Raw genomic sequence first — 112,314 nt, 5'->3', positions numbered from 1 at the left:
GCTTTGGCAAAGGTCGAAAAATTGAGATTGGATGCCAATTGTTCCGCTGCAGAAGCCATGCAAATCTCCGCATTACCAATTCCGGCATAATCGGCCGGGTCCGGAATCAGTCTTTAATTGTTCAAAAGCCGGGCTTTGGACGGATTGCACTGCAATCGGATGCCTCACCCTTGGTTCCCGTTATTTCCTGAAAAGACACTGCTGCATCGTCCAGGTTCGTGAGGCTCACATATGGGAGCAAAATCGCCCGGTGTGAAGCACCCCGGGCGATTTATTGATAAGATTATTCTGCGACAGAAGCGAGCAGCTTGACGGAACCGCCAGCCTTTTCGATCTTTTCGACCGCCGACTTGGAGGCACCAGCAACTTCCAGCGAAAGCTTCGCCTTCAGTTCGCCGTCCGAGAGAACGCGAACGCCGTCCTTGACGCGGCGAATCACGCCTGCAGCCTTCAGAGCTGCAGCATCGACGGTTGCCTTGGCATCGAGCTTGCCGGCATCGACGGCAGCCTGGATGCGAGCGAGCGACACGACAACATAATCGGCAGCGAAGATGTTGGTGAAGCCGCGCTTCGGCAGACGACGGTAGATGGGCATCTGACCGCCTTCGAAGCCGTTGATGGCAACGCCCGAACGGGACTTCTGACCCTTCACACCACGGCCGCCGGTCTTGCCGGAGCCGGAGCCGATGCCGCGGCCGAGGCGCTTGCGGCTATGGGTCGAGCCTTCGTTATCCTTGATCTCATTCAGTTTCATAGCGAATACCTCCGGCTCACTTCTCGTCGACAACGCGAACGAGATGCTGGACAGCACGGATCATGCCACGAACGGCCGGAGTATCTTCCAGCGTGCGGCGACGGTGCATCTTGTTCAGTCCGAGACCGATCAGCGTCTTCTGCTGAACATCCGGACGGCGGATCGGGCTGCCAATCTGCTCGACCGTAACGGTCGCCTTGGCTTCAGCCTTCTTGGTCGTCTTGGCCATAGGTCAAACTCCCTTATTCTTCGGAGGCGTTGCCCGAGGAGGTACGGCGAGCCTGCAGGGTGGCATACTTGATGCCGCGCTGAGCTGCGATGTCCTTCGGGTGAACCTGGTGCTTCAGGGCGTCGAACGTGGCGCGAACCATGTTGTACGGGTTCGACGAACCGGTCGACTTGGCAACGACGTCATGAACGCCGAGCGTTTCGAAAACGGCGCGCATCGGGCCGCCGGCGATGATACCGGTACCGACCTTGGCCGAGCGCAGCAGAACCTTACCGGCGCCATGGCGGCCATGGACGTCGTGATGCAGGGTACGGCCGTCACGCAGCGGTACGAAGATCATGTCGCGCTTGGCGCTTTCAGTGGCCTTACGGATCGCTTCCGGCACTTCGCGTGCCTTGCCGTGACCGAAGCCTACGCGGCCCTTCTGGTCACCGACGACGACGAGAGCGGCGAAACCGAAACGGCGGCCACCCTTAACAACCTTGGCGACGCGATTGATCGCGACCAGCTTGTCGACGAATTCGCTATCGCGCTCTTCACGGCTCTGGCGGTCTTCCCGCGGAGCCCTCTTTTCCTGTGCCATTGTCCTCTTCCTTTTTCTTTTCCGGGTGCAATCGGCAAACAAAACGAAGACCGCATCGACCTCCCAAAGGAGATCAGCGGTCCGGTGATATCCGGCCGGCGCTCTAAAGCCACCGGCCGGAAACTTGATCAGAAGGTCAGGCCGCCTTCGCGGGCTGCATCGGCCAGAGCCTTGATGCGGCCGTGGTAGATGAAGGCGCCGCGGTCGAACACGACTTCCTTGACGCCGGCCTTGGAGGCGCGCTCAGCAACGAGCTTGCCAACGAGGGCAGCGGCTGCGGTGTCGGCACCGGTCTTCAGAGAACCGCGCAGATCCTTGTCGAGGGTGGAGGCAGACGCGAGCGTCTTGCCGGCCACATCATCGATGACCTGGGCGTAGATGTTCTTCGACGAGCGATGAACCGACAGGCGCGGACGGCCATTGGCCACCGACTTGAGTTGACGACGCACGCGGTTGGCACGACGTGCAAGTGCTTCTTTCCTGCTAGCCATTTCGCGTGATCCTTACTTCTTCTTGCCTTCTTTGCGGACGATCCGCTCGCCGGCATACTTAACGCCCTTGCCCTTGTAGGGCTCAGGACCGCGGTATTCGCGGATTTCAGCGGCAACCTGGCCGACCTGCTGCTTGTTGATGCCGGTGACGACGATTTCCGTCGGCTTCGGCACAGCGATCGTGATGCCCTGCGGCGGCTCATAGATCACGTCGTGGCTGAAGCCGAGCGCGAGCTGCAGGTTCTTGCCCTGCATGGCGGCACGGTAGCCGACGCCGTTGATTTCGAGCTTGCGCTCGTAGCCGTCCTTGACACCCTTCAGGATGTTCTCGATCATCGTGCGGGACATGCCCCACTTTGCACGAGCGTCCTTGGAGTCGCTGAGCGGCGTTACGACGATTGCATTATCTTCCAGCTTGAGACCGATTTCGTCGTTAGCGACGAAAACCAGCTCGCCCTTGGGGCCCTTAGCAGTCACCTTCTGGCCATCAATCGAGGCCGTGATTCCTGCAGGCACCTGAACGGGCTTTTTACCGATACGAGACATTTTTCAAACCTGTCTGTTTCGAAGGAGATCTCTGTTCGATCTTAGAAGACCGAGCAGAGAACCTCGCCACCAACATTCTGTTCACGAGCCTGGTGATCGGCCATCACACCCTTCGGAGTCGAAAGGATGATGATGCCGAGACCGTTCGCGACCTGCGGAATGGACTTGACCGAGACATAAACTCGGCGGCCCGGCTTGGACACACGGCCGATCTCACGGATCACCGATGCGCCTTCGTAGTACTTGAGTTCGATGTTGATCTCAGACTTGCCGTTGCCGAAATCGACGACGGAGTAGCCACGGATGTAGCCTTCAGCCTGCAGAACATCGAGAACACGCGCACGGAGCTTGGACGAAGGCGTCGAAACCGACGACTTGCGGCGCGAAGCACCGTTGCGGATACGGGTGAGCATATCGCCCAAAGGATCAGTCATAGTCATCTAATCTGCTCCTTACCAGCTCGACTTGACGATGCCCGGCACCTTGCCGAGATTGCCGAGTTCACGCAGCGCGATACGCGACATGCGCAGTTTGCGGTAATAGGCACGCGGGCGGCCCGACACTTCGCAACGGTTGCGAATACGGGTCTTCGATCCATCGCGTGGGAGCGATGCCAGCTTCAGAGTGGCCTTGAACCGGTCTTCGATCGGAAGAGACTGGTTCATGATGATTGCCTTCAGGGCAGCCCGCTTCGCGGACTGGTTGGCAACCGTATTGCGGCGGCGCTTGTTCTTTTCGACTGCGCTTGTCTTCGCCATATCAGGGTTCCTTTTCTACGCTCGTCGTTACGGTTATTGACGGAACGGGAAGTTGAACTCTTTCAGAAGAGCCCGAGCTTCGTCGTCGGTCGTCGCCGTCGTGCAAACGATGATGTCCATGCCCCACATCTGATCAACCTTGTCGTAGTTGATCTCAGGGAACACAATGTGCTCCTTGATGCCCATGGCGAAGTTGCCACGACCGTCAAAGCTTTTCGGGTTCAGGCCGCGGAAGTCGCGAACGCGCGGGAGCGCGATGTTGACCAGACGATCCAGGAACTCATACATGCGGGCGCCGCGCAGCGTCACTTTGGCGCCGATCGGCATGTTTTCGCGGACCTTGAAGCCAGCGATGGAGTTGCGTGCACGGGTGATGACCGGCTTTTGGCCAGCGATGGCCGCCAGGTCGGCAGCAGCAACGGTCGGCTTCTTCGAATCAGCCGTCGCTTCGCCAACGCCCATGTTGATCACGATCTTGTCCAGCTTCGGGATCTGCATCTCGTTAGCGTAGGAGAACTTCTCCTGCATGGCTGCACGGATGCGAGCAACGTATTCCTTCTTGAGCCGCGGCTCGTACTTTGCCTCAGCCATCGATCACTTCTCCCGAGGTCTTGGCCACACGGACCTTCTTGCCGTCTACAACCTTGAAACCGACGCGGGTCGGCTTGCCGTCCTTGTCGACGATCGCAATGTTGGACAGGTGAAGCGGGGCTTCCTTGCTGATGATGCCGGCTTCCTGGGTCTGCGTCTGGCGCTGATGGCGCTTGACGACGTTGACGCCACGGACGACCGCGCGGTCTTCCTTCGGCAGCACTTGAATAACTTCGCCGGTACGGCCCTTGTCCTTGCCGGTCAATACGACGACCTTGTCGCCTTTACGGATCTTTTGCATCGCTCCGCTCCTTACAGTACTTCTGGAGCCAGCGAGATGATCTTCATGTGGTTCTTGGCGCGAAGTTCGCGCGGAACCGGTCCGAAGATACGGGTGCCGATCGGCTCTTTCTTGTTGTCGATGAGGACTGCTGCGTTGGTATCGAAGCGGATGACGCTGCCATCCGGACGACGGATGTCCTTGGCGGTACGAACAACAACCGCCTTCATCACGTCACCCTTCTTCACACGGCCGCGCGGAATGGCTTCCTTGATCGAAACGACGATAACGTCGCCGATCGAGGCATACTTGCGCTTCGAGCCGCCCAGCACCTTGATGCACATGACACGACGTGCGCCGGAATTATCCGCCACGTCGAGGTTTGTTTGCATCTGAATCATGTCAGGTCGCCTTCTTGTTGTTACCGGAATGGTTGGGCCAAACGGCCCCCTACCCCGGCTTATGGACTAGTGTCTTGTCTGATTTCTCCGGCATTCGGGACCACCTGGGTCACCTTCACCGGTCATCAATAAAGCAAAAGAACGCCCGTTCTCGAGCGTCCTGCTTCCAAGCTCGTGCTTCATACAGATATTTCGCCCAAGCGCAAGGGCCTGAGCGAAATTCTATTACTTGGCCTGGGCGGAAACGACCGTCCAGGTCTTGTCCTTGGAGATCGGCGCGCATTCCTCGATGGAAACGACGTCGCCGACCTTGTACTGATTGTTTTCGTCGTGAGCCTTGTACTTCTTGGAACGACGAACGGTCTTCTGGAGCAGCGGGTGAGCGAAACGACGCTCAACGCGGACAACTACCGTCTTCTCGTTCTTGTCGCTGACCACGACGCCCTGCAGAATGCGCTTCGGCATGTTATTCTTCCTTTAGGCCTTTGCTTCTGCCGCCTTCTGGCGGGCAATGGTTTTCACGCGAGCGATGTCCTTGCGAACTTCGTTGATGCGCGAGGACTTTTCAAGCTGGCCGGTCGCCTTCTGAAAGCGCAGATTGAACTGCTCCTTCTTCAGCTTGGCAAGCTCATCCTTGAGTTGGTCGGCGCTCAGGGCGCGAACATCTGCGGCTTTCATGAGCTTCTTCCTTACTCTGCAATGCGCTGCACGAAGCGCGTCTTGACCGAGAGCTTGGCGGCGCCGAGGCGCAGAGCCTCACGAGCGATTTCTTCGCTCACACCATCGATCTCGAACATCATACGGCCGGGCTTGACCTTGCATGCCCAGTATTCGACAGAGCCTTTACCTTTACCCATACGGACTTCGGTTGGCTTTGCGGTTACCGGAACATCCGGGAACACGCGGATCCATACACGGCCGGCGCGCTTCATGTAGCGCGTGATCGCGCGGCGAGCCGCTTCGATCTCACGAGCGTTGACGCGGTTAGGCTCCTGCGACTTCAGACCGAATTCGCCGAATGCGAGGTCAGAACCACCCTTGGCAACGCCCTTGATGCGGCCCTTAAATTGCTTGCGGTACTTAGTACGCTTTGGCTGCAACATTTTCTTATTCTCCGAACTTATCTGCCACGAACGCTATCAAGCGTTTTCGCGGCGGCGGTCTCTATCGCGATCGCGGCTAGCCGGACCCTGGGCGTCGCCCTCGAGCGCGCGGCGTTCGGAGGCCATCGGATCGTGCTCAAGGATTTCGCCCTTGAAGATCCAGACCTTGATGCCGCAGATGCCGAAAGCGGTTTCTGCTTCAGCCGTACCGTAGTCGATGTCGGCGCGCAGCGTATGCAGCGGCACGCGACCTTCACGGTACCATTCCGTACGAGCGATTTCCGCACCGCCGAGACGGCCGGCGCAGGTGATCTTGATGCCTTCAGCGCCAAGACGCATCGCGGACTGAACGGCGCGCTTCATGGCGCGACGGAAAGCAACACGACGCTCGAGCTGCTGAGCGATCGACTGGGCAACCAGCGTCGCGTCGATTTCCGGCTTGCGAACTTCAACGATGTTGAGGTGCGTTTCGGAATTCGTCATGTCCGACAGCTTCTTGCGGAGCTTGTCGATGTCAGCGCCTTTCTTGCCGATGATCAGGCCCGGACGAGCCGAGTGGATCGTGACGCGGCACTTCTTGTGCGGACGCTCGATGACCACCTTGGAGATACCGGCCTGCTTCAGTTCGTTCATGACGAACTTACGCATCTTCAGGTCTTCGTGAAGAAGCTGACCATACTCGGCATTGTCCGCAAACCAGCGGCTATCCCAGGTACGGTTGATGCCAAGACGAAAACCGATCGGATTGATTTTCTGACCCATTATGCGGCCTCCCCTTGAGCTTCCACTTCACGAACGACGATCGTCAGGTGCGCGAACGGACGCTCGATGCGAGACGCACGGCCACGGCCACGAGCGTGGAAACGCTTCATGACGATCGACTTGCCGACGTAAGCTTCGGCGACGACCAGCGAGTCAACGTCGAGATCGTGGTTGTTTTCTGCGTTGGCGATCGCGGATTCGAGCGTCTTCTTCACGGCACCAGCGATGCGCTTGCGCGAGAATTCCAGCTCTGCGAGCGCGCGATCAACCTTCTTGCCGCGGATCGAAGCCGCGACCAGGTTGAGCTTCTGCGGGCTGACGCGGAGCGTGCGCGCAACTGCCTGCGCTTCATTGTCCTTCAGCCGGCGTTCGGTTTTTGCCTTGCCCATTGTTACTTCCTCTTCGCCTTCTTGTCCGCACCGTGACCATAATAGGTACGGGTCGGGGCGAACTCGCCGAACTTGTGTCCGACCATGTCTTCATTGACGCTGACCGGAATGTGCTTGCTGCCGTTGTAGACACCAAAGGTGAGACCAACGAACTGCGGCATGATGGTGGAGCGACGGCTCCACATCTTGATTACTTCGCTACGTCCGCCTTCGCGCACCTTCTCAGCCTTCTTGAGAAGATAGCCGTCAACAAACGGACCTTTCCATACTGAACGAGCCACTTGAGACTTCCTCTCTTACTTCTTGCGCTGATGGCGCGAGCGCATGATCATCTTGTCGGTCGACTTGTTCGACCGCGTACGCTTGCCCTTGGTCGGCTTGCCCCATGGGGTCACCGGATGGCGACCACCAGAGGTACGGCCTTCACCACCGCCGTGCGGATGGTCAACCGGGTTCATGACAACGCCGCGGTTATGCGGCTTCTTGCCACGCCAACGCGAACGACCGGCCTTACCGTCGTTGATGTTGGCATGATCCGGATTCGAAACCGCACCGATCGTTGCAAGGCAATTGCCATGCACGAGGCGCTGTTCGCCGGAGTTCAGGCGAAGGATCGCCATGCCCTGGTCACGACCAACGAGCTGAGCGTAGGAGCCAGCCGAACGAGCGATCTGACCGCCCTTGCCCGGCTTCATCTCCACGTTGTGGATGATGGAGCCGACCGGGATGAACTGAAGCGGCATGGTGTTGCCCGGCTTCACGTCCACTGCCTTTTCCGAAGCGACGACCTTGTCGCCGGCAGCAAGACGCTGCGGAGCGAGGATGTAGGCCAGTTCGCCGTCCGTGTACTTCACCAGAGCGATGTAAGCGGTACGGTTCGGGTCGTATTCGATGCGCTCGACCGATGCCTCAACGTCGAACTTGCGACGCTTGAAGTCGACCAGACGATAGCTGCGCTTGTGACCGCCACCCTGGAAACGCACGGTGATGCGGCCGGTGTTGTTGCGGCCACCCTTGGAGGTCAGGCCTTCCGTCAGCGTCTTGACCGGCTTGCCCTTGTAGAGCGAGGAGCGGTCGACAATGACGAGCTGTCGCTGGCTCGGGGTCGTCGGATTGAATGTTTTCAATGCCATTTTCTTATTCCTCAGAGACCGGTGGAGACGTCGATCGACTGGCCTTCGGCGAGCGTCACAACAGCCTTCTTCACGTCCTTCTGCTTGCCGACGAGACCTTTAAATCGCTTGGTCTTGCCCTTGCGGAGCAGAGTGTTGACGGCCGTAACCTTGACGCCGAACAGCGCTTCGACGGCAGCCTTGATTTCAGGCTTCGTCGCGGTCTTGGCAACGTTGAAAACAACCTGGTTGTTATCCGAAACCAGCGTGGACTTTTCGGTGATCGCAGGAGAAACGATCACATCGTAATGGCGAAGATCCGTCACTTGAATCGCTCCTCTAGAGCTTCAACTGCAGCCTTGGACAGCACAAGCTTGCCGCGGCGCAGGATGTCATAAACGTTGATGCCCTGGATCGGCAGAACATCGATGTTCGGGATGTTCTGAGCCGCGAGCTTGAAGTTGCTATCGAGCTCAGCTCCACCGATGAAGAGCGCATTGGTCAGGCCGAGCGTCTCGAAAGTGCTGGCCAGAGCCTTGGTCTTGGCATCGGCTGCAACCAGGCTGTCGATGACGATGACGTCTTCGGACTTCAGCTTGGCCGACAGAGCGTGACGCAGGCCGAGGGCGCGAACCTTCTTCGGCAGATCGTGCTCGTGGCTGCGAGCGACCGGGCCGTGAGCCTTACCACCGCCGCGGAACTGCGGAGCGCGAGCCGAATGGTGACGAGCGCGGCCCGTACCCTTCTGCTTGTACATCTTGGCACCGGTGCGCGCTACATCTGCGCGGCCCTTTGCCTGATGCGTGCCCTGCTGCTTCTTTGCAAGCTGCCAGCGGACGACGCGAGCGAGGATGTCCTCACGCGGCTCGAGGCCGAAAATCGCATCAGAAAGGGAAACCTTCCCAGCGTCTTTTCCCTCGAGGGTCTTGACGTTCAATTCCATTGGTTTGGCTCCCTTACTTCGCGGCCGACTTGACGGCGTCGCGCACGATGATCCAGGCACCCTTGGAGCCGGGAACTGCACCCTTGACGAGGATCAGACCGCGATCTTCATCGGTCGATACCACTTCGAGGTTCTGCGTCGTGACGCGAGTCTGGCCCATGTGACCAGCCATCTTCTTGTTCTTGAACACCTTGCCCGGATCCTGGCGCGAGCCGGTCGAACCGTGCGAGCGGTGCGAAACCGACACACCGTGCGTGGCGCGCAGACCGCCGAAGCCGTGACGCTTGATAGCGCCTGCAAAGCCCTTACCGATCGTCGTGCCGGTCACGTCGACGAGCTGGCCCGCCGTGAAGTGAGCGGCCTTGAGCTCGGTGCCGACTTCGAGCAGGTTTTCATCCGTAACACGAAATTCAACGAGCTTGGCCTTCGGCTCAACGCTGGCAACGGCGAAATGACCGCGCAGGGCCTTCGTCGTGTTCTTAACTTTTGCCTGGCCGGCACCGAGCTGAACTGCGGTGTAGCCATTCTTTTCTACTGTGCGCTGGGCCACGACCTGGCAGCCATCCAAACGCAATACGGTTACCGGGACGTGCTCGCCGGCGTCGTTATAGACGCGGGTCATTCCCACCTTCTGTGCAATCACACCTGAACGCATCGGTTCAATCCTTCTCACTCAGCTCGAGGACCAGAGGTCTCAGAGCTTGATCTCAACATCGACACCGGCGGCGAGATCGAGCTTCATCAGCGCGTCTACCGTCTGCGGGGTCGGGTCAACGATGTCGAGAAGGCGCTTATGCGTGCGCATCTCGAACTGCTCGCGGCTCTTCTTGTCGATGTGCGGGGACCGGTTTACCGTGAACTTCTCGATACGAGTCGGAAGCGGAACGGGGCCCCGGACGCTAGCACCGGTGCGCTTCGCCGTCGACACGATCTCGCGCGTGGAAGCATCGAGAATTCGGTGATCGAACGCCTTCAGGCGAATGCGGATATTTTGGCCGTTCATTCGACGTTATCCTTGTGTTTTGTTATCTCGCGTGCCGCTAAAAAAGGGCACGGATTGTTCTTTTTCCTAAGGCGGACCACCGGTTTCAAAGATCGAGGGGGACGCCGGCTGCGGCATCCCCATCCACTTCTTCAGACCTTTCGGCCCACCTTATTGTTAATCTCATTGGCTGCTTCGTTATCCGAAGCAGCGCGCAAATCGCGCTCGCGCGCCATTTGCAACATTTCGATGTCATAAGCAAGCGGCTACTGCCGCTTGCATCATATTATTGTCATCGAATCGGCCACTCGGATGGAGTGGCCGGCTTCGAATTACTCGACGATGCTAGCGACGATGCCGGCGCCGACGGTACGGCCGCCTTCGCGGATCGCGAAGCGCAGCTTTTCTTCCATCGCGATCGGAACGATCAGCTCGACGTCAACCGTGATGTTGTCGCCAGGCATAACCATTTCCGTGCCTTCCGGAAGCGTCACGATACCCGTCACGTCCGTCGTGCGGAAGTAGAACTGCGGACGGTAGTTCGTGAAGAACGGCGTATGACGGCCGCCTTCTTCCTTCGTCAGGATGTAGGCTTCGGCCTTGAACTTCTTGTGCGGCTTTACAGTGCCCGGCTTGCAAAGGATCTGGCCACGCTCGACGCCGTCACGGTTCACACCGCGGATCAGCGCGCCGATGTTGTCGCCAGCCTGGCCCTGATCGAGCAGCTTACGGAACATTTCAACGCCGGTAACCGTCGTCTTCGACGTCGGACGAATGCCGACGATTTCGACTTCTTCACCAACCTTGACAATGCCACGCTCGACGCGGCCCGTCACAACCGTACCACGGCCGGAGATCGAGAACACGTCTTCGATCGGCATCAGGAACGGCTGGTCGATCGGACGCTCAGGCGTCGGGATGTAGGCGTCAACCGCTGCCATCAGCTCGCGGATCGCGTCTTCGCCGATCTTCTTGTCGCTGTCTTCCAGAGCAGCAAGGGCCGAACCCTTGACAACCGGAATGTCGTCGCCCGGGAAGTCGTAGGATGACAGAAGTTCGCGAACTTCAAGCTCGACGAGCTCCAGAAGCTCGGCGTCGTCAACCTGGTCGACCTTGTTCAGGAACACAACGATCGCCGGAACGCCAACCTGGCGGGCGAGCAGGATGTGTTCGCGCGTCTGCGGCATCGGGCCGTCAGCAGCCGAGCAAACCAGGATCGCGCCGTCCATCTGCGCAGCACCCGTGATCATGTTCTTCACATAGTCAGCGTGGCCGGGGCAGTCGACGTGCGCGTAGTGACGAGCAGGCGTCTCATATTCAACGTGCGCCGTCGAAATCGTGATGCCGCGTGCCTTTTCTTCCGGTGCCGCGTCGATCTGGTCATACGCCTTGAACTCACCGAAGAACTTCGTGATCGCTGCCGTCAGAGACGTCTTGCCGTGGTCAACGTGGCCGATCGTGCCGATGTTAACGTGCGGCTTATTGCGCTCAAACTTACTCTTTGCCATTTTCGGCTCTCCGTTTTTCTTGTCCCCGAAGGGATCAATTCTTGTTATCGGTCAATTGGTATTCCGGTCACTTCTGACCGGAATACTTTGCCTGGATTTCCTGTGCGACGTTCGACGGGACCGGCGAATAATGATCGAAGGTCATCGTGTACTGCGCGCGGCCCTGAGACATGGAGCGCAGGTTGTCGACGTACTTAAACATGTTTGCCAGCGGGACGTTCGCGTTGATGACAACAGCGATACCGCGGCTTTCCTGGCCCTGGATCTGGCCACGACGCGAGTTCAGGTCGCCGATGACGTCGCCGACGTAATCTTCCGGCGTCACGACTTCGACCTTCATCATCGGCTCGAGGAGCTGGGCACCAGCTTCACGGGCTGCTTCACGGAAGCAAGCGCGCGAAGCGATTTCGAAGGCCAGAACCGACGAGTCGACGTCGTGGAAGGCACCGTCGATCAGTGTCGCCTTGACGCCGAGCATCGGGAAGCCAGCCAGTGGGCCCGAAGACAGAACGCTTTCGATGCCCTTCTGAACGCCCGGAACGTATTCCTTCGGAACAGCACCGCCGACGATCTTGGACTCGAACTTGAAATCGTCGCCTTCCGGGTTCGGTTCGAACACGATCTTGACGCGAGCGAACTGACCGGTACCACCCGACTGCTTCTTGTGGGTGTAGTCCTTCTCGGTCTGACGCGTGATGGTTTCGCGGTAAGCAACCTGCGGCGCGCCGACGGTTGCTTCGACCTTGAATTCACGACGCATGCGGTCGACGATGATGTCGAGGTGAAGTTCACCCATGCCGGCAATGATCGTCTGACCCGATTCCTGGTCCGTCTTGACGCGGAAGGACGGATCTTCGGCAGCCAGGCGGTTGAGCGCGAGGCCCATCTTTTCCTGGTCGCCCTTGGTCTTGGGCTCGATCGCGATCTGGATGACCGGCTCGGGGAATTCCATGCGCTCGAGGATAACCGGCTTCAGTGGATCGCAGAGCGTATCGCCAGTGGTGGTTTCCTTGAGACCGGCCAGAGCAACGATGTCGCCAGCGAAGGCTTCTTCGATGTCTTCACGCGAGTTGGAGTGCATCTGCAGCATGCGGCCGACGCGCTCGCGCTTGTCCTTGACCGTGTTCATGACCGACGCGCCCTTTTCGAGCTTGCCGGAGTAGATACGGGCGAAGGTCAGCGAACCGACGAAGGGGTCGTTCATGATCTTGAACGCCAGCATGGAGAGCGGCTCAGCATCGTCAGCGTGACGGTGGATTTCAGCTTCCGTCTTGACGTCAATGCCCTTGATCGCCGGGATGTCGATCGGAGACGGCAGGTAATCGACAACAGCGTCGAGCAGCGGCTGAACGCCCTTGTTCTTGAAAGCGGTGCCGCAGAACATCGGGTGAAACTTGACGTCGATCGTGCCGCGACGGACGAGCGCACGGATCTGATCGTTGTCCGGCAGGTTGCCTTCCAGATAGGCTTCGGTCGCAGCTTCGTCGATCTCGACAACCGTCTCGATCAGCTTTTCGCGATATTCTTCAGCCTTGGCCTTCATGTCTTCCGGGATTTCGACGACGTCCCACTGGGCGCCGAGCGACTCGTCGCGCCAGATGAGAGCGTTCATCTCGATCAGGTCGATAACGCCCTTGAAATCGCTTTCAGCGCCGATCGGGAGCTGCATGACGACGGCGGTCGCACCGAGGCGGCTCTTGATCATCTCGACCGAGCGATAGAAGTCGGCGCCGGTCTTGTCCATCTTGTTGCAGAAGATCATGCGCGGAACATGATACTTCTCAGCCTGACGCCAGACGGTTTCCGTCTGCGGCTCAACACCAGCGTTGGCATCGAGCAGAGCGATAGCGCCGTCGAGAACGCGCAGCGAACGCTCGACTTCGATGGTGAAGTCGACGTGGCCGGGGGTGTCGATGATGTTGAAGCGGCGCATCTTGCCGTCACGGCCCTTCCAGAAGGTCGTGGTAGCAGCAGAGGTGATCGTGATGCCACGCTCCTGCTCCTGCTCCATCCAGTCCATGGTGGCTGCGCCGTCGTGGACTTCGCCGATCTTGTGCGACTTGCCGGTGTAGTAAAGGATACGCTCGGTCGTCGTGGTCTTGCCGGCGTCGATGTGCGCCATGATACCGAAATTGCGGTAGTCTTCGATTTTATATTCGCGAGCCATAGTGGACTGCCTTTCGGAAACCGTTCGGGATTACCAGCGATAATGCGAGAACGCACGGTTGGCATCAGCCATCTTGTGCGTGTCTTCGCGCTTCTTGACGGCAGAGCCGCGGTTGTTGGAGGCATCAAGAAGTTCGCCGCAGAGACGGTCGACCATGGTGGTTTCGTTGCGCTTGCGGGCAGCAGAGATCAGCCAGCGAATAGCAAGAGCCTGACGGCGCTCGGGACGAACGTCGACCGGAACCTGATATGTAGCACCACCAACGCGGCGCGAACGGACTTCAACGTGCGGAGCGATGTTATCCAAAGCCTGATGGAACACGCCGAGCGGCTCCTGCTTTGCCTTGCCCTGCACGGCGTCGAATGCGCCGTATACGATGTTTTCAGCTACGGACTTCTTGCCGTCCAGCATGATGGCATTCATGAACTTCGTGACAACCAGATCGCCGAACTTCGGGTCCGGATTGATCTCGCGCTTTTCTGCTCTGTGACGTCGGGACATACTTCTCGTCTCTCAACTGTTAGCGGCGCTTTACAACGCGGAGAACCTCGCGCAGCGCCGGATTACCTGAAACCGAATTACTTCGGACGCTTTGCACCGTACTTGGAACGGCGCTGCTTGCGGTTCTTGACACCCTGGGTATCGAGAACGCCGCGGATGATGTGGTAGCGAACACCCGGAAGGTCCTTGACGCGGCCGCCACGGATCATGACGACAGAGTGCTCCTGAAGGTTGTGACCTTCGCCCGGGATGTAACCAATGACTTCAAAGCCGTTGGTGAGGCGGATCTTTGCGACCTTACGCAGAGCCGAGTTCGGCTTCTTCGGCGTCGTCGTGTAGACGCGGGTGCAAACACCACGCTTCTGCGGGTTCTCCTGAAGAGCGGGAACCTTATTACGCTTTACCTGCGCCTGGCGAGGCTTGCGGATTAGCTGGTTTACGGTAGGCATTCAACCATCCCTTGTAAATCTGTCTCGACACCCTTGCGGGCTTAACTCTCGCCGTCTCCGGCACGACACACGTTCGCCTCAATGCGCAAAACGTGGCCCGATCCGCTTTCGCAGATGGACCACAAAAAAGCAGAGGACGCAGCAAATTGCGTCTTGCGTGCAGCATTCGTGTCTTCAACGTGCGTTTAGAACCTTGTTTGAGGTGAACTCCAGAGCGCGTCGCTCCGAACAGCCATGCCTCACATGGGTCCTGATGGCGGCGGTACTACTGGTTTCCCGCAGGTTCGTCAAGGCCGGTTAAGAATTATCTTTGTCACAAACCCCGAAAAGACGGGCCAAACCAGCCGTTTGGCGCCTCAGACGAGGAAATGGCGTCGCTCCGGCAAGATAGACTTGGGTATTTCGTTAAAATCCCTATAAGGAATCACAGAAAGACAATTTCACCGATCGGCAAGGGCAGTTCAGAGAATCGCTCGGCCGAATCGATACCACCGAAGGAAGACTTATGATCACAGAGCCAGACAACGACAACAATTTCGACGGCCCCATGGTCTTCATCATCATCGGCAAGGGATATGAAACGGACGGCGGCGAAGGCGTCGACCTGCATGTTATGCTGAAGGCACCAGATGACGACACCGCTGTTCGCGAAGCGCTGAATGCCCTTGCTGAGGAAGGCTTCATCGAGGCCGATCTCGATCAGATCGGCATGCTGACCGACGTGCCCGACGAAGAACCGCATGCCTCGGCCTATCAGGGCGCGCTGGAAGGCGAAGTGGCGATCATTCGGTTTCGCTAGACGGGATCGCACTCCCCTCGCCTGCTCTTCACACTATGGATGAAAAAAGAAACCGCCCGGATCGCTCCGGGCGGTTTTTGATTCCAGCTTAACTCCAGCCGCTTATTCAGCGGCCGGGGCGTTTTCGTTGGCCATGTCCTGCAGCATCGGCGTGGCGACGGCGGCGCCCGTGCCCTTGCGACGCTCTTCCAGGATCAGCTCGTCGCGAGCCGTCGCGATGCGACGGATCTGCGTCATGGTACCACCGGTACCGGCCGGGATGAGACGGCCGACGATGACGTTTTCCTTCAGACCCTGCAGGCCGTCGGTCTTGCCGGCGATCGCAGCTTCCGTCAGCACCTTCGTCGTTTCCTGGAAGGACGCGGCGGAGATGAAGGACGGGGTTTGCAGCGACGCCTTGGTGATGCCGAGCAGAACCGGATCGCCGTAAGCGGGCTTCTTGCCCTCTTCGATCAGGCGGTCGTTGTTATCGTCCAGCTCGATACGGTCGACATTGTCACCAACGATATACTGGCTGTCGCCTGCATCGGTGATTTCCACCTTCTGCAGCATCTGACGGACAATCACTTCGATGTGCTTGTCGTTGATGACAACGCCCTGGAGACGGTAGACTTCCTGGATTTCGTTGACGAGGTAGGAAGCCAGAGCCTCCACGCCCTTGATCGCCAGGATGTCGTGCGGAGCCGGGTTACCGTCGAGGATGTAGTCACCCTTTTCGATATAGTCGCCTTCCTGAAGGTGGAAGGGCTTGCCCTTCGGGATCAGGTATTCGACCGGCTCGACACCGTCTTCCGCCGGCTCGATGATGACACGGCGCTTGTTCTTGTAGTCGCGGCCGAGGCGGATCGTACCATCGATCTCTGCGATGATGGCGTGGTCCTTCGGACGACGGGCTTCGAACAGTTCGGCAACGCGCGGCAGACCGCCGGTGATGTCCTTGGTCTTGGCGCTTTCCAGTGGCGAACGGGCAAGAACGTCACCCTGCGACACTTTCTGGCCCGGCTCGACGGACAGGATCGCGTCAACCGAGAGCAGGAAGCGGGCTTCACCGCCGCGCGACAGCTTGGCGACATTGCCGCTGGCATCCTTGATGACGATCGCCGGCTTCAGATCCGAGCCGCGCGGCGTCGAACGCCAGTCGATAACCTGACGCTTGGTGATGCCGGTCGACTCGTCGGTCGCTTCGAGAACCGAGAGACCGTCGATAACGTCTTCGAAGTGCACCGTACCGGCGACTTCCGTCATCATCGGACGGGTATACGGATCCCATTCTGCGAGACGCTGACCGCGCTTGACCTTGTCGCCTTCGTCGACATGGAGCTTGGAGCCGTAGGCGACGCGCTGCGAAGAGCGTTCGACGCCACGTTCGTCCAAAATCTGCACCGTCATGTTACGGCCCATGGCAACCAGGCTGCCTTCGGAGTTGCGCAGCATGTTGCGGTTCTTGATCTGAACCGTGCCCTCATACGAGGCTTCCAGGAACGACTGGTCGACCACGGTCGCCGTGCCGCCCAAGTGGAAGGTGCGCATGGTGAGCTGCGTGCCCGGCTCACCGATCGACTGAGCGGCAATGACGCCGACAGCTTCACCGATGTTGACCGGCGTACCGCGAGCAAGGTCGCGGCCGTAGCAGACCGAGCAGACGCCCGTCTGGATTTCGCAGGTCAGCGCCGAACGGATGCGGATCGACTGGATACCAGCCTTTTCGATCTCGATGACATCCGGCTCGAGGATCATCTTGCCAGCATCGACGATGCGCTCACCCGTGATCGGATGGTCGATATCGTCCAGCGCCGTACGGCCGAGGATGCGGGCGCCGAGCGAGGCGACAACCTGACCGGCATCGACGATGGCAGTCATGGTGAGGCCGCTTTCGGTGCCGCAATCGATGTGCGTCACGATGCAATCCTGCGCGACGTCGACGAGACGGCGGGTCAGGTAACCGGAGTTCGCGGTCTTCAAGGCGGTGTCTGCCAGACCCTTACGGGCGCCGTGCGTCGAGTTGAAGTACTCGTTAACGGTCAGGCCTTCCTTGAAGTTCGAGATGATCGGCGTCTCGATGATTTCGCCCGACGGCTTGGCCATGAGGCCGCGCATGCCGCCCAACTGACGCATCTGGTTCGGAGAACCGCGGGCGCCCGAATGGCTCATCATGTAGATCGAGTTCATCGGCTTCTGACGACCGGTCTTCTCGTCGAATTCGACGGCCTTAATGCGGGCCATCATTTCTTCGGCGACCTTTTCCGTGGCCTTGCCCCAGGCGTCGACAACCTTGTTGTACTTTTCGCCCTGGGTGATCAGACCGTCGTTGTACTGCTGCTCGTATTCCTTCACCAGGGCTTCGGTGTCACCGACGATCTTAACCTTGGTATCCGGAATGACCATGTCGTCCTTGCCGAACGAAATGCCGGCGCGGCAGGCATGAGCGAAGCCGAGCTGCATGATGCGGTCGCAGAAAATGACCGTGTCCTTCTGGCCGCAGTGACGGTAGACCGTGTCGATCATCTTGGAGATGTTCTTCTTGGTCATTTCCTGGTTGCAGATGTCGAAGGTCACCTTGCCATGCTTCGGCAGCAGTTCGCCAATCAGCAGGCGGCCAGGGGTCGTTTCATAGATCTTCGAATAGGGCTTGCCCTCTTCGTCGATCGACTTGAAGCGGCCGCGGATCTTCGAATGCAGCGTCACGACCTTGTTTTCCAGAGCGTGATGAAGCTCACCGAGGTCGGAGAAGGCCATGCCTTCGCCCGGCTCGTTCTGGTTCAGGATCGAGAGGTAATAGAGACCGAGAACCATGTCCTGCGACGGAACGATGATCGGTGCTCCGTTTGCCGGATGCAGGATGTTGTTGGTCGACATCATCAGCACGCGGGCTTCGAGCTGGGCTTCGAGCGACAGCGGCACGTGAACAGCCATCTGGTCACCGTCGAAGTCGGCGTTGAAAGCCGTGCAGACGAGCGGGTGCAACTGGATGGCCTTGCCTTCGACCAGCATGGGTTCGAAGGCCTGGATGCCCAGGCGGTGCAGCGTCGGCGCGCGGTTCAGCAGAACCGGATGCTCGCGGATGACCTCGTCGAGGATATCCCAAACTTCCGGCTTTTCCTTTTCAACCAGCTTCTTGGCCTGCTTGACGGTCGAGGAATAACCCTTCGCGTCGAGGCGGGCGTAGATGAACGGCTTGAAGAGTTCGAGCGCCATCTTCTTCGGCAGGCCGCACTGATGCAGCTTGAGCTCCGGACCGGTCACGATGACCGAACGGCCGGAATAGTCGACGCGCTTGCCGAGCAGGTTCTGACGGAAGCGGCCCTGCTTGCCCTTGAGCATATCGGACAGCGACTTCAGCGGACGCTTGTTGGCGCCGGTGATGACGCGGCCGCGGCGGCCGTTGTCGAACAGCGCATCAACAGATTCCTGCAGCATGCGCTTTTCGTTGCGGATGATGATGCCCGGAGCGCGCAGTTCGATGAGGCGCTTCAGACGGTTGTTACGGTTGATGACGCGGCGGTACAGATCATTCAGATCCGACGTTGCGAAACGGCCACCATCGAGCGGCACCAGCGGACGCAGGTCCGGCGGGATGACCGGGACGACCTTCATGATCATCCATTCCGGACGGTTGCCGGATTCCATGAAGTTCTCGACGATCTTCAGGCGCTTCATCAGCTTCTTCTGCTTGAGATCCGACGTGGTGTCGGCAAGCTCGGAGCGCAGGTCGCCGGCGATCTTCTCGAGGTTCATGCTGGCCAGCATCTCGTAGATCGCTTCAGCGCCGATCATGGCGGTGAACTGGTCTTCGCCATATTCGTCAACGGCGAGCATGTACTCTTCTTCCGTCAGGAGCTGATGCTCCTTGAGCGCGGTCAGGCCCGGCTCGGTGACGATGTAGTTTTCGAAGTAGAGAACGCGCTCGACATCCTTCAGCGTCATGTCGAGCAGCGTGGAAATGCGGCTCGGCAGCGACTTCAGGAACCAGATGTGGGCAACGGGAGCGGCGAGCTCGATATGGCCCATACGCTCACGGCGAACGCGCGACAGCGTGACTTCGACGCCGCACTTTTCGCAGATGATGCCCTTGTACTTCATGCGCTTGTACTTGCCGCACAGGCATTCGTAATCCTTGATCGGCCCGAAGATTCGCGCGCAGAACAGACCATCGCGTTCCGGCTTGAACGTACGATAGTTGATCGTCTCCGGCTTCTTGATCTCACCATAAGACCAGGAAAGAATCTTCTCCGGCGATGCGATCGAAATCCGGATGGAATCGAAATTCTGTGCAGGCACCTGCGGATTGAAAAGATTCATGACCTCTTGGTTCATGCCTGTCTCCTTTAGGGGCGAAACGCCCTCGAATTGCAATCAGTGCCGGCAAATTCCCGGGAACCGGACTGACGCCTTAAAACGACAATAACCGCAGAATGCGGCGAAATCGTCCCTGCCTAGCGCTACACGAATTCGGGCGCCGGCGGGAACGGTGCGCGCTGACGAACAGCGCGCACCCTATCGGCTATTACTCGGCTGCGTCCGGAAGCTGGCCCGCTGCCTGCAGCTCGTCGACCTTGGAGTTTTCCAATTCGACGCTGAGACCCAGCGACCGCATTTCCTTGACGAGAACGTTGAAGCTCTCCGGAATGCCCGCTTCGAAGGTGTCGTCGCCACGAACGATGGCTTCGTAGACCTTGGTGCGGCCGGCCACGTCGTCCGACTTGACCGTGAGCATTTCCTGCAGCGTGTAGGCTGCGCCGTAAGCTTCGAGCGCCCAGACTTCCATTTCGCCGAAGCGCTGACCGCCGAACTGCGCCTTACCGCCCAGCGGCTGCTGGGTGACGAGCGAGTACGGGCCGATTGAGCGGGCGTGGATCTTGTCGTCGACCAGGTGGTTCAGCTTCAGCATGTAGATGTAGCCAACCGTGACCTGGCGGTCGAACTGCTCGCCGGTACGACCGTCATAGAGCGTCGACTGACCGGTCTGCTTAAGACCTGCCATTGCGAGCATCTCGTTGACGTCGACTTCGCCGGCGCCGTCGAAGACCGGGGTCGCGATGGACACGCCACGCTTCCACTGATCGGCCAGACGCAGAACCGACGCGTCGTCATACTCGTGAACGTCGTCGCTCTTCGGACCGTCGCCGACGACCATGTCGATCGTCTGGCGCAAAGGCTCGATGTTGCCGCTTGCCTTATAGGCTTCGATCAGCTCGCCGATCTGACGACCCATGCCGGCGCAAGCCCAGCCAAGGTGCGTCTCGAGAATCTGACCGACGTTCATGCGCGACGGCACGCCGAGCGGGTTCAGCACGATGTCGACATGCGTACCGTCTTCGAGGAACGGCATGTCTTCGACCGGCACGATGCGCGATACAACACCCTTGTTGCCGTGACGGCCGGCCATCTTGTCGCCCGGCTGGATCTTACGCTTCACAGCGACGAAGACCTTGACCATCTTCATGACGCCCGGAGGCATTTCATCGCCGCGCTGGACCTTCTCGACCTTGTCCATGAAGCGCTGTTCAAGGCGCGACTTGGACTCGTCGTACTGGCCGCGCAGAGCTTCGAGCTCGCCCTGGACCTTTTCGTCCTCGACAGCGAACATCCACCACTGCGAGCGCGGATATTCGGAGACGACGGCGTTGGACAGTTCCGTGCCCTTCTTGAAGCTCTTCGGACCGGCAAGTGCAACCTGGCCGCGGAGCATTTCGATCAGGCGGCCGTAGACGTTACGGTCGAGGATCGCCTGTTCGTCGTCGCGGTCCTTGGCCAGACGTTCGATCTCTTCGCGCTCGATCGCCATGGCGCGTTCGTCCTTCTCGACGCCGTGGCGGTTGAAGACGCGAACTTCGACGACCGTACCGTAGGTGCCGGGCGGCATGCGCATGGAGGTGTCGCGAACGTCGGACGCCTTTTCACCGAAGATGGCACGCAGGAGCTTTTCTTCCGGCGTCATCGGGCTTTCGCCCTTCGGCGTGATCTTGCCGACGAGGATGTCGCCCGGCTGAACTTCAGCGCCGATGTAAACGATGCCGGCTTCGTCCAGGTTCTTCAGCGCTTCTTCCGAAACGTTCGGAATGTCGCGGGTGATTTCTTCCGGACCGAGCTTGGTGTCGCGCGCCATCACTTCGAATTCTTCGATGTGGATGGAGGTGAACACGTCGTCGGCAACGATACGCTCGGAGAGCAGGATCGAGTCTTCGTAGTTGTAGCCGTTCCACGGCATGAACGCGACGAGCACGTTGCGGCCGAGCGCCAGATCGCCAAGATCGGTCGACGGACCGTCGGCCAAGATGTCGCCCTTGTTGACCACGTCACCGACGGTGACCAGCGGACGCTGGTTGACGCAGGTGTTCTGGTTCGAACGCTGGAACTTCATCAGGCGGTAGATATCGACGCCGGACTTCGACGGATCGAGGTCTTCGGTGGCGCGGATAACGATACGCGTTGCGTCGACCTGGTCGACCACCCCGCCGCGGCGGGCGCCGATAGCAGCACCAGAGTCACGGGCGACAACCGGCTCCATGCCGGTGCCGACGAACGGAGCTTCGGCGCGCAGAAGCGGCACGGCCTGACGCTGCATGTTCGAGCCCATGAGAGCGCGGTTGGCGTCGTCGTTTTCCAGGAATGGGATCAGAGCAGCAGCGACCGAAACAAGCTGCTTCGGCGAGACGTCCATCAGGTTGATGTTGTCGCGCGGAGCGAGCATGACTTCGCCAGCATGACGGCAAACGACGAATTCCTCGATGAAGGAACCGTCGGCGTCGAGCTCGGCGTTGGCCTGAGCAACGTAGTACTTCGCCTCTTCCATGGCGGAGAGGTAGAGCACGTCGTTGGTCACCTTACCGTCGATGATGCGGCGATAAGGGCTTTCGATGAAGCCGTACTTGTTGACGCGGGCAAAGGTCGCCAGCGAGTTGATGAGACCGATGTTCGGGCCTTCCGGCGTTTCGATCGGGCAAATGCGACCATAGTGGGTCGGATGCACGTCGCGGACTTCGAAGCCGGCGCGTTCGCGGGTCAAACCGCCCGGGCCAAGAGCCGAAAGACGGCGCTTGTGGGTGATTTCCGAGAGCGGGTTCACCTGGTCCATGAACTGCGAGAGCTGCGAGGAGCCGAAGAATTCGCGAACGGCGGCAGCGGCCGGCTTCGCGTTGATCAGATCCTGCGGCATAACCGTGTCGATTTCGATCGAGGACATACGTTCCTTGATCGCGCGCTCCATGCGGAGCAGGCCGAGACGGTACTGGTTTTCCATCAGCTCGCCGACCGAGCGGACGCGGCGGTTGCCGAGGTTGTCGATGTCGTCGATTTCGCCCTTGCCGTCGCGCAGTTCGACCAGCATCTTGACCACGGCCAGGATGTCGTCCTTGCGCAGGATGCGGACGGTGTCTTCGACGTCGAGATCGAGGCGCATGTTCATCTTCACGCGGCCGACGGCGGAGAGGTCGTAACGCTCCGCATCGAAGAACAGCGAGTTGAACATGGCTTCGGCCGATTCCATGGTCGGCGGTTCACCCGGACGCATGACGCGGTAGATGTCGAACAGAGCGTCTTGACGGTTCTCGTTCTTGTCCGCAGACAGCGTGTTACGGATGTAGGCGCCGACGTTGATATGGTCGATGCCGAGAACCGGGATTTCGTCGAAACCAGCCTTGAGGATCACCGGAAGGGTCTTCTCGTCGATTTCATCGCCGGCTTCGAGATAGATCTCACCGGTCTGGAAGTTGACGATGTCTTCCGCCAGGAACAGGCCGTAAAGCTCCTCGTCGGTGGCCTTCAAGGCCTTGAGGCCCTTTTCCTGCAACTGACGCAGCAGGCGCGGGGTCAGCTTCTTGCCGCCTTCGACTACGACTTCGCCGGTATCGGCGTCGATCATGTCGGTAACGGTCTTGGCGCCCTTCAGCGTTTCCGCCTTGAAGGGAATGCGCCAGCCCTCGCCGGAGCGCTCATAGAGCGACTTCGTGTAGAAGGTCGACAGGATTTCTTCGCCGTCCATGCCGAGCGCCATCAGCAGCGACGTCACCGGAATCTTGCGGCGGCGGTCGATACGGGCGTAGACGATGTCCTTGGCGTCGAATTCGATATCGAGCCAGGAGCCGCGGTACGGAATGACGCGAGCAGCGAAGAGCAGCTTGCCGGAAGAGTGGCTCTTGCCCTTGTCGTGGTCGAAGAAGACGCCCGGCGAACGGTGCATCTGGGACACGATAACGCGCTCGGTGCCGTTCACGATGAAGGTACCGTTGTTCGTCATGAGCGGCATGTCGCCCATGTAAACGCTCTGTTCCTTGATGTCCTTGATAGACTTCGCGCCGGTATCTTCGTCGATATCGAACACGATCAGACGGAGAGTGACCTTCAGCGGCGCGGCGTAGGTCAGGTCGCGCTGGCGGCATTCGTCGACGTCGAACTTCGGCGGTTCGAACTCATAGGATACAAACTCCAGCATGGAAGCGCCGGAGAAATCGGTGATCGGGAAAACCGACTTGAATACGGCCTGGAGACCCTCGTCAGGGCGGCCGCCCTTGGGCTCTTCGACCATGAGGAACTGATCGTAGGACGCCTTCTGAACCTCGATGAGGTTCGGCATCTCTGCGACTTCGGGAATCTTACCAAAAAACTTGCGTACGCGCCTGCGACCGTTGAACGAAAGGGTCTGAGCCATCGTCGCTCCTTTAAAATCCTGCACCCGGGCCTGCAACGGATGGGAACCGCTGGCCAGGCGATCCCATCAATCAATGAGTAGTTCAATCTCGTCTAACTAACCGAAAACCGCTCGGCACGGATTGCGTCGCGGTTCGGTCTGAGACCATCCTCTTGAAGAACCCATTACCCAAAAGCCGTTTTAGCCGCGGCTTTTGGGTAATTTGTTCGGAAAAACGGCAAATGGGAGGCGGCAAAATGCCACCTCCCAAAGCAGTTTCAAGCTTACTTGACGTCGGCCTTTGCGCCAGCGTCTTCGAGCTTCTTCTTGATGTCAGCGGCTTCAGCCTTGGAAACGCCTTCCTTGACAGCCTTCGGAGCGGCTTCAACGAGGTCCTTGGCTTCCTTGAGGCCGAGACCGGTGATGGCGCGGACTTCCTTGATGACGTTGATCTTGTTCGCGCCGGCATCAGCGAGGATGACGTCGAACTCGGTCTTTTCTTCTTCAACGACAGCAGCAGCGCCAGCACCACCAGCAACGGCAGCAACAGCTACCGGAGCAGCGGCGGAAACGCCCCACTTTTCTTCGAGGAGCTTGGACAGTTCTGCGGCTTCGAGAACGGTCAGCGAGGAAAGGTCTTCAACGATCTTTGCGAGATCAGCCATTTTTGTAGTTCCTTTTGTTCGGTTCGAACTGGTTGATTATGAACAGCGAAAAACCGCCTTAAGCGGCTTCGTCCTTCTTGGCGTAGGCCGAGAACACACGAGCAAGCTGGCTTGCCGGTGCTGCAACCACACCTGCGATGCGGGTAGCCGGGGTCTGGATCATGCCCAGCAGCTTTGCACGCAGCTCGTCCAGCGAAGGCAGGGTCGCGAGCGACTTGACGCCTTCCGGGTTGAGCGTGGTTGTTCCCATGGCGCCGCCCAGAACAACGATCTTATCGTTGGTCTTGGCGAAATCCACGACGACCTTCGGAGCGGTAATCGGATCGGTGCTGTATGCGATCAGCGTCTGACCCGTGAAGAGATTGGAAATCCCTTCTGCATCCGTGCCCTGAAGAGCAATTTTGGCCAGGCGGTTCTTCGCGACTTTGACGGTGCCGCCAGCAGCGCGCATCTTGGAACGGAAATCGTTCATCTGAGCGACTGTAGCACCAGCATAGTGGGCCACGACAACCGAGCCCGAAGCCTTGAAGACTTCGTTCAGTTCCGTGACGAATTCGCGTTTTTCCGCTCTTTCCACTGCTTTTCTCCAGTTGACAGGACCGCGATAAACGGACCTGCCGGGTTGCCTTTTGCCTCCTGGGATCAGCTAAGAGATCCCAAGCGACGCTTGAGGATCCTGTCCCCTCGCGCTCGAGCCGTAAGGCTCCAAGGCACAAGGCATCCAAGGCTCGAACCGAGTTTATCGAAGCAGAACTTCTTCAAAATTCGGGTCTTACCCGTCTCATGCAGGCAAAGTGATTAAGGTCTCAACCACCTGCAATCTCGGACAGGAATTCCGGATTTCTCCGGATATCCTGGCCCCGAAGGGCCAGGAATTCTTAAATGCCGGGCAACAGGCCCGACAAAACCATTAGGCGCTCGGTGCCGTAACCGTCGACGGCTCGATCTTGACGCCCGGGCCCATGGTCGAAGAGATCGCTACGCGCTTGACGTAGTTGCCCTTTGCACCGGCCGGCTTCGCCTTGATAACGGCGTCAGCGAAGGCGCGGATGTTTTCTTCCAGAGCCTTGGCATCGAAGGAGGCCTTGCCGATACCGGCATGGACGATACCAGCCTTCTCGACGCGGAACTCGACTGCGCCGCCCTTGGAGGCTTCGACAGCACCCTTGACGTCCATGGTGACGGTGCCGACCTTCGGGTTCGGCATCATGCCGCGCGGGCCGAGAACCTTACCGAGACGGCCGACGAGCGGCATCATGTCCGGGGTCGCAATGCAGCGATCGAAGTCGATCTTGCCGCCCTGGACGATTTCAACGAGGTCTTCTGCGCCAACGATGTCAGCGCCGGCAGCCTTGGCTTCATCAGCCTTGGCGCCACGAGCGAAGACGGCAACGCGAACCGTACGGCCGGTGCCGTTCGGCAGGTTGACGACGCCGCGAACCATCTGGTCAGCGTGACGCGGGTCAACGCCGAGGTTCATTGCGATTTCGACGGTTTCGTCGAACTTGGCGACAGCCCGTTCCTTGACCATGCCGATAGCCTGGGTCAGAGCATAGAGCTTAGTGGGATCGACGCCTTCGCGGATCTTCTGAATACGCTTTGCAACCATGGTCTTAACCTACCACTTCCAGGCCCATGGCGCGGGCAGAGCCCTCGATCATGGCCATTGCGCCTTCGATATCGGCGGCGTTCAGATCCTTCATCTTGGCTTCGGCAATCGACTTGACCTGAGCCTTGGTGAGCGTGCCAGCCTTGGCACCCTTGCCCGGCGTCTTCGAGCCGGACTGGATCTTCGCTTCCTTCTTCAGGAAGTAGCTGACCGGCGGCTGCTTCATGACGAAGGTGAAGGACTTGTCCTGGTAGTAGGTGATGACGACCGGGATCGGCATACCCTTTTCCATTTCCTGCGTGGCGGCATTGAACGCCTTACAGAATTCCATGATGTTAATGCCACGCTGACCAAGCGCAGGACCGATCGGCGGCGACGGATTCGCCGAGCCGGCCTTAACCTGCAGCTTGAGCTGGCCTGCAACTTTCTTAGCCATATCTCTCTGCCTTTCTGATTGACCGGTTGCCCGGCCCATTATGCCGGATTGCTCCGGCGGCTGCGGTTGCGTGGTGCGGATCAAAAGGTCCGGCTAAGACCCCTGCCCTTCCACGCGGATTGCGGCTTCGCCGCGAGGTGTAAGCAAATACTCACTTACACCCAAACTCAAACAAACGATCAGACCTTCTCGACCTGACTGTATTCCAGCTCGACCGGCGTAGCGCGGCCGAAAATCGACACTTCCACCTTCAGGCGCGAACGCTCTTCGTCCACATCCTGAACCGTGCCGTTGAACGACGCGAACGGACCGTCGGAAACGCGGACCTGCTCGCCGATCTCGAAGGACACCGAAGCCTTCGGCCGCTCGACGCCTTCCTGGACCTGACCGAGAATACGCTCGGCTTCATAATCCGGAATCGGAACGGGCTTATTGTCGGAGCCGAGAAAGCCTGTGACCTTCGGCGTATTCTTGATCAGGTGGTAGGCTTCATCCGTCAGGTTGGCGCGCACCAGCACATAACCCGGGAAGAACTTGCGCTCGCTGTCGACCTTGCGGCCGCGGCGCACTTCAACCACCTTTTCGGTCGGCACAAGGATCTTCTCGAACAGATGCTCGAGACCCTTCTGCTTGGCCTTCTCCTCGATGGATTCAGCCACCTTCTTTTCGAAGTTAGAATATGCGTGGACGATGTACCAACGTGCCGCCATGTTCATCTCCACCCGATATCAATTGCCGGTATTCAGCACGTAGCCGAGAATCCAGCCAATGAGCTGGTCAGCAGCAAAGAAAAACAACGAGGCGAAAAGGACCATAACGAGTACCATCACCGTCGAGATCATCGTCTCACGGCGGGACGGCCAAGTGATTTTCGACGTCTCGGAGCGGACCTGCTGCAGAAACGCAAGTGGATTCGATTTGGATGCCATTGACTGCCCACGCAATTACGGCGCGTAAAGCTGAACATATCAGCCCCACGCACCGCGTGTCTGTTGAACCCTACATAAACATCGATTCCCAATTTAACAAGAGGGAATTCGGTGCTTTCGAAAATTTGCCGCCAAACCGGCATAATCCCCAACCCAAGAAGCAGCGAAACCGACGCGCTATTCAAATCAAGGAAGATGGCAGGGGCAGCAGGGCTCGAACCTACGACCTGCGGTTTTGGAGACCGCCGCTCTACCAACTGAGCTATACCCCTTCATGCTTCGATCACTGGCACCGAGCGGTGACCCGCCAGCGCCTTTCGAAGGCATGGCGCTCCTTTAAGACGGGACGAAACGATTGGCAAGTGCGTTTTTCGTTTTTTCCCAAGAGGGTGCGCAGCTTCGTTCAATGCGGACAATTCCCGAAGGCGCCGACCACAGGAATTGCGGGCTTTGCCGCATCTCCCGAATGTGTCGCGCGGGCAATTCTCAACCTTCCTTCGGCTCTCCCGGCGTTCCCTTGGGCTTCCGCTTCAGGAATTTCGGCCTGAGGTGACGCAGAAAATTGTCTGTGGAGCGAATCACATTGGTCAACGAGATCAGCTTGTCGACTTCCGCGTCGGTATTGCCGAGCCGCTCGGTCAGCACCTCTGCCGCAGCCAGCGCAATTTCGGCCGGCGGAACCTCACAGAAGCGCTCGGCAAGCCGGATGTAGGGATTGAGCGAAACGCCGCCGTGGATGACGATCTTTCCAAGACGGGCAAAGAGGCGCAGGAAGGTCTGCTCGAAGGTCCAGTCGTGAACAGACACGACCCTCCATTTTTCGCTACGCTTGGCCGAGAAGCCGGCAAGCACGATGGCGCCGGGCAGTTTCAGATCGCTCAGCCAAAGCGCCATGGCAAAGCCGCTGGTCGGCGTCTTGCCCTCCGTGTAGAAATCGCTGCAGAAGCCGACGAGATCGAGGTGGCCTGTGGGCGCGCCCTGGAAATCGGCGGCAGGATTCAGTTTTTCCTCGCGCCCGAGGCGGATGTTCATGATCCCGAGGAAATATTCCTTCGGGAAGAATTTGACGACGTCACCCACCTCGCCCCGATAGACGATATTCGCGCCGCGCGGTTGTCCGCGCGAAATCAGCAGCGAATGCCCGTGGAACGGGCGGTCCAGGACCTTGTAGACCTTATTGAAGAAGATGAAGAGCGCGCTCGACGGAAACTGCTGCTGGAGGCTGCCGATATCGACCGCATCGCTGTTTGCGACAAGAACGATGTGGGAGAAGGCCGCCAGCACGGACCGCCATTCATCGGCGGTCGTCAAGCCTGTGGCGGCCCCTGCAGCCGGGAAGCCGATTTCGTTGTTTCCTGCTTCGACACCCACGCCCGGATCCAGCCCGGTTACTTCTGCTGGACGTGCAGCATGCGATCACGCATGGCGAACCATTCTTCGGCGTAGTCGTCGTTGCGATACTCGTCGAAATACGGACCGCCATCGGTGAAGTGCACCAGTTGGGCATCCGACCGGTAGTCATATTCGTTGACGAGGTAATTCCAGGTCACGGGAACCTCACCGATCTGATCTTCGCTTTCCAACCATTTGAACTGGTGAAGCTGCAGGCCCGTGGCGGTGTTGACGTAATCCTTCGTCAATGCCCGGCATTTGGCATTGTTGAAAAGGATCATGCTCGACCAGTTCTTCTTTTCATATTTGGTCTGCGTCTGGCCGAGGAACTTGGTCTCGATTTTCGGCTGGTAGTCGTGCTTGACGCACATTGCGGCATAGCGGTCGTCGCGCAGCTTCCAGAGTTCGGCAATGTCGGCGCGAGCCAGCATGTCGCAATCCATGAAGATGCTCCAGCCCTCGTAATTGCTGAGGTAAGGAACCAGAAAGCGGGAGAAGGAAAATTCGGTCGACTGCAGCGGGTTGCGCTCGCGCGTGAAAATGCCGTCGAGATTGCTGAGAACGATCGGCGAAAACGCCACCGGGATCGAAGAGTGCTCGATTATGCTTTGCGCGAGGACGTGATAGGCGACGACTTCCTTAGAATCAAAGCCGACAAAAATACGTGCAACACCGTCGTTCATAGTCCCTCCGAAGCGGCTGACCACCAAAGGGATCAACCGGTTAATAGCTTTCAAGTCGCAGCGCAAATCGCGTTGCGAAGCATCCTGCCGGCTCGCAAGCCACATGATGTCTATTCAAAACACGAGTCCCAACCGCATCATGGAAAACAACTGCAATTTCCACGATACGCCCCGCGAACGCAAACCTACTTACTTCAACTCGGATATTTGTCGAGTGTTTGCGGAAGCATTTTTGGTTTTCTTCCGTAACAAATGGAGAGCCATCATTGCTCTCGACGGGGTTTCGACCGGGCGTCGCAACGGCGCCCGGCTTTCATTTCATTCGGCAATGCAGCCTCAAACCTTCACGTAGCGGCGCCAGTTATGCTCTTCCTTGAAGCCCAGGACTTCACGGATCTTGCGGTTGGAGAGCAGGCCTTCATACTCGCCGATCTCGCGGGTAAACGGCACGTTCGGGAAGTATTTGGCGGCAAGATCCCGGGACGGCGTGTTGGCCGATACCGTGTCGTTGGCGGCGTTGAACACCTGAAAGCCGAGACCGCTTTTTTCAATACAGAGATGGACGATCTGGCCGAGATCGCGTGCGTCGATATAGCTCCAGGCTATGCGCTTGCGGATGTCGGTGTCGGCAAAATATTCCGGGAAACGCTCATATTCATGAGGCTCAATGACGTTGCCGATGCGCAGCGCATAGATGTCGATGCCGAAACGCTCAGCGAAGGCGCGTGCCGTCTTCTCGTTCAGGACCTTCGAGAGGCCATAGGAATCCATCGGATTGACATCATAGTCCTCTTCCAGCGGGAACTGATGGAAATCGCGATGGCCTTCGGCAAAGCAGACGCCATAGGTCGTTTCGCTGGAGGCGACGATGATCTTCTTGACGCCGAGCTTTGCCGCCGCTTCGATGACATTGTAAGTGCCCATCGTATTGATGCGGAAGGTCTCGTTGTCAGGCTTGATCAGAATACGCGGCACGGCGGCGAAATGCACGACGGCGTCGTAGGGCTGCACACCCTTTCCATGATCGAGATCGGGGAAATCCCGATGCATGGTGAGCACGTTGTAGACTTGTCCTGCATCGGTGATATCGGCATTCAGATTGGTAACGCCGGGGCTGTCCAGCGGCACGAGATCCACATTGTGGACCTCGTAACCGGCATTAATTAGCCAGGGAACGGTATGACGCCCGGCCTTGCCGCTACCGCCGGTGAACAGAATACGTTTCTTCATGAAATCTCCTCCAGGTAAAATCGAGCGATAGATAGGCCCTTTCGGGCATTTCGCAAGACATCGGCCGTGGGACATTCTGCTGCGATTCCTTGCCGAGCAGCAGTAACCCACCAAAGTCACCAACCGGAGACTATCGATGGATTGGTTTACGACGACTGCTTGTGCAGATGTTCCAACATGTGCTCAACACATTGATCAAGCGAAAGCCGGCTCGTATCGAATACCTCGCAGCCATGCTGGACGGCCTCCCCGCACAGATAGGCAGCCCAGTTCATCATGTCCTTGTTCGCGAGCTCCGGCTGGCCTCTTCCGACCGCAAGCCGCTCCGTTCTTGTAGCATCGTCGCAATCAACCAGGAGCAGCTTGTAGTCGGCGATATTGGCCGCCGCGGCTGCTTCGAGGACGAAAGCGATCCGCATCTGCCCTTCAAACAAGACCGGCTTTCCACTCCGCGCAACCCTCGCCAAGCGCACCATCCATTCCACGGTCTTGTCGCGCTGCCAGGCTTCCGGCGAGCCGTGATCCCTGATCATCGCATCCACTGCCGGCACGCCGATGCTGTCGAACCGATAGATCGCAAAATCATCCGGATACCTCTCGGCGATCGCATCGGCAATTGCCGTCTTTCCGGAGCCGGATGCGCCTGTCAGAACGATCAATCCCATTGGTTTCCTCCGAAATGCGAAAGGCCCCGCTGTTTCCAGCGGGGCCTTCGTAACCACGAATAATCCGGAGATTACTCGACGATGCTAGCGACGATGCCGGCGCCGACGGTACGGCCGCCTTCGCGGATCGCGAAGCGCAGCTTTTCTTCCATCGCGATCGGAACGATCAGCTCGACGTCAACCGTGATGTTGTCGCCAGGCATAACCATTTCCGTGCCTTCCGGAAGCGTCACGATACCCGTCACGTCCGTCGTGCGGAAGTAGAACTGCGGACGGTAGTTCGTGAAGAACGGCGTATGACGGCCGCCTTCTTCCTTCGTCAGGATGTAGGCTTCGGCCTTGAACTTCTTGTGCGGCTTTACAGTGCCCGGCTTGCAAAGGATCTGGCCACGCTCGACGCCGTCACGGTTCACACCGCGGATCAGCGCGCCGATGTTGTCGCCAGCCTGGCCCTGATCGAGCAGCTTACGGAACATTTCAACGCCGGTAACCGTCGTCTTCGACGTCGGACGAATGCCGACGATTTCGACTTCTTCACCAACCTTGACAATGCCACGCTCGACGCGGCCCGTCACAACCGTACCACGGCCGGAGATCGAGAACACGTCTTCGATCGGCATCAGGAACGGCTGGTCGATCGGACGCTCAGGCGTCGGGATGTAGGCGTCAACCGCTGCCATCAGCTCGCGGATCGCGTCTTCGCCGATCTTCTTGTCGCTGTCTTCCAGAGCAGCAAGGGCCGAACCCTTGACAACCGGAATGTCGTCGCCCGGGAAGTCGTAGGATGACAGAAGTTCGCGAACTTCAAGCTCGACGAGCTCCAGAAGCTCGGCGTCGTCAACCTGGTCGACCTTGTTCAGGAACACAACGATCGCCGGAACGCCAACCTGGCGGGCGAGCAGGATGTGTTCGCGCGTCTGCGGCATCGGGCCGTCAGCAGCCGAGCAAACCAGGATCGCGCCGTCCATCTGCGCAGCACCCGTGATCATGTTCTTCACATAGTCAGCGTGGCCGGGGCAGTCGACGTGCGCGTAGTGACGAGCAGGCGTCTCATATTCAACGTGCGCCGTCGAAATCGTGATGCCGCGTGCCTTTTCTTCCGGTGCCGCGTCGATCTGGTCATACGCCTTGAACTCACCGAAGAACTTCGTGATCGCTGCCGTCAGAGACGTCTTGCCGTGGTCAACGTGGCCGATCGTGCCGATGTTAACGTGCGGCTTATTGCGCTCAAACTTACTCTTTGCCATTTGAATGCTTCCTGTGAACGTAAATGGGTGACCCCGGCGAACCGGTTTAGTGCCGCCGTTTAAGGCTTTCATCGCGTTTGCGCAAGACTTAATTGCAGGCCCTATTCTTGGCGAAGTGTAGCCGATGGCGGACAATGCGCGCCGTCGACATTGATTCGCCGCGAAGGTTTCGCCGGCCGATCCGGAAAGACGCAAAAGCATTTGCCGGTTCAGATGCTTAGATAGGGTCGCTGAGGAAATAGTTCCAGGTGTCCCACGCTTCTCCGCGGAATTGAACGCGCCTGTGGATCGCGAAACAACAAAAACGCCCTCCCCGATCAAGAAAAGGCTTCAAGGGATAGGCTTTCGGAAGGAGACTTCTTTCCGAACGATATGCAGCAGTCAATCAGGGAGGTCGGCCATTGCAGAATGTCCGGCAATAGATCTATGCGGCAGTGATTCAGCAATTGGAAATCTTGGAGCGGGTAGCGGGAATCGAACCCGCGTATTCAGCTTGGAAGGCTGCTGCTCTACCATTGAGCTATACCCGCGGGTGGCCAAGATCCTGCGCGGAATGGTGGAGGGAGTTGGATTTGAACCAACGTAGGCTGAGCCAACGGATTTACAGTCCGTCCCCTTTAACCACTCGGGCATCCCTCCAGTTTTCCGACTGGATCTTGCGACCAAGCTTGCTAGACCGGACGTCGCCGCCGCGATCTGCGCCGCGTATATGACCGGACCGTTTCCGTCTGTCAACATGAGGTTCGGGCAAAAATGACGAAAAAATTTCAACTTGCTGCAAAAGCCCACAGACGAAAGAGGACTATGCGCTCAAGGGCGCTCCCGCTATAAAGCCGCATGAGCAAAGACAAAACATCCGGCCGTTCCGGCCCTGAGAACACCGCCGGCGACAAGTCGGCCAAGGACACGCACTACGCAACCCTGCGGCGCGCGCATCGCGACGCCAAACGCGAGCGCGGCGAAATCCCGACGCCGACGCCACAGAAGCGCAAGCGGGCGGGCGCCGACGATTGGAAGCCGCCGGCGTTGGCTCCCGACCAGGTCTATCTCTACGGTCTGCATACGGTCCGCGCGGCCCTTGCCAATCCCGAACGCAAGAATATCAAGCTGTCGACGACGCAGAATGCGCTGGTGCGGCTGGAAATCGGACCTGCCGACGAACTCGGCATTCCCGTCGAAATCGTCTCGCCGCAGGATATCGACAAGGTGCTTGGTCCCGAAGCAATCCACCAGGGTGTGATGCTGGAGACGCGTCCCCTGCCCGTGCGCCGACTGGAGGCGCTGAAGGACAGCCCGCTGCTGCTGGTTCTCGATCAGGTGACCGATCCGCATAATGTCGGCGCGATCATGCGCTCGGCCGTCGCCTTCGACGCGGGCGCCGTTATCACGACACAGCGCCATAGCCCGACCGAATCGGGCGTGATGGCGAAATCCGCCTCCGGCGCGCTTGAGCTTATCCCTTACATACAGATCACCAATCTTGCCGACGCGCTCGGCGAGCTGCACCGCCTCGGCTTCGTCACCATCGGACTTGATTCGGAAGGACCGGCGCCGCTCGAAGGCACGTTTTCAGGTGAGAAAGTTGCCTTGGTCCTCGGCTCCGAGGGCAAGGGCCTGCGCCAGAAGACGCGGGAAACGGTAAACGCGCTGGCGCGCCTCGACATGCCGGGCGCGATCAAATCACTCAACGTCTCGAACGCGGCCGCGATCGCCCTCTATGCAGCGCGGTCCTATCTGAAAATCTAGCGGCACTGGGGTTGCCGCAGCAGATTTGGGGGAATTTGTCTTGATCCGCAGTTTTTGTCTCGCGGCGGCTTCTGCCGCCTTCATGCTCGCCGTCGGGCAACCGGCTGCTGCCGCCGACGACGAACTTATCAAGTCCCAAGCTGGCCCATGGCTGCTGGCGCCCGAAAGCGGCGCCAAGGGCTGCCGCCTCACCTTCGAAACCACCCCGGCGACCGGCGGCTACGCCATCAGCGGCGCGGATGCCTGCGCAACAGCCCTGCCCACCTACGCCAAGGCGGCCGCCTGGAATTTCAGCGATGACGGCACGCTCACGCTTTTCGATGCGACGCAGAAGGTGGTGGCTCGCTTCCAGGAAGAAGAGGGTTCGCCCTGGGAGAGCGAAGACGGAGACCCGACCTGGCTGCTGCCGGCGCTAGGGGACGTCGACCATGTCCCAACCGTCGCGACTCTAGCAGGCACCTGGCAGATCCAGCAACCCGACGGCAAACTCATCTGCAACATCACGCTGTCCAGCGATACCGACGCGGACGGGACGCCAAAAATGTCATCGGGCGGTGACTGCCCTGCCGACGTTCGCGATCTCAAGCTTTCCCTCTGGGTCATGGAGGGTTTTGGCCTGGTGATGATGGGCATTGACGGCTCTTCGCTCTCCTTCGACATGCGGCCCGATGGCGGCTTTCAGAAATCCGAGGAAGAAGAGGGAGAACCGATGGTGCTGATCCGCAAGTAAGGCAGCCAAGAACCCCGATATCCCGCTCGTGGGCTGACGTCCGAGAAATGTGACTATGTTAGCTTGAGCCGGTCCGAACCCGGCCAATTATTGTCACATATTGGAAAAACAGGTCCAGGGCGCATGATTTTATCGAATATCCGCAAATTCATCTTCCACGAATTGCGAAGTGTAGAAGGATATATTGACCCACCGGACGCCCTTGTTTATCTCTCCATTTTGGAACGCCAAAGAGCACATGGATTGGGCGGCGGAATTGCCGAAATCGGCGTCTATTTCGGCCGTTCTTATTTTCTCCTGAAAAAGATCACATCGCCGGAAGATCGGGTGCTTGGCATCGATCTCTTCGACATCGGGGAGATGTCGAATGGCGTTTCCGAGCAATACCGAGCATTTCTCGAGAATGGCCATCGGCTCGGATTGCCTGTCGACGAGGATTTGCTGGTCGTCGGCGATAGTTCGGAGCTATCGCCGCAAGACATATCGAGCAAGGTCGGCAAGGTGCGCTTCTTCAGCGTCGATGGCGGACATACATTGTCGAATCTGGAGGCCGACAGCCGCCTGGCAAAGGAGACGATCGCCGACCATGGCGTCATCGTCTTCGACGATACTTTCAATCCCGCTTGGCCGGAAGTCACCGTCGGCGTCGCGGATTTCCTGCGCAACAACGACGAGGCCTTCTCGGCCTTCTGCATGACGAAATACAAAACCTATGTCTGCCGGCGCGAGTTCCACGATTTCTACCGTGCGGCTATCCTGCGAGCGCCGCATCTCAGAGCCTTCGAGCTGGCGGAAACGCATTTTCTGGGGTCCGATGCCGTCCGCCTGCACAATCCCTTCGGCCGGCGCATACTCTATGAACTCATGACCCGCTCGGGTATGAGCGCCATTTCAGAGCGCGCATACCGCTGTCACTAGCGCCTAGCGAACTGCAATAGGCTGCGGATGCCAAGCGGATTGCTGCCACGGAGATCGCTCTGTGACCGGGCATCCATCCTGTAGCTTCGACCAGGAGGTGACGTTGAGGTTCATCTCGCACTGCGCGAGATAGCTTTTACCGTCCACGGTCATGCAGGCGACGTCGCCGACCGCATGCAGCTTTCCGTCCGTGTTTTTGCAGTAGCAATCCTGCCCGGCCAAAGCTGGCGTGGTCGCAATCACCACAAGCGACAATCCCAAGACAATATGCCTGAATGTCCTGCGCATAGACGTGCCCTCGCCCGCCGTTGATGGGGAGAGTCTATGCCTATTTTAGACGTTGTAAATGCGCCCGTATCCGACGGATTCCCAGCCGAAATTTGGTTGAGAATCCAATAGGTCAGGTACGCGCCCGCCGCCGCCAATGCATTTCATAACCATAGCAAGCGGGTCGGCGTGGCTTAGTGAATTACCGGATCCGAATCATCAAAGAATGTTCTGATCCCATCGCGCGCGATCGTCGCCAGGAACTCATCGAAGGCTTCGCGGTCCGTCGCGAACGGTTCTTCCCATTCGATGAGATCTTCCTCCGGCGTGATGACTTCCATCCGCCAATCTCCCTGCGTGCCCGCGGGACGGAAGATATCGACGAGCACAGTCACATCATCTTCCGTAAATTCACCGGAGAGCTCGGAATGTTCGAGTTTGGGCTTCTTGGGCTTAACGGTCATATTTTCCCACGTGCGGCGATGACGAGAATCGTAAGTTAGTGATCATCCTGACCATTGCAAAGGGCAGCGGCGTTACAATCGCATGAAGCTGGCGCCGATTTGGCGGCCAAACCCGAAAGATACTGTCGCCGAATGACAACGCTGTACAAGCGGAAGTCATCGTGAGCGTGAATGGGATCCTAGTCTCCCGTCTGAACGACAGAATTCTATTCAGACCGTAGGCAATCCAACGCCGCTCGGCGAGAAATTGGATGGCTTCCTCCCTGTTGGATCAGAGCTTTCCAACGGTAATCAGCAGCCAGATAGCTTTGCAAATAATGTGCAGCACCTGATCTTGAGCGAACGTCGTTTTCCCCCTCACCTTCAGCTCGTCGATGACCGCATGGGCCAACCATTCTGCCAGGCCCAACCACACATTTCCCGTCACCAACGCGACGGCGGCGCCATGGATGCCGGCGTGGGCCAAGAGATGATAGATCCGCAGCGGTCCATTCTGCTTTGCCTTGGCGAGGAAATCACCCTGTAGCGGATAATCACACACCCAGTGCGCGCCCAGCAACATCAGCGCCATCGTCAGAATCTGTTCCATTCTCTCGACACCCGCAATGATCGTTAAATTTCTCTACCTCGCGCTAACCGTTCGCGAAACTCTTCGGTGTAGAGCCTGCACTTGGTTCAATCGGGGATTATAATGAAATATATCCGCATCTTGCCAGCCATTTGCGCGCTGGCTCTCCATTCTGCATGCGGCAAGGATATTTAAGACGGCACGGCTACGCGCGAGCAATCAAGGGAAGCGCGTTGCAACACGAAATGCAGCATGTCGAGCCGAGCAACCAAAGAACCCAGCACCAAGCAATTGAAAATATTGATGAAAGTGATGGTGCCCCCGGCAGGGTTCGAACCCGCGACCCCCTGATTACAAATCAGGTGCTCTACCAACTGAGCTACAAGGGCACATCGGCATGCCAAGTAGCAGATTTTGATTTCCTGTAAAGGGAAAATCGGCTGTTTGGCTTGGATACCGCAGATCGAAGCCCCTGAGGATTCACCAGTCTTTGCAAAACGGCTTGTCGCATAGGGGGAATATCATTACCTAGTATGATTATTCAAAGGACATTGCATGTCACGCGCTTTTCAATCCGTTTGTTTTCTTGCATCGACCGCGCCGGAGGCCCAATCGGCGCGAGAGGAATTGATTCGCCTTTATGGTCAGACGCCGCAGGAAGATGCGGATATCGTCGTTGCGCTCGGCGGCGATGGCTTCATGCTGCAGACGCTGCACAATACGATGAACTCCGGTAAGCGCGTCTATGGCATGAACCGCGGCTCGATCGGCTTCCTGATGAACGATTATCGTACGGAATGCCTGGCCGAACGCATCGAAGCGGCTGTTGAGAATGCTTTTCACCCGCTGCAGATGAGTACGCGCAACGCAGACGGCAGCACATCCGTCGCGCTTGCCATCAATGAGGTGTCGCTGTTTCGCCAGTCCTATCAGGCTGCCAAGCTGAAGGTCGAGATCGACGGCCATGTCCGTCTGCCGGAACTGATCTGCGATGGGTTGATGGTGACGACACCGGCTGGTTCCACCGCCTATAATCTCTCCGCTCACGGCCCTATCCTGCCGCTGGAGGCGCCGCTTCTCGCCATTACCCCCGTCAGCGCTTTCCGCCCCCGCCGCTGGCGCGGAGCACTGCTGCCCAACAAGGTGACGATCGACATCACTGTGCTGGAGTCGGAAAAACGCCCCGTCAATGCGGTAGCCGACAATACCGAAGTCAAATCGGTCATGAGCGTCAAGATCGCCCAGACCGAGGACACGACGGCACGCATTCTCTCCGATCCGGACCGATCATGGTCGGAGAGGATATTGGCGGAGCAGTTTTCGGATTGAGAACTGCCACACAGGCCTGTCTAGTAAGCCAGACGCAGGGAGCTATACAGATGGTGCTCAGCATCCGAAATGAAGAAGCGGATACGCTTGCCAGAGAACTGGCAAGGATCGACCAAACGACCGTGACGGATGCTGTCATCGTTGCGTTGAGAGAGGCGATCAATATGCGCCTGCGTCGGGAAGCACCAAGCGAGACTGCCCGCAAAATTCTCACTAAACGTGGTTTGTCTTTTGCGCCAAATCGGAAACCAGCGCCGCCTGAGGCTTATCACCAGCTTGATCACAATCTCAACGGTAACACACCGCTTCTGACATTTAACCAATTTTTGCTTGAGACGGATACCGACACTATACCTCGAGCATAGCCGTCCTACCTGGGCATCTGCGGACTCGCGAGCACTATTGTAGAGAGGTTCTGGAACGCGACCTTCCGATCAATTCCGAAGAACGTCCTTCAATGCCTCCGGAAATAGGAGCGTGTCTTCTTCGAGGCCTCTCCAAAGTCCATGTTCATCGTTGCCTTCGAGGTCCGGAAAGAATGTGCGGTCGTACAGCGTTTCGTCGACGAATCGGCACTCGACGAGCAACGCGATTTCGTGTCTGAGCACCCCACCAACGACGAAGAATGACTCAGTAACTCCCAGCGTGGCCAGAGGCTCTACGACTATGCCGATCTCTTCGCGAATCTCGCGCCCGGCCGCATCTGCGGCGGTCTCGTTGAACAAGATGCCGCCGCCGAGAGGGCGATGATAGACGAGATCGCGAGTGGAATCCCTCCCCTCAAATACTAAAAGGCACCCGGTGGTTGGATGCCGAATAATGGCGAGCGCGATGGCGCGGATATGCGGATCAGACATCGAGAACTCCCGGACGCATTGGCCGTCCCGCTCTCTAAAACCATCTCGTGACTGCCGTGTTATACGCAGCAAAAAGCCCCGTTTCCGGGGCTTTTCAACACTCTATCAGATTCTCTTCTTAATCGACGTCGTCCACCACCGCATCGGCCGCGCCGCTGATGCGGTGCGCGAGGGCGGCTTCCATGAACTCGTTGAGATCGCCGTCGAGAACATCGCCAGGGGCGGTGCTGGCAACGCCGGTGCGCAGGTCTTTTACGAGCTGATAAGGCTGCAGCACGTAAGAGCGGATCTGATGGCCCCAGCCGATATCGGTCTTCGAGGCGGCTTCGGCGTTCGCAGCTTCTTCCCGCTTCATCAATTCCGCTTCGTACATGCGGGCGCGCAGCATGTCCCAGGCCTTGGCACGGTTCTTGTGCTGCGAGCGTTCCTGCTGGCACTGCACGACGATGCCGGTCGGGATGTGCGTGATGCGCACCGCCGAGTCGGTCGTATTGACGTGCTGGCCGCCAGCACCGGACGAACGATAGGTATCGATGCGGCAGTCGCTCTCGTTGATCTCGATCTGGATCGAGTCGTCGACGACAGGATAGACCCAGATCGACGAGAAGGACGTATGACGGCGGGCGTTGCTGTCATAGGGCGAGATGCGAACGAGGCGGTGAACGCCCGATTCGGTCTTCAGCCAGCCATAGGCATTGTGGCCCTTGATCAAAAGGGTCGCCGATTTGATGCCGGCTTCTTCGCCGTCATGGACTTCAAGCAGTTCCACCTTGAAGCGCTGACGCTCGGCCCAGCGGGTATACATGCGCAGCAGCATGTTCGCCCAATCCTGGCTCTCGGTGCCGCCGGCGCCCGAATGAACTTCGAGATAGGTATCGTTGGAATCGGCCTCGCCGGAAAGCATGGCTTCCACCTGCCGACGGGCAGCTTCGGCCTTCAGAGCCTTCAGGGCGTCTTCCGCGTCGCGCACGACATCGGCATCGCCCTCTTCCTCGCCAAGCTCGATCAATTCGACATTGTCGGCAAGCTGCTGCTCAAGCGCGCGCACGCCGTTGATGCCGTCATCGAGCTGCTGGCGCTCGCGCATCAGCTTCTGCGCCTCGGTGGCATCGTTCCAGAGGGTCGGGTCCTCTGCCTTGTTATTCAACCAGTCCAGTCGTCTTACCGCCTGATCCCAGTCAAAGATGCCTCCTCAGCAGGCTTATGGCCTGCTTGGTTTCGTCGACTACATTCTCGATTTCCGCTCGCATATTCCTGCTTCTTTATTCGGCCGTTCGATGTGAACTGCGGTTCCATTCAAAGAGTGCTGGTGACATAGATATACATGCCGCGACTGTAAAGCCCCGCGGCATGATCATTGGACAAATCCGCTCAGATCAGAAGAGACCGCCCGCGCCTGATGTGACCGCCTGGTTGGCCTGCGGCGAGGTCTTCAGAATTTCCTCCGGCGCGACCTGCGCCGACGCATCGCCGCCGCCAATGACCGTATAGGTGGTCGCCGGGCCGGTACCGGGCTTGAAGGCTTCCATGATGGCATCGGGATCGCCGGGCTGCGCGGCCATGCCGGTTGCACGGTTGACGGCCATCATATTCATGCCAGCCGGAACCTGGAATTTCTCCGGCTGCTCATCCTTGGTAGCGGCCTGCATGAACTCGTTGAAGACCGGAGCGGCGATCGAGCCGCCGGTCGCGCCGCGGCCGAGTGTGCTCGGCGTGTCGTAACCGACATAAAGACCGGCGACGAGGCTCGGCGTAAAGCCGACGAACCAGGCATCCTTCTCGTCATTGGTCGTGCCGGTCTTGCCGGCGACATCGGTATTCAGCTTTATCTTGCCGGCGGCCGTACCGCGGATGACGACGCCCTGCATCATCGACGTGACCTGATAGGCAGTCATCGGATCGAGCACCTGTTCGCGATTGTCAGCGATGACAGGCTCATCTTGGTTCTGCCAATCGCTCACATTGCAGGAATCGCAGACGCGTTCCTCATGCTTGAAGATGGTCGCTCCGTAACGGTCCTGAATGCGGTCGATCAACGTCGGCTTGATCTGCTTGCCGCCATTGGCGATGACCGAATAGGCGGAAACCATGCGCAGCACCGTCGTCTCGCCGGCGCCGAGCGCCATGGCAAGAACCGGGTTCATACGGTCATAGATGCCGAAACGGTCGGCATATTCAGCGACCAGCGGCATGCCCATATCGGCGGCGAGACGCACCGTCATCAGGTTACGCGAATGTTCGATGGCAAAGCGCAGCGTATGGGCGCCACCGCCCTCGCCTTCGTAGTTTTCCGGCTTCCAAACCTGCCCGTTGCTGAGCGTGATCTCGAGGGGATCGTCGAGAATGACCGAAGCCGGCGTATAGCCATTATCCATGGCCGCGGCGTAGACGAAGGGCTTGAAGGAAGAGCCGGGCTGGCGTTTAGCCTGAGTGGCGCGGTTGAATTCCGATTGCGCATAGGAGAAGCCGCCGACCATGGCCAGCACACGGCCAGTATGCGGATCCATCACAACGAGGCCGCCCTGCACCTTCGGAGGCTGGCGCAGCCGATAGGCGCTCGAATCGGCATCGCCGGTCTTCTGAACGAAAATCACGTCACCGGGGCTCAGCACGCCACTCGGCGATTTCGCCGTCTTGCTGCCGCTGGCCGAGCGGTAAGCCCAACGCATGTCGGCGGCAGCGATCGTACCGCGCTTGCGATCATTCGCGACCTTGCCGGCGGCGTCGACACTCGGCTGCAGGCCGATATCGACCGTCTGGTCGGATACCGAGAGCACGACGGCCAACTGCCATTCCGGCACGTCACTCAAGGTGGGAACCTTGGCGAGTTCAGAACCCCAGTCCTGCGATGTCGTGATCTGCTTGATCGGGCCATGGAAGCCGCGGCGTTCGTCGTAGTCGACGAGACCATCCTGCAGCGCCTTGCGCGCTTCTATCTGCAACTGCGGATCCAGTGAGGTGCGGACCGAAAGTCCGCCTTCGAGGAGAGTCTTCTCGCCATATTGGTCGATCAACTGGCGGCGGACTTCTTCGGAAAAATAGTCAGAGGCGAAGAGCGACGGACCGCTCTTCGGCGGCGCGACGCCGAGCGGCTGCTTCTTGGCCTCTTCGCCGTCGCTCTGGCTGACATAGCCATTCTCGACCATACGGTCGATGACCCAGTTGCGGCGGGTCATCGCAGCTTCGGGGTGACGGAACGGATTGTAATTGGACGGGCCCTTGGGCAGTGAAGCGAGATAGGCCGATTCGGCAATGGTCAGTTCGTTGACCGACTTGTCGAAATAGGTGAGCGCCGCTCCGGCGATGCCATAGGAATTCAGGCCGAAATAGATCTCGTTCAGATAGAGCTCGAGGATCTTGTCCTTGCTATAGGCCTGTTCGATGCGGAAGGAGAGGATCGCTTCCTTGATCTTGCGATCGAACGTCTGGTCAGCCGAAAGCAGGAAATTCTTGGCGACCTGCTGGGTGATGGTCGATGCGCCGACAAAACGGCGGCCGGAACCGATATTCTGAAGGTTGACGGCGACGGCGCGCATCAGGCCGCCGACATCGACGCCCGGATGATTGTAGAAATTCTTGTCTTCAGCCGAGAGGAAAGCGGCCTTGACGCGATCGGGAATAGCCTGGATCGGCAGGAACAGCCGGTTCTCCCGCGAATATTCCTTCATCAGTGCACCGTTGCCCGCATGAATGCGGGTCGTCACCGGCGGCGCATATTTGGCAAGGACCTCGTAGTCCGGCAGATCCTTGGAAACGACGCTCAGATAAATAGCTGCCGCAGCCGCCGCACCCAGGAACAGGATGCAGCCCAGCCCAAAGAAATATCCAATCAGTCTGACCATATGATGCTACCGGTGCTTCTTTTTCCTGCGGCGCATGTGCGAGACCATCGCACATTCACGGGCGTTTTGCACGCTCACGGCGTTAATGCAAGACGGCAACAGCACAAAGCCGTGCATGCCGACCGCGGTAAACTATACTTTGGTGTAAAGACGGGAATGTGAGCAAAATAGGGCCCACCGCCTGTATTCCTCACTTCATCCCCGCCCATTAGCAGCGTCTGTTACATGGAAGACACGAACGGCGCCCGCCATCCATGGTTTCAGCCGCCATTCGCAATGGTTGAAACGCGGTATTGCTTGACGGCGTCGGTCAGCCGATCCGCCAATTTCTGCCGCCAATCGAGATCGAGCAGAAGCTTCTCATCATCCTTGTTCGAGAGGAAGCCGAGCTCGAGGAGAATAGAGGGAACATCCGGCGCCTGCAGCACGCGGAAGCCGGCATGGCGATGCGGATTGTTGATCATGGAGATCTGGCCGTTGAACGAGCTCAGCACATCCTGCGCCAGCGAGATGGAAAACGCCTGCGTCTCGCGCCGTGTCAGGTCCATCAGAATATCGGCGACGGCGGCGGGCTGCACCTGCGTCTCGGCGCCGGCGAGCTGGTCGGAATTGTTTTCTCGGTCGGCGACTTCACTGGCAAGCTTGTCGGAGGCCTTGTCCGAGATCGTATAGACCGTGGCGCCTCGGATATCCTTCTGCTTCAGCGTGTCAGCATGCAGCGAGATGAATAATGACGCATGATTCTGCCGGGCGATGGTCACCCGCTGCGACAGCGACAGATATTCATCATTGTCGCGCGTCAGAAAGGCTTTGATGCCCGGCTGGGCGTTCAGCTTGTCAGCCAGAAGCTTGGCGAAGGCGAGCGTGATATCCTTTTCCTGCGTGACGCCATCGCTGGCGGTCGCGCCGGCGTCGATACCGCCGTGACCCGCGTCGACAGCCACCAGGAAGGTGCTTGGATCAGGTTTTTCGATCGGCGCCACCGGACCGACATCCTTTGCGGTGTCATCGTTGGTCCAGCTTTGCTGCTTGATAAGATCGGCGAATTGCCCGGCAGGCAGCATCTCGGCATCGAGGACGAGGCGATGCCCCTTGCCGTTCTCGTCGGGCTGCACCTTGGCCATGACCAGCTTCACCGGCTTGGTCGCCGTCAGCACGATGCGGGCGCTATCCTCTTCCATGGTGCCGTAGCGGATATCCTTGAAGAGGCCGATCGGCTTCAGATCGGCAGCCGGGAAGCCGAAAGCGGTTGCCGGAAGATCGACGATGATACGTACGGGGTTATCGAGATAGTGAACCGAGAACGTCGGCTCACGATCCATATCGATGACGATGCGGGTGCGGGCATCGTCGCCGGCGATGCGTGCGCCATAGGCGAGCAACGGGTCGGCTGCGGCCAAAGTCGCAGCAAGCGGCGAAAGAATCGGAAGCGCCATCACTGCGAGGGCCACCGCTGCAATTCGCAAAGCCCTCACGCCATTCTCCGTCGCATGCCGCAATCCCTTTAACAACTGTCCATCGCGCCCCATATTGGTTTGAACGTTGTTTTTGAAGTCCAAAAATAACGGGAAAACCACGAATGACGCGATAGTGCTGATGTGATGGCGTGCCGGGAGAAGAATCGGAAACGCCGTCCCCGCACCTTCATCATACGACGAATCCATCAATATTATGGCACACTTGGCTTTCCCCTTGCTATTGTGACAGATAAAACATACAACGCATATTAGGGTAGAAGTGTTGACGGGATAGAGTCGCCGCAAAGGCAGCCGCCTCGAGTACTAGGCGCCATAAGCGGCCGTCATCCGCCGTCTCCAGTACTTCTGCTCCCTATACTGGATATCTGAATTTCCGGTTTTGCGCGGGAAATTCATCGGTGGAGAGCCACCAAACGCTCTTTAGAGAGCACATTCATCGGACCCGTTCGTTGGGTCTAAGGCATTGTCGATCTCGCTTGGTTACGGATGGTACCGCAGCAGCTTTTTCAGGAAGTGAACAGACCCCGGGGAACTAACGTCCCGGCTGCTGTCTGGCTGCTGTCACTGTCATCGCAAAACAACCAATCGCGACTTTCATTATCCGGTGCAGCAATGGCGGAGTGCAACCAGCCTGTTCTAGCGACAGGTCGGCGCCTTTCCGCATGCCGGCGCCGAGGAGCACAGCTTACATGGCAGACAAAATGCTTATCGATGCGTCTCACGAGGAAGAGACGCGTGTCGTTGTGGTTCGTGGGAACCGCATAGAAGAATTTGACTTCGAGTCGCAGCACAAGAAGCAAATCCGCGGCAACATCTATCTCGCCAAGGTGACGAGGGTTGAGCCCTCGCTGCAGGCGGCTTTTGTGGATTACGGCGGCAACCGCCACGGCTTCCTGGCCTTTGCCGAAATCCATCCCGACTACTACCAGATCCCGCTCGCCGACCGGCAGGCGCTCTTGAAGGCGGAAGCCGAAGAGCATCGCCGCGACGATGATGTCGAACATGTCGAAACGGCGCTCGATCTTTCCCAGCAGGAACAGCCCGACATCGGCATCGTCCACAAGGACGAGGCTGAAGCAGAACCCGCTGTAGCGGAAGAAGCTGCTGCCTCCGAGGTAGCCGCTCCCGCTGCCGAAGAAGCTCCGGCAAAGAAGGCCAAGCCGCGCCGCAGCCGCAAGAAGGTTGTCGCGGAAGCGCCGGCCGACGAGGCATCTGCGCCCGAAGCGATCGCAACGGTCGATGCGCCCAGCGAAGATGAAGAAGGACCGTCCGGCGAAATGGCCGCGATGGTCGAAAGCGATTCGATCTCCGAGGATGTCGATGTTTCCAAGCGCCGTCATGACGATGACGACGACGATGATCACGACCAGGAAGAAGAAGTGATCGAATCCGTCGGCGCCGAAGACGCGATGGAAGAGGTTCCGGACCGCACGCAGCGTAAGCCGCGCAAGCAATATCGCATCCAGGAAGTCATCAAGCGTCGGCAGATTCTGCTGGTGCAGGTCGCCAAGGAAGAGCGCGGCAACAAGGGCGCAGCGCTGACCACCTATCTTTCGCTCGCAGGCCGCTACTCGGTTCTGATGCCGAACACGGCGCGCGGCGGCGGCATTTCCCGCAAGATCACCAATCCGCAGGACCGCAAGCGCCTGAAGGAAATCGCCAAGATGCTCGAAGTGCCGCAGGGCATGGGCGTCATCCTTCGCACCGCCGGCGCCAACCGCACCAAGGTCGAAGTCAAGCGCGACTTCGAATATCTGATGCGCCTGTGGGAAAACGTCCGCACGCTGACGCTCGCTTCGACCGCGCCTTGCCTCGTCTACGAAGAAGGCAGCCTGATCAAGCGCTCGATCCGCGACCTCTACAATAAGGATATCGGCGAGATCATCGTTGCCGGCGAAGAAGGCTATCGTGAAGCGAAAGACTTCATGAAGATGCTGATGCCGAGTCATGCCAAGGTGGTTCAGCCCTATCGCGACATCCATCCGATCTTCTCGCGCTCCGGCATCGAAGCGCAGCTTGACCGCATGCTGCAGCCGCAGGTGACGCTGCGTTCCGGCGGCTACCTGATCATGAACCAGACGGAAGCTCTGGTTTCGATCGATGTCAACTCCGGCCGCTCGACGCGCGAGCATTCGATCGAAGACACCGCGCTGCAGACCAATCTGGAAGCGGCGGAAGAAATCGCCCGCCAGCTTCGCCTGCGCGACCTTGCCGGCCTGATCGTCATCGACTTCATCGACATGGAAGAAAAGCGCAACAACCGCGCTGTCGAGAAGAAGCTGAAGGAATGCCTGAAGAACGACCGGGCTCGCATCCAGGTTGGCCGCATCTCGCATTTCGGCCTGCTGGAGATGTCGCGCCAGCGCATCCGCGCCTCGGTTCTCGAAAGCACGACGCAGATCTGCTCGCATTGCGGCGGCACCGGCCATGTGCGCTCGCAGTCTTCCGTTGCGCTGCATGTTCTGCGCGGCATCGAGGAATATCTGCTGAAGAACACGACGCACGACATCACCGTGCGGACGACGCCGGACATTGCGCTTTACCTGCTCAACCACAAGCGCCAGACGATCGTCGACTACGAAAACCGTTTCGGCGTCGCCATCGTCATCGGTGCGGACAACGCCGTCGGTACGCAGCATTTCGCGATCGACCGCGGCGAGCCGGTGGAAAATCCGGTCAAGATCGAATCCCTGTTCAACTTCGCCGCCATTCCGGAAGACGAGGACGATGATATCGTCATCGAGGCCGATGAGGACGAAGATGAAGAGCTCGAGGAAAAGGCCGCTGCTGTCGAACAGCAGCCCACCGCCCGCTCCGAGAACAATGAAGGTGGCCGCAAGCGCAAGCGTCGCCGTCGCCGTCGTGGCCGTGGCGGTGACGCCCAGGCTGCTTCCGAGTCAGGCGATGCGTCCAGCGAAGATGGTGACGAAGAGGCGGATGAGGGCGAAGAGGATGAGGCAAGCGGCAGCAGTGAAGCTGCGGCCGCGTCCAGCGATGATGGCCAGCAGAAGCGCAAGCGCCGTCGCCGCGGCAAGCGTGGCGGGCGTCGCAATCGCGACGGCGAAGGCAATGAATTGGCAGCCGGCAGTGAAGCCGGTTCCGACGAAGGCGCTGACGATGAGGATGACGGCGAAAACGATGTCGCAGTGACCGTCGCTGACATCGCAGTCGCCGAAGGTGAAGCGGCCGTCGAAAGCCAGCCGGCTATGGCGGCTGTCGAAACCGCAGCCGTCGTCGCCGAAGACGTGAAGCCCGCCAAGAGCCGTAGCCGCCGCAAACCGAAGGCTGAAGCATCGCCTGTCGAAGCGCCGATCGCCGAAGAGGCGCCCGTAGCCGAAGCCGAAACAGTTGCCGAAGTCGTCGGCGATCTCGACAAGGCCGCCGAACCGGTAGCGGCTGCCGAACCCGAAGCGGTCGAGGCAGCAGCCAAGCCGGCTCGCGCCAACCGCGAGTCGAACGTCTCCTCCTCCGAGCCGGTGGTCAAGTCCACCCGCACCAGCGAGGGCGGCGATGGTGATGGCGAGCCGACCAAGCCGAAGAAGGCCGGTTGGTGGCAGCGCCGCGGCTTCTTCTGAACGCTGCTGTTCGGAACGAAATAACAAAATCCGGCCGTGGTAACGCGGCCGGATTTTTGTTTGGGAAGACCGCAGGCTGGTATGGTCGACGACCGGTATTTCTCTTCCGTCGTTTATCCTTCTCGCGAGTTTCGGTGCTCACACCCGCCCTCGTCCTTCGAGGGTCGCTTTGCTCCCGCCTCAGGATGAGGGCTAACCCTTCGCATCCGACCGCGAGTTATCCTTTGCTTTACGGTGCTTTACAGCAAGTCGTGAAGCCGGCTCCGCCTCATCCTGAGGCGGGAGCGAAGCGACCCTCGAAGGACGGGGCGGCCCGGTTCGGTCGCCCTCGAACCTTGTCCACAACTCTCCAAAATACTTTCAAAACCCGCCGCAAACCTCTGATCTAAGAGTCTATTTCAACCACGCCGCCATGCGCTCCACTGCTTCCTCGATCTCTGCGTTCGAGCCGGCATAGGAGATACGCATCACGCGGTGCCCCTCGATCGGATCGAAATCGAGGCCCGGTGTGGCGGCAACGTTGATTTCGGCCAGCATCTTACGGGCGAAAGCCATGCTGTCGTTGGTAAAACGGCTGACATCGACATAGGCGTAGAAAGCGCCGTCCATCGGCGAAGCGATGGAGAAGCCGATTTCGGGCAGACGGCGCATCAGGAAATCGCGGTTGCGGCGATAGCTTTCGCGGTAGACGTCCAGTTCTGCCCCTGCCCCAAGCGCTGCGGTGGCGGCGATCTGCGAGAGTTCCGGCGCTGAAATATAAAGGCTCTGGGCGACGCGCTCGATCGGACGCACCAGGCGCCCCGGCAGCACCATCCAGCCGATGCGCCAGCCAGTCATGCAATAATATTTCGAGAAGGAATTGATGACGATCGCCTCGTCGGTTAGCTCCAGCGCGCTCGTCTCCTCGCCGACGAAAGTCAGTCCGTGATAGATCTCGTCGGAGATGAAGGCGATCGAACGGTCGGCGCAATAGTCGGCGAGCGCCTTCAGCGCCGCCCTACCGGTCACCGTGCCGGTCGGGTTGGCAGGGCTTGCAAGCAACACGCCCTTCAGCCGCTTGCCGCTCGCTGCTTGCGCCGCCTCCAGGCTTTCGGGCGTCAGCGTGAATTGCGTCTCGGCGGTCACAGGCACTTCGACGACATCAAGCCCGAGAGCGGCAAGAATATTGCGATAGGCAGGATAGCCGGGCCTTGCGATGGCGACGCTGTCGCCGGGGTCGAATAGCGTCAGAAAGGCAAGATTGAAGCCGGCGGACGAACCGGTGGTGATCGCGATCCGCATGGGATCGATGGTCAGCCCATGACGAGCAAGGTAATGACCGGCAAGCGCTTGCTTCAGCGCCAGCGTGCCAAGTGCCTCCGTGTAACCGATGCGACCGTGACCTAGTGCCGTGCGCGCTGCCTCAAGGGCTGCCTGCGGCGCGGGATGCGACGGCTGACCGACCGCCATCGAGATGACGGCATGTCCCGCCTGACGCCGACGCGTTGCCTCCGCCAGCACATCCATGGCGTGGAAGGGTTCGACATCACTGCGTTTGGATAAGGAAAACAAGGTCAATTCTTTCTCGGATCGGATTGGAGCCAGACAATTGCCGTAATATTAGCGTGTTCACAATCCCGCGATTGCGGCTTTGTCGTGAAAATTCCTGTTTCTGGAAATACACATGCACCGTAAATTGCCGAAACACATTTGTGGATTTTAACCTCGCGGTGATATCCCGAACCGGACGATGAGTCTCAGCACCTACTTAAACGAGGACCCGATGACCCTTTTTTCCAAAACCCTGCTGGCGGCTTCAGCGATCGCCATTGCCGCGTCGCTCGCCATGGTCCAGCCCGCCGCCGCGCTGGATGACCAGCAGAAAAAGGAATTCGGAGAGTTCATCAAGGAATATCTCGTCGCGCATCCGGAAGTTCTCTTGGACGCACAGGCGGCACTTGAGAAGAAGCAGGATGAGCAGCGCATCGCTCAGTCCGCCCAGGCTGTCGCCCAAAACAAGGATGCCATCTTCAATTCCAAGGATGACGTCACGATCGGCAATCCGAAGGGCGATGTCACCGTCGTCGAGTTCTTCGATTATAATTGCACCTATTGCCGCCATGCACTCCCCGACATGGACGCGCTGCTGAAGCAAGACTCAAACGTGCGTTTCGTGCTGAAGGAATTCCCGATCCTCGGACCGGATTCGGTTGCCGCGGCTAGGGTCTCCGACGCTTTCCGCAAGCTGGCGCCGGAAAAATATGCCGAATTCCATCATACGCTGCTTGGCAGCGACGGCCGCGCCTCGGAAGACAGCGCCATGGAAGTTGCGACCTCGCTTGGCGTCACCGAAGCGGCAATCCGCGCCGAAATGGCCAAGAGCCCGAACAATGATTCGGTCAAGGCCACGTACCAACTCGCCTCCGATCTCAACGTCACCGGCACGCCGGCCTATGTCATCGGCAACGAGACAATCTCCGGCGCGATCGGCCTCGAGGCCATTCAGCAGAAGATCTCCAATGTCCGCAGTTGCGGCAAGACCACCTGCTAAATAGTGGCGATCACTGAGGCGCGCATCTTTCCGGACGCGTAAGGGACACAGTGGCGCTTCGGAAGCTGCACAAGCCTTTTCGAAGCCGAACCGATTTTGGGGTTATGCGTAAAATCGCCAAAATCCGGGCGTTTCCACACCTAGACACGCGCAACCTACGTCCTGGGGGCTTTCCTATAGGCCCTCGGGAGTCTATAGGTTGCGCTGCACTTTGACGGAACCTCTGATGGCGCAAACCATTTTTGTCCTGAATGGACCCAATTTGAATGCCCTCGGCAAGCGCGAGCCGGGCATCTATGGCGGCAAGACGCTCAAGGATATCGAAGCCGACTGCAAAACCGTGGGCGAAAGCCTTGGCTTTGTGATCGACTTTCGGCAGAGCAACCATGAAGGCGTGCTTGTCGATTGGATGCACGAAGCGGCAGACGTCGCTGCCGGCATCGCGATAAACCCCGGCGCCTATGGCCATACGTCGATCGCGCTTCATGACGCGATCCGCGCCATTTCCATTCCGGTGGTGGAGGTTCACATCTCCAATATCCACGCACGCGAAGAATTCCGGCACAAATCGATGATCGCGCCCGCCGCCAAGGGCATGATCTGCGGTTTTGGACCCTACAGTTACATCCTGGCGCTGCACGCGCTGAAATCCATCACCCAATAACAAGAATACAGGGCAAAACATCCATGGCTGATAAGAAAATGGGTATCGACCAGGCGCTGATCCGCGACCTCGCCAATATTCTCAATGAGACCGATCTGACCGAGATCGAAGTCGAGCAGGAAGATCTGCGCATCCGCGTATCGCGCGCCGGCACGACTCAATATGTTCAGGCACCGATCGCAGCACCTGCCTATGCCGCAGCAGCTCCTGTCGCCGCCGCTCCCGCTGCAGCCGCCGCGCCTGCCGGCAAGTCGCGCAATCCGGATAACGTCGTCAGCGCACCGATGGTGGGTACGGTCTACATGGCACCCGCTCCAGGCGCTGCCGCTTTCATCGAGATCGGCGCCTCCGTCAAGGAAGGCCAGACGCTGCTCATCATCGAAGCGATGAAGACGATGAACCAGATTCCCGCGCCAAAGTCCGGTATTGTGACCGAAATCCTCATTCAGGACGGACGCCCGGTCGAATACGGCGAAGCCCTGGTCGTCATCGAGTAAACCCTATGCCCATGATTTCGAAGATTCTCATAGCCAATCGCGGAGAGATCGCCCTTCGTGTGCTGCGCGCCTGCAAGGAGCTCGGCATTGCGAGTGTTGCGGTGCATTCGACCGCCGACGCCGACGCTATGCATGTGCGCCTGGCGGATGAAAGCGTGTGCATCGGCCCGCCGCCGTCGCGCGAAAGCTATCTCAACATCCACCAGATCGTCGCGGCCTGCGAGATCACCGGTGCCGACGCCGTTCATCCGGGCTATGGGTTCCTGTCGGAGAACGCCAAGTTCGCCGACATTCTCGAAGCACATGGCATCACCTTCATCGGCCCGACGGCGGATCATATCCGCATCATGGGCGACAAGATCACCGCCAAGACGACTGCGCAGCAGCTCGGTATTCCCGTCGTTCCCGGCTCGGACGGCGAAGTGAAGACCGAGGCGGACGCGCTGAGGACCGCCAAGGAAATCGGCTATCCCGTGCTGATCAAGGCAACCGCTGGCGGCGGCGGACGCGGCATGAAAGTGGCACGTACGGAAGCGGATGTCCTCGAAGCCTGGTCGACGGCACGCACCGAAGCCGCAGCCGCCTTCGGCAATGAATCCGTCTATATGGAAAAATATCTCGGCAAGCCGCGCCACATCGAAATCCAGGTGTTCGGCGATGGCGAAGGCAATGCCGTGCATCTCGGAGAGCGCGACTGCTCGCTGCAGCGCCGCCACCAGAAGGTCTGGGAAGAAGCCAATTCACCGGCGCTCAACGTCGAGCAACGCATGAAGATCGGCCAGATCTGCGCCGACGCCATGAGGAAGCTCAAGTATCGCGGCGCCGGCACGATCGAGTTCCTCTATGAAAACGGCGAGTTCTATTTCATCGAAATGAACACCCGCCTGCAGGTCGAGCATCCGGTCACGGAAGCGATCACCGGCATCGATCTCGTGCATGAGCAGATTCGCGTCGCCTCGGGCGGCGGTCTTTCCGTGACACAAGAGGACGTGCATTTCCACGGCCACGCCATCGAATGCCGCATCAATGCCGAGGACGCACGCACTTTCGTGCCCTCCCCCGGTACGATCACGCATTTCCATGCGCCGGGTGGCCTTGGCGTGCGCATCGATTCTGGCGCCTATCAGGGCTACAGAATTCCGCCCTACTACGACAGCCTGATCGGCAAGCTGATCGTGCATGGCCGCACCCGCGTCGAATGCATGATGCGCCTGCGCCGCGCGCTCGATGAGTTCGTGGTCGATGGCATCAAAACCACTCTGCCTCTGTTCCAGGATCTGGTTTCCAATCAGGATATCGCCAATGGCGACTATGATATCCATTGGCTGGAAGACTATCTGGCGAAAGGCTCGGCTTGACCTATGGCAGGACCGCGCGGCAGAAATCCGGGCATTACTCCTGAGATTCTGCTGCGCGCCTATTCCATCGGTCTCTTCCCGATGGCGGAATCGGCTGACGATCCGGAAATCTTCTGGGTCGAACCGGAACTGCGCGGCGTGCTGCCGCTCAACACCTTCCACGTTTCGAAAAGCCTGGCGAAGACCATCCGCCACAAGCCCTTCGATATCAGGTTCAACACGGATTTCGACGCGGTCATTGCCGCCTGTGCCGAGCAGACCAGCGGTCGGCCAAGCACCTGGATCAACAAGACCATCAAGTCGCTCTATTCGACCCTGAACCATATCGGCCACGCCCACTCCGTCGAGGCCTGGGAGGGTAGCAAACTGGTTGGCGGGCTCTACGGCGTATCGCTGGGTTCGGCCTTCTTCGGGGAGAGCATGTTCTCACGCCGCACGGACGCCTCGAAGATCTGTCTCGTCTATCTCGTCGAGCGCCTCAAGCAGCGTGGCTTCACTCTCCTCGATACTCAATTCACCACCGAGCATTTGAGGACATTCGGCGCAATCGACGTGCCGAAGGATCAATATGCCAGGATGCTTGAGAAAGCGATGGAATCGCCCAATCTGAGCTTCACCGGCAGTTGAGAACCCCCATACATACATTGATTTAAATCAAGAATCCGCTACGTTCGGCACAACAGCCGGGGGTAGTATCTTGAAAAAATATCTTGCAATCGTATTTCTCGCCGCATTGGCCGCAACGCAGGCCAACGCCAAATCCTTTCACGACATGTTCGGCACCGACGCTCCGGAGAGCGGCAGAGGAGCCGTGCTGAAGACCATCGATTTTCAGCAGGGACCGATCAAATTGCCCGGCGCCGACGCGATGCTGAATGTCTCTGACCAGCTCTACTATCTCAATCCGGAAGATACGCGCAAAGTGCTGGTTCAGCTCTGGGGTAATCCGGCCAGCGCGGCCGAAGGTACGCTCGGCATGATCTTCCCAGCGAAATATGCGCCGATTGATCCGCGCACCTGGGGTGCGGTCGTCGAATATGATGGCAGCGGCCATGTCTCCGACGATGACGCCGCGTCGACAGACTATAACGCCCTGCTGAAGCAAATCCAGGATGGGATCAAGGAACAAAATCCCGAACGCGAGCAGCAAGGCTACGCTCCGATCACTCTGGTCGGCTGGGCCGAGCCGCCGCACTACGACAAGGCGACCCATGCGCTTCACTGGGCCCGCGACCTTGTCTTCGGCAAGGACACCAATGGTCTGCATACGCTGAACTATTCGGTGCGCGTGCTCGGTCGCGAAGGCGTCATGGAACTCGATTTCGTGGCCGGCCTCAACCAGTTGCAAGACATCAACAATGCCATCCCGAATGTCATCAACGCCGTGCAATATGACAGCGGCAAGCGCTATGCCGACTTTGTCAACGGCGACAAGATCGCTGCCTACAGCATGGCGGGTATGATCGCCGCCGGCGCCGGCGTGAAGATCGCCGCAAAGCTCGGCTTCCTGGCGGTCGTCCTCGGCTTCTTCAAGAGCTTCGGCGTAGCGCTGCTGGCGTTGAAAAAAGGGCTGATCGTCGTTGTCGCCGGGATTGCTGCCATAGGGCGAAAGATCCTTGGTGCGTTTCGCCGGGATAAAAGTACCGACGCCTGAGAACGGCTCCGGCCGTCTGGCGCGCGCTGAAAGCGCCATAGGCTTTCCGGGGCGCCAACGGCTTCAAATCCGCGTTTTTATCTGCTAATGCTCGCCTGAAGAGCGTTGGTGCATCGAGGTTCCACTTTGCCGTCGTAAATACCGGTCTCATCCAGTTTCACCCTGTATGTCAGGCCAGCGTCATCGCTGCCGGACGTATGATCATGTTCATCGGGTGGTGGCCTGAGACCGGTTTGGCATTGTTGAAATGCGCCATGCGCAGCCATTGCTGTCTCAGTTCTTCAGCCGTCCGAAACATCGCCACGCCGCGCCCGTAGTGGGCTTGTCTTACCGCCAACTTGGTGAACTTCCGAACGGAAGACCAAGACGGTATGTGCAATATTCTCCAGGTCCGATGGACCATCAATCCTCGAACTGCCCCTCAGCCATGGATCGCCTGCAGCGGATGCGGATGCCTCAAGCCTTTTAAGTCGAGCGGCAGGGTCCGGCTCAACGCCAACGGCAAGAAGCTCGATGCCTGGCTCGTCTATAAATGCGTGGATTGCGATAAGACATGGAACCGAACGCTCTTTGAGCGTCAGGCGATTCGTGATCTCAATCCTCTTGTTCTGGAAGCACTGCAGGGCAACGATCCCGACTGGATACGGGCCTGGGAATTCGATCTCAACGGGCTGCGGCGCAAGGCTCAACGCGTCGACGAATTTGCCGATGCAGATATCGAGAAAGAGGCGTTGAACGAACCGGATGGCTGGACGATGCTGGAAATTGGTCTGGCGGTTGCGCTTCCTTTCAACTCCCGCCTCGACCGCTTGCTTGCGTCCGAACTCAGCATCTCACGCTCCCGGCTACAGGCGCTGAACCACGGCGCAAAACTTCTGATCCATCCGGATCGCGCCGATGCCATGCGGCGAAGGATCAAAGACGGCTCGCGCATCGTCATCGATCTCTCCGACGACACCGACCGGCATTCGATTTGGAAAGTAGCTGCTTTGGGCAGGAAGGACGGCTGAGCGGATTGCCACAGGATTGCTCGCGACGGTGTTGCCTTCGTGAGCCAATCTTGCCGCTTTGCGATATTTGGAGAGAAGCGTTTTACTTGGCGCCGGCGCTGTCCGGCGGCGGGATATCCGACTTCTGCTTGCACTCTTTCAGCCAGACGTCATAGATCGGATGTTCGACGGCGTTGAGGCCTGGGCTGTCGGCAAACATCCAGCCGGTGAAGATGCGGCGGATGCGGCGGTCGAGGGTGATCTCGTCCACCTCGACGAAACCGTCGACCTTCTGCTGCTCGGTATCGTCACGCGAATAGCAGGCCTTCGGCGTCACCTGCAGCGCGCCGAACTGCACGGTCTCGTTGATGTAGACATCGAACGTGGTGATGCGGCCGGTGATCTTGTCGAGGCCGGAGAAAACGGCGACGGGGTTGGAGATGCGGGCAGCCTCTGCAGACGGCGGCAAGACAGCGCCCGCAGCAAGGGCAAGCGCCACTCCCGATATCGCACGCAAAGAAGCGCTCCGCGTGAAAAACGTCATATCCGCCAATCTCCGCTTGGTCTCGGTCAAAGCGCCGAGCACGAGCCGGCATGTTCTGCGCCAAGAGCGGATCAGCGTTCCCTGGAATCGCTTTCCCCGCTCTATCTTTTTGTTTTTTTACGCATTCCGGACGGAAAACCGCTTCGCACTTTTCCTGGAACTACTCTAAAGGCCAATTGTGGCCAAAGGACGGGCCGGCCTTCCGTGCTCAGTTGCCCGGCGTCCAGGCGTCGTAGTCGCCGGTCACGCGCGGACGTTCGCCGGCAACGGCCAACGAGCCCGGCGGGCGATAGGCCTGCGGCGAGCCAGTCGGATTGGCGCGATGCGCCTTCTGCCATTCCTTGGCAACGTAGTTGTCCTTGGTCGGCGGAACGTCGGTGCGGTGGTGCATCCAGCCGTGCCAGCCCGGAGGAATGGCGGAAGCTTCGGCATAACCCTTGTAGATCACCCAGCGCTTCGGAAGACCGTAGGACGACGTGCCGCCCTCATAGTAGACATTGCCGAATTCATCCTCGCCGACGCGCTTGCCGAACCGCCAGGTCGCAAAGCGGGTGCCCATCGTCTGACCATTCCACCAGGTGAAGGTTTGTACGAGTAAATTCCACATGTCTTTTCCTTATGCCCGCTGGGAGTGCGTGCGAAACCAGAATTCGATCCCTCGCTTATGCCGCCACTATGCCGCCTTGTCCAGTGATTCCAGCGGGAAAAGCGGTCATTTCAAAGCCATCTTGAAGCCAAGATGGCTCGGCTTGAAACCCAATCTCTCATAGAAGCGATGGGCATCCTTGCGAAGAGCATTCGACGTCAGTTGCACCAACCGCATGCCGCGGCTTTTTGCCTCGGCAATGCAAAAATTGATCATCGCGGCACCAATCCCCTGTCCGCGCAGATCCGAGCGCGTCTGAACCGCCTCGATGATCATCGAGGAAGAACCGCGGCCGGTCAGCGATGTCGTGATCATGGTCTGGAATGTACCGACGACCTCGCCGCGGAACTCGGCGACATAGAGTGTTTGATCTGGCGAGGATTGGATCGTGCGAAAGGCGCGGAGGTAGTCTTCATATGCGGCGGGATCGGTCGTGTCGCCGTGACCGCCGAGAGCATCGGCGGCGAAGAGGGCGATCAAGGAAGGAAGGTCAGCTTCTCTGGCTGCGCGGATAAGTAGATCTTGTGGCGGCAATGTTTTCTACCTACGTCTAACTGAACGGCAACGCTGTGACTCTGGAAGGCCGTATGTCTGCGAGCGAAACACACTCATTTCAATACTTCATGCCCGAACTGCACCTAAAAACAGTCCTGCAAATATCCCTGATGGGGCTGCTTTTATTTTTGCTCGTAGTGCCAAACACCGACGCGGCATTTAAGCTTCTTTTAATTTTACTTTTGCTGCCTGTATCCTTCTATGTCGTTGTCGCGCTTCGAACAATAACCTCTCAATCCAATAGCGCGATCGTGACTATCGGCCCGGAAGGCATATTGGATAGCCGATTTGGGCTGGGTTTCATTCCGTGGTCCGCCATAGAGCACATCGATGTGGACGCACTGAAATTCGAGCCCAATTCTCCTAATGCGGAGATCCTCCGTTTCATCTCCCGTGGTACTCTGCGCCTCTTGGCCATGTCTGGACTGTATGGGAAATTGACAATTCCAAGCGATCTCAGCCTGTCCAAATATAGGGATAGGCGTAACATCAAGTTTTGGTTGCGCTCTGGCGTACACTTGGAGCAAACGACGCCTGCTGCGAGACTTCGGATAAAAGACAACAAAGACGGTACACAGCGCGTTTACATCGCGATGGCAAACCTTTCGGTTTCAAGGAAGGAACTTCTTGATCTCATGCTGGCGTTCCACAAGCAGTATGCGAGCGCTGCACCCGCCACGCCAGTTACGTAGTCAGCCGCTTCTCAAACACCAACGCCGGAATGCCCGACTGTCCCTGCCCCGCATTCTCGTTGCGGCCGACCTCGGTGAAGCCGTGGGCTTTGTAGAAGGCGATCGCTTCGGCGTTTTTGGGTTCGACGTCGAGGCGCATGACTTCGGCGTCCGGAAAGCAGGTTTCCAGCTCGGCGAAGATGTCGCGGCCGATGCCGTTGCGTTGCAGTGAGGGACGGACATAGAGCATATGTAGGAGAACGGTCTTGGTCATCTGCTCGGACATGACGGCATAACCCATGCCGCCGATATCCTCGCCATTGTCGGCGACCAGGAACTCCGATTGCCGCTTCGCCAACCGCGCCTTCAGCTTGGCCGGCGAGAGCAGAAACTCGATCAGTTCATCGACCTTCGCCGCGCCAAAGTGCCGGTCGTAAGCCGCATGCCAAGTCTCGACGAGAAGGTCGCGGACCTTCCCGAGATCCTTCTCGCCGGCCGTGCGGACGAAATACACGGAGCCTATTCCTCTTCGATGCCGAGCTTGGCCTTGACGAGACCTTGTACCGCCTGCGGATTGGCCTTGCCACCGGTCGACTTCATTACCTGACCGACGAACCAGCCAGCAAGCGTCGGCTTAGCCTTGACCTTGGCGACCTGATCCGGATTGGCGGCGATGATCTCGTCGACCGCCTTCTCGATGGCGCCAGTGTCGGTGACCTGCTTCATGCCGCGGGCTTCGACGATCTCGGCAGGATCGCCGCCCTCGTTGAGCACGATTTCGAACAGGTCCTTGGCGATCTTGCCGGAGATGGTTTCGGCCTTGATCAGGTCGATGATGGCGCCGAGCTGGGCGGGCGAAACCGGAGTCTCTTCAATGGTTTTGCCGGTTTTGTTCAAGGCACCCAAGAGGTCGTTGATCACCCAGTTTGCCGCGATCTTGCCGTCGCGGCCGGCAGAGACCGTTTCGAAATAATCGGCAATCGCCTTTTCCGAGACGAGCACGGAGGCGTCATAGATCGACAGGCCCATTTCACGAACGAAACGCTCCTTCTTGTCGTCGGGCAGTTCCGTCAGATTGGCTCTCAAGGCATCGATAAATGCGTCGTCGAATTCGAGCGGCAGCAGGTCCGGATCGGGGAAATAGCGGTAATCATGCGCGTCTTCCTTGGAGCGCATGGATCGCGTTTCGCCCTTGTTCGGATCGAACAGCCGGGTTTCCTGATCGATCGTGCCACCGTCCTCGAGGATCGCAATCTGGCGGCGGGCTTCGTATTCGATCGCCTGGCCGATGAAACGGATCGAGTTGACGTTCTTGATCTCGCAGCGCGTGCCGAACTCTCCACCCGGACGGCGGACGGAGACGTTGACGTCGGCGCGCATGGAGCCTTCGTCCATGTTGCCGTCGCAAGTGCCGAGATAACGCACGATCGAGCGCAGCTTGGTCATATAGGCCTTCGCCTCGTCCGACGAGCGCATGTCCGGCTTGGAGACGATTTCCATCAGCGCCACGCCGGAACGGTTGAGGTCGACGTAGGACATGGTGGCGTGCTGGTCGTGCATCGACTTGCCGGCGTCCTGCTCCAGGTGCAGGCGCTCGATGCCGATCTCGATGTCCTCGAACTGGCCCTGGCGATCCGGACCGAGCGAAATGACGATCTTGCCTTCGCCGACGATCGGATCCTTGTACTGCGAGATCTGGTAGCCCTGCGGCAGGTCGGGATAGAAATAGTTCTTGCGGTCGAAGACCGAGCGCTTGTTGATTTGAGCCTTCAGACCGAGGCCGGTGCGGACCGCCTGCCTGACGCATTCCTCATTGATGACGGGCAGCATGCCGGGCATGGCGGCGTCGACCAGCGACACGTTGGAATTCTGCGGCTTGCCAAACTCTGTCGAAGCGCCGGAGAAGAGCTTGGATTTGCTCAACACCTGGGCATGGACTTCCATCCCGACAACAACTTCCCAATCGCCGGTGGCACCGGGAATGAAACGCTTCGGATCTGGCGTGCGGACGTCGACAATGGTCATGAGAGGCTCTTGAAATGCTGTTCTTCTGAACTTTGTGAGGTAGAGCAATTGGCGGTGCGGCGCAAGACTTTCAGCACCCCGCTGCCGTTATATGCCCGTGCCATATGTCCCTTCGCTACTATCGAGCAGCGGTTTCGAAAGGCCGACCGTCGGCACGTCGCGATCGAGCTTCGGGGAATAGTCAACGGAGAGCCAATGGATGGCATAGCCGTGTGCTTTGAAGAACTCGATCGCGTCGGTATTGCCTGCGTGGGTCTGCACCGCGACCTTCTCCAGCCCCTGCTCCAGAACATCCTTCTCGATCTGCGCCAGCAGTGCCGAACCAAGCCCCTGCCGCAGGTGATCGGGATCGATCCAGAAATCGGAGATATTCTCGTCTAACGCCTCGCGAGCAGCCCAGCCGGCAACAAGTCCGTTCAGCTCCACAATCGTGATAGTCAGCCATGACCTGCGGGTGAAATTCGAGAAGGCTTCTCTGGCACTTTCGAGCAGAGCATCCGTGCCACCGATCGACCGCATGGCCGTTTGCCACGACCGCAGGCCGATATTGACTAATATCTCCGTCTCTCCCTCGTGGGCATTGCGAATATGGATCATCAGGCCCCCGCCGTTTTCAGCAGTAAAACACCGGAAAAGGGCTTTTTCCAGCCGCCAAATGAGAACAGGCGCAGGATGGCTAACAGGAGTGAAACTTGACCGAGAATACAACCTGCTTTAGATGTTAGGCATCAATGGAGTCTTGATGTCCACCTTTTCTCAGACCCGGTAAAGGCCCTGCCCGCAAGTCTTTCTTGCGCGCTGGGCCCGAAACGAAGCCCCGAATTCCCCAAGGGAATGTCGGATCGTTTTGTCGCGCCTTACGGCGCTTTCCGGATCTTGAAAACCATGGATATTTCCCGCGCCGAACAGCGCATTCTGCATCTGCTCGCCCAAGGCGGCCGCATTGAAATCAATCGCTCCGAAAACAAGAAGATCGAGACCGTCCGTTGCTTTACACGCGACGGCTGGCTTTATCCCGGCTTCGGCCTCGATCTCTTCCGCAAACTCAAACGCCTAAGAGCCATCAAATCCTCCGACGGTCATCCGTATCGGATTACCGAGCACGGATTGCGGCTGGTGAGGGCGCAGTTGGATAATAGGTAGGCCGCATCATCCGCCCTCGTGGTTCGAGGCTCCGCCATTTCGCTATGCTCAAAGGGCTTCAAACCTCACCATGAGGGCTACTCCCCTCGCTTGCCGTCAGATATTCGGCCGCTCCAGACCTCATGGTGAGGTGCTCTGGCACCGAAGCGATAGCGAAGGTGACAGGGCCTCGAACCACGAGGTCTGGCCCGTCACTTTCAGCTATCGACCTTTCCGGATATGCTACTTACCACCACTTCGCCGGCGTGAACTTGCCGGCGGCCTGTTCGATGACGTGGGCGGTCTTGAACAGGGTTTCCTCGTCGAATGGCTTGCCGATGAGCTGCAGGCCGAGCGGCAGGCCCTTCGGGTCGAGGCCGGCGGGAACGGCGATGCCGGGGAGACCGGCCATGTTGACCGTTACCGTGAAGATGTCGTTGAGGTACATCTTGACCGGATCGGAAGCGAGGTTTTCGTCGGCGATGCCGAAGGCCGAGGACGGCGTGGCGGGCGTCAGGATGGCGTCGACGCCGGCGTTGAAGGCGAGTTCGAAATCGCGCTTGATCAGCGTGCGAACCTTCTGGGCGCGCAGGTAATAGGCGTCGTAGTAGCCGGCCGACAGAACGTAGGTGCCAATCATGATGCGGCGCTTCACTTCCTGGCCGAAGCCGGCAGCGCGCGTCTTTTCATACATGTCGACGATGTCCTTGCCATCGACGCGCAGGCCGTAGCGCACGCCGTCGTAACGGGCGAGGTTCGAGGACGCTTCGGCAGGCGCGACGATGTAATAGGCCGGCAGGGCATATTTCGTGTGCGGCAGCGAGATGTTGACGATCTCTGCGCCTGCATCCTTCAGCCAGGCAATGCCCTGCTGCCAAAGGGTTTCGATCTCTTCCGGCATGCCGTCGACACGGTATTCGTTCGGGATACCGATCTTCATGCCCTTGAGCGACTTGCCGAGCGAGGCTTCGTAATCCGGCACGGGCAGATCGACCGAGGTCGTGTCCTTGGCGTCGACGCTTGCCATCGACTTCAGGAGGATGGCTGCGTCGCGAACATCGCGAGCAATCGGGCCGGCCTGGTCGAGCGACGAGGCGAAGGCGACAATGCCCCAACGCGAGCAACGGCCATAGGTCGGCTTGATACCGACCGTGCCGGTGAAGGCGGCCGGCTGGCGGATGGAGCCGCCGGTGTCGGTAGCCGTGGCGCCGGCGCAGAGATGCGCGGCGACGGCAGCGGCCGAACCGCCCGAGGAACCGCCGGGAACGAGCTGCTGGTTGGAACCGGCGGCGCGCCAGGGGTTGATCACCGGGCCGTAATAGGAGGTCTCGTTGGAGGAACCCATGGCGAACTCATCCATGTTGAGCTTGCCCAACATGACGGCGCCGTCGTTCCAAAGGTTCTGCGTGACGGTCGATTCGTAGTGCGGCTCGAAACCGTCCAGGATGTGGCTGCAGGCCTGGGTATGAATGCCTTCGGTGCCAAACAGGTCCTTGATCCCGAGTGGAATGCCTTCCAGCGCGCCGGCTTTGCCTTCCGCAAGGCGGGCGTCCGACACCTTGGCCATTGCGAGCGCCTTTTGCGGCGTCACCTTCACATAGGCATTGAACTGAGCATTGGCCGCCTCGATCGCCGAAAGATAGGCCTCGGTCAATTCGGTGGCGGTGATGTCCTTGGCGCGCAGCTTGTCGCGGGCTTCGGCAATGGTCAGGCTGGTCAGTTCACTCATCTTGTTTCGCTTCAGGTCTAATGAGGGCAATGGGTCGGAACAGGCTCGTCCGGCCGTTATTCAACAACTTTGGGAACCAGGAAGAAATTCTGGTCGGTATTCGGCGCATTGGCGACGATGTCGGAGGCCTTGCTGCCATCGGTGACACCATCAGTCCGCTTCTTCATCGCCATCGGCGTGACGGAGGTCATGGCCTCGATACCATCGACATTCACTTCGGAAAGCTGCTCGACGAAGCCCAGAATGCCGTTCAGTTCGCCCATCATTCTCTGCGCTTCGTCCTCATTGACGGCGATACGCGCAAGATGGGCGACGCGTTTGACGGTGGCGAGATCGACGGACATGGCATTCTCCGGATAGTTGATATCCACCAACAGTGGATTTTCCTCACGCTATAAAGGCCATGTCCGCTATACGCAACGGGTATCGTTACGCCGAGATGGTCTCACCGGGCTTCGGAGCCGCGACCGCCGTCTTCGAGCCTTCCAGGCCGGCGATGAACTTTTCCGCGGTCTGGTCGATGATCGGGAACGTGCCGTAGTGGCCCGGAATGGCGGTCTTGAAGTTGAAGAAGCGCTGGCAGGCGAGCGCGGCAACGGCGCCGCCCATGGTGAAGCGGTCGCCGATCGGCACAATGCCGATATCAGGCTGATGCAGTTCGTTGATCAGGCCCATGTCGGAGAAGATGTCCGTGTCGCCCATGTGGAACAGCGTCGGCTCGTCGTCGAAATGCAGCATCAGGCCGTTCGCGTTGCCGAGAGAATGCGAAACACCGTCCTCGGTGAGTTGGGCGGAGGAGTGCAGCGCATTCGTGAAGGTGGCAGAGAAACCGCCGAGACCGACCGTGCCGCCGGTATTGCCCATTTCCAGCTTCTCGACACCCTTGCTGCTAAGCCAGGCAGCAAGATCGGCATTGGCGAGAACAACCGCGCCCGTGTCCTTGGCAATCTGAACGGTGTCGCCGACATGGTCGCCGTGACCGTGGGTCAAGAGAATGTGGGTGATGCCGGCGGCTACATCCTTGATATTTAGCCCCGTGCCGGCGAAGGATGGATTGTAGCTCAGGAAAGGGTCGATAAGGATTTTGGCGCTAGCCGTTTCGATGCGAAAGGCTGCATGGCCGAGCCAAGTGATCTTCATGGATTTTCTCCTTAATACTTGATTTCTAATGCAAGACTGGTGTCTTAGGACATATCCGAAACCGCCACAAAGAAAAGCGGCGCGGACTTCAATTTGTTTTGACGGGGGACGAGAGCTGATGACGACGCTGACCATCGAAGACCTCGCCGTGATGCTCCTGCCCGGTCAGCCGATCGCCGGGCTCGATCTCGGCACCAAGACGATCGGGCTCGCCATGTCCGATCTCGGCCGGCGGTTCGCCACGCCTCGCCCGGTGATCAAGCGGGTGAAATTCACCCAGGATGCCCAGGTGCTGGTTGCCTTCGCCGAAAAGGAAAAAGTCGCGGCCTTCGTCATCGGCCTGCCGATGAACATGGACGGTTCGGCAGGGCCTCGCGTGCAGGCGACGCGGGCCTTCGTGCGCAGCATGGCCGACAAGACCGCCCTGCCCTTCGTCTTCTGGGATGAGCGGCTGTCGACGGTCGCCGCCGAACGGGCGCTGCTGGAAATGGATGTGTCGCGCGCCAAGCGTGCCGAGCGGATCGACTCGGCCGCCGCGAGCTTCATTCTTCAGGGAGCTTTGGATAGGCTTTCAGCGCTTGGCAGGCCGGTCTTTCCCGACCTCGAGACTTGACGGCGGTTCCACCATTCCAGAATGACGGCGCGCTTGCGAAAGCCGAAGATGGCGAAAACCAGCAGGCTGTCGAAGGCGATGGCGCGGGCGACCAGCGGCGGAATGCTTTCCGGTGGGATGCCGAGGATCTTGCCGTAGATCTGGAAGACGAGGTCGTGCGTCTGCCGCGTGAACATGAAGATGCCGAAACTCATGTCGTAGTAGGACAGGTAGTACCAAGCCCCGAGAAACGAGACCGGCGCGGCCCAGAATATCAGCAACCACTTCATGCGGTTCCCCTTCGACGCTGGTATTGCGCCGCTTCAGTCGAAAGGACCAGCCAGTTCGACAATGCCATGGCGCTCAGCACCAGTGCCGGTAGCGTTATATCTAGTGCCAGCACGGCGAAGAACATCATCGCCGCGACAAGAAGCACTATTTTTGCGGGTCTGGGCCCCATGGCTGCACGCTTAATGGTTAACAATCGGTCCACATAGAGTGGCCATTTAACCGGTGCTGCGCAACGTAAACCAATTGTTAAGGTTAACGGCCAGACGGGGCTGTGGATATCTTCTGCGCGGCGGCGATGTCAGCCGTAGACGCCGCGCACGATCCGCTTCAGCGCGGTCGCGGCCTTCTCCCAATCCTTCGCCGTTTTCAGGGCAAGACCGGCGCATTGGCCGCTGATGGTCGCCGAAAGAACGAGATGCTGAATAGCGGCAAAGATCATGGCATTGACGGCGACCGTATCTATCCCCTTGGGCGGGGTGAGCGAACCGCGCATGCGCTCGATCCAGCCGGCAAGCGCCTTTGAGCGGGCTTCCGATAGCCGGCGCACCTGCTCTGTATTTTCGGACACCTCCCAAGCGACGATGCGACGCATCAGCGGATCGGCGCGCAATGCATCGAGGAAAAGCAGGGCCAGCCGTTCCATCAGGTCGCCATAGGTCAGTAGGAACATGCCGCCGGTATCGTCGGGGATGCGATCCTGCACCCAACCGCCGAGATCAGTGCCGATCGCCTCGACCAGGCCATCGAGACCGCCATAGTAGCGATAGATCAGTTGCTTATCGCAACCGGCGCCGCGGGCGACGGCGTTGATGCCGAAATTCTGGAATCCCTCTTCCGCCAACAGCCGTTTCGCAGCATCCAGGATCGCCTGCTCGGTGGCGGCGCGATTGCGCACCCGCTTCTCCGGCTCAGCCGGCGTTTCGATCGGTTTTCTCAGAACGGCGTTTGCGCTTGACATCATCTCGGCCCCAACTTGTCACCAGCCGGTGAATAGCAAGCCGCATACAAGTGAACAACGAGGCGATGAGATTCGATAGATTTAAAACTGTGGAATCCACAGATTAGAGAGATTGGCCGAACCAGACGGTGTTTCCGGACGTCAGCTCCGGCGGCAGTTCGAGCCGGGAAAATCCGCGCGATGCCCAGAAGCGTATGCCATTGTGGTTGCCAACATTTGCCCCGAGATGCACGCCTCTGACGCCACGGGCGCGGGCATGCGAGAGCCATCGATCGAGAAGCGCACTGCCGATGCCCTGCCCCTGCGTGCGCGCCAGGAGATTCATATGAATATGCGCCGGGAACGGATCGGTGAGAGCGGCGGGCGCTCGCTTCGGATGATGGATCGTAAAACTTCTCTGCTGATCCGCATTCCAGGCCGAAGCATCGCCAGATGGTTCCGCATAGCGTTTGCGCAGCTCCGGCCACCACTCGCGCTCCAGTCTTTCCTCGAAAGCAACCGTGTCGAAGACGCCGGCAATATAGCCGCAGACGCCCTCCCCATCTTCGGCGACAAAGACGGTTTCCGGGCTGAGTGCCGCATAGGGTACCGAGTAAATATGCCCAATCATCCGTCCATCGCGATGGAGCGCCGTCGCGTCCCTGCCGGCATCGCCGGTAACCAGGGAGATGACATAGAGTTGATCGATGTCATCGGGTTGGACGGAGCGGAGGTTGATCATGGAGACTTCTTCCATATCTACCGGACTTACTCGCCATATGTAGCTCGCATCCGCTTCAGGAACGCAGCGTTGTCAAAAGGACCCGGCTTCCCTGACTCTTCCCCTGCGATGAGTGCGTCCTGAAGAACCCTGACCTTCGCCTCGTGTTCTTCCAGAAGACGCAACCCTGCCCGGACAACATCGCTGGCGGAGCCATATCGACCTGTCTGCACTTGACTGTCGATGAAGTCGGTAAAGTGGTCACCAAGCGAAATGGATGTGTTGCGGGCCATAGGCAACTCCTTGCTGATACCAATATATAATAATTATTGGTATCGCATCAACTATGGATGCTATCGCGAACCCGCTGTCTCCGTTGAATGGCAGCTTCAAGTCGCCGGCGGATAGAGTAGATCGACGATGTAGCTCGCATCGAAGCGAGCATCCAGCATGCCGTAGGTGGCGCGCCAGCCGCCTGCCAAGCGGGTTTCGATGAAGGCATCGGCGATCTTGCCTGCGCCCAGGCGATAGAGTTCGGCCGCACCCGCGGCGAGTGCCATCTGCTCGATCAGCAGACGAGCGGCACCTTCATCCTGTTCGCAAAGCGCCATGGCGGCGCGCAGAACATCGATGGTCTTCTTGCCGGCCGGACCGAGATCGCGGGCAAGACCGGCGAAGACGGTTTCGAACAGATCTCTGCCCCGGTTCAGAACGCGCAGCACGTCAAGTGCCATGACGTTACCGGAGCCTTCCCAGATCGCATTGACCGGCGCCTCCCGGTAATGCCGGGCGATGGGGCGTTCCTCGATATAGCCGCTGCCGCCGATGCACTCCATCGCCTCGTAGATCAGCGCGGGCGCGATCTTGCAGCACCAATATTTCGCGACCGGCGTCATGACGCGGGCATAGGCGGCATCTTCGCTGCTGCTGCTTGCCTTGTCGAAGGCTTCCGCCAGACGGAAGGCGAGGGCAGTCGCTGCGGCAACATCGAGCGCCATGTCGGCAAGCACGCGCGTCATGATCGGCTGATGGACCAGCATCTTGCCGAAGACGCTGCGGCCGCGGGCATGGTGCACCGCTTCGGCGAGCGAGGCCCGCATGATGCCGGCAGACGCCAGCGCGCAATCGAGGCGTGTCAGCGTCACCATATCGAGAATGGTGCGAACGCCGCCATCGGGCGCCCCGAGCAGGAAGCCGAAGGTGTCGCTGAACTCGACTTCGGAGGACGCATTTGAGCGATTGCCGAGCTTGTCCTTCAGCCGCTGGAACTGCAGGCCATTGGCCGAACCGTCTTCGAGGAGGCGCGGCACCAGGAAGCAGCCCATGCCGTCCTTGGTCTGCGCCAGCATAATGAAGGCGTCGCTCATCGGCGCTGACATGAACCATTTGTGGCCCGAGAGCCGATAGATGCCATCGCTAACCTTGTCGGCGGTCGTCTTGTTGGCGCGCACATCCGTGCCGCCCTGCTTTTCCGTCATGCCCATGCCGATGGTGACGGCGCTTTTCTGCATGGCCGGCTTGTTGGACGAATCATATTTGCGCGAGAGAATCTTCGGCGCCCAATCCTTCTGCACCGCCGGAGACGCCATCATTGCAGCGACCGAGGCGCTGGTCATGGTCAGCGGGCAGAGATGGCCGCATTCCAATTGTGCGGTCAGATAGAAGCGCGCGGCACGGACCTTATGCGACTGGCCCTTGGCTTCCGGGTCAGCCTGTGGATCCCAGATCGAGGAGTGCAGGCCAGACGACATGGAGCGGCGCATCAACGCATGCCAAGCCGGATGAAACTCGACGACATCCAGCCGTTCGCCACGCGGGCCGTGGGTGCGCAGTTGCGGCGCTCCCTGGTTCGCCATGCGCGCCAGTTCCTGTGCCTCATGCGAGGTGACGTAACGGCCCATCTGCTCCAGATCGTCACGCGTCGAACGCGGTAGGCCGGACGTCAAATCAACGATCAGCGGATCGGAACGATAAGCGTTGATGCCGGACCAGAGGCTCGGCTGGTTCAGTTCGGCAAATGTGTCGTCAGTCCGGGTCGGTTGGGTCATGGATCGCTTGTAGAGCAAGAGGGTTGCAAAAGGAAACTGGAACTTTCGTCTCCCAACAGCATAGCCGCTGTAGCGGGATTCGAACGAAATTGCATGGGGAACAAGCGGGCATGACGAAAGCCCACGCTTGCCCCTGAGGCACTCCCTCTTTATAGACCCCCTGACGAAATCCGGAGGGCAGCGTCATGGTCTTCTTCCCCCACCGCCACCTCATCGGCATCAAGGGCCTCACCGAACAAGATATCACCTATCTTCTCGACAAGGCCGACGAGGCGGTGAAGATTAGCCGGCAACGCGAAAAGAAGACGTCGACGCTTCGCGGGTTGACGCAGATCAACCTCTTTTTCGAAGCCTCGACCCGCACACAGGCCTCCTTCGAGCTGGCCGGCAAGCGGCTCGGAGCCGACGTGATGAACATGTCGGTCGGCAATTCTTCCGTGAAGAAGGGCGAAACGCTGATCGACACGGCGATGACGCTGAATGCCATGCGGCCGGATGTCCTCGTGATCCGCCATTCCAGCGCCGGTGCCGCCTCGCTGCTGGCACAAAAGGTCTCCTGCTCCGTCGTCAACGCCGGCGACGGCCAGCACGAGCACCCGACACAGGCGCTGCTCGACGCACTGACCATCCGCCGCGCCAAGGGCAAGCTGTCGCGCATCATCGTGGCGATCTGCGGCGACGTACAGCATTCGCGCGTCGCACGCTCCAACATCCTGCTGCTGAATGCCATGGGCGCCCGGGTCCGGGTCGTGGCTCCCGCCACGCTGCTGCCCGCCGGGATCGCCGACATGGGGGTCGAGGTCTTCCATTCCATGAAGGAAGGACTGAAGGACGCTGACGTGGTGATGATGCTGCGGCTGCAGCGTGAGCGTATGTCCGGTGCTTTCGTGCCGTCGGTGCGCGAATATTATCACTTCTACGGGCTCGATGCGGAGACGCTGAAGGCGGCCAAGGAGGATGCGCTGGTCATGCATCCCGGTCCGATGAACCGCGGCGTCGAGATTGCCTCCGAGGTGGCCGACGGACCGCAAAGCGTCATCGCCGAACAGGTCGAAATGGGTGTCGCAGTGCGCATGGCGGTCATGGAAGCGCTGCTGATCTCACAAAACCAGGGGCCGCGCACCGAGGGAGCTGGCGCATGAGCAACTCGATCGTCCTCCAGAACGTCCGTATCATCGATCCCTCGCGCAATCTCGACGAGGTCGGCACGATCATCGTCGAAAACGGCGTCATTCTCGCTGCCGGCAAGGATGCGCTCGGGCGTGCGGCGCCAAAAGGGGCTGAAGTGCGTGATTGCACCGGCCTCGTCGCCGTGCCCGGTCTTGTCGATGCCCGCGTCCATGTCGGCGAGCCCGGCGGTGAACATCGCGAGACCATCGCGTCGGCGAGCTGCGCGGCGGCAGCAGGCGGCGTGACCTCCTTCATCATGATGCCGGACACAGACCCCGTCGTCGACGACATCGCCTTGGTCGAATTCGTCAAGAAGACGGCGCGCGACACCGCCGTCGTCAATGTTTATCCGGCAGCGGCGATTACCAAAGGGCTTGCTGGAGAGGAGATGACGGAAATCGGCCTCCTCCGGGAAGCTGGCGCCGTGGTCTTCACCGATGCGCATTCCGGCGTCTATGACACGCAGGTCCTGCGCCGCATCATGACCTATGCGCGCGAATTCGGCGCCGTTGTCTCCTGCGAAACCCGCGACAAATATCTCGGCGCCAACGGCGTCATGCATGAGGGGCTGCTGGCAAGCTGGCTCGGGCTATCCGGTATCCCGAAGGAATCGGAACTCATCCCGCTGGAACGCGATCTCAGGATCGCGGCGCTGACCCGCAGCCATTATCACGCGGCGATGATCTCCGTGCCGGAATCGGCAGAGGCCATCCGTCTCGCCCGTTCGCGCGGCGCGAAGGTCACCTGCGGCATCTCGATCAACAATCTGGCGCTCAACGAAAACGACATCGGGGAGTACCGCACCTTCTTCAAGGTCTATCCGCCGCTGCGTTCCGAGGATGACCGCACGGCCATGATCGAGGCGCTTGCGGACGGCACCATCGACATCATCGTCTCGGCGCACGACCCGCAGGATGTGGATACCAAGCGCCTGCCTTTCGGCGAGGCCGAGGACGGCGCGATCGGGTTGGAGACGCTGCTGGCCGCCGCGCTTCGCCTGCATCACAGCGGCGAAGTCAGCCTGATGCGGCTGATCGACGCCCTGTCCACACGGCCGGCGCAGATCTTCGGTCTTGACGCCGGCACGCTGAAGCCTGGCGCGAAGGCGGATATCGCCTTGATCGATCTCGACGAGCCTTGGCTTGTTGCCAAAGACATGCTTCTGTCGCGCTCGAAGAATACACCGTTCGAAGACGCACGAATGACCGGCAGGGCAGTCGCGACCTATGTCGCAGGCAAGCTGGTTCACAGTCTCTAGGCAAAGCTCGGGCTTATGGGGAATAAAAAGTGATGGCGGATTTCTGGACATGGCAGCTCACCCTGCCGACGGCGCTGGCAGCTATTGTCATCGGCTATCTGCTCGGGTCCATTCCCTTCGGCCTGGTTCTGACGCGGATGGCCGGCCTCGGCGATGTCCGCAAGATCGGCTCCGGCAATATCGGCGCGACCAATGTGCTGCGCACCGGCAACAAGCCGTTGGCGGTAGCAACGCTGCTGCTCGACGCCTTCAAGGGGACGCTCGCCGTGCTGATCGTCTCGCATTTCTTCGGTGAGGATGCGAGCGTGCTCGCCGGTTTTTCCGCCTTCATCGGCCATATCTTTCCGGTCTGGATCGGCTTCAAGGGCGGCAAGGGCGTCGCGACCTATCTCGGTATTCTCCTGGGCCTCGCGCCGTTGATGGCGCTGATCTTTTCCATCGTCTGGCTGGCGATCGCCTTTACGACCCGCTACTCCTCTCTTTCCGCGTTGGTTGCAACCCTTGTCATTCCGGTTGCATTATGGATATTGGGCGCCGATAAGATCGCCGCGGCCATGGCGCTGATGACCGTCATCGCCTGGTATAAGCACAGAGCAAATATTGCCCGGCTGACGGCCGGCACGGAAACCAAGATCGGAGCGAAGGGGTAATGGGAAGAGGCAGCGCAGGACGAATTGGAATTGCGCTGACGGAAAAACAAAGGATAGCTTGGCTCCGCCTGATCCGTTCCGACAATGTCGGCCCTTCCACCTTCCGCGACCTCATCCGTCACTACGGCTCAGCCGAAGCCGCACTCGCCGCGTTGCCGGAGCTGTCGCAGCGCGGCGGCTCGACCCGAGTGATCCGCATTGCCAGCGAGCAGGATGCGTTGCGTGAACTGGAAGCCGCCCATCGTTTCGGCGCACGCTTCGTCGGCATCGGCGAACCGGACTATCCGCAGGCGCTGAGGGAGATCGACGGCGCGCCGCCGCTTCTCGCCGTCAAAGGCAATCTGCCGACAGCAACCCGGCCGGCGATCGGCCTCGTCGGCTCGCGCAACGCTTCGATCAGCGGCGCCAAATTCACCGCAATGATCGCCCGCGCCTGCGGACAAGCCGGCTATGCCGTCGTCTCCGGCCTTGCCCGCGGCATCGACACGGCGGCTCACCGCGCCAGCCTGGAAACCGGCACGATCGCCGCGATGGCCGGCGGGCTCGATCAGCCCTATCCGCCCGAAAATATCGGCCTTTTGCATGAAATATGGGATGGCAATGGACTCGCCGTCAGCGAAATGCCCTTCGGCTGGGAACCACGCGCACGGGATTTCCCGCGCCGCAACCGGCTGATAGCAGGCATCTCGCTGGGCGTCGTCGTGATCGAGGCGGCAACGCGCTCCGGCTCACTGATTACCGCGCGGCTCGCGGGCGAATTCGGCCGTCTGGTATTTGCCGTACCCGGTTCTCCGCTCGATCCGCGTTGCGAAGGCACCAATGGCTTGTTGAAGGATGGTGCGATGATCGTGACCAGGCCGGAAGATGTCATCGAAGCCTTGAGGCCGCTGGCCGAGCCCGATCTTTTCCGCCCGCAGCTTGCCGAAGCGCCCGCTGAAAAGAGCGACAAACCGATATCATTGCCGCCGGACGATACCGACCGCTGGGAGATCATCGATGCGCTCGGGCCGACGCCGGTAGAGATCGACGATATCATCCGGCATACCGGTCTATCGGTATCCTCAGTCCATTCCGTGCTTTTGGAACTCGACATGGCCGGCCGGCTGCATCGGCATCCCGGCGGACTGGTGTCAATCTCGATGTTGGATTGAAAATGTTGCCGACCATTCCGATATGATGACCGTACCCCGCCAAGAGCGTTCGAAGGCGTTTATCAGCGATTGTAACATAGATGTCATCTTGCAGGATCGCATCGCCGCGCTGATTGCAAAAATCAACTTCACCTCTTGACCGCGACGAATTCCCTGTCCATGTCGGAAGGCCGGGGAAACTAAAATACCCCGTCTCTCCCGCGCCGTTTTCCGGCGCGACCTCGTATTCAGAGATATGTGATGAACGTTGTAGTGGTGGAATCGCCTGCCAAGGCCAAGACAATCAATAAGTATCTGGGACCCGGATATAAGGTTCTTGCTTCCTTCGGCCATGTGCGTGACCTGCCTGCCAAGGACGGTTCGGTTCTGCCGGATCAAGACTTTGAAATGCTCTGGGAAGTCGACGGCGCTTCGCAAAAGCGCATCAAGGACATTGCCGACGCAGTGAAATCCTCCGACGGCCTGATTCTCGCGACCGACCCGGATCGCGAAGGCGAAGCGATTTCCTGGCACGTGCTCGACCTCTTGAACAAGAAGCGCGTCATCAACGGCAAGCCCGTAAAGCGCGTCGTCTTCAACGCCATCACCAAGAAGGCCGTGCTCGACGCGATGGCCGAGCCGCGCGATATCGACGTGCCGCTGGTCGACGCCTATCTTGCCCGCCGCGCCCTCGACTATCTCGTCGGCTTCAACCTGTCGCCTGTGCTCTGGCGCAAGCTGCCCGGTGCCCGTTCGGCCGGCCGCGTGCAGTCGGTGGCCTTGCGCCTCGTCTGCGACCGCGAGTCGGAGATCGAACGTTTCGTCTCCGAAGAATACTGGAACCTCTCGGCGATCCTGAAGACACCGCGCGGTGACGAATTCGAAGCGCGGCTGGTCGCCGCCAACGGCAAGCGCCTGCAGCCGCGTTCGATCGGCAATGGCGAAGAAGCCGGTAAACTGAAGACGCTGCTGGAAGGCGCGGCTTACGTTGTCGACACGGTCGAGGCAAAGCCGGTCAAGCGTAATCCGAGCCCGCCCTTCACCACGTCCACCCTGCAGCAAGCCGCCTCCTCCAAGCTCGGCTTCTCGGCATCCCGCACGATGCAGATCGCGCAGAAGCTCTATGAAGGTGTCGATATCGGCGGCGAGACTGTCGGCCTCATCACCTATATGCGTACGGACGGCGTGCAGATGGCGCCGGAAGCGATCGATGCAGCGCGGCACTCCATCGCCGATCAGTTCGGCAATCGCTACCTGCCGGAAAAAGCACGCTTTTATTCAACCAAGGCCAAGAACGCTCAAGAAGCGCACGAGGCGATCCGTCCGACCGATTTCGATCGCTCGCCGGATCGCGTCCGCAAATTCCTCGATGCCGATCAGATCAGGCTTTATGACCTCATCTGGAAGCGCGGCATCGCCAGCCAGATGGCGTCGGCTGAGATCGAGCGAACCACCGTCGAGATCCTGGCTGACAATGCCGGCCAGAAGGCAGGCTTGCGCGCTGTCGGTTCGGTCATCCGCTTCGACGGCTTTATCGCTGCCTACACCGACCAGAAGGAAGACGGCGAGCAGAGCGACGATGCCGACGACGAGGATGGCCGCCTGCCGGAGATCAATGCGCGCGAAAATCTCGCCAAGCAGAAGATCAATTCGACCCAGCACTTCACCGAGCCGCCGCCGCGCTATTCGGAAGCATCGCTGATCAAGAAGATGGAAGAACTCGGCATCGGCCGCCCGTCGACCTATGCGGCGACGCTGGCGACGCTGCGCGACCGCGACTATGTGACGATCGACAAGCGCAAGCTGGTGCCGCAGGCCAAGGGCCGGCTCGTCACCGCTTTCCTCGAAAGCTTCTTCACGAAATACGTCGAATACGACTTCACCGCCGATCTCGAAGAGAAGCTTGATCGCATCTCCGCCGGCGAATTGAACTGGAAGGACGTGTTGCGCGACTTCTGGCGCGATTTTTTCGCCCAGATCGAGGATACGAAGGAGCTGCGCGTCACCAATGTGCTCGACGCGCTGAACGAGGCGCTCGCACCGCTGGTCTTCCCGAAGCGCGAAGACGGCAGCGATCCGCGTATCTGCCAGGTCTGCGGCACAGGCAACCTGTCGCTGAAGCTCGGCAAATACGGCGCCTTCATCGGCTGCTCGAACTATCCGGAATGCAACTACACGCGCCAGCTTTCCTCGGAAGGCGGCACGGAGGCCGAAGCCAGCGGGCTGAGCGAACCGAAGGCGCTCGGCGCCGATCCGGTAACCGGCGAAGAGCTGACGCTGCGCTCCGGCCGCTTTGGACCTTATATCCAGCGCGGCGACGGCAAGGAAGCCAAGCGTGCGTCGCTGCCGAAGGGCTGGAAGCCCGAAGATATCGACTATGAAAAGGCCATGGCGCTGATTTCGCTTCCACGTGATATCGGCAAGCATCCGGAAAGCGGCAAGATGATCTCGTCCGGCATCGGCCGCTACGGGCCGTTCCTGCTGCATGACGGCAGCTATGCCAATCTCGAGACGGTCGAGGATGTTTTCACCGTCGGTCTTAACCGTGCCGTCACCGTTCTCGCTGAAAAGCAGAGCAAGGCTGGCGGCGGTGGGGCACGCGGCGGTACGCCAGCGGCGCTGAAGGATCTCGGGCAGCATCCGGACGGCGGTGCAATCACCGTTCGCGATGGCAAATATGGTCCCTATGTCAATTGGGGCAAGGTCAACGCCACGCTGCCGAAGGGGACTGACCCGCAGGCAATTACGGTCGAGGAAGCTCTGGCTCTGATCGCAGCAAAGGCCGGCAAGAGCGGCAGCGCGCCGAAGAAGACGCCTGCCAAGGCGAAGGCTGCGGCCGCAGGCGCCAAGGCGACGAAGACGACCGCCAAGCCAAAAGCTGCTACAAAGAAGCCTGCGACCAAGACGGCAACCAAAAAGAAGAGCGCAGAGTGAGCAGAGAACCGCGCGGCAGGATTTCATCGTCGGAGCGACGCCCCGGCAAGGCCGGGCGTGCGGCGAAAAACAGCGGCGACCAGGAACCGATGATGGCGATCGTGCACGGTGTATTGCCGCCGCGCGAAGTCCTCCTGCGCTTCATCGCCGATCACCCGCAGCAGGCTTCCAAGCGCGAGCTTGCCAAGGCCTTCGGGTTGAAGGGCGAGAGCCGTGTCGAGCTCAAAAACCTCCTGCGCGAGCTTGAAGAAGACGGCATGGTGCAGAAAAGCCGCAAATCGCTCATCCGCCCCGGAGCATTGCCGCCGATCGCCGTCCTCGACATTACCACGCGCGACAAGGATGGCGGATTGATCGGCCGTCCGACCGAATGGCCGGAGGAAAACGGCGTGGCGCCGGCCGTAATGATTAAGCAGTCCTCTTCCCCTGCCGGTCGCAACGGCAAGGGCAAGGCTCCGGTTGCCGGCATGGGCGATCGCATCCTCGCCAAGATCTTTCCGGCGGTCGATCGCGGCGGCCCGGCCTATACCGCGCGCATCATCAGGGTCATCGACAAGCGTCTGGCCGCGACCATGGGCGTCTTTCGCGAGACGCCGGGCGGCGGCGGACGGCTGATGCCGATCGAGCGGCGCGGCGAGGAAATGGTCATCGATCCGGACTATACCGGCGACGCCAAGGACGGCGATCTGGTCGAAGTCGAAGTGGCTCGCCTCGGCCGTTTCGGCCTGCCGCGCGCCAAGGTGCTGTCGGTCGTCGGCTCCGTCGCTTCCGAAAAGGCGATCTCGATGATCGCCATCCATGCGCATGGCATCCCGCATGTCTTTCCGGCGGCCACGATCGCCGAGGCTGACGCCGCCAAGGCCGCCACCATGTCGCATCGCGAGGATTGGCGCAGCCTGCCGCTGATCACCATCGATCCGGCCGACGCCAAGGACCATGACGATGCGGTCTATGCCGAACTGGATCCCTCGCCTGACAATCCGGGTGGTGTGATCGTCACCGTCGCCATCGCCGATGTCTCCTGGTATGTGCGCCCGGGCTCAGCGCTGGATCGCGAGGCGCTGAAGCGCGGCAATTCGGTCTACTTCCCGGATCGCGTCGTGCCGATGCTGCCCGAGCGCATCTCCAACGATCTCTGCTCTCTCAAGGAAGGTGTCGACCGCCCTGCCCTTGCCGTGCGAATGATTTTTTCCAAAGAAGGTCGCAAGGCTGGCCATACCTTCCATCGCATCATGATGAAGAGTGCCGCCAAGCTCTCCTATCAACAGGCGCAGGCGGCAATCGACGGCAAGCCGGACGACAAGACCGGACCGATGCTGGAGCCGATCCTGAAGCCGCTCTGGCATGCCTATGAGGTCATGAGGCGCGGCCGCGACCGGCGCCAGCCGCTCGAGCTCGACATGCCCGAACGCAAGATCCTGCTGAAGCCGGATGGCACGGTCGACCGGGTCTTCGTGCCGGCGCGTCTCGATGCCCACAAGCTCATCGAAGAAATGATGATCCAGGCGAATGTCGCCGCCGCCGAAACGCTGGAAAAGAAGCGGCAGGTGCTGATCTATCGCATCCATGACGGCCCGACGCTTGCCAAGCAGGAAGTGCTGCGCGAATTCCTCGCAACGCTCGGCATCTCTCTCGCCAAGGGCGGCAATGTCCGCGCCAACAGCTTCAACGGCATCCTGGCGAAGGCTGATGGCACGGCGCATCAAACCATGGTCAACGAGATGGTGCTGCGCTCGCAGAGCCAGGCGATCTACAGCCCCGACAATATCGGTCATTTCGGCCTGAACCTGATGAAATACGCGCATTTCACCTCGCCGATCCGCCGCTATGCGGATTTGATCGTGCATCGCGCCCTCGTCGGCTCGCTCGGCTTCGGCGAAGGCGGCATCACGCCAGACGAGGAAGCAACGCTCGACGATATCGCCGCCGAAATTTCCACATTCGAGCGCCGTGCCATGGCTGCCGAACGCGAGACCGTCGACCGGCTGATCGCGCATCATCTTGCCGGCCGCGTCGGCGAGGAATTCGAGGCGCGCGTTGGCGGTGTCACCAAATCGGGACTTTTTGTCACCCTGCCCGACTATGGCGCTGACGGCTTCATCCCTATATCAACGCTCGGCTCCGACTATTTCATCTATGACGAGGCCCATCAGGCGCTGACAGGTGAAAAGACAGGGCTAGGCTTTCGCCTCGGTGACAGCGTCACGGTGCGTCTTGCGGAAGCGATCCCGCTTGCCGGCGCCCTGCGCTTCGAAATGCTGAGCGACGGCCGCGCCATGCCCACGGCGGTGCGTTCCTTCCACAAGGCGACGCGGCGCAACAAGACCCCGGCGCGCAAAGCGCCTGGAACGAGACCGCCGCGCGGACGCCGATAAAACGGTGGCTGCCGGCAGGAAGGAAAGTACCATGACGAGCAGCCCGTCCGATCCCATCATCCGCTTTGGCGGCCCCGACGAGGCTGAACGTCCGCTCGGACGCTCGATCGCCCGCGGTTTGCTGAACCGCTGTCCGCGCTGCGGCACGGGAAAGCTCTTCAGGGCCTTCTTGAAACCAGTCGACCGTTGCGCCGTCTGCGACGAGGAGCTGTTCCATCAGCGTGCCGACGACCTGCCGCCCTATCTGGTGGTCCTCCTGCTCGGCCACGTCGTGGTCGGCGGCTACATGATGACGGATATGGCCTTTCATTTGCCGATCTGGGCGCATCTTGCCATCTGGGCGCCGATTACGGTGATCACTGCCCTCACAGCAATCCAGCCGATCAAAGGCGGTGTCATCGGCCTGCAATGGGCGCTGCGGATGCATGGCTTCGGCGGCCATGACGACAGTCCCGAAGAATGGGATCGGGGAAACGGCCGGTCGTGATCCAAAGGCTCGAGCTGAGATCACCAGCCTTGCCGGCCGGCAGGAGCGAGCGTGCGCCCTTACTCCCTTCGGATGGAACCAGTATCGATCCGCCATATATTCATGATTCGCGGGAATTGCTTGATCTCCAATGGCTTGACATCGGCGGCATTTCTTGTCTGAACATGCCGGGCGTCGAAAGGAGCATTGTGGAGGACATGATCGATCCCATGAAAGCCGACCCGTCACCTGGATTTGGCCGAGCCGTGCCTTTCTATCTTCCGCGTTGCGAACGATTCGTTCGCCACATGCTCTAAGGATCAATTCATGTTTGAACCGACGAACGGCAAGGCCGGCCATGTCGAAGAAATTCATTGGCCTTCGCTCGTCGCCGCCATTTCGTCCGTTTCCGCTGTCGGCATCGCCATCGGCCTCGGCCTTCCGCTTCTCAGCATCATCCTCGAAAAACGCGGCATTCCCTCGAGCCTGATCGGGCTCAACACGGCAATGATGGGGATCGCCGCGATGATAGCGGCGCTGATCACCACGAAGCTCGCCCACCGATTCGGTGTGGTGCAGACGATGATCTGGGCCGTCGTGCTCTCCGCGCTGAGCTCGCTCGGCTTCTATTATGCGGAAAGCCTGCTGCTCTGGTTTCCGCTGCGCCTGATCTTCCACGGGTCCACCACTACCCTCTTCATCCTGTCGGAATTCTGGATCAACGCCGCCTCCCCGCCCTCCAAGCGCGGTTTCGTACTCGGCCTCTACTCCACTGTCTTCTCGCTCGGCTTCGCGGCCGGTCCCCTGCTTTTCTCGCTGGTCGGCAGCGAAGGGCTGATGCCCTTCATCATCGGCGCTTGCATCATTCTGGCGGCGACAATCCCGATCTTCATTGCCCGCAACGAAAGCCCCATCGTCGACGAAAAGCCGGAGCTGCACTTCATCCGCTATGTCTTCCTGGTGCCCACGGCGACCGCCGCCGTTTTCGTATTCGGCGCCGTGACCGTCGGCGGCGGGTCGTTGTTCACCAGCTATGCGACCCGGCTTGGTTTCAACGAATCACAGGCGGCATTGCTGCTGACCGTGATGGGCGTCGGCAACTTCGTCTTCCAGATCCCCCTGGGGCTGCTTGCCGACCGCCTGCGCGACAAGCGGCCGCTGCTGTCGATCATGGCCGCCATCGGGCTGGTCGGAGCGCTCCTATTGCCCTCTCTGGCCTGGAATTGGATACTTCTGGCGGTCATCCTGTTGTTCTGGGGCGGCTGCGTCTCCGGCATGTACACGGTCGGCCTCAGCCATCTCGGAACGCGGCTGACGGGCGCGGACCTTGTCGCCGCCAATGCCGCCTTTGTTTTCTGTTATGCCGTCGGGATGGTTCTCGGTCCACCGACGATCGGAACCGCCATGGATTTGGTCAATCCCAGCGGTTTTGCCTGGGCAATCGCCTTTTTCTTTGGACTATATGTCCTGCTTTCGGCGATACGGCTGCTTTTCATGGGCAGCAGGGGTTGACTTTTCGGGCGCGATTTGTAGTTTCGCGCCAGAATTTGCCGTGGACCTCCGCACTGGCCGTCCACGGCTTTCATTTTTCTTAAAGGCAGGACGACCATGGCCAAGGCTACCACCATCAAGATCAAGCTGCTGTCGACGGCCGACACCGGTTTCTTCTACGTCACGACGAAGAACAGCCGTACGATGACGGATAAGATGACGAAGACGAAGTACGACCCGATTGCTAAAAAGCACGTCGAATTCAAGGAAACGAAGATCAAGTAAGTTTCCTAAACTTCTGATTACAAAAGGGCGCAACCATAAGGTTAGCGCCTTTTTCTTTTGGCGGCTTTCTTTTTCTGTGCAAAACCTCATCAAGGCGCCGGAAAAACAGAAAAAGCTAAAACTCAACTTTCTGATATTAACAAAGAAAAACGCCGCACTTCCTTTGGAAGGCGGCGTTTCGAATTGGGGGTCGGCTAGCCTGCAAAACGGCACGAGGAACCGCTTAAAATTGCTTGCCAGCCGACCGACCCCACGACCCAGGAGATGCGGCGGACCTGAGCATCATGGGGTATTGCCACGCCCTTGCGGGCCTGTCCTTGTACGAGACTAAATTTGCGCGAAATCGAAAGAAAATCAACAAATTCTTAATGATAAAAAGTTCTCGTCTGCCCGAATGGTTAAAATTCCTGCTGTCATTCAGTCTTGTTGGCTTGAAAAAACGACAATCTGAAAGCGAGTAGATCTCAAAAATAAAGAGGTAATGATCGTATGCATAGCAAAGTTTGACTACAGATATTTAGGCGCCTTTTCATACCATGATGACAGTCATGTTATTCATGGAATACTCACAGTTTTTCGCCATTTCAACTTTATACATGGCAAAATTATCACAACAAATACACGCTATACATCGATTTTCTATCAAATATAACAAGTATTTTCTGTGAGCTTACTGTGGCAAATATAGAGCCTATTCTCCTGTGGAAATCGGCATGCCTGGTCCGGGAACAAAGATTACAAATTTGTAATCACTGTTCAAAACTTGCAAAAGCCCATGAATATTAATGGGCCTCGACAGCATCATTTTGATCAAGCCGCCGCCGCGACAACCCGGTTGCGGCCACCGTGTTTAGCTTCGTAAAGGGCGCGATCGGCCTGCTTCATCAACTGCTCGGGTGTTTCGACTGTCTCCAAACGCGACGAAATGCCGAACGAGGCGGTGACATTCAGCGCAATCCCTGCCTCGCGCAGCGTGAAGGGCATGGTCTCGACGGCAGCGCGCAGGCGCTCGGCAACGGCGGCCGAAACATCAGGCGGCGTATCTGGCATGACCACGACGAATTCCTCGCCGCCATAGCGGCAGGCCAGATCGGCGCCGCGCACGGTGGAGCGAATACGGGCGGCAAACTCCTTCAGCACCTCATCGCCGGCGTCATGGCCATAGGTGTCGTTCACCTGCTTGAAGCGGTCGATATCGGTAATCAGGACCGAAAGCGGCCGTCCGCGCGTCAGCGAACGGTTGAAGAGGATCTTCAGATGATTGTCGAGATAGCGCCTGTTGTTGAGCCCGGTGAGTGCATCGGTCACGGCAAGCTCGATCGTGTGCTGCACGCTGGCACGCAGACGATCGTTGTAGCGCTTGCGACGGATCTGCGTCAGGCAGCGGGCAACCAGCTCGTTCGGATCGAGCGGGCGGATAATATAGTCGTTGATGCCGAGATCGAGCGCCCGGACGATCATTTCGTCAGCCCCCTGCTCCGTCACCAGCAGCACCGGCAGGAACCGAGTGCGCTCCAGTGAGCGGAGCTGCGAGCAAAGCCTGAGCGGGTCGTAGTCATCGAAATTCGAATTGACGACGACAAGCTCGAACGGCTTTTCGGCAGCCTCGAACAGGGCCGCCTGCGGATCGGACGTCACCGTCACCTCGGCGATCGGCTTCAGGGCGCGGATGATGCGCTCCTGCGAATTGGCGCGGCCATCGACCAGCAACACATGGCCGCTCTCGTCGGCGCGGCCTTCACCGAAGCGCAGGAGATCGTCGATGCCGAAGTTGCGCGCCGTCTCGTTGCGCATGCGCAGCTCATCGCTGAGCGTCTTCAGGCGCAGCAGGCTTTTGACCCGCGAAATGAGCTGCAAGTCGTTGACCGGCTTGGTCAGGAAATCGTCGGCGCCGGCCTTCAGGCCGCGCACGCGATCGGCCGGCTGATCCAACGCGGTGACCATGACCACGGGAATATGCGAAGTACGCGGATCGGACTTCAGCCGCTCGCAGACTTCGAAACCGTCCATGCCGGGCATCATGATGTCGAGCAGGACGAGGTCGACCTGGGTGCTTTCGCAGATGGCGAGCGCTCTCAAGCCGTCCTCCGCCGTCAGCACGTCGAAATATTCGGCCAGCAGCCGTGCTTCGAGCAACTTTACGTTTGCGGGTACGTCGTCAACCACCAGGATACGCGCGGTCATTAGTCTTTCCCCGCGCTCAGGCGTCGCCCAGATAAGTCTTGATGGTCTCGATGAATTTCGGGACCGAGATCGGCTTGGAGACATAGGCTTCGCAGCCGCCTTGACGGATTCGTTCCTCGTCGCCCTTCATCGCGAAGGCGGTGACCGCGATCACCGGAATGACGTGCAGATCGTCATCCTCCTTCAGCCACTTCGTCACCTCGAGCCCCGAAACTTCCGGAAGCTGGATGTCCATGAGGATCAGGTCCGGGCGATGTTTGCGAGCGAGATCAAGCGCTTCCATGCCGTTCCGGGTCTGGATCGTGGTGTAGCCGGACGCCTCGATAAGATCGCGAAAGAGCTTCATATTGAGCTCGTTGTCTTCTACAATCATCACCTGCTTAGGCATGGAGAGCTGTCCCTGCATCCGGTATTGCATCCATTCTATGAAAATATAACGTCGCGAGAAATCGATTCCAGAAATACTTGAATCCGACGCTAGCGGCATTTGGTTGAAAAATAGGTAACTTACCCCTCAAAATGCAAAGTAACTTCAAGAACTCGAAGGTGGCGGCCGCCGATCCGCAGGAAACCGCGATCGCCGTACTTGGCTGGCTGGCCAATGAGCCTGATATGTTCGGCCGCTTCCTGGCGCTGACCGGTGTCGAACCGGCACAGGTGCGCAACGCCATCAACGAACCCGCTTTCCTGGCAGGCATGCTGGATTTTCTGATGAACCACGAGCCGACATTGCTCGCATTCTGCCAGGCAAGCGGCATCGCGCCGGAAACGGTTGCTGCCGCCTCGGCACATTTCTCGCCGCCCGGCCTTTCCTCGGGGGAATATTGACGATGGATGCCCCGATCGAATTTGATACATCGCATGTCCGCCTTGGAGACCGGCCGCTGATCGTCTGCGATGTCGATGATGTCGTGCTGCATTTCTTTGCGCCTTTCCTGATCTTTCTTGACGGTGAAGGCCATGAATTCCTGCCGCGGTCCTTCCGGCTGACCGGCAATATCATTTCGAAGAGGGGTGGCGCGGCGCTGGAGGAAAAAGAGGTCCATCGCCTGATCGACGCCTTTTTCGAAGCGCAGGAGCAGTGGCAGACGCCCTTGGATCGCGTCATCGATACCCTCGACGGCTTCTCCAGGGATGCCGACATCGTCTTTCTCACCGCCATGCCGCCGCAGTTCTGGGCGCAGCGCCGCCGTCTTCTCGACAGGCTGGGCCTTGCCTATCCGCTGCTCGCCTCGCTGCAGCCGAAGGGGCCGATTGTGCAGGCATTGCATGGCAAGCGCACCCTGCCCGTCGCCTTCGTCGACGATATGGCGCACAATCTGCATTCGGTCCGCGAGCATGTCGCAAGCTGCCTTCTGATCAACCTGAGGCCGGATTCGATCGTCCATAGCATGGCGCCGGCTGTGGCGGCCGATATTCCCCAGGCGAACGATTGGGCAGAGGTGGCGCCATTGATCCGCGCCCATATTGCCCGCTAAGCTCGCCCGCCCCGGCATCAGAGAACAAGGCGCATCAAAGGGCGCCCGTCCTTTCGTTTGGCGACCTCGGAAAATCCTGCCGCCTCGAATATGTTGAGCGAGCCGACATAGAGGCCGACGGATTTCGATTGTTTCGTCCGTTCAATCGGACAACCCTCGAGAATGCGTGCACCGGAAGCCTTGGCGAAATTCACCGCCTCCGACAGCATCCGATGGCTATACCCCTTGCCGCGGTCGCGCGAATTCATGAAGAAGCAACTAACGGCCCAGACCGAGCTGTCTTCGGCATCGTCCGGATCGAGCGGCCGCGATACGGTTTTCGGCGAATTCCATTGCGGCAGTTCCGATCGCGGTCCTACCTGCGTCCAGGCAACCGGGCGCGCACCGATATAGCCGAGAAGGCCGGGCGGCGGGCCAGCGGCGACGCGGGCTTGCATGAATTCTTTCTTCGCTCCGCCATCCATCGTTTTGCGGTCGGATGTCGGGACGCGGAAATGGGTGCACCAGCAGCCATAACAGGCACCGCTTGGCCCGAAGAGCGTTTCGAAATCGCCCCAGCGTTCCGCCGTCAAAGGCACCGCTTTCAACTCCTCCAACATCTCCTCCCCGCTCTTTTCCGTCTTGAGACTCACGAGCTTAAAACATAAGGTGGCGATGTTCAATTTTTGTTCTATTTTCATGACCAGCGCGCCCGACAAAGTTTCCGGTTTCTGCCGCGATTGCCTGAGCGAGCAATCGGCTGAGCGCACGCGTTGCCGGGCCTGCGGCAGTCCACGCCTCGTCTATCATCGCGAACTCTATGGCCTGACGTTGGCCCATATCGATTGCGACGCCTTCTATGCCTCGATCGAAAAGCGCGACAATCCGGAGCTGGCCGACAAGCCGGTCATCGTGGGCGGCGGCAAGCGCGGCGTCGTCTCCACAGCCTGCTATATCGCCCGCATTCATGGGGTCCGGTCGGCCATGCCGATGTTCAAGGCGCTGGAGGCTTGCCCGCAAGCAATCGTCATCCGCCCGAATATGGAGAAATATGTCCGCGTCGGCCGCGAAGTGCGCGCGCTCATGCAGGAGCTGACGCCGCTGGTGCAGCCGCTTTCGATCGACGAAGCCTTTCTGGAGCTCGAAGGCACGCAGCGCCTGCACCATGATCCGCCGGCCCGCATCCTGGCGAAATTCGCCAAGCGCATCGAAAGCGAAATCGGCATCACCATTTCGGTCGGCCTTTCCTATTGCAAATTCCTGGCCAAGGTCGCTTCCGACCTGCAGAAACCGCGCGGCTTTTCCGTCATCGGACGGCAGGAGGCGCTGTCGTTTCTGGAGCCGCGTCCGGTGACCACCATCTGGGGCGTCGGCAAGGCCTTTGCCGCGACATTGGAAAGCGACGGCATCCGCACCATCGGCCAATTGCAGACCATGGAAGAAGGCGACCTGATGCGCCGCTACGGCGTCATCGGCCAGCGGCTCTTTCGCCTGTCGCGCGGCATCGACGATCGCACGGTGCATCCGAACGAAGCGGCAAAGAGCGTATCGTCGGAGACGACCTTCTTCGACGATATTTCCCGCCATGACGATCTAGTGCCGATCCTGCGCGATCTCTCGGAGAAAGTGTCGCGCCGCTTGAAGCGCAGCGGCATTGCCGGGCAGACCGTCGTGTTGAAGCTGAAATCGGCCGATTTCAAAAGCCGCACTCGCAACCGTCGTCTGGAAGACCCGACTCAGCTTGCCGACCGCATTTTCCGGACCGGCCTGCGATTGCTCGAACACGAGACTGACGGTACGAAATTCCGCCTGATCGGCATCGGCGTTACCGATCTCTGCGACGCCGCCCGCGCCGACCCGCCGGATCTGATCGACGAACAGGCGACCCGTCGCGCCGCAGCGGAAGCGGCGATGGACAAGCTCAGGGAAAAATTCGGCAACAAGACGGTCGAAACCGGCTACACATTCGGCGGCAAGCGCGAGAGCTGAATTATGGCCGGCAGCATGTCCGTCTCTTCGTCGAAAAGTGCCGTGCGATTGGCTATTGCTTGCTCGTAGTTCGGCCTGATCGCAATCGCCTTTTCATAGCTCGCCAGCGCTTCCTCCGTGCGCCCCAAACGGCGCAACGCATTGCCCTTGTTATTATAGGCAATCGCATGGGCTGGCTCCAAGGCGATGGCGCGTTCGTAGCGGACGACGGCGCCTTCGAAATCCCTGACCGCGGCGAGGATATTGCCATATGTGCAATGGGCTGCAGCGGAGTCGGGACGCAGCTCCAGTGCCCGTCCGATCTCGGCTTCCGCCTCCCTGGCCTCGCCGCGCAGCAAAAGAAGTATACTCAGCCGATGCACAGCATCGAAATCTCCCGGGTTTTCGGCGATGGTAGCGCGACATTGCTTCTCCGCCTCGGCGCGGTCGATCACTCCTTGGTCGTCCGAGCTGATATCCTCAGCAGCATCGGACGAGATCGCCTGCCAGAGCGTCCGCGACGCCACGACTTCGCGGTAGAGCGACAGGGCCTCACTTTGTGCCGGCTCGATGGCAAGAACCTGCCGGCAGCCGATTTCGGCATCGCTCAGATCACCGGCGGAATACAGGTTCTTGATGCGGGCGAACACAAAGGGGAGGCAATGCTCGTCGAGCCGCTCGCCAAGGTTCCGCCCTGTCCGTGTGTTGATCCGGTAGCGCTCGATGCGCCGGCTGACGGAGCCGAAAATATACTTGTGCGGATAATCGCCGGCACCGAGATCGTAGATCCGAAAGCCGTTCTCTATCGCCCAGCGGATCGTATAGGCATGCAGCATCAAGCCCGGGGACAGATCTCGGATCGAGACATCACGGGCGCTGAGGAAACAGATCAGGCTCTTCCTGGGACGATCGAGAAGAACGGCGGAAGCGGCAATCGCTACCCCGTCCTGCCATAGAACCGGCAGAAAAAGATCACCGCTGCGAAAGCAATCCGGCAGAACCGACCGCGAATTGTCAAGGATGTAACGCATATAGCCGTGATTGCGACATCCCCATTGCTTCGACCAGAGGCTCAGCAGCGTCGCAAGATTCTCTTCGATGGTTGATGTGTCGGCATGCGTCATCCGCAGTGCCGCCGAGTCCTCGAGCGTTCGCAGGCAGTGGCGGATATTGCGCCGCGCCCGCCAATGCAGTTTCTCGTGCAGGAACGAATCGAAATCCGCAGGCAGCGTCACATGGACGTGGATCTCCGGATCGATCCTCTCGGCCGCATCCGATATCTGTATCGGGCGCTTGACCCTGTCGCCGACAAAGTCCTCTGGTGGAAAGCGGTCGAGGAAGGACTCGATGCGCGTGGACGATCGATCGATATCGTCGAGATGCAGACTGCACCAATGAAGGGTGCGAATGTGATCGGCAAAGGCTGAGACCGCACCACCGGCATGGGCCGGATCGCAGAGAATACCCGTATAAGGGGCGAAATAGGAGCCACCCAGGACGATGGTATTGTAGAAGCCGTTGCCCCTATCGAGCCCCGTACCGAGCTGAATTGGAAGGAAGGCCACATAGGCACCGCCCTCATCTTCCCTTGCCGCCAGCACGAGCCAGGCCAGGGAACGAGAGGCAAACCAGCTCGATATCCAGGTCCAGGATAGAAAACAATGTGCTTCCGGGTCGATCTCATAGATCCGATCCCAGTTGTCTTTCAGCCCCCGCAGATCTTCCAGCTTTTCGATCACGTCCACATGCATGTCGAACGCCCGCCCGGCTCCGCATCCTACAATTTAAGATTTACATAAAATACTTCCTGTCGCAATTGCGCCTATCGGACAGGCCTTTGCTGATGAAGCTGCAAAAGAGCAATTCAAGTGGACGGCTCGTCTTCAAGTCTTCCTTAAACTTCGAAGTCTAACGTCCGGCCATACGAGTATTGCGTTTTGGTATGTGTATATGAAGCCGCGTTTCCTTTTCGGGCTTGGCCTGCTGTCGGCCACAGCTCTCGTTCATCCTGCCTTCGGCCAGGAAGATGCCCGCACATTGCAGATCGTCGTATCGAAGGACCGGCAATCGCTTGCCGTCTATGACGGCGACAAGGTGGTGGCGACATCGAAGGTTTCGACAGGCAAGCGCGGCCATACGACGCCGAGCGGCATCTTTTCCATTCTGGAAAAAGAGGTCTATCACGAGTCCAACCTCTATTCGGCGTCGCCGATGCCCTTCATGCAGCGGCTGACCTGGTCCGGCATCGCCCTGCACGAATCCAATTCGGTGCCGAACTATCCCGCCTCGCATGGCTGCGTGCGGATGCCCAAGGCCTTTGCCAAGATGCTCTATCAGATGACGGAACGCGGCGTGCATGTTGTCATCGCCGACCAGCCGCTGGTGCCACAACCTTTCGAACATGCCATGCTGTTCCAGCCTGAAGTCGCGCCCGCCGCTGCTCTGTTCTCCGATATCGAACTGCGCCCGTCGACGGCGGCCTTCCTGCCGCAGGCGCAATCGGTGCAGGTCGCCACAAACGATGTCGCCTCCCTGCCCATGCCAAAGGCCATACAAGCACCATCAGCCGATCAGGCTCCGCTCGGCATCCTCATCACCCGTCGGGGCCTGCGGGAAAATGTCCGCGACCTACAGGGCATCTTGAACAGCATGGGCTTTGCGACAGGCACGCCGGACGGCATGCTCGGACCTGCGACGGTGCAGGCGATCGAGGATTTCAAGAAGGCCCATAACATCACGACATCGGGTGGCCTCGTCAGCCCGGCGCTGATGAAGGCTGTCTATATCCTCGCTGGCAAGGGCGAGCCGGCGAACGGCGAAATCATGGTTCGGCAGAATTTCAAACCGCTATTTGAAGCGCCAGCCATCATCGCCGAGCCGCAGGAAGCCCTCGGCACGCATTTCTTTACCGCCCATACGATCGACAAAGTGAACGGCAAGGCGGACTGGTTCGGCGTGACGCTGGAGGACGATCTTTCCAGGGATGCGAAAAAGCGGTTCGGCATCACCAGCGAGGAACAAGCCGAATCACTCGACGCCGCCGACCGTGCGCTCGACCGCATCACCATACCCGATGACGCCAGGCGCAAGATCCAGGACCTGCTGACCGCAGGTTCCTCGCTGACAATTTCCGACACCGGCATCGGCCCGGAAACCGGCGACGGCACTGATTTCATCACCATCACCAACCGCGGCGCCCTTGGGAAAAACGGCTAATGCATGTCGCGCAAAAGTGTGCGGCGGTTTTGCGAAAACGATATGCAAAAACAAGGAGCTAAAGCGTGGGAGCGAATCTGAAAGATCGCGACGAGCTTTAGACCAGCTCGACGTCGATCACGCCCGGCGCGGTGCGCAGCGCGGCCGCGATTTCCGGTGTGATGCGGTATTTCTCCGGCAGCGCCACCTCGACCTCGCGCTTGCCCTCCTCCTTGATGACGATGAAGGAGACCAGGCCGTCGCCCTTGGCGTTGAGGTGCGCGGCGACCGCTTTCAGCGGGCCGGAATCACGGACGTAGACCCGCAGCGCTTTTTGCATCTGCAGCGACTTTTCCTCCAGCGACTGCGCCGTTTGCAGGCGCAGGCTGATGCCTTCCGGCCGCTCGTCAGCCTGCGCGGTGATGACGAAGGATTTGCCGACTTCCAGCACGTCGCGATATTGATTGAGCACTTCCGAAAACAGCACGGCCTCGAACTGACCGGAGGCATCGGAGAAAACGAAGATGCCCATCTTGTTGCCGGTGCGCGTCTTGCGCTCCTGCTTGGAAATGACCGTGCCGGCCAAGCGGCCATTGCTCGCCCCCTGCTTCACCGCCGCAGAGAAATCGGCGAAGGTCTGCACGCGCATCTTGTTCAGCACGGTCTTGTAGGTGTCGAGCGGATGGGCGGTGAGGTAGAAGCCCAGCACCTGGAATTCGCGCAGCAGCCGCTCCGAGGCGAGCCAGGGGGTGAAAGGCGGGAATGAGATCTTCTCAGGTCCCGAGGCTGCGCTTCCGAACATGTCGGACTGACCGCTTCGCTTATTTTCCTGCGCAACTTGCGCATAGCCCATGACCCGGTCCAGCCCGCCGATCAGTTGGGCGCGATCGATGTCGAAACAATCGAAGGCGCCGGCGCAGATCAGGCTTTCCAGCACACGGCGATTGATCTGCTTCGGATCGATGCGCAGGCAGAAATCCTCAATGCCGGCAAAAGGCTGGTCGCCGCGCACCCCGACAATGTGGTCGACGGCGGATTCGCCGACGCCTTTAATGGCGGCCAGCGCATAATAGATGCGGTTCTCGCCCGTCTCGAAATGGCGGAACGAAGTCTGGACCGACGGCGCGATGACCTCGATGCCGAGACGCTTGGCATCCTGGCGGAAATCGTTGACCTTTTCGGTATTCGCCATATCGAGCGTCATCGAGGCCGCAAGGAACTCCACCGGATAATGCGCCTTCATATAGGCGGTCTGGTAGGAGACGATCGCGTAGGCGGCGGCGTGCGATTTGTTGAAGCCGTAGTTCGCGAACTTGGCGAGCAGGTCGAAAATGACGTCCGCCTGGCCCTTCGATACGCCATTCTTGACGGCGCCGTCGACAAAGCGTTCGCGCTGCTGATCCATCTCGGCCTTGATCTTCTTACCCATGGCACGGCGCAGAAGATCGGCTTCGCCGAGCGAATAGCCCGAGAGGACCTGGGCGATCTGCATCACCTGCTCCTGATAGACGATAACGCCCTGCGTTTCCTTCAGGAGATAATCGATCGTCGGATGGATCGATTCGATCTCTTCTTCGCCATGTTTGCGAGCATTGTAGACCGGGATGTTTTCCATCGGGCCCGGACGATAGAGGGCCACCAGCGCGATGATGTCTTCGATGCAGTCGGGGCGCATGCCGATCAGCGCCTTGCGCATGCCCGCACTTTCCACCTGGAACACGCCGACCGTCTCACCGCGCGAGAGCATGTCGTAGGTCGTCTTATCGTCGAGGGGAATGCTGGCGAGATCAAGCGTGATACCGCGCTTGGCGACGAAATCGACAGCTGTCTTCAGAACCGTCAGCGTCTTCAGGCCGAGGAAGTCGAACTTCACCAGGCCGGCCTGCTCCACCCATTTCATGTTGAACTGGGTGACCGGCATGTCGGAGCGCGGGTCGCGATACATCGGCACCAGCTTCGACAGCGGCCGGTCGCCGATCACGATGCCAGCGGCGTGCGTCGAGGCATGGCGATAGAGGCCCTCGATCTTCTGGGCGATATCGAGCAGACGGGCGACGACCGGTTCCTTGTCGGCCTCCTCCTGCAGACGCGGCTCCTCCTCGATCGCCTTGCTGAGCGGTGTCGGATTGGCGGGGTTGTTCGGCACCAGCTTGCAGATCTTGTCGACCTGGCCATAGGGCATTTCCAGCACACGGCCGACGTCGCGAAGGGCGGCGCGCGCCTGAAGAGAACCGAAGGTGATGATCTGCGCCACCTGCTCGCGGCCATATTTGGCCTGAACATAGCGGATCACCTCTTCGCGGCGATCCTGGCAAAAATCGATATCGAAGTCGGGCATCGACACGCGCGACGGATTGAGGAAGCGTTCGAACAGCAGCGAGAAACGCAGCGGATCGACGTCGGTAATCGTCAGCGCATAGGCGACCAGCGAACCTGCGCCCGAGCCGCGGCCTGGGCCGACCGGAATGTCATGCTGCTTGGCCCATTTGATGAAGTCCGCGACGATCAGGAAGTAGCCGGGGAATTTCATGCGCTCGATGACGCTGAGCTCGAATTCCAGCCGCTCGCGATAGTCGTTCTCCGTATAGCCCGACGCCATGCCGAGCGAGGCGAGACGCCGGTCGAGACCTTCGACCGCCTGGGCACGCAATTCAGCCGCCTCGGCGCGTTCAGCCTCCTCCGGATCGGCGGTGGCCCCGGTGAAGCGCGGCAGGATAGGCTTGCGTGTCTTCAGAACAAAGGAGCAGCGCCGTGCGATCTCGACGGTGTTCTCCAACGCTTCCGGCAGATTGGCGAAGAGCTTCGCCATATCGGCACGGCTCTTCAAATAGTGATCCGGCGTCAGGCGAAAGCGGGTATCGTCCGAAACGATGGCATTGTGGGCGACCGCCATGAGCGCATCATGGGCATCGTAATCATCGCGCGTCGGGAAGAAGGCCTCGTTGGTCGCGACCAGCGGCAATTCATGCTCATAGGCGAGCGCGATCATCTTCTGTTCGTGGCGGCGATCGTAGGTGCCGTGACGCTGCAATTCGACATAAAGGCGGTCGCCGAACAGGCTCTTCAACGTCAGCAGCCGCGACAGCGCCTGCGGCGCGTGGCCTTCCTTCAGCGCCATATCGACCGGACCGCCGAGCGAGCCGGTAAGCGCGATCATGCCGTCCGTGCCGATCTCCTTCAGCCAGGAGGCGGTAATATGGACTGCCTGATTGCCTTCGCCGCCGAGATAGGCGCGGCTGACAAGATCGACCAGCCGCTCATAGCCACGCTCGGTGGCGGCGAGCAACACGATGGACGGCAGCTTGGCAAGCGCCTGTTGCGGCCCGCGCTTTTCGCCCTCGACACCATCTTCCATGTCGATCGACACCTGGCAGCCGATGATCGGCTGCAGGCCCTCATCCATCGCCTTCTGGGAAAATTCCAACGCGATGAAAAGGTTGTTCGTATCGGTGATCGCTATGGCCGGCTGGCTATCGCCGGCCGCCTTCGCGAGAATCTTCTTCAGCGGCAACGCGCCTTCGAGCAGCGAATAGGCGGAATGGACGCGAAGGTGCACGAATTCCGGCGTATCTCCGACCGGCGCACCTGTTGCGCCGCTGCTCACCATATCCGCCATCATATGCCCTTCCGCATGCCCAAATGAATCGGCTGCATTCTCGGCATAGCGGACGATAAAGTCCAGAAGTTGACCTCATGAATCACGGGCGCATCGCGACACCCGTGGGGATAAGATTCACATCGCCATCACGATGAGGGAAAAGCTGGCGACAAACATGACGATGGAGGTGAATGCTGCAACGTCTCGAATGATATCGGTCATTTACGCGCTCCTTACTCGTTATGTTTCTTATTTGTTCTATTTATGTTCGAGAGTCAATAGCTGCATCAATAATTTTCATCCTCGGTATTTTGAAGGGTATCAATGGACGGAAGCACAACCCTAAGCTATCAAAACGCGAAGGAAGGGATCACCATGAAACCACTTGCCTGCGCTCTCATTCTGCTTTCGGTTACATCAGCGGCTCATGCGGAAAATACCATCACGCCGGACCGCATCATCGACGTAGCGGTCGGCGACTGGAACAAGGACGGTAAGCCGGACCTCGCATTGCTGGCGTTGGCCCCGCAAGACGACGAGACCACGATCGGCATCTATATTTATCTCCGCGACAAAGAACATGAGCTGCTCAAGCTGGTGACGACCGCACCCGACAAGGTATGGGGCCGCGGTGAGCCGGGCGGTATCTTCGGCCAGGAACCGTCGATCGCGGCTATGCCGAACGGTTCGATCGCAGTTATGTCCCAGAACGATGGGTACGGGCGCTACCGCTGGCATCAGACGCTCACCCTCGCCTTCCGCAACAATGCCTTCGTCGTTGCCGGCTACACCTATGATTTGCGAGACAATCTCAAGGCCGAGGAGAGCTATAGCTGCGACTACAATGTCCTGACGGGCAAGGCGACGAAGGGCGGCAGGGAGCTCACGGCCGAAGCCAAGACTATCAGGATCGAGGACTGGAACGACGATATCGGCCACAAGGGTTGTGGGCAAAACCCATAGCAGCGCCATTTGTTCACTATTTGTTCTTTACTTGTTATCAAAAGCGTGGCATTTTGATCCCTCATCATGGATGGAGAGGACCATGCCGGATCTTGCCGAGCTGAACGATTTTATTGTTGCCGCGAAGGCGGAAACCTATGTCGGCGATGGCGAGAGACTGCCGTCCTGCCGCAGTGGTTCGCATGATATCGGCTATGCCAGTGGCCGCTGGCGCTATCTCGACAGTTATTTCGGCGGCACGGATTTCGCCGGACAGGAGCTGATCTGGCTCGACGACGAACCGGTCTGGGCGATGAACTATTTCGGGCGGATCGTCGAGCGTGATCTGATCGACGCCACGGCTGCCGGGATGGTCATCAAGGCGGCGCTGATGCGGCTCTACCTGGATGAGAAACGCTTTCTCGGCGGTTACGAATTCGCGCATTCATTTGGCCATTATGTCGATCGCAGCACCGGTGGCTGCGATCATTTCATTGGCCATGAGGTCATCCTGGTGGACGGGCGCAAGGCGTATGAGCTGGATTACCGCGGCGGGCTGATCGTCCCGTAATTACACCGTCAGAATTCGACGACCTTGCCGTCTTGGATAGTCACACGACGGTCCATGCGTGCCGCCAGCTCGTGATTGTGCGTGGCGATCAGCGCTGCGAGCCCGGACTGGCGCACGAGCGCCTCAAGCGCGTCGAAGACATAATGCGCCGTATCGGGATCGAGATTGCCGGTCGGCTCGTCTGCCAAAAGCACCAGCGGTGCGTTGGCGACGGCGCGGGCAATGGCGACACGCTGCTGCTCGCCGCCGGAAAGCTCGGCCGGGCGATGCTCGGCACGGTGACCGATGCGCATATAGTCGAGAAGCTGGGCAGCGCGAGCGCTCGCCTCTTTCTTGGAGAGGCCGGAAATCAACTGCGGCATCATGATGTTTTCCAGCGCGGAAAACTCAGGCAGCAGATGGTGGAACTGATAGACGAAGCCGATCTCGCTGCGACGGACGGCGGTGCGCTTTTCATCGGACAGACCCTCGCAGGCCTGGCCGTTGATCGTCACCTCGCCACCATCAGGATGCTCGAGCAGGCCGGCGACATGCAGAAGCGTCGACTTGCCCGTTCCCGACGGCGCAACCAGCGCAACGATCTCGCCGCTGGTCAAGGCGAAATCGGCACCCTTCAGGATCGACAGCCGCGTTTCGCCCTGCCCGTAATGACGCTCCACGCCCGTAAGCTGGAGAACGACGTTGCGTTTGATCAAATGTGGAATTCCTTATTCGTACCGTAGCGCCTGCACCGGATCGAGCCGCGAGGCACGCCAGGCCGGAAAGATCGTGGCAAGGAAGGACAGCGTCAGCGCCATCACGATCACGGAGATGGTCTCGCCGAGATTCATTTGCGCCGGCAACTTGCTGAGGAAGTAGACCTCGGGATTGAAGATCACCGTGCCGGAAATCCAGGAGAAGAACTGACGGATCGATTCAATGTTGAGGCAGACAATAACGCCAAGCGCAACGCCGGCGACAGTGCCAACTACGCCGATCGCCGCCCCTGTCATGAAGAAGATGCGCATGATCGCCCCCGACGTCGCGCCCATGGTGCGCAAAATGGCGATATCGCTTCCCTTGTCCTTCACCAGCATGATCAGGCCGGAAATGATGTTAAGCGCAGCGACGATAACGATCAGCGTCAGGATCATGAACATGGTATTGCGTTCGACCTGCAATGCCGAGAAGAAGGTCTCGTTCACCTGCCGCCAGTCGGTCAGAAAGACCTGCCGTCCCGCGGCCGCTTCGATCTGCGGCCTGAGTTCGTCGACATCATCCGGGTTGCTGACGAAAAGCTCGATCTTCTCGACGATCCCTTCGACATTGAAATAGAGCTGCGCCTCCTCCAGCGGCATGAAGACCACGGAGGCGTCATATTCCGACATGCCGACTTCGAAGATGCCGGAGATCGTATAGGCCTTGACACGCGGATTAACCCCGAAGGGCGTCACGTCGCCATCCGGCGCAGTCAGTGTAATCTGATCGCCGACCGTCAGACCCAGTTGCCGTGCCAGGCGCGAACCGACCATGACGCCCTGGCCGGCGGTGAAGCCCACCATGTTGCCATCGACGATATGGTCCGAAACCGTCTTGAGCTTGGTGAAGTCTTCGGGCCGGATGCCGCGGACGAGCGCACCGGTGCCGGAACCGCCGCGACCGGAGGCAAGTGTTTCGCCTTCAACCAACGGCAAGGCCATGGTGACGCCAGGAACGGCAGCGAGTTTCTGCGCCAGCACGGCATAGTCATTCAGCGGCGTATCCACGGGCTGAACAACGACATGGCCGTTGAAGCCGAGAATCTGCTTGAAGAGCTCGGCGCGAAAACCATTCATGACCGCCATGACGATGATCAATGCCGCGACGCCGAGCATGATGCCGACCAAAGAGAAGCCGGCGATGACCGAGATCGACGCCTCCTTGCGCCGGGCGCGCAGATAGCGCCAGGCGACAAGCCGCTCGAAGCCGGAGAACGGACGCGATGACGGGCCGGTCTTGAAAGCCTTACCCTGCTGCTTCACTGCCGCGTCTGCCGCCATTCGCTTCTCATCCTATCGTTTTATCAGCCTGCCAGCCGATTGATCGCCGCTTCGATGGTCATCGTTTCGCGGGCGCCGGTCTTGCGGTCCTTGACTTCCACTTCGCCGTTCGCGACCGAACGCGGCCCGGCGATAATCTGCACGGGCACGCCGATCAGATCGGCAGTGGCGAATTTCGTTCCGGCGCGATCGTCCGTATCGTCAAGCAGGACATCCTTGCCGGCCTTCGAGAGCGCAGCATAGATCGTCTCGCAAGCTGCATCGCAGGCCTGATCGCCAGCCTTCATGTTGATCACGACGGCATCAAAGGGCGCGACCGAGGCCGGCCAGATGATTCCGTTTTCATCATGCGATGCTTCGATGATGGCGGGAACAAGGCGTGTCGGGCCAATACCGTAAGAACCCATGTGGACGGCATGTTCCTTGCCGTCGGGACCCTGCACTTTCGCGCCCATCGGCTCTGAATATTTGGTGCCGAAATAGAAGATATGGCCGACTTCGATACCGCGGGCCGACAGACGCTCGCCGTCCGGAATGGCGTTGAAGGCCGCCTCGTCGTGCATCTCCGAGGTCGCCGCATAAACCGACGTCCATTTGTCGAAGACGGCTTTCATGCCCGCGACATCGTCAAAATTCGTGTCTTCCGCGGGGATGTCGAAATTGACGAAATCCTTGTGGCAGAAGACCTCGGATTCGCCGGTGTCGGCGAGAATGATGAATTCATGACTGAGATTGCCGCCGATCGGGCCGGTGTCGGCGCGCATCGGAATGGCTCTAAGGCCCAGCCGATTGAAAGTGCGTAGATAGGCGGCGAACATCTTATTATAGGAGTGTACGGCACCCTCGAGCGTCAGATCGAAGGAATAGGCATCCTTCATCATGAATTCGCGCGAGCGCATGGTGCCGAAGCGCGGACGGATCTCGTCGCGGAACTTCAACTGGATATGATAGAGGTTCAACGGCAGGTCCTTGTAGGACTTGACGTAAGAACGGAAGATGTCGGTGACCATCTCCTCATTGGTCGGGCCGTAGAGCATTGGGCGCTCCTGACGGTCCTGGATGCGGAGCATCTCTTTGCCATAAGCGTCATACCGGCCGCTTTCCTGCCAGAGCTCGGCCGACTGCAGCGTCGGCATCAAGAGCTCGATGGCGCCGGCGCGGTTCTGTTCCTCGCGGATGATATTGTTGACCTTGTTGAGGATACGCTTGCCCAACGGCAGCCAGGAATAGATGCCTTGCGACTGCTGGCGGATCATGCCGGCACGCAGCATCAGCCGATGAGAAACAATTTCAGCCTCTTTGGGATTTTCCTTCAGAATGGGCATGAAGTAACGAGACAGACGCATGGGCTTATTCCAGATGGTTTGACGTTCCGCACCGGCGGAATCGTTAGAAATTAACTTCTGGAGGCGTTCATAACTGCTTCGGCGCAGGAAAGAAACCCGCATTTAACGCGAGTAAACCGGGCGAACACCCACAAACGCGGGCGAACCTCATATGTTTCTATAAATTCGAAAAAATGCACGTTTATAAGTATTTGACGGGGAAATCTGTCAACAGAAAAATTCTACGCGACTGTAGCAAAAATGCAAAAAAACAGATGACAAAGCTCAATCTTTGAGCTAATTTTAGCTCACAAAAGAGGCAAGAAGGTTAATTCTTGTCGTTTCGCGGTCAAGTCTTGGGAGGATCAGATCTTAGGCGCGCTCGTTCGCAGCCCCGGCAACGGATAAGGATCACGCGATACTTAAAAACAAGGCTTACAGCCTTGTTTTTTTTTGCTTTTCTACCTCATTTAACCATCAGCTTTTTAAGCGGGAAGGCTTTGAATCCTTCTTCTACCGCAGCCAAGCTGACGTAACGGAATCACCACCGTCGCGCCGCCTCTTTGCCTCAAATAGATGACAACGGTATGACGGATTGCACGCTATTCAATAGCGCATGATTTTCATCTACAGGTTGAAAAGAGTTTTTGGAAATAAACGTCAGCCATCGTAGCGCGGAATGATCGGCGGGATCGAGTCGAAGCCGAAACCCAAATAGTGCGAACTGATGTACCACGCAGCGTAGATCACGCCGGATACCAATGTCGTGATCAGCACCACCCTCAAACCGCGGAATTTCGTCGGCGCGCTTTCGACGGTGCCGAGGACCACCTGATTGTCTTCAGCCTGGGTGCGCATGCCGAAAGGCAGGATGGCGAAGAGCGTGATCCACCAGACAACGAAATAGACAGCGCATGTCGAAAAAATCTGCTGGACCATTATGCTTCCTCAAGACAGGCCTCAAACCGGCCTGCGCGCTCCTCGCCCTAACCCGCCTATAGAGCCAAAGCCTCCGCGTTTCAAAGTGCTGCTCAGCGCTCTAATGTCACACTGCTGTGCTGACATCAGCGCTCTGCTCAAGTTCAATGAGGGTTCCGAAGAAGTCCTTCGGGTGCAGGAAAAGCACCGGCTTGCCGTGGGCGCCGATCTTCGGTTCGCCATTGCCGAGCACGCGAGCGCCGGCCTCGATAAGGCGGTCACGCGCAGCCATAAGATCATCCACCTCATAGCAAATATGGTGCATGCCCCCGTCGGGATTCTTCGCGAGAAATGCCGAGATGGGCGAGGCGTCGCCAAGCGGTTCCAGTAGCTCGACCTTGGTGTTCGGCAATTCGATGAAGACGACGGTGACGCCATGTTCCGGCAAGAGCTGCGGCGCCGATACTTTGGCGCCAAGCGTGTCACGATAGGTGGCGGAAGCGGCGGCAATATCCGGAACGGCAATCGCGATATGGTTGATGCGCCCGAGCATGGCGTCCCTCCTCCCCGACCAGATAGTAACGCTATTGCCCAGTTACGCGGGTAATGAACACGGTCACGACCGGCTTCTTGCCCCAGCCATGGTTGGCCGCAGCGCGCACAGCCCGACGCGCGGCTTCCTGCACCATGTCGATATCCTTGCGGCGGGCGCGCGGGATGCTTTCGATGGCACTGACGATGGCATCGAAGAGCGTGTCTTCCATGTCCTCGCCCTCATCGTCATAGGCCGGAAGGCCGATAGCAACGAGATCGGGATCGCCGACGATATCATAACGGGCATCGAGCACGACATTCACAGCGACATGGCCGACATAGGAAAGCTTCTTGCGCTCGCCAATGCCCATCTCGTCGAAATCGCCGATCAGCGTGCCATCCTTGAAGATACGGCCATGCGGCGCCTCGCCGATCACCTCTACAGGACCCGGAGCCAGTCGCAATATGTCGCCATTGCGAACCCGCGGCACAATGGAAATGCCGGACTGTTCGGCCAGTTCTTTATGTGCGGTCAGATGCGTCGCTTCGCCATGCACCGGCACAACGACCTTCGGCCGCGTCCATTCATACATCCGCTGCAGCTCGTTGCGGCGCGGATGGCCGGAGACATGTACCAGTGCTTCGGCATCCGTCACGACATGCACGCCCTGCTCGGTGAGGCCGTTCTTGATATCCTGGATGGCCTTCTCATTGCCGGGAATAGCGCGCGATGAGAAAACGACGATATCGCCGGCGGCGAGCGCGACGTTGCGCATCTCGTCACGCGAAAGCTTGGCAAGCGCCGCGCGCGGCTCGCCCTGGCTGCCGGTCAGGATGACGACGACCTTGTCGCGCGGGATATAGCCATATTCATCTTCAGCGATGAACGGCTTGATGCCTTCCATGATGCCGATGTCGCGCGCGACATCGACGACACGCTTCAGCGAACTGCCGAGCAGCAAAATCTCGCGGCCCGCAGCCTCGGCAGCCTCGGCGATGGTGCGAATACGGCCGACATTCGAGGAGAAAGTCGTGATCGCTACTCGACCCTCTGCGTCCTCGATGATCTTGCGCAGGCTTTCGGAAACATCCTTTTCCGAGGGAGATACGCCGTCTCGCAGCGCATTGGTGGAATCGCACATCAGCGCCAGCACGCCTTCATCACCGAGCTGGCGGAAACGCGCCTCGTCGGTCAGTGGCCCGAGCGACGGCTCGTGATCGATCTTCCAGTCGCCGGTGTGGATGACATTGCCGACCGGCGTGCGGATCATCAGCGACATCGGTTCGGGAATGGAGTGATTGACGCCGACACCCTCGATGCTGAAGGGGCCGACATTGATGCGATCGCCAGCCTTGAACGGCGTGATCGGGATCTCGCCCATCGACTTTTCGTAGTCGCGCTTGGCTTCCAGCAGGCCGGCAGTGAAGGCGGACGCGTAGACCGGAACGTTCAGGCCCGGCCAGAGATCGTTCAGCGCGCCATAGTGATCCTCATGCGCATGCGTGATGATGATGCCCTTGAGGTTCTTGCGTTCCTTGGCGAGGAAACGAATATCGGGGAGCACAAGATCGACGCCCGGAAGGTCCGGACCGGGAAAGGTGACGCCGCAATCGACCATGATCCACTGGCGATGCTCAGGCGCGCCATAGCCGTAAAGCGCGAGATTCATGCCGATCTCGCCGACGCCGCCGAGTGGCAAAAACACCAGTTCGTCTTGGTTTGCCATATCTATCTTTTACCTACGATCTGAAAAAAACGTCGCCCGCGGCGATCGGCAAAATCTTGCCGCCGATATCGAGCATCAATAAGCCATTATCATCGATTCCGGCGAAATGGCCGGAAATCGAACGGTCCGGCAGATTCACGGTGATCTTTTCGCCGATGCCACAAGCGACCTCACGCCAGCGTGCGGTCACCTCGCGAACGCCTTTGCCGCTGTTCCAAACGGCCAATGCCTCGGCCATGGACGCGTAGAGATGCGCAAACAGTTCCTCCGGCGATACGGTCGAGCCATGCTCATGCAGGTAGGTGACCGGATAGAGCGGGTTTTCCGGTTTGACGGCAATATTGATCCCGATGCCGATCACCAGCGCATACCGTCCATCCGCAAGGGCCTCTCCCTCGATCAGAATGCCGCAGGTCTTCTTGCGGCCGATCAGGATATCGTTCGGCCATTTGACCTCGACGGGCTCCGCGGCCAGAGGCAGCACGCCACGCACCGCCTGATGCACGCCAATTGCGACAGCCAGCGGCAGGGAGCCGAGGCGGTCCATGGGGGCCGGATCGATCAGAAGAAGGGAAGCATAGAGATTGCCGCGTTCGGACACCCAAGGGCGCCCGCGGCGTCCGCGGCCGCCTGTCTGGCGGTCCGCTGTCACCCAGAGATTGCCGGCATCGCCTGCCCGCGCCCGCTCCAGGCATTCGCTGTTGGTGGACGCGGTCACTGAAAGGGCATCGTGCCGGAAGTCGGCGAGCGACTTCCGGCTGTTCATGTCAGACGCCATCAAAACAGCGTCGCGGCAGCGAGATCGGCCGCACCGCCGATAGCACCGCCGAAGAAGACGTAGGTGACGACGAAGAGACCCGAAAGGCCGAAGACCAGACGCAGCGAACCGGCAGTGCGGGTAAACTCGTCCTTGGCTTCATCGAACCACATCACCTTGATGACGCGCAGATAATAGTAGGCGCCGACGACCGATGCGAGAACGCCGATGATGGCGAGCGCATAGAGATGGGCCTGGATGGCTGCGACGAAGACAAAGTACTTTCCGAAGAAGCCGGCGAGCGGCGGGATGCCGGCAAGCGAGAACATCAGCGCCGTCAACACGACCGCCATGAACGGATTCGTCGTGGAAAGGCCGGCGAGGTCGTCGACGTTCTCAACCTGGCGACCATCCTTGCGGCGCATCGCCATGATGATGGCGAAGGAGCCGAGCGTCATGACCATGTAGATGACCATGTAAAGCATGACACCGGAGACGCCGGTCTTGTTGCCGGCAGCAAGGCCGACCAGCGCATAGCCCATGTGACCGATGGAGGAATAAGCCATCAGTCGCTTGAAGTTGCGCTGACCGATTGCGGCGAAGGAGCCGAGCAGCATCGAGGCGATCGAGATGAAGACGATGATCTGCTGCCAGTCGGCAAGCACCGGATGAAAAGCGGTGACCACGATACGGGTCAGGATCGCCATGGCCGCAACCTTCGGGGCAGCGGCAAAGAAGGCGGTGACCGGGGTCGGCGCACCTTCATAGACGTCCGGCGTCCACATGTGGAACGGCACGGCGGAAATCTTGAAGGCCAGGCCGGCGAGCACGAAGACCAGACCGAAGACGAGGCCGAGCGAACGGGTCTCAGCGCTGAGCGCGGTGGCGATGGCATCGAAGGTCGTGTGACCGGTGAAGCCATAGACCAGCGACATGCCGTAAAGCAGCATGCCCGAGGACAGCGCGCCGAGAACGAAATACTTCAGACCGGCTTCCGTCGACTTGACGCTGTCGCGGTTGATGGCAGCAACGACGTAGAGCGCCAGGGAGTGCAGCTCCAGCGACAGATAGAGCGAGATCAGGTCATGTGCCGAGATCATCAGCAGGATGCCGAGGGTCGCCAGCAGCAGCAGCACGGGGAATTCGAAACGATCGAGCTGCTGCTCGCGCGCATGCCCCATGCTCATGAACATGGCGACGATCGAGCCCACTAGGGCGACGATCTTCATGAAGCGCGAGAAGCCGTCGGCGAGGTAGGCGCCGCCGTAAGCCAGGCCTTCGCCGGGCACGAAGATGATCCAGAGACCGGCCACCGCAAGAACCGCAATGGCAAGACCGGTTACCGTCGGTCCCGACCGTTCGCCCGAGAAGACGCCAATCATGAGCAGCACAAGCGCACCGACCGCGAGGATGAGCTCCGGGATGGAAAGATGCAGGCTTGCAAGAATTGTGTCAGCAGTCATGTCGAATAAGTCCCGTCATCAATTCATCGACAGCGCAACATTCTGCGCGGCGTGCAGGGCTGCGGTGTAGTTGTTCACGAGCAGATCAACCGAAGCGGCCGTCGCATCGAAGATCGGAGCCGGATAGACGCCGAAGAAGATGGTCAGCGCGATCAGCGGATAAAGGATGAGCTGTTCGCGAGGCGACAGATCCAGCAGCTTCTTCAGGTTTTCCTTTTCCAGCGCGCCGAAAATGACGCGGCGGTAGAGCCAGAGCGCGTAAGCGGCTGAAAGAATGACGCCGGTGGCAGCGAAGAGTGCAACCCAGGTGTTGGCACGGAAGACGCCGATCAGGGTCAGGAATTCACCGATGAAGCCGGAGGTGCCGGGCAGACCGACATTGGCCATGGTGAAGACCATCATCGCGACGGCATATTTCGGCATGTTGTTGACCAGGCCGCCATACGCCGCGATCTCGCGGGTATGGGTGCGGTCGTAGACCACGCCGACGCAAAGGAAGAGCGCGCCGGAGACAATGCCGTGCGACAGCATCTGGAAGATCGCACCCTGAACACCCTGCTGGTTGGCCGCGAAAATGCCCATGGTGACATAGCCCATGTGCGCGACCGAAGAGTAGGCGATCAGCTTCTTGATGTCTTCCTGCATCATCGCCACGAGCGAGGTGTAGATGATGGCGATGACGGACAGAGCGTAGACGAGCGGCGCGAAATATTCCGACGCATTCGGGAACATGCCGATCGAGAAGCGGATGAGACCGTAGCCGCCGAGCTTCAGAAGAATACCAGCCAGGATGACCGAGCCCGCCGTCGGCGCCTGAACGTGTGCGTCGGGCAACCAGGTGTGAACCGGCCACATCGGCATTTTCACCGCGAAGGAAGCGAAGAAAGCCAGCCATAGCCATGTCTGCATCTGCGGCGGGAACTTGTAGGCGAGCAGCGTCGGGATGTCCGTCGTGCCGGCCTGCCAGTACATCGCCATGATGGCGAGCAGCATCAGCACCGAGCCGAGCAGCGTATAGAGGAAGAACTTGTAGCTAGCGTAGACGCGATCCTTGCCGCCCCAGACGCCGATGATCAGGAACATCGGGATCAGGCCGGCTTCGAAGAAGACGTAGAACAGCACGATATCCAGCGACGTGAACACGCCGACCATCATCGTCTCGAGGACGAGGAAGGCGATCATGTAGTCCTTCAGGCGTTTCTCGACCGAGAGCCAGCTCGCCAGCACGCAGAAGGGCATCAGGAAGGTCGTCAGGATGACGAACAGCATGGAAATGCCGTCGACGCCCATGTGATAGCTGATGCCGGAGCTCAGCCAGCCATGCTTCTCGATCATCTGGAAGCCCGGATTGGCGTTGTCGAAGCCAATCCAGACATACAGCGACACGACGAAGGTGAAGACCGTGGTCAGCAGCGATACGTTCAGGATGTTGCGGCGGCCGTTGGGTCCGTCATCCCGCATGAACAGCAGGAGAAGGACGCCCACCAGCGGCAGGAAGGTGACCGTTGAAAGAATAGGCCAATCGGTCATCAGAGGGAACTCCCGAGCATCATCCAGGTAACGAGGGCCGCAATACCGAGCAGCATCGCGAAGGCATAGTGATAGAGGTAACCGGTCTGCAGGCGGACGACGCGGTTGGTGACATCGACGACGCGGGCAGCAACACCGTTCGGGCCGAAGGTATCGATGACCCCGATATCGCCCTTCTGCCAGAGGAAGCGACCAAGCGCCTTGGCGGTACGGACGAAGAGGAAGTCATAGAGCTCGTCGAAGTACCACTTGTTCAAGAGGAACTCATAGAGAACGCGATGCTGCCGTGCGAGGACCTTCGGGGTCTCCGGCGACTTGATGTACATGTACCAGGCCAGCACGAAGCCGAGCAGCATGGCGATGAACGGGCTGATGCTCACCCAAGCCGGAACATGTTCCATCTCTTCGAAGATGTGGTTCGTGGGCAATGTGAACAGCGCGGTCTTCCAGAACTCGCCATAAGCCTCGCCGACGAAATCGCTTCTGTAGACCATACCGGCGAGGACAGCGCCAAGCGCCAGCAGATAGAGCGGGATCAGCATAACGTTCGGCGATTCATGCACGTGATGCATGACCTCGTGCGAAGCGCGGGGCTTGCCGAAGAAGGTCATGAAGATCAGGCGCCAGGAGTAGAAGCTGGTGAACAGCGCGGCGATGACCAAGAGCGTGAAGGCGAAGCCAGCGACCGAGCTGTGCGAAGCATAGGCAGCCTCGATGATCGCGTCCTTCGAGATAAAGCCGGCAAAACCGAAATGGGTGAAGGGAATGCCAACACCGGTGATCGCCACCGTGCCGATAATCATCATCCAGAAGGTCTTCTGGATATGCGGGCGCAGGCCACCCATGTAACGCATGTCTTGCTCGCCATCGACGGCGTGGATGACCGAGCCGGCGCAGAGGAAGAGCAGAGCCTTGAAGAAGGCGTGCGTGAACAGATGGAAGATAGCCGCGCCGTAAGCGCCGACGCCAAGGGCGACGAACATATAGCCGAGCTGCGAACAGGTCGAATAGGCGATGACGCGCTTGATATCGTTCTGCACCAGACCGACCGTCGCAGCGAAGAAGGCGGTGATCGCACCTATGACGGTAACGAAGGTCAGGGCGTCAGGCGAAAGTTCGAAGATCGGCGACATGCGGGCGACGAGGAAGACACCGGCGGTGACCATGGTCGCGGCATGGATGAGCGCCGACACCGGGGTCGGGCCTTCCATTGCGTCCGGCAGCCAAGTGTGCAGCAGGAATTGTGCCGACTTACCCATGGCGCCCATGAAGAGCAGCAGGCAGACGCCGGTCAGTGCATGCGCACGATCAAGATGCATGCCGAAGAGGTTGAGCACGATATCGCCCGGCTGACCACCCTGCCCTGCGGCAAAGCTCTGGGCGTTGCCGAAGATGACATCGAAGTTGATCGAGCCGAAGAGAACGAAGACACCGGCGATGCCGAGCACGAAACCGAAGTCGCCGACGCGGTTGACGATGAAGGCCTTGATCGCAGCCGCGGACGCCGAAGGCTTCTTGAACCAGAAACCGATGAGCAGATAGGAAGCCAGACCGACGCCTTCCCAGCCAAAGAACATCTGGGCAAGGTTGTCTGACGTCACCAGCATCAGCATGGCGAAGGTGAAGAGCGAGAGATAGGCGAAGAAGCGCGGACGATGCGGATCGTGATGCATGTATCCGATCGAGTAGACGTGAACGAGGGTCGAAACCGTGTTCACGACGATCAGCATCACCGAGGTCAGCGTATCGATGCGCAACATCCAGGAGACGTCGATGCCGCCGGACTGGATCCAGCGCAGCACTTCCACCTTGATCGGTTCGTCGGTGTGACCAAGCGCGACCGTGAAGAAGACGATCCAGGACAAAACCGCGGCGATGATCATCAAGCCGGTGGTGACGTATTCCGAGGCCTTGGCGCCGATCCCACGGCCGAAGAGGCCGGCAATGATCGCGCCGATCAGGGGAAGAAAGACGATAGCCTTATATAAAAACATAGCTGTATCAGCCCTTCATCACGTTGACGTCTTCGACCGCGATGGAACCGCGGTTACGGTAGAAGACGACGAGAATTGCAAGACCGATGGCCGCTTCGGCAGCAGCGACGGTCAGAATGAACAAAGCGAAGACCTGGCCGACGATATCGTTGAGGAACGACGAGAAGGCGACCATGTTGATGTTGACCGCAAGCAGGATGAGCTCGATCGACATCAGGATGATGATGACGTTCTTACGGTTCAGGAAGATGCCGAAAACGCCGAGTACGAAAAGGATGGCGCTGACCGTCAGGTAGTGGGAAAGTCCGATGACCATATTCTTGTTCCTTTGACCCTCGTGCCGCGCCTTAGACGCCCTGCCCCGGCTTGACCTTGACCACCTCGACGGCGGTCGCGGGCGTGCGGGCGACCTGTTGCGGAATGCTCTGGCGTCTGACGTGGGTGCGATGCCGCAGCGTCAGCACGATCGCGCCGATCATCGCGACCAGCAGCACAAGACCGGCGATCTCGAAGAAATAAACGTAGTTGGTATAGAGCACGTCGCCGAGTGCGGCGGTGTTCGTGCGGGTCGTCACTGCCGGGATCGGCATGGCAACCGACTTGGCGACAACAGGCGAAATCACGCTGCCGCCGATGACGACGATCAGCTCGGCGGCGAGAATGATGCCGATCAGCGCGCCGATCGGCGCATATTCCAGAATGCCGGCCCTGAGCTCGGAGAAGTCGATGTCGAGCATCATGACGACGAAGAGGAAGAGAACCGCGACGGCGCCGACATAGACGACCAGCAGGATCATTGCCAGGAATTCCGCCCCCATCAGGAGGAAGAGGCCGGCGGCATTAAAGAATACCAGGATGAGGAACAGGACCGAATGGACCGGATTCCGCGCCGAGATAACCATGAACGCCGACGCCACCGCGACAAAGGCGAAGATATAGAAAAAAAGAGCCTGCAGACCCATGTTGGTGCCTTTTTCGTCTTCCCCCGGGCAGCCGGGAGTGTCCCTGCCCGATGGGACTTGGCTGGACATGCGTCCGCCAAAGCCCCGGTCTCTATTCCACCGCGACGGCGACAATCTCAGCCGCCCGTCACGGCATATTCAAAATTCCGCTCAGCGGTACGGCGAGTCGATCGCGATGTTGCGCGCGATTTCGCGTTCCCAGCGGTCGCCATTTTCCAGAAGCCGCGCCTTATCGAAATAAAGCTCTTCGCGGGTTTCGGTGGCGAATTCGAAGTTCGGCCCTTCGACGATGGCGTCGACCGGGCAAGCCTCCTGGCAGAAGCCGCAATAGATGCACTTCACCATATCGATGTCATAGCGCACCGTGCGGCGGGTGCCGTCGTTGCGGCGCGGCCCGGCTTCGATGGTGATGGCCTGAGCAGGACAGATGGCTTCGCAGAGCTTGCAGGCGATGCAACGCTCTTCGCCGTTCGGATAACGGCGCAGCGCATGTTCGCCACGGAAGCGCGGGCTGACCGGCCCCTTTTCGAAGGGATAATTGATCGTCGCCTTCTGCTTGAAGAAATAACGCATCGACAAAAAGAATGCGCCGACGAATTCCTTGAGGAACAGCGAGCTGACGGCGTTGGAAATTCCGGCCATCTTCAACCTCCAAATCTGCTTGAAGCGAGGAACGACATCATCATGCCCATCCCGTCAGCTTCAGCACGAATGCAACGATAATGACCATGGCAAGCGACAGAGGCAGGAACACCTTCCAGCCGAGGCGCATGAGCTGGTCGTAGCGGTAGCGCGGCACGAATGCCTTGACCATCGCGAACATGAAGAAGACGAGGCACGACTTCAGCAGGAACCAGATGATGCCCGGGACCCAGTTGAGGATCCAGATATCCACCGGCGGCAGCCAGCCACCGAGGAAAAGGATCGTAGTCAGCGAGCACATCAGAACGACGGCAGCATATTCGCCGAGCATGAACATCATGTAGGGCGAAGAGCCATATTCAACCATGAAGCCGGCAACCAGCTCCGATTCCGCTTCCGGAAGGTCGAAGGGCGGACGGTTCGTTTCGGCGAGCGCCGAAATGAAGAACACGATGAACATCGGGAACAGCGACAGCCAATGCCAGTCGAGGAACGAAGCCGGCAGGCCGAGCTTGGTACCGAGGCCGGTCTGCTGCGACATGACGATATCGGTCAGGTTCAGCGAGCCGACGCAGAGCAACACGGTAACGATGACGAAGCCGATCGAGACTTCATAGGACACCATCTGCGCGGCGGAGCGCAGCGCGCCGAGGAACGGATACTTCGAGTTCGAAGCCCAGCCGCCCATGATGATGCCGTACACTTCGAGCGACGAAATCGCCAGAATGTAGAGAATGCCGACATTGATGTCGGCGATAACCCAGCCATGCGCCACCGGCACGACGGCCCAGGTGGAGAGCGCCAGGACCACGGAGACGAGCGGTGCCAGCAGGAAGACGGTCTTGTTGGCGCCGGCCGGGATGATCGGCTCCTTGACCATGAACTTCAAAAGGTCGGCGAAGGACTGGAACAGGCCGAAAGGACCGACGACGTTCGGGCCGCGGCGCAACTGAACCGCCGCCCAGATCTTGCGGTCGGCAAGAAGGATATAGGCGATGAAGATCAGTAGGCAGACCAGGAGCAACACGGACTGACCGATGATAATCAGCGCCGGCCAAAGATAGGTCGAAACGAATGAATCCATAGTCCTCTGCCCTTACTCTGCCGCAGCCTGGAAATTGTTGCGGGCCAATGCCGAGCACTCGGCCATAACAGCCGAGGCACGCGCTATCGGGTTCGTCAAATAGAAGTCTTTGATCGGCGAAGCAAACCCGGATTTACCCATCGCGCCAGCTTTTTTCGCGAGTGCGGCAATTTGGGCGCTATCGCCTTCGGCGATCTCGTCGATGCCTGCGAAATGCGGGAACGCAGCATAGAGCTTGGCACGCAATTCTCTCAGCGAATCAAAGGGAAGCTTCTTGCCGAGTACATCGGAAAGGGCGCGGATGATGGCCCAGTCTTCGCGAGCATCGCCCGGTGCGAAACCGGCGCGGTTGCCCATCTGAACGCGGCCTTCGGTGTTGACCCAGGTACCCGACTTTTCGGTGTAGGTGGCGGCCGGCAGAATGACGTCGGCATTGTGTGCGCCGTTGTCGCCATGCGAGCCGATGTAGACGGCGAACTTCGCGCCCTTGCGGGTGAAGTCGAGCTCGTCAGCGCCAAGCAGGAAGAGGACGTCCATCGAGGACAGCATCGCCGCAGCGTTGACGCCCTTTGCCCCCGGTACGAAGCCGAGATCGAGGCCGCCAACGCGGGACGCTGCCGTATGCAGTACAGCAAAGCCGTTCCAGCCATCCGTCACGACGCCGACAGCGGCAGCGAGCTTGGCGGCATTCGCCAGCACTTCGGCGCCGTCTTCGCGAATGAGAGCACCCTGGCCAATGATGATCATCGGCTTCTGTGCATTCTTCAGAACGTCGGCGAAGCCATGCGAACCGCTGACGACATCAGCCAGCGTATCCGGACCAGCGCCGAGATAGTCATAGGAGTAGCGCAGGTCGGCATGTTCGCCGATCACGCCGATCGGGAACTTGCCCTTGCGCCAGCGCTTGCGGATGCGCGAGTTCAACACGGCCGCTTCGAAGCGCGGCGTGGCGCCGATGATCAGCAGCGCGTCGGCAGCTTCGATGCCTTCGATGGTCGGATTGAAGATGTAGCTTGCGCGGCCAAGCGACGGATCAAGCGCCGTCCCGTCCTGGCGACAGTCGAGATTTTCCGATCCCAGCGACTTCAGCAGCTCCGAGAGCGCGTACATTTCCTCGACGGAAGCAAGATCGCCGGCGATCGCGCCGATCTTGTCGCCGCTGGTGGCGGCAACCGCGGACTTGATGGCGGCGAAAGCATCGCTCCAGGTCGCAGCCTGCAGGCGGCCGTCCTTGCGGACATAGGGCTTGTCCAGGCGCTGCGTCTTCAGGCCGTCCCAAATGAAGCGGGTCTTGTCGGAGATCCACTCTTCGTTGATCTGCTCGTTGACGCGCGGCAGAACGCGCATGACTTCGCGGCCGCGGGTGTCGACGCGGATGGCCGAGCCGAGCGCGTCCATGACGTCGATCGATTCGGTCTTGTTCAGTTCCCACGGACGGGCCGTGAAGGCGAAAGGCTTCGAGGTCAGCGCGCCGACCGGGCAGAGGTCGACGACATTGCCCTGCAGCTCGGAGGTCATTGCCTGCTCGAGATAGGTGGTGATCTCGGCGTCTTCGCCGCGGCCGATCAGGCCGAGTTCGGAAATGCCGGCGACTTCCGTCGTGAAGCGGACGCAGCGCGTGCAGTGGATGCAGCGGTTCATCACGGTCTTGACGAGCGGGCCGATATATTTGTCTTCAACGGCGCGCTTGTCTTCCTGATAGCGCGACGAGTCGATGCCGAAGGCCATGGCCTGGTCCTGCAGGTCGCATTCGCCGCCCTGGTCGCAGATCGGGCAATCCAGCGGGTGGTTGATCAGCAGGAATTCCATCACGCCTTCTCGGGCCTTCTTGACCATCGGCGTGTTGGTGAAGACTTCCGGAAGCTCGCCATTCGGGCCGCCGCGGATATCGCGCACGCCCATGGCGCAAGAAGCCTGCGGCTTCGGCGGGCCGCCCTTTACCTCGACGAGGCACATGCGGCAATTGCCGGCCACCGACAGTCGTTCATGGAAGCAGAAGCGCGGGACTTCGGCGCCGGCTTCCTCGCACGCCTGGATAAGCGTGTAGTGATCCGGAACTTCGATCTCTTTACCGTCAATCTTCAGTTTTGCCATCGTCCACTCAGTCCTATGTCACGTCTGCCGCCGTATATGGCCGCAGACAATTTCATGATCGCAACACCGTCTCGCCACCGGCGCGGCATTTGAGCCGCGTGGCACCGGTCTTGCTCACAATCACCTTTGCCGAACCTTGCCCCACAAGATCAGCATCTTGGCTGAGACATCACAGGCCGCGCCCGCAAGATGCTCACCGCCTCATTCACACCCTCGGCCGCTCGGGACGCAGCCGAAGAAACTCTCAACTCCGGCCTTTCGGCTGTAGCGCCATC

The 112,314-nt window shown here is 59.3% G+C and carries 117 protein-coding genes and 4 tRNA genes (2 of these 121 only partly in view); 33 read left to right on the top strand and 88 right to left on the bottom strand.

Annotation, left to right across the window (positions count from 1 at the left end):
• From secY to rpsL, 26 genes are all read right to left on the bottom strand, one after another.
• Positions 1-59: the 5' portion of a preprotein translocase subunit SecY gene (gene secY / locus GGD50_RS04310; RefSeq protein ID WP_107107813.1), read on the bottom strand. The gene continues 1,282 nt to the left of window position 1, outside the view; 59 of the gene's 1,341 nt are visible here — the first part of the coding sequence; its start codon is at positions 57-59; its stop codon lies beyond the left edge, outside the window.
• Between the two features lie 224 nt (positions 60-283).
• Positions 284-754 carry a 50S ribosomal protein L15 gene (rplO, locus tag GGD50_RS04305; RefSeq protein ID WP_107107812.1) on the bottom strand — a complete coding sequence of 157 codons (471 nt, stop codon included), beginning with the start codon at positions 752-754 and terminating at the stop codon, positions 284-286.
• Between the two features lie 16 nt (positions 755-770).
• Positions 771-983 (bottom strand): 50S ribosomal protein L30, encoded by a 213-nt coding sequence (gene rpmD, locus GGD50_RS04300; RefSeq protein ID WP_007690786.1) that lies wholly within the window; start codon positions 981-983, stop codon positions 771-773.
• A 13-nt stretch (positions 984-996) separates the two neighbouring features.
• Positions 997-1,566, bottom strand: a complete 570-nt coding sequence (gene rpsE, locus GGD50_RS04295) for a 30S ribosomal protein S5 (protein WP_028753962.1) — start codon at positions 1,564-1,566, stop codon at positions 997-999.
• A 128-nt stretch (positions 1,567-1,694) separates the two neighbouring features.
• Positions 1,695-2,057, bottom strand: coding sequence for a 50S ribosomal protein L18 (rplR, locus tag GGD50_RS04290; protein WP_028753963.1), 363 nt, complete (start codon positions 2,055-2,057; stop codon positions 1,695-1,697).
• Between the two features lie 12 nt (positions 2,058-2,069).
• Positions 2,070-2,603 (bottom strand): 50S ribosomal protein L6, encoded by a 534-nt coding sequence (gene rplF / locus GGD50_RS04285; protein ID WP_028753964.1) that lies wholly within the window; start codon positions 2,601-2,603, stop codon positions 2,070-2,072.
• Positions 2,604-2,644: 41 nt separating this feature from the next.
• On the bottom strand, positions 2,645-3,043 hold the full coding sequence (gene rpsH / locus GGD50_RS04280; RefSeq protein ID WP_028753965.1) for a 30S ribosomal protein S8: 399 nt from the start codon (positions 3,041-3,043) through the stop codon (positions 2,645-2,647).
• A 12-nt stretch (positions 3,044-3,055) separates the two neighbouring features.
• Positions 3,056-3,361 (bottom strand): 30S ribosomal protein S14, encoded by a 306-nt coding sequence (gene rpsN, locus GGD50_RS04275; RefSeq protein ID WP_028753966.1) that lies wholly within the window; start codon positions 3,359-3,361, stop codon positions 3,056-3,058.
• A gap of 33 nt (positions 3,362-3,394) precedes the next feature.
• A complete protein-coding gene (gene rplE, locus GGD50_RS04270; RefSeq protein ID WP_004118404.1) occupies positions 3,395-3,952 on the bottom strand; it encodes a 50S ribosomal protein L5 in 558 nt (185 codons plus the stop codon).
• Positions 3,945-4,253 (bottom strand): 50S ribosomal protein L24, encoded by a 309-nt coding sequence (gene rplX, locus GGD50_RS04265; RefSeq protein ID WP_107107811.1) that lies wholly within the window; start codon positions 4,251-4,253, stop codon positions 3,945-3,947. Before rplX ends, rplE begins: the two co-directional genes overlap by 8 nt.
• An 11-nt stretch (positions 4,254-4,264) precedes the next feature.
• Complete coding sequence (rplN, locus tag GGD50_RS04260) at positions 4,265-4,633, bottom strand: 50S ribosomal protein L14 (protein ID WP_003573790.1); 369 nt, start codon at positions 4,631-4,633, stop codon at positions 4,265-4,267.
• 225 nt (positions 4,634-4,858) lie between these two features.
• Positions 4,859-5,098 (bottom strand): 30S ribosomal protein S17, encoded by a 240-nt coding sequence (gene rpsQ / locus GGD50_RS04255; RefSeq protein WP_028753969.1) that lies wholly within the window; start codon positions 5,096-5,098, stop codon positions 4,859-4,861.
• Between the two features lie 12 nt (positions 5,099-5,110).
• Positions 5,111-5,311 carry a 50S ribosomal protein L29 gene (gene rpmC / locus GGD50_RS04250; protein ID WP_007690763.1) on the bottom strand — a complete coding sequence of 67 codons (201 nt, stop codon included), beginning with the start codon at positions 5,309-5,311 and terminating at the stop codon, positions 5,111-5,113.
• Between the two features lie 11 nt (positions 5,312-5,322).
• Positions 5,323-5,736 (bottom strand): 50S ribosomal protein L16, encoded by a 414-nt coding sequence (gene rplP, locus GGD50_RS04245; protein ID WP_004118395.1) that lies wholly within the window; start codon positions 5,734-5,736, stop codon positions 5,323-5,325.
• 36 nt (positions 5,737-5,772) lie between these two features.
• Entirely contained in the window at positions 5,773-6,498 is a 726-nt protein-coding gene (gene rpsC / locus GGD50_RS04240; RefSeq protein ID WP_104822786.1) for a 30S ribosomal protein S3, read from the bottom strand.
• Positions 6,498-6,887: a 50S ribosomal protein L22 gene (gene rplV / locus GGD50_RS04235; RefSeq protein WP_004118391.1), complete on the bottom strand. Its 390-nt coding sequence runs from the start codon at positions 6,885-6,887 to the stop codon at positions 6,498-6,500. Before rplV ends, rpsC begins: the two co-directional genes overlap by 1 nt.
• A gap of 2 nt (positions 6,888-6,889) precedes the next feature.
• Positions 6,890-7,168: a 30S ribosomal protein S19 gene (gene rpsS / locus GGD50_RS04230; protein WP_004118389.1), complete on the bottom strand. Its 279-nt coding sequence runs from the start codon at positions 7,166-7,168 to the stop codon at positions 6,890-6,892.
• Between the two features lie 15 nt (positions 7,169-7,183).
• Positions 7,184-8,020: a 50S ribosomal protein L2 gene (gene rplB / locus GGD50_RS04225; RefSeq protein ID WP_104822785.1), complete on the bottom strand. Its 837-nt coding sequence runs from the start codon at positions 8,018-8,020 to the stop codon at positions 7,184-7,186.
• 11 nt (positions 8,021-8,031) lie between these two features.
• Positions 8,032-8,325, bottom strand: a complete 294-nt coding sequence (locus tag GGD50_RS04220) for a 50S ribosomal protein L23 (protein WP_028753972.1) — start codon at positions 8,323-8,325, stop codon at positions 8,032-8,034.
• A complete protein-coding gene (rplD, locus tag GGD50_RS04215; RefSeq protein ID WP_107107810.1) occupies positions 8,322-8,942 on the bottom strand; it encodes a 50S ribosomal protein L4 in 621 nt (206 codons plus the stop codon). The genes GGD50_RS04220 and rplD overlap by 4 nt, the downstream gene beginning before the upstream one ends.
• A 13-nt stretch (positions 8,943-8,955) precedes the next feature.
• The gene (gene rplC, locus GGD50_RS04210) at positions 8,956-9,597 is read right to left on the bottom strand and encodes a 50S ribosomal protein L3 (protein WP_107107809.1); all 642 of its coding nucleotides are present in this window, start codon (positions 9,595-9,597) and stop codon (positions 8,956-8,958) included.
• A 39-nt stretch (positions 9,598-9,636) separates the two neighbouring features.
• Positions 9,637-9,945 carry a 30S ribosomal protein S10 gene (rpsJ, locus tag GGD50_RS04205; protein ID WP_003547547.1) on the bottom strand — a complete coding sequence of 103 codons (309 nt, stop codon included), beginning with the start codon at positions 9,943-9,945 and terminating at the stop codon, positions 9,637-9,639.
• A 311-nt stretch (positions 9,946-10,256) separates the two neighbouring features.
• On the bottom strand, positions 10,257-11,432 hold the full coding sequence (tuf, locus tag GGD50_RS04200) for an elongation factor Tu (protein WP_107107798.1): 1,176 nt from the start codon (positions 11,430-11,432) through the stop codon (positions 10,257-10,259).
• Positions 11,433-11,499: 67 nt separating this feature from the next.
• Positions 11,500-13,599 (bottom strand): elongation factor G, encoded by a 2,100-nt coding sequence (fusA, locus tag GGD50_RS04195; protein ID WP_107107808.1) that lies wholly within the window; start codon positions 13,597-13,599, stop codon positions 11,500-11,502.
• Between the two features lie 30 nt (positions 13,600-13,629).
• Entirely contained in the window at positions 13,630-14,100 is a 471-nt protein-coding gene (gene rpsG / locus GGD50_RS04190; protein ID WP_107107807.1) for a 30S ribosomal protein S7, read from the bottom strand.
• A gap of 77 nt (positions 14,101-14,177) precedes the next feature.
• Entirely contained in the window at positions 14,178-14,549 is a 372-nt protein-coding gene (gene rpsL, locus GGD50_RS04185) for a 30S ribosomal protein S12 (protein ID WP_003507760.1), read from the bottom strand.
• 505 nt (positions 14,550-15,054) lie between these two features.
• Between rpsL and GGD50_RS04180 the strand changes: the two genes are divergently transcribed.
• Positions 15,055-15,348, top strand: a complete 294-nt coding sequence (locus GGD50_RS04180) for a transcriptional regulator (RefSeq protein WP_107107806.1) — start codon at positions 15,055-15,057, stop codon at positions 15,346-15,348.
• Between the two features lie 102 nt (positions 15,349-15,450).
• On the opposite strand, the gene rpoC is transcribed toward GGD50_RS04180, so the two are convergent.
• From rpoC to GGD50_RS04125, 11 genes are all read right to left on the bottom strand, one after another.
• Positions 15,451-19,662, bottom strand: a complete 4,212-nt coding sequence (gene rpoC, locus GGD50_RS04175) for a DNA-directed RNA polymerase subunit beta' (protein WP_107107805.1) — start codon at positions 19,660-19,662, stop codon at positions 15,451-15,453.
• Between the two features lie 190 nt (positions 19,663-19,852).
• Positions 19,853-23,995 (bottom strand): DNA-directed RNA polymerase subunit beta, encoded by a 4,143-nt coding sequence (gene rpoB / locus GGD50_RS04170; protein ID WP_107107804.1) that lies wholly within the window; start codon positions 23,993-23,995, stop codon positions 19,853-19,855.
• A 263-nt stretch (positions 23,996-24,258) separates the two neighbouring features.
• Positions 24,259-24,639 carry a 50S ribosomal protein L7/L12 gene (gene rplL, locus GGD50_RS04165; RefSeq protein WP_028755229.1) on the bottom strand — a complete coding sequence of 127 codons (381 nt, stop codon included), beginning with the start codon at positions 24,637-24,639 and terminating at the stop codon, positions 24,259-24,261.
• A 58-nt stretch (positions 24,640-24,697) separates the two neighbouring features.
• Positions 24,698-25,216: a 50S ribosomal protein L10 gene (gene rplJ, locus GGD50_RS04160; RefSeq protein WP_104822778.1), complete on the bottom strand. Its 519-nt coding sequence runs from the start codon at positions 25,214-25,216 to the stop codon at positions 24,698-24,700.
• 333 nt (positions 25,217-25,549) lie between these two features.
• Positions 25,550-26,248 carry a 50S ribosomal protein L1 gene (gene rplA, locus GGD50_RS04155; protein ID WP_028755227.1) on the bottom strand — a complete coding sequence of 233 codons (699 nt, stop codon included), beginning with the start codon at positions 26,246-26,248 and terminating at the stop codon, positions 25,550-25,552.
• Between the two features lie 4 nt (positions 26,249-26,252).
• The gene (gene rplK, locus GGD50_RS04150; protein WP_004123453.1) at positions 26,253-26,684 is read right to left on the bottom strand and encodes a 50S ribosomal protein L11; all 432 of its coding nucleotides are present in this window, start codon (positions 26,682-26,684) and stop codon (positions 26,253-26,255) included.
• Positions 26,685-26,863: 179 nt separating this feature from the next.
• Positions 26,864-27,394, bottom strand: coding sequence for a transcription termination/antitermination protein NusG (gene nusG / locus GGD50_RS04145; protein ID WP_075857230.1), 531 nt, complete (start codon positions 27,392-27,394; stop codon positions 26,864-26,866).
• An 18-nt stretch (positions 27,395-27,412) separates the two neighbouring features.
• Positions 27,413-27,613 (bottom strand): preprotein translocase subunit SecE, encoded by a 201-nt coding sequence (secE, locus tag GGD50_RS04140; RefSeq protein ID WP_107107803.1) that lies wholly within the window; start codon positions 27,611-27,613, stop codon positions 27,413-27,415.
• 196 nt (positions 27,614-27,809) lie between these two features.
• Positions 27,810-27,885 (bottom strand) — tRNA-Trp (locus GGD50_RS04135).
• Positions 27,886-28,099: 214 nt separating this feature from the next.
• Positions 28,100-28,957 carry a 3-deoxy-manno-octulosonate cytidylyltransferase gene (locus GGD50_RS04130; protein WP_181316055.1) on the bottom strand — a complete coding sequence of 286 codons (858 nt, stop codon included), beginning with the start codon at positions 28,955-28,957 and terminating at the stop codon, positions 28,100-28,102.
• A gap of 44 nt (positions 28,958-29,001) precedes the next feature.
• Positions 29,002-29,688: a glycosyltransferase family protein gene (locus tag GGD50_RS04125; protein ID WP_107107801.1), complete on the bottom strand. Its 687-nt coding sequence runs from the start codon at positions 29,686-29,688 to the stop codon at positions 29,002-29,004.
• Between the two features lie 106 nt (positions 29,689-29,794).
• On the opposite strand from GGD50_RS04125, the gene GGD50_RS04120 reads away from it, so the two are divergent.
• A complete protein-coding gene (locus GGD50_RS04120) occupies positions 29,795-30,040 on the top strand; it encodes a hypothetical protein (protein WP_146143987.1) in 246 nt (81 codons plus the stop codon).
• On the opposite strand, the gene GGD50_RS04115 is transcribed toward GGD50_RS04120, so the two are convergent.
• From GGD50_RS04115 to GGD50_RS04095, 5 genes are all read right to left on the bottom strand, one after another.
• A complete protein-coding gene (locus tag GGD50_RS04115) occupies positions 30,025-30,918 on the bottom strand; it encodes an NAD-dependent epimerase/dehydratase family protein (RefSeq protein WP_107107800.1) in 894 nt (297 codons plus the stop codon). The genes GGD50_RS04120 and GGD50_RS04115 overlap by 16 nt on opposite strands.
• Before the next feature lie 146 nt (positions 30,919-31,064).
• Positions 31,065-31,583 (bottom strand): P-loop nucleotide/nucleoside kinase family protein, encoded by a 519-nt coding sequence (locus tag GGD50_RS04110; protein ID WP_107107799.1) that lies wholly within the window; start codon positions 31,581-31,583, stop codon positions 31,065-31,067.
• 71 nt (positions 31,584-31,654) lie between these two features.
• Complete coding sequence (gene tuf / locus GGD50_RS04105; RefSeq protein ID WP_107107798.1) at positions 31,655-32,830, bottom strand: elongation factor Tu; 1,176 nt, start codon at positions 32,828-32,830, stop codon at positions 31,655-31,657.
• 456 nt (positions 32,831-33,286) lie between these two features.
• Positions 33,287-33,360, bottom strand: a tRNA-Gly gene (locus GGD50_RS04100).
• 24 nt (positions 33,361-33,384) lie between these two features.
• Positions 33,385-33,469 (bottom strand) — tRNA-Tyr (locus tag GGD50_RS04095).
• A gap of 198 nt (positions 33,470-33,667) precedes the next feature.
• Between GGD50_RS04095 and rlmB the strand changes: the two genes are divergently transcribed.
• The 3 genes from rlmB to GGD50_RS04080 all read left to right on the top strand — a co-directional run bounded on the left by rlmB (position 33,668) and on the right by GGD50_RS04080 (position 36,224).
• On the top strand, positions 33,668-34,576 hold the full coding sequence (gene rlmB / locus GGD50_RS04090; protein WP_107107797.1) for a 23S rRNA (guanosine(2251)-2'-O)-methyltransferase RlmB: 909 nt from the start codon (positions 33,668-33,670) through the stop codon (positions 34,574-34,576).
• A 40-nt stretch (positions 34,577-34,616) separates the two neighbouring features.
• A complete protein-coding gene (locus GGD50_RS04085; RefSeq protein WP_107107796.1) occupies positions 34,617-35,306 on the top strand; it encodes an AprI/Inh family metalloprotease inhibitor in 690 nt (229 codons plus the stop codon).
• Between the two features lie 123 nt (positions 35,307-35,429).
• A complete protein-coding gene (locus GGD50_RS04080) occupies positions 35,430-36,224 on the top strand; it encodes a class I SAM-dependent methyltransferase (RefSeq protein ID WP_107107795.1) in 795 nt (264 codons plus the stop codon).
• Between the two features lie 3 nt (positions 36,225-36,227).
• Here the strand turns inward: GGD50_RS04080 and GGD50_RS04075 are convergent, their stop codons facing one another.
• The 4 genes from GGD50_RS04075 to GGD50_RS04060 form a co-directional block, all read right to left on the bottom strand.
• A complete protein-coding gene (locus tag GGD50_RS04075) occupies positions 36,228-36,512 on the bottom strand; it encodes a hypothetical protein (RefSeq protein WP_107107794.1) in 285 nt (94 codons plus the stop codon).
• A 173-nt stretch (positions 36,513-36,685) separates the two neighbouring features.
• Positions 36,686-36,955: a hypothetical protein gene (locus GGD50_RS04070; RefSeq protein WP_107107793.1), complete on the bottom strand. Its 270-nt coding sequence runs from the start codon at positions 36,953-36,955 to the stop codon at positions 36,686-36,688.
• Between the two features lie 271 nt (positions 36,956-37,226).
• Positions 37,227-37,544 carry a DUF3307 domain-containing protein gene (locus GGD50_RS04065; RefSeq protein WP_107107792.1) on the bottom strand — a complete coding sequence of 106 codons (318 nt, stop codon included), beginning with the start codon at positions 37,542-37,544 and terminating at the stop codon, positions 37,227-37,229.
• A 292-nt stretch (positions 37,545-37,836) separates the two neighbouring features.
• Positions 37,837-37,912, bottom strand: a tRNA-Thr gene (locus GGD50_RS04060).
• Positions 37,913-38,078: 166 nt separating this feature from the next.
• Here GGD50_RS04060 and GGD50_RS04055 point away from each other — a divergent pair.
• Together GGD50_RS04055 and GGD50_RS04050 are read left to right on the top strand one after the other, a co-directional pair.
• Positions 38,079-38,852 carry an NAD kinase gene (locus tag GGD50_RS04055; protein WP_107107791.1) on the top strand — a complete coding sequence of 258 codons (774 nt, stop codon included), beginning with the start codon at positions 38,079-38,081 and terminating at the stop codon, positions 38,850-38,852.
• 50 nt (positions 38,853-38,902) lie between these two features.
• Positions 38,903-39,217, top strand: a complete 315-nt coding sequence (locus tag GGD50_RS04050) for a type II toxin-antitoxin system VapB family antitoxin (protein WP_181316037.1) — start codon at positions 38,903-38,905, stop codon at positions 39,215-39,217.
• Between the two features lie 69 nt (positions 39,218-39,286).
• Here the strand turns inward: GGD50_RS04050 and GGD50_RS04045 are convergent, their stop codons facing one another.
• The 4 genes from GGD50_RS04045 to GGD50_RS04030 all read right to left on the bottom strand — a co-directional run bounded on the left by GGD50_RS04045 (position 39,287) and on the right by GGD50_RS04030 (position 44,987).
• Positions 39,287-39,709, bottom strand: a complete 423-nt coding sequence (locus GGD50_RS04045) for an NUDIX domain-containing protein (RefSeq protein ID WP_107107790.1) — start codon at positions 39,707-39,709, stop codon at positions 39,287-39,289.
• Positions 39,710-39,827: 118 nt separating this feature from the next.
• A protein-coding gene (gene prfB, locus GGD50_RS04040; protein ID WP_107107789.1) for a peptide chain release factor 2 occupies positions 39,828-40,959 on the bottom strand; the annotation gives its coding sequence in 2 pieces (ribosomal slippage) (positions 39,828-40,889 and positions 40,891-40,959; 1,131 coding nt in all).
• 126 nt (positions 40,960-41,085) lie between these two features.
• A complete protein-coding gene (locus GGD50_RS04035) occupies positions 41,086-43,551 on the bottom strand; it encodes a penicillin-binding protein 1A (RefSeq protein ID WP_107107788.1) in 2,466 nt (821 codons plus the stop codon).
• Positions 43,552-43,811: 260 nt separating this feature from the next.
• Positions 43,812-44,987, bottom strand: a complete 1,176-nt coding sequence (locus tag GGD50_RS04030) for an N-acetylmuramoyl-L-alanine amidase (RefSeq protein ID WP_210318753.1) — start codon at positions 44,985-44,987, stop codon at positions 43,812-43,814.
• A gap of 731 nt (positions 44,988-45,718) precedes the next feature.
• Here GGD50_RS04030 and GGD50_RS04025 point away from each other — a divergent pair.
• Positions 45,719-48,604, top strand: a complete 2,886-nt coding sequence (locus GGD50_RS04025) for an Rne/Rng family ribonuclease (protein WP_107107786.1) — start codon at positions 45,719-45,721, stop codon at positions 48,602-48,604.
• 393 nt (positions 48,605-48,997) lie between these two features.
• Here the strand turns inward: GGD50_RS04025 and GGD50_RS04020 are convergent, their stop codons facing one another.
• Positions 48,998-50,155, bottom strand: a complete 1,158-nt coding sequence (locus GGD50_RS04020; protein ID WP_107108124.1) for a pyridoxal phosphate-dependent aminotransferase — start codon at positions 50,153-50,155, stop codon at positions 48,998-49,000.
• A gap of 211 nt (positions 50,156-50,366) precedes the next feature.
• On the opposite strand from GGD50_RS04020, the gene GGD50_RS04015 reads away from it, so the two are divergent.
• The 6 genes from GGD50_RS04015 (at position 50,367) to GGD50_RS03990 (ending at position 55,307) form a co-directional block, all read left to right on the top strand.
• A complete protein-coding gene (locus tag GGD50_RS04015; protein WP_107107785.1) occupies positions 50,367-51,134 on the top strand; it encodes a DsbA family protein in 768 nt (255 codons plus the stop codon).
• Between the two features lie 226 nt (positions 51,135-51,360).
• Positions 51,361-51,798 carry a type II 3-dehydroquinate dehydratase gene (gene aroQ / locus GGD50_RS04010; protein ID WP_107107784.1) on the top strand — a complete coding sequence of 146 codons (438 nt, stop codon included), beginning with the start codon at positions 51,361-51,363 and terminating at the stop codon, positions 51,796-51,798.
• 23 nt (positions 51,799-51,821) lie between these two features.
• Positions 51,822-52,295: an acetyl-CoA carboxylase biotin carboxyl carrier protein gene (gene accB, locus GGD50_RS04005; protein WP_107107783.1), complete on the top strand. Its 474-nt coding sequence runs from the start codon at positions 51,822-51,824 to the stop codon at positions 52,293-52,295.
• A 5-nt stretch (positions 52,296-52,300) separates the two neighbouring features.
• Positions 52,301-53,653, top strand: a complete 1,353-nt coding sequence (accC, locus tag GGD50_RS04000; protein WP_181316036.1) for an acetyl-CoA carboxylase biotin carboxylase subunit — start codon at positions 52,301-52,303, stop codon at positions 53,651-53,653.
• A gap of 3 nt (positions 53,654-53,656) precedes the next feature.
• Positions 53,657-54,280, top strand: a complete 624-nt coding sequence (aat, locus tag GGD50_RS03995) for a leucyl/phenylalanyl-tRNA--protein transferase (RefSeq protein WP_107107782.1) — start codon at positions 53,657-53,659, stop codon at positions 54,278-54,280.
• A 70-nt stretch (positions 54,281-54,350) separates the two neighbouring features.
• Positions 54,351-55,307 carry a DUF2167 domain-containing protein gene (locus tag GGD50_RS03990; protein WP_107107781.1) on the top strand — a complete coding sequence of 319 codons (957 nt, stop codon included), beginning with the start codon at positions 54,351-54,353 and terminating at the stop codon, positions 55,305-55,307.
• 169 nt (positions 55,308-55,476) lie between these two features.
• Here the strand turns inward: GGD50_RS03990 and GGD50_RS03985 are convergent, their stop codons facing one another.
• Positions 55,477-55,644 (bottom strand): hypothetical protein, encoded by a 168-nt coding sequence (locus tag GGD50_RS03985; RefSeq protein ID WP_181316035.1) that lies wholly within the window; start codon positions 55,642-55,644, stop codon positions 55,477-55,479.
• A 34-nt stretch (positions 55,645-55,678) separates the two neighbouring features.
• Here GGD50_RS03985 and GGD50_RS03980 point away from each other — a divergent pair, with 34 nt between their 5' ends.
• The gene (locus tag GGD50_RS03980) at positions 55,679-56,317 is read left to right on the top strand and encodes a DUF1062 domain-containing protein (RefSeq protein WP_181316034.1); all 639 of its coding nucleotides are present in this window, start codon (positions 55,679-55,681) and stop codon (positions 56,315-56,317) included.
• 82 nt (positions 56,318-56,399) lie between these two features.
• On the opposite strand, the gene GGD50_RS03975 is transcribed toward GGD50_RS03980, so the two are convergent.
• From GGD50_RS03975 to GGD50_RS03965, 3 genes are all read right to left on the bottom strand, one after another.
• Complete coding sequence (locus GGD50_RS03975) at positions 56,400-56,840, bottom strand: DUF2155 domain-containing protein (RefSeq protein WP_107107780.1); 441 nt, start codon at positions 56,838-56,840, stop codon at positions 56,400-56,402.
• A gap of 208 nt (positions 56,841-57,048) precedes the next feature.
• Positions 57,049-57,447: an NADH:ubiquinone oxidoreductase subunit NDUFA12 gene (locus GGD50_RS03970; protein ID WP_107107779.1), complete on the bottom strand. Its 399-nt coding sequence runs from the start codon at positions 57,445-57,447 to the stop codon at positions 57,049-57,051.
• 105 nt (positions 57,448-57,552) lie between these two features.
• Positions 57,553-58,020: a GNAT family N-acetyltransferase gene (locus tag GGD50_RS03965; RefSeq protein ID WP_107107778.1), complete on the bottom strand. Its 468-nt coding sequence runs from the start codon at positions 58,018-58,020 to the stop codon at positions 57,553-57,555.
• Between the two features lie 53 nt (positions 58,021-58,073).
• Here GGD50_RS03965 and GGD50_RS03960 point away from each other — a divergent pair, with 53 nt between their 5' ends.
• Positions 58,074-58,733 carry a hypothetical protein gene (locus GGD50_RS03960; RefSeq protein ID WP_107107777.1) on the top strand — a complete coding sequence of 220 codons (660 nt, stop codon included), beginning with the start codon at positions 58,074-58,076 and terminating at the stop codon, positions 58,731-58,733.
• Here GGD50_RS03960 and GGD50_RS03955 read toward each other — a convergent pair.
• From GGD50_RS03955 to GGD50_RS03945, 3 genes are all read right to left on the bottom strand, one after another.
• Positions 58,726-59,226, bottom strand: a complete 501-nt coding sequence (locus GGD50_RS03955; protein WP_107107776.1) for a GNAT family N-acetyltransferase — start codon at positions 59,224-59,226, stop codon at positions 58,726-58,728. The two genes, GGD50_RS03960 and GGD50_RS03955, sit on opposite strands and share 8 nt — an antisense overlap.
• A 5-nt stretch (positions 59,227-59,231) precedes the next feature.
• Complete coding sequence (gatB, locus tag GGD50_RS03950) at positions 59,232-60,737, bottom strand: Asp-tRNA(Asn)/Glu-tRNA(Gln) amidotransferase subunit GatB (RefSeq protein WP_107107775.1); 1,506 nt, start codon at positions 60,735-60,737, stop codon at positions 59,232-59,234.
• 87 nt (positions 60,738-60,824) lie between these two features.
• On the bottom strand, positions 60,825-61,334 hold the full coding sequence (locus tag GGD50_RS03945) for a GNAT family N-acetyltransferase (protein ID WP_107107774.1): 510 nt from the start codon (positions 61,332-61,334) through the stop codon (positions 60,825-60,827).
• A 288-nt stretch (positions 61,335-61,622) separates the two neighbouring features.
• On the opposite strand from GGD50_RS03945, the gene GGD50_RS03940 reads away from it, so the two are divergent.
• On the top strand, positions 61,623-61,880 hold the full coding sequence (locus tag GGD50_RS03940) for a YjhX family toxin (protein WP_107108122.1): 258 nt from the start codon (positions 61,623-61,625) through the stop codon (positions 61,878-61,880).
• A 226-nt stretch (positions 61,881-62,106) separates the two neighbouring features.
• On the opposite strand, the gene gatA is transcribed toward GGD50_RS03940, so the two are convergent.
• From gatA to GGD50_RS03925, 3 genes are all read right to left on the bottom strand, one after another.
• A complete protein-coding gene (gene gatA / locus GGD50_RS03935; protein ID WP_107107773.1) occupies positions 62,107-63,588 on the bottom strand; it encodes an Asp-tRNA(Asn)/Glu-tRNA(Gln) amidotransferase subunit GatA in 1,482 nt (493 codons plus the stop codon).
• Between the two features lie 56 nt (positions 63,589-63,644).
• Positions 63,645-63,932, bottom strand: coding sequence for an Asp-tRNA(Asn)/Glu-tRNA(Gln) amidotransferase subunit GatC (gatC, locus tag GGD50_RS03930; protein ID WP_107108121.1), 288 nt, complete (start codon positions 63,930-63,932; stop codon positions 63,645-63,647).
• Positions 63,933-64,017: 85 nt separating this feature from the next.
• Complete coding sequence (locus GGD50_RS03925) at positions 64,018-64,728, bottom strand: metal-dependent hydrolase (protein WP_107107772.1); 711 nt, start codon at positions 64,726-64,728, stop codon at positions 64,018-64,020.
• 118 nt (positions 64,729-64,846) lie between these two features.
• On the opposite strand from GGD50_RS03925, the gene ruvX reads away from it, so the two are divergent.
• Positions 64,847-65,341, top strand: a complete 495-nt coding sequence (ruvX, locus tag GGD50_RS03920) for a Holliday junction resolvase RuvX (RefSeq protein WP_107107771.1) — start codon at positions 64,847-64,849, stop codon at positions 65,339-65,341.
• Here the strand turns inward: ruvX and GGD50_RS03915 are convergent.
• From GGD50_RS03915 to GGD50_RS03890, 6 genes are all read right to left on the bottom strand, one after another.
• A complete protein-coding gene (locus GGD50_RS03915) occupies positions 65,278-65,610 on the bottom strand; it encodes a DUF6105 family protein (protein WP_107107770.1) in 333 nt (110 codons plus the stop codon). The two genes, ruvX and GGD50_RS03915, sit on opposite strands and share 64 nt — an antisense overlap.
• On the bottom strand, positions 65,607-65,780 hold the full coding sequence (locus GGD50_RS03910; protein WP_181316033.1) for a hypothetical protein: 174 nt from the start codon (positions 65,778-65,780) through the stop codon (positions 65,607-65,609). The genes GGD50_RS03915 and GGD50_RS03910 overlap by 4 nt, the downstream gene beginning before the upstream one ends.
• Before the next feature lie 129 nt (positions 65,781-65,909).
• Positions 65,910-66,569, bottom strand: a complete 660-nt coding sequence (locus tag GGD50_RS03905; protein ID WP_107107769.1) for a TetR/AcrR family transcriptional regulator — start codon at positions 66,567-66,569, stop codon at positions 65,910-65,912.
• Between the two features lie 103 nt (positions 66,570-66,672).
• Positions 66,673-67,290, bottom strand: coding sequence for a GNAT family N-acetyltransferase (locus GGD50_RS03900; protein WP_107108120.1), 618 nt, complete (start codon positions 67,288-67,290; stop codon positions 66,673-66,675).
• Positions 67,291-67,316: 26 nt separating this feature from the next.
• Positions 67,317-67,562, bottom strand: coding sequence for a type II toxin-antitoxin system ParD family antitoxin (locus GGD50_RS03895; RefSeq protein ID WP_107107768.1), 246 nt, complete (start codon positions 67,560-67,562; stop codon positions 67,317-67,319).
• Positions 67,563-67,658: 96 nt separating this feature from the next.
• Complete coding sequence (locus GGD50_RS03890) at positions 67,659-69,317, bottom strand: acyl-CoA dehydrogenase family protein (RefSeq protein ID WP_107108119.1); 1,659 nt, start codon at positions 69,315-69,317, stop codon at positions 67,659-67,661.
• Between the two features lie 185 nt (positions 69,318-69,502).
• Here GGD50_RS03890 and GGD50_RS03885 point away from each other — a divergent pair, with 185 nt between their 5' ends.
• From GGD50_RS03885 to rpmG, 9 genes are all read left to right on the top strand, one after another.
• A complete protein-coding gene (locus tag GGD50_RS03885; protein WP_107107767.1) occupies positions 69,503-70,459 on the top strand; it encodes an aspartate carbamoyltransferase catalytic subunit in 957 nt (318 codons plus the stop codon).
• Entirely contained in the window at positions 70,456-71,745 is a 1,290-nt protein-coding gene (locus tag GGD50_RS03880; protein ID WP_107107766.1) for a dihydroorotase, read from the top strand. The genes GGD50_RS03885 and GGD50_RS03880 overlap by 4 nt, the downstream gene beginning before the upstream one ends.
• 32 nt (positions 71,746-71,777) lie before the next feature.
• Positions 71,778-72,395, top strand: coding sequence for a glycerol-3-phosphate 1-O-acyltransferase PlsY (plsY, locus tag GGD50_RS03875; protein ID WP_107107765.1), 618 nt, complete (start codon positions 71,778-71,780; stop codon positions 72,393-72,395).
• Positions 72,395-73,546 (top strand): DNA-processing protein DprA, encoded by a 1,152-nt coding sequence (gene dprA / locus GGD50_RS03870; RefSeq protein ID WP_107107764.1) that lies wholly within the window; start codon positions 72,395-72,397, stop codon positions 73,544-73,546. The genes plsY and dprA overlap by 1 nt, the downstream gene beginning before the upstream one ends.
• A 240-nt stretch (positions 73,547-73,786) precedes the next feature.
• On the top strand, positions 73,787-76,459 hold the full coding sequence (gene topA / locus GGD50_RS03865; protein ID WP_107107763.1) for a type I DNA topoisomerase: 2,673 nt from the start codon (positions 73,787-73,789) through the stop codon (positions 76,457-76,459).
• Positions 76,456-78,834: a ribonuclease R gene (gene rnr / locus GGD50_RS03860; RefSeq protein WP_107107762.1), complete on the top strand. Its 2,379-nt coding sequence runs from the start codon at positions 76,456-76,458 to the stop codon at positions 78,832-78,834. The genes topA and rnr overlap by 4 nt, the downstream gene beginning before the upstream one ends.
• Before the next feature lie 31 nt (positions 78,835-78,865).
• Positions 78,866-79,321 (top strand): DUF983 domain-containing protein, encoded by a 456-nt coding sequence (locus GGD50_RS03855; protein WP_107107761.1) that lies wholly within the window; start codon positions 78,866-78,868, stop codon positions 79,319-79,321.
• 306 nt (positions 79,322-79,627) lie between these two features.
• The gene (locus tag GGD50_RS03850) at positions 79,628-80,812 is read left to right on the top strand and encodes an MFS transporter (RefSeq protein WP_107107759.1); all 1,185 of its coding nucleotides are present in this window, start codon (positions 79,628-79,630) and stop codon (positions 80,810-80,812) included.
• Between the two features lie 96 nt (positions 80,813-80,908).
• Positions 80,909-81,076, top strand: coding sequence for a 50S ribosomal protein L33 (gene rpmG, locus GGD50_RS03845; protein WP_003587245.1), 168 nt, complete (start codon positions 80,909-80,911; stop codon positions 81,074-81,076).
• Positions 81,077-81,886: 810 nt separating this feature from the next.
• Here rpmG and GGD50_RS03840 read toward each other — a convergent pair.
• Positions 81,887-83,260, bottom strand: a complete 1,374-nt coding sequence (locus tag GGD50_RS03840; RefSeq protein WP_107107758.1) for a PleD family two-component system response regulator — start codon at positions 83,258-83,260, stop codon at positions 81,887-81,889.
• A gap of 16 nt (positions 83,261-83,276) precedes the next feature.
• On the bottom strand, positions 83,277-83,648 hold the full coding sequence (locus GGD50_RS03835; protein ID WP_028754034.1) for a response regulator: 372 nt from the start codon (positions 83,646-83,648) through the stop codon (positions 83,277-83,279).
• 131 nt (positions 83,649-83,779) lie between these two features.
• On the opposite strand from GGD50_RS03835, the gene GGD50_RS03830 reads away from it, so the two are divergent.
• Positions 83,780-84,088, top strand: a complete 309-nt coding sequence (locus GGD50_RS03830; protein ID WP_107107757.1) for a DUF3572 domain-containing protein — start codon at positions 83,780-83,782, stop codon at positions 84,086-84,088.
• A gap of 2 nt (positions 84,089-84,090) precedes the next feature.
• Positions 84,091-84,738 (top strand): hypothetical protein, encoded by a 648-nt coding sequence (locus tag GGD50_RS03825; protein ID WP_107107756.1) that lies wholly within the window; start codon positions 84,091-84,093, stop codon positions 84,736-84,738.
• Positions 84,739-84,755: 17 nt separating this feature from the next.
• Here the strand turns inward: GGD50_RS03825 and GGD50_RS03820 are convergent, their stop codons facing one another.
• Complete coding sequence (locus tag GGD50_RS03820; RefSeq protein WP_107107755.1) at positions 84,756-85,337, bottom strand: GNAT family N-acetyltransferase; 582 nt, start codon at positions 85,335-85,337, stop codon at positions 84,756-84,758.
• 79 nt (positions 85,338-85,416) lie between these two features.
• On the opposite strand from GGD50_RS03820, the gene GGD50_RS03815 reads away from it, so the two are divergent.
• On the top strand, positions 85,417-86,706 hold the full coding sequence (locus GGD50_RS03815) for a DNA polymerase IV (RefSeq protein WP_107108118.1): 1,290 nt from the start codon (positions 85,417-85,419) through the stop codon (positions 86,704-86,706).
• On the opposite strand, the gene GGD50_RS03810 is transcribed toward GGD50_RS03815, so the two are convergent.
• Positions 86,676-88,436 carry a GNAT family N-acetyltransferase gene (locus tag GGD50_RS03810; RefSeq protein ID WP_107107754.1) on the bottom strand — a complete coding sequence of 587 codons (1,761 nt, stop codon included), beginning with the start codon at positions 88,434-88,436 and terminating at the stop codon, positions 86,676-86,678. The genes GGD50_RS03815 and GGD50_RS03810 overlap by 31 nt on opposite strands.
• 199 nt (positions 88,437-88,635) lie before the next feature.
• On the opposite strand from GGD50_RS03810, the gene GGD50_RS03805 reads away from it, so the two are divergent.
• Complete coding sequence (locus GGD50_RS03805; RefSeq protein WP_107107753.1) at positions 88,636-89,901, top strand: L,D-transpeptidase family protein; 1,266 nt, start codon at positions 88,636-88,638, stop codon at positions 89,899-89,901.
• Between the two features lie 97 nt (positions 89,902-89,998).
• On the opposite strand, the gene dnaE is transcribed toward GGD50_RS03805, so the two are convergent.
• Positions 89,999-93,496: a DNA polymerase III subunit alpha gene (gene dnaE, locus GGD50_RS03800; RefSeq protein ID WP_107108117.1), complete on the bottom strand. Its 3,498-nt coding sequence runs from the start codon at positions 93,494-93,496 to the stop codon at positions 89,999-90,001.
• Between the two features lie 357 nt (positions 93,497-93,853).
• Here dnaE and GGD50_RS03795 point away from each other — a divergent pair, with 357 nt between their 5' ends.
• Together GGD50_RS03795 and GGD50_RS03790 are read left to right on the top strand one after the other, a co-directional pair.
• The gene (locus tag GGD50_RS03795; RefSeq protein ID WP_107107752.1) at positions 93,854-94,441 is read left to right on the top strand and encodes a hypothetical protein; all 588 of its coding nucleotides are present in this window, start codon (positions 93,854-93,856) and stop codon (positions 94,439-94,441) included.
• Positions 94,442-94,523: 82 nt separating this feature from the next.
• Entirely contained in the window at positions 94,524-94,991 is a 468-nt protein-coding gene (locus tag GGD50_RS03790) for a DUF5680 domain-containing protein (protein ID WP_107107751.1), read from the top strand.
• Between the two features lie 8 nt (positions 94,992-94,999).
• Here GGD50_RS03790 and GGD50_RS03785 read toward each other — a convergent pair whose 3' ends face one another.
• The 16 genes from GGD50_RS03785 to GGD50_RS03710 form a co-directional block, all read right to left on the bottom strand.
• The gene (locus GGD50_RS03785) at positions 95,000-95,683 is read right to left on the bottom strand and encodes an ABC transporter ATP-binding protein (RefSeq protein WP_107108116.1); all 684 of its coding nucleotides are present in this window, start codon (positions 95,681-95,683) and stop codon (positions 95,000-95,002) included.
• Positions 95,684-95,698: 15 nt separating this feature from the next.
• Positions 95,699-97,009 (bottom strand): lipoprotein-releasing ABC transporter permease subunit, encoded by a 1,311-nt coding sequence (locus GGD50_RS03780; protein ID WP_107107750.1) that lies wholly within the window; start codon positions 97,007-97,009, stop codon positions 95,699-95,701.
• Between the two features lie 23 nt (positions 97,010-97,032).
• The gene (gene proS / locus GGD50_RS03775; RefSeq protein ID WP_107107749.1) at positions 97,033-98,355 is read right to left on the bottom strand and encodes a proline--tRNA ligase; all 1,323 of its coding nucleotides are present in this window, start codon (positions 98,353-98,355) and stop codon (positions 97,033-97,035) included.
• Positions 98,356-98,994: 639 nt separating this feature from the next.
• The gene (locus GGD50_RS03770; RefSeq protein ID WP_107107748.1) at positions 98,995-99,273 is read right to left on the bottom strand and encodes a DUF1467 family protein; all 279 of its coding nucleotides are present in this window, start codon (positions 99,271-99,273) and stop codon (positions 98,995-98,997) included.
• A gap of 106 nt (positions 99,274-99,379) precedes the next feature.
• Positions 99,380-99,805, bottom strand: a complete 426-nt coding sequence (mce, locus tag GGD50_RS03765; protein ID WP_107107747.1) for a methylmalonyl-CoA epimerase — start codon at positions 99,803-99,805, stop codon at positions 99,380-99,382.
• Between the two features lie 31 nt (positions 99,806-99,836).
• Positions 99,837-101,513: a ribonuclease J gene (locus tag GGD50_RS03760; protein ID WP_107107746.1), complete on the bottom strand. Its 1,677-nt coding sequence runs from the start codon at positions 101,511-101,513 to the stop codon at positions 99,837-99,839.
• A 13-nt stretch (positions 101,514-101,526) separates the two neighbouring features.
• A complete protein-coding gene (locus GGD50_RS03755; RefSeq protein ID WP_107107745.1) occupies positions 101,527-102,291 on the bottom strand; it encodes a biotin--[acetyl-CoA-carboxylase] ligase in 765 nt (254 codons plus the stop codon).
• Positions 102,291-103,733, bottom strand: a complete 1,443-nt coding sequence (nuoN, locus tag GGD50_RS03750) for an NADH-quinone oxidoreductase subunit NuoN (protein ID WP_107107744.1) — start codon at positions 103,731-103,733, stop codon at positions 102,291-102,293. Before nuoN ends, GGD50_RS03755 begins: the two co-directional genes overlap by 1 nt.
• 18 nt (positions 103,734-103,751) lie before the next feature.
• The gene (locus GGD50_RS03745) at positions 103,752-105,263 is read right to left on the bottom strand and encodes an NADH-quinone oxidoreductase subunit M (RefSeq protein WP_107107743.1); all 1,512 of its coding nucleotides are present in this window, start codon (positions 105,261-105,263) and stop codon (positions 103,752-103,754) included.
• Positions 105,263-107,257, bottom strand: a complete 1,995-nt coding sequence (nuoL, locus tag GGD50_RS03740) for an NADH-quinone oxidoreductase subunit L (protein ID WP_107107742.1) — start codon at positions 107,255-107,257, stop codon at positions 105,263-105,265. The genes GGD50_RS03745 and nuoL overlap by 1 nt, the downstream gene beginning before the upstream one ends.
• Before the next feature lie 7 nt (positions 107,258-107,264).
• Positions 107,265-107,573: an NADH-quinone oxidoreductase subunit NuoK gene (gene nuoK, locus GGD50_RS03735; protein ID WP_004122490.1), complete on the bottom strand. Its 309-nt coding sequence runs from the start codon at positions 107,571-107,573 to the stop codon at positions 107,265-107,267.
• Between the two features lie 31 nt (positions 107,574-107,604).
• A complete protein-coding gene (locus GGD50_RS03730; protein WP_104822690.1) occupies positions 107,605-108,219 on the bottom strand; it encodes an NADH-quinone oxidoreductase subunit J in 615 nt (204 codons plus the stop codon).
• A gap of 150 nt (positions 108,220-108,369) precedes the next feature.
• Positions 108,370-108,861 carry an NADH-quinone oxidoreductase subunit NuoI gene (nuoI, locus tag GGD50_RS03725; RefSeq protein ID WP_092710917.1) on the bottom strand — a complete coding sequence of 164 codons (492 nt, stop codon included), beginning with the start codon at positions 108,859-108,861 and terminating at the stop codon, positions 108,370-108,372.
• A gap of 40 nt (positions 108,862-108,901) precedes the next feature.
• Positions 108,902-109,945, bottom strand: coding sequence for an NADH-quinone oxidoreductase subunit NuoH (gene nuoH / locus GGD50_RS03720; protein WP_107107741.1), 1,044 nt, complete (start codon positions 109,943-109,945; stop codon positions 108,902-108,904).
• A gap of 12 nt (positions 109,946-109,957) precedes the next feature.
• Positions 109,958-112,039, bottom strand: coding sequence for an NADH-quinone oxidoreductase subunit NuoG (nuoG, locus tag GGD50_RS03715; RefSeq protein ID WP_107107740.1), 2,082 nt, complete (start codon positions 112,037-112,039; stop codon positions 109,958-109,960).
• 244 nt (positions 112,040-112,283) lie between these two features.
• On the bottom strand, positions 112,284-112,314 hold the 3' end of the coding sequence (locus GGD50_RS03710) for an NADH-quinone oxidoreductase subunit E (protein WP_107108115.1). Its footprint extends 698 nt past the window's final position; 31 of the gene's 729 nt are visible here — the last part of the coding sequence; the start codon falls outside the window, past its right edge; its stop codon occupies positions 112,284-112,286.

Origin of the sequence: Martinezella paranaensis, from assembly GCF_014200235.1 — a bacterium.
In the GTDB taxonomy this organism is placed as follows: domain Bacteria; phylum Pseudomonadota; class Alphaproteobacteria; order Rhizobiales; family Rhizobiaceae; genus Rhizobium; species Rhizobium paranaense.
The sequence above is the reverse complement of the archived record's forward strand: the minus strand, read 5'-3'. Positions and strand labels throughout refer to the sequence as shown.

What these genes read in the sequence shown, in the direction of transcription:
- rplO (WP_107107812.1), bottom strand. Translation starts at nt 754, where the DNA reads ATGAAACTGAATGAGATCAAGGATAACGAAGGCTCGACCCATAGCCGC.
- rpmD (WP_007690786.1), bottom strand. Translation starts at nt 983, where the DNA reads ATGGCCAAGACGACCAAGAAGGCTGAAGCCAAGGCGACCGTTACGGTC.
- rpsE (WP_028753962.1), bottom strand. Translation starts at nt 1,566, where the DNA reads ATGGCACAGGAAAAGAGGGCTCCGCGGGAAGACCGCCAGAGCCGTGAA.
- rplR (WP_028753963.1), bottom strand. Translation starts at nt 2,057, where the DNA reads ATGGCTAGCAGGAAAGAAGCACTTGCACGTCGTGCCAACCGCGTGCGT.
- rplF (WP_028753964.1), bottom strand. Translation starts at nt 2,603, where the DNA reads ATGTCTCGTATCGGTAAAAAGCCCGTTCAGGTGCCTGCAGGAATCACG.
- rpsH (WP_028753965.1), bottom strand. Translation starts at nt 3,043, where the DNA reads ATGACTATGACTGATCCTTTGGGCGATATGCTCACCCGTATCCGCAAC.
- rpsN (WP_028753966.1), bottom strand. Translation starts at nt 3,361, where the DNA reads ATGGCGAAGACAAGCGCAGTCGAAAAGAACAAGCGCCGCCGCAATACG.
- rplE (WP_004118404.1), bottom strand. Translation starts at nt 3,952, where the DNA reads ATGGCTGAGGCAAAGTACGAGCCGCGGCTCAAGAAGGAATACGTTGCT.
- rplX (WP_107107811.1), bottom strand. Translation starts at nt 4,253, where the DNA reads ATGCAAAAGATCCGTAAAGGCGACAAGGTCGTCGTATTGACCGGCAAG.
- rplN (WP_003573790.1), bottom strand. Translation starts at nt 4,633, where the DNA reads ATGATTCAGATGCAAACAAACCTCGACGTGGCGGATAATTCCGGCGCA.
- rpsQ (WP_028753969.1), bottom strand. Translation starts at nt 5,098, where the DNA reads ATGCCGAAGCGCATTCTGCAGGGCGTCGTGGTCAGCGACAAGAACGAG.
- rpmC (WP_007690763.1), bottom strand. Translation starts at nt 5,311, where the DNA reads ATGAAAGCCGCAGATGTTCGCGCCCTGAGCGCCGACCAACTCAAGGAT.
- rplP (WP_004118395.1), bottom strand. Translation starts at nt 5,736, where the DNA reads ATGTTGCAGCCAAAGCGTACTAAGTACCGCAAGCAATTTAAGGGCCGC.
- rpsC (WP_104822786.1), bottom strand. Translation starts at nt 6,498, where the DNA reads ATGGGTCAGAAAATCAATCCGATCGGTTTTCGTCTTGGCATCAACCGT.
- rplV (WP_004118391.1), bottom strand. Translation starts at nt 6,887, where the DNA reads ATGGGCAAGGCAAAAACCGAACGCCGGCTGAAGGACAATGAAGCGCAG.
- rplB (WP_104822785.1), bottom strand. Translation starts at nt 8,020, where the DNA reads ATGGCATTGAAAACATTCAATCCGACGACCCCGAGCCAGCGACAGCTC.
- rplD (WP_107107810.1), bottom strand. Translation starts at nt 8,942, where the DNA reads ATGGAATTGAACGTCAAGACCCTCGAGGGAAAAGACGCTGGGAAGGTT.
- rplC (WP_107107809.1), bottom strand. Translation starts at nt 9,597, where the DNA reads ATGCGTTCAGGTGTGATTGCACAGAAGGTGGGAATGACCCGCGTCTAT.
- rpsJ (WP_003547547.1), bottom strand. Translation starts at nt 9,945, where the DNA reads ATGAACGGCCAAAATATCCGCATTCGCCTGAAGGCGTTCGATCACCGA.
- tuf (WP_107107798.1), bottom strand. Translation starts at nt 11,432, where the DNA reads ATGGCAAAGAGTAAGTTTGAGCGCAATAAGCCGCACGTTAACATCGGC.
- fusA (WP_107107808.1), bottom strand. Translation starts at nt 13,599, where the DNA reads ATGGCTCGCGAATATAAAATCGAAGACTACCGCAATTTCGGTATCATG.
- rpsG (WP_107107807.1), bottom strand. Translation starts at nt 14,100, where the DNA reads ATGTCCCGACGTCACAGAGCAGAAAAGCGCGAGATCAATCCGGACCCG.
- rpsL (WP_003507760.1), bottom strand. Translation starts at nt 14,549, where the DNA reads ATGCCTACCGTAAACCAGCTAATCCGCAAGCCTCGCCAGGCGCAGGTA.
- GGD50_RS04180 (WP_107107806.1), top strand. Translation starts at nt 15,055, where the DNA reads ATGATCACAGAGCCAGACAACGACAACAATTTCGACGGCCCCATGGTC.
- rpoC (WP_107107805.1), bottom strand. Translation starts at nt 19,662, where the DNA reads ATGAACCAAGAGGTCATGAATCTTTTCAATCCGCAGGTGCCTGCACAG.
- rpoB (WP_107107804.1), bottom strand. Translation starts at nt 23,995, where the DNA reads ATGGCTCAGACCCTTTCGTTCAACGGTCGCAGGCGCGTACGCAAGTTT.
- rplL (WP_028755229.1), bottom strand. Translation starts at nt 24,639, where the DNA reads ATGGCTGATCTCGCAAAGATCGTTGAAGACCTTTCCTCGCTGACCGTT.
- rplA (WP_028755227.1), bottom strand. Translation starts at nt 26,248, where the DNA reads ATGGTTGCAAAGCGTATTCAGAAGATCCGCGAAGGCGTCGATCCCACT.
- rplK (WP_004123453.1), bottom strand. Translation starts at nt 26,684, where the DNA reads ATGGCTAAGAAAGTTGCAGGCCAGCTCAAGCTGCAGGTTAAGGCCGGC.
- nusG (WP_075857230.1), bottom strand. Translation starts at nt 27,394, where the DNA reads ATGGCGGCACGTTGGTACATCGTCCACGCATATTCTAACTTCGAAAAG.
- secE (WP_107107803.1), bottom strand. Translation starts at nt 27,613, where the DNA reads ATGGCATCCAAATCGAATCCACTTGCGTTTCTGCAGCAGGTCCGCTCC.
- GGD50_RS04125 (WP_107107801.1), bottom strand. Translation starts at nt 29,688, where the DNA reads ATGAACGACGGTGTTGCACGTATTTTTGTCGGCTTTGATTCTAAGGAA.
- GGD50_RS04120 (WP_146143987.1), top strand. Translation starts at nt 29,795, where the DNA reads ATGTCTATTCAAAACACGAGTCCCAACCGCATCATGGAAAACAACTGC.
- GGD50_RS04115 (WP_107107800.1), bottom strand. Translation starts at nt 30,918, where the DNA reads ATGAAGAAACGTATTCTGTTCACCGGCGGTAGCGGCAAGGCCGGGCGT.
- GGD50_RS04110 (WP_107107799.1), bottom strand. Translation starts at nt 31,583, where the DNA reads ATGGGATTGATCGTTCTGACAGGCGCATCCGGCTCCGGAAAGACGGCA.
- tuf (WP_107107798.1), bottom strand. Translation starts at nt 32,830, where the DNA reads ATGGCAAAGAGTAAGTTTGAGCGCAATAAGCCGCACGTTAACATCGGC.
- rlmB (WP_107107797.1), top strand. Translation starts at nt 33,668, where the DNA reads ATGAGCAAAGACAAAACATCCGGCCGTTCCGGCCCTGAGAACACCGCC.
- GGD50_RS04080 (WP_107107795.1), top strand. Translation starts at nt 35,430, where the DNA reads ATGATTTTATCGAATATCCGCAAATTCATCTTCCACGAATTGCGAAGT.
- GGD50_RS04075 (WP_107107794.1), bottom strand. Translation starts at nt 36,512, where the DNA reads ATGCGCAGGACATTCAGGCATATTGTCTTGGGATTGTCGCTTGTGGTG.
- GGD50_RS04070 (WP_107107793.1), bottom strand. Translation starts at nt 36,955, where the DNA reads ATGACCGTTAAGCCCAAGAAGCCCAAACTCGAACATTCCGAGCTCTCC.
- GGD50_RS04065 (WP_107107792.1), bottom strand. Translation starts at nt 37,544, where the DNA reads ATGGAACAGATTCTGACGATGGCGCTGATGTTGCTGGGCGCGCACTGG.
- GGD50_RS04055 (WP_107107791.1), top strand. Translation starts at nt 38,079, where the DNA reads ATGTCACGCGCTTTTCAATCCGTTTGTTTTCTTGCATCGACCGCGCCG.
- GGD50_RS04050 (WP_181316037.1), top strand. Translation starts at nt 38,903, where the DNA reads ATGGTGCTCAGCATCCGAAATGAAGAAGCGGATACGCTTGCCAGAGAA.
- GGD50_RS04045 (WP_107107790.1), bottom strand. Translation starts at nt 39,709, where the DNA reads ATGTCTGATCCGCATATCCGCGCCATCGCGCTCGCCATTATTCGGCAT.
- GGD50_RS04035 (WP_107107788.1), bottom strand. Translation starts at nt 43,551, where the DNA reads ATGGTCAGACTGATTGGATATTTCTTTGGGCTGGGCTGCATCCTGTTC.
- GGD50_RS04030 (WP_210318753.1), bottom strand. Translation starts at nt 44,987, where the DNA reads ATGGCGCTTCCGATTCTTTCGCCGCTTGCTGCGACTTTGGCCGCAGCC.
- GGD50_RS04025 (WP_107107786.1), top strand. Translation starts at nt 45,719, where the DNA reads ATGGCAGACAAAATGCTTATCGATGCGTCTCACGAGGAAGAGACGCGT.
- GGD50_RS04015 (WP_107107785.1), top strand. Translation starts at nt 50,367, where the DNA reads ATGACCCTTTTTTCCAAAACCCTGCTGGCGGCTTCAGCGATCGCCATT.
- aroQ (WP_107107784.1), top strand. Translation starts at nt 51,361, where the DNA reads ATGGCGCAAACCATTTTTGTCCTGAATGGACCCAATTTGAATGCCCTC.
- accB (WP_107107783.1), top strand. Translation starts at nt 51,822, where the DNA reads ATGGCTGATAAGAAAATGGGTATCGACCAGGCGCTGATCCGCGACCTC.
- accC (WP_181316036.1), top strand. Translation starts at nt 52,301, where the DNA reads ATGCCCATGATTTCGAAGATTCTCATAGCCAATCGCGGAGAGATCGCC.
- aat (WP_107107782.1), top strand. Translation starts at nt 53,657, where the DNA reads ATGGCAGGACCGCGCGGCAGAAATCCGGGCATTACTCCTGAGATTCTG.
- GGD50_RS03980 (WP_181316034.1), top strand. Translation starts at nt 55,679, where the DNA reads ATGTGCAATATTCTCCAGGTCCGATGGACCATCAATCCTCGAACTGCC.
- GGD50_RS03975 (WP_107107780.1), bottom strand. Translation starts at nt 56,840, where the DNA reads ATGACGTTTTTCACGCGGAGCGCTTCTTTGCGTGCGATATCGGGAGTG.
- GGD50_RS03970 (WP_107107779.1), bottom strand. Translation starts at nt 57,447, where the DNA reads ATGTGGAATTTACTCGTACAAACCTTCACCTGGTGGAATGGTCAGACG.
- GGD50_RS03960 (WP_107107777.1), top strand. Translation starts at nt 58,074, where the DNA reads ATGTCTGCGAGCGAAACACACTCATTTCAATACTTCATGCCCGAACTG.
- gatB (WP_107107775.1), bottom strand. Translation starts at nt 60,737, where the DNA reads ATGACCATTGTCGACGTCCGCACGCCAGATCCGAAGCGTTTCATTCCC.
- GGD50_RS03945 (WP_107107774.1), bottom strand. Translation starts at nt 61,334, where the DNA reads ATGATCCATATTCGCAATGCCCACGAGGGAGAGACGGAGATATTAGTC.
- GGD50_RS03940 (WP_107108122.1), top strand. Translation starts at nt 61,623, where the DNA reads ATGGATATTTCCCGCGCCGAACAGCGCATTCTGCATCTGCTCGCCCAA.
- gatA (WP_107107773.1), bottom strand. Translation starts at nt 63,588, where the DNA reads ATGAGTGAACTGACCAGCCTGACCATTGCCGAAGCCCGCGACAAGCTG.
- gatC (WP_107108121.1), bottom strand. Translation starts at nt 63,932, where the DNA reads ATGTCCGTCGATCTCGCCACCGTCAAACGCGTCGCCCATCTTGCGCGT.
- GGD50_RS03925 (WP_107107772.1), bottom strand. Translation starts at nt 64,728, where the DNA reads ATGAAGATCACTTGGCTCGGCCATGCAGCCTTTCGCATCGAAACGGCT.
- ruvX (WP_107107771.1), top strand. Translation starts at nt 64,847, where the DNA reads ATGACGACGCTGACCATCGAAGACCTCGCCGTGATGCTCCTGCCCGGT.
- GGD50_RS03915 (WP_107107770.1), bottom strand. Translation starts at nt 65,610, where the DNA reads ATGAAGTGGTTGCTGATATTCTGGGCCGCGCCGGTCTCGTTTCTCGGG.
- GGD50_RS03910 (WP_181316033.1), bottom strand. Translation starts at nt 65,780, where the DNA reads ATGGGGCCCAGACCCGCAAAAATAGTGCTTCTTGTCGCGGCGATGATG.
- GGD50_RS03905 (WP_107107769.1), bottom strand. Translation starts at nt 66,569, where the DNA reads ATGTCAAGCGCAAACGCCGTTCTGAGAAAACCGATCGAAACGCCGGCT.
- GGD50_RS03900 (WP_107108120.1), bottom strand. Translation starts at nt 67,290, where the DNA reads ATGATCAACCTCCGCTCCGTCCAACCCGATGACATCGATCAACTCTAT.
- GGD50_RS03895 (WP_107107768.1), bottom strand. Translation starts at nt 67,562, where the DNA reads ATGGCCCGCAACACATCCATTTCGCTTGGTGACCACTTTACCGACTTC.
- GGD50_RS03890 (WP_107108119.1), bottom strand. Translation starts at nt 69,317, where the DNA reads ATGACCCAACCGACCCGGACTGACGACACATTTGCCGAACTGAACCAG.
- GGD50_RS03885 (WP_107107767.1), top strand. Translation starts at nt 69,503, where the DNA reads ATGGTCTTCTTCCCCCACCGCCACCTCATCGGCATCAAGGGCCTCACC.
- GGD50_RS03880 (WP_107107766.1), top strand. Translation starts at nt 70,456, where the DNA reads ATGAGCAACTCGATCGTCCTCCAGAACGTCCGTATCATCGATCCCTCG.
- plsY (WP_107107765.1), top strand. Translation starts at nt 71,778, where the DNA reads ATGGCGGATTTCTGGACATGGCAGCTCACCCTGCCGACGGCGCTGGCA.
- dprA (WP_107107764.1), top strand. Translation starts at nt 72,395, where the DNA reads ATGGGAAGAGGCAGCGCAGGACGAATTGGAATTGCGCTGACGGAAAAA.
- topA (WP_107107763.1), top strand. Translation starts at nt 73,787, where the DNA reads ATGAACGTTGTAGTGGTGGAATCGCCTGCCAAGGCCAAGACAATCAAT.
- GGD50_RS03855 (WP_107107761.1), top strand. Translation starts at nt 78,866, where the DNA reads ATGACGAGCAGCCCGTCCGATCCCATCATCCGCTTTGGCGGCCCCGAC.
- GGD50_RS03850 (WP_107107759.1), top strand. Translation starts at nt 79,628, where the DNA reads ATGTTTGAACCGACGAACGGCAAGGCCGGCCATGTCGAAGAAATTCAT.
- rpmG (WP_003587245.1), top strand. Translation starts at nt 80,909, where the DNA reads ATGGCCAAGGCTACCACCATCAAGATCAAGCTGCTGTCGACGGCCGAC.
- GGD50_RS03840 (WP_107107758.1), bottom strand. Translation starts at nt 83,260, where the DNA reads ATGACCGCGCGTATCCTGGTGGTTGACGACGTACCCGCAAACGTAAAG.
- GGD50_RS03835 (WP_028754034.1), bottom strand. Translation starts at nt 83,648, where the DNA reads ATGCCTAAGCAGGTGATGATTGTAGAAGACAACGAGCTCAATATGAAG.
- GGD50_RS03830 (WP_107107757.1), top strand. Translation starts at nt 83,780, where the DNA reads ATGCAAAGTAACTTCAAGAACTCGAAGGTGGCGGCCGCCGATCCGCAG.
- GGD50_RS03825 (WP_107107756.1), top strand. Translation starts at nt 84,091, where the DNA reads ATGGATGCCCCGATCGAATTTGATACATCGCATGTCCGCCTTGGAGAC.
- GGD50_RS03820 (WP_107107755.1), bottom strand. Translation starts at nt 85,337, where the DNA reads ATGTTGGAGGAGTTGAAAGCGGTGCCTTTGACGGCGGAACGCTGGGGC.
- GGD50_RS03815 (WP_107108118.1), top strand. Translation starts at nt 85,417, where the DNA reads ATGACCAGCGCGCCCGACAAAGTTTCCGGTTTCTGCCGCGATTGCCTG.
- GGD50_RS03810 (WP_107107754.1), bottom strand. Translation starts at nt 88,436, where the DNA reads ATGCATGTGGACGTGATCGAAAAGCTGGAAGATCTGCGGGGGCTGAAA.
- GGD50_RS03805 (WP_107107753.1), top strand. Translation starts at nt 88,636, where the DNA reads ATGAAGCCGCGTTTCCTTTTCGGGCTTGGCCTGCTGTCGGCCACAGCT.
- dnaE (WP_107108117.1), bottom strand. Translation starts at nt 93,496, where the DNA reads ATGGCGGATATGGTGAGCAGCGGCGCAACAGGTGCGCCGGTCGGAGAT.
- GGD50_RS03795 (WP_107107752.1), top strand. Translation starts at nt 93,854, where the DNA reads ATGAAACCACTTGCCTGCGCTCTCATTCTGCTTTCGGTTACATCAGCG.
- GGD50_RS03790 (WP_107107751.1), top strand. Translation starts at nt 94,524, where the DNA reads ATGCCGGATCTTGCCGAGCTGAACGATTTTATTGTTGCCGCGAAGGCG.
- GGD50_RS03780 (WP_107107750.1), bottom strand. Translation starts at nt 97,009, where the DNA reads ATGGCGGCAGACGCGGCAGTGAAGCAGCAGGGTAAGGCTTTCAAGACC.
- proS (WP_107107749.1), bottom strand. Translation starts at nt 98,355, where the DNA reads ATGCGTCTGTCTCGTTACTTCATGCCCATTCTGAAGGAAAATCCCAAA.
- GGD50_RS03770 (WP_107107748.1), bottom strand. Translation starts at nt 99,273, where the DNA reads ATGGTCCAGCAGATTTTTTCGACATGCGCTGTCTATTTCGTTGTCTGG.
- mce (WP_107107747.1), bottom strand. Translation starts at nt 99,805, where the DNA reads ATGCTCGGGCGCATCAACCATATCGCGATTGCCGTTCCGGATATTGCC.
- GGD50_RS03760 (WP_107107746.1), bottom strand. Translation starts at nt 101,513, where the DNA reads ATGGCAAACCAAGACGAACTGGTGTTTTTGCCACTCGGCGGCGTCGGC.
- GGD50_RS03755 (WP_107107745.1), bottom strand. Translation starts at nt 102,291, where the DNA reads ATGGCGTCTGACATGAACAGCCGGAAGTCGCTCGCCGACTTCCGGCAC.
- nuoN (WP_107107744.1), bottom strand. Translation starts at nt 103,733, where the DNA reads ATGACTGCTGACACAATTCTTGCAAGCCTGCATCTTTCCATCCCGGAG.
- GGD50_RS03745 (WP_107107743.1), bottom strand. Translation starts at nt 105,263, where the DNA reads ATGACCGATTGGCCTATTCTTTCAACGGTCACCTTCCTGCCGCTGGTG.
- nuoL (WP_107107742.1), bottom strand. Translation starts at nt 107,257, where the DNA reads ATGTTTTTATATAAGGCTATCGTCTTTCTTCCCCTGATCGGCGCGATC.
- nuoK (WP_004122490.1), bottom strand. Translation starts at nt 107,573, where the DNA reads ATGGTCATCGGACTTTCCCACTACCTGACGGTCAGCGCCATCCTTTTC.
- GGD50_RS03730 (WP_104822690.1), bottom strand. Translation starts at nt 108,219, where the DNA reads ATGGGTCTGCAGGCTCTTTTTTTCTATATCTTCGCCTTTGTCGCGGTG.
- nuoI (WP_092710917.1), bottom strand. Translation starts at nt 108,861, where the DNA reads ATGGCCGGAATTTCCAACGCCGTCAGCTCGCTGTTCCTCAAGGAATTC.
- nuoH (WP_107107741.1), bottom strand. Translation starts at nt 109,945, where the DNA reads ATGGATTCATTCGTTTCGACCTATCTTTGGCCGGCGCTGATTATCATC.
- nuoG (WP_107107740.1), bottom strand. Translation starts at nt 112,039, where the DNA reads ATGGCAAAACTGAAGATTGACGGTAAAGAGATCGAAGTTCCGGATCAC.